The organism is Clostridium sp. AUH-JLR23, assembly GCF_964238065.1.
GTDB lineage: Bacteria > Bacillota_I > Bacilli_A > Erysipelotrichales > Coprobacillaceae > Allocoprobacillus > Allocoprobacillus merdigallinarum.
Genome location: NZ_CAXSKY010000001.1, coordinates 57,672 through 173,014, shown reverse-complemented (window position 1 = coordinate 173,014; position 115,343 = coordinate 57,672). Strand labels below are relative to the sequence as shown.

115 protein-coding genes, 11 tRNA genes and 3 other annotated features (2 of these 129 cut by a window edge) are annotated in these 115,343 nt (G+C 31.3%); of the genes, 18 read left to right on the top strand and 108 right to left on the bottom strand.

The window, feature by feature from the left end; translation table 11 throughout:
- The 8 genes from rlmD to ACESR5_RS00890 form a co-directional block, all read right to left on the bottom strand.
- A protein-coding gene (gene rlmD / locus ACESR5_RS00925; RefSeq protein ID WP_191492226.1) for a 23S rRNA (uracil(1939)-C(5))-methyltransferase RlmD crosses the window boundary here: on the bottom strand, nt 1–856 show its 5' portion. The gene continues 491 nt to the left of window position 1, outside the view; the window shows 856 of its 1,347 coding nt (coding positions 1–856); the start codon lies at nt 854–856; its stop codon lies beyond the left edge, outside the window.
- A 42-nt stretch (nt 857–898) separates the two neighbouring features.
- Nucleotides 899–1,603, bottom strand: a complete 705-nt coding sequence (locus tag ACESR5_RS00920) for a hypothetical protein (protein ID WP_087245538.1) — start codon at nt 1,601–1,603, stop codon at nt 899–901.
- Between the two features lie 57 nt (nt 1,604–1,660).
- A complete protein-coding gene (gene gatB, locus ACESR5_RS00915) occupies nt 1,661–3,088 on the bottom strand; it encodes an Asp-tRNA(Asn)/Glu-tRNA(Gln) amidotransferase subunit GatB (protein WP_373153803.1) in 1,428 nt (475 codons plus the stop codon).
- Nucleotides 3,081–4,526, bottom strand: coding sequence for an amidase family protein (locus ACESR5_RS00910; RefSeq protein ID WP_373153802.1), 1,446 nt, complete (start codon nt 4,524–4,526; stop codon nt 3,081–3,083). Before ACESR5_RS00910 ends, gatB begins: the two co-directional genes overlap by 8 nt.
- Nucleotides 4,523–4,810, bottom strand: a complete 288-nt coding sequence (gene gatC / locus ACESR5_RS00905; protein WP_087303841.1) for an Asp-tRNA(Asn)/Glu-tRNA(Gln) amidotransferase subunit GatC — start codon at nt 4,808–4,810, stop codon at nt 4,523–4,525. The genes ACESR5_RS00910 and gatC overlap by 4 nt, the downstream gene beginning before the upstream one ends.
- Nucleotides 4,811–4,820: 10 nt before the next feature.
- Entirely contained in the window at nt 4,821–5,894 is a 1,074-nt protein-coding gene (locus ACESR5_RS00900; protein WP_087245547.1) for a CamS family sex pheromone protein, read from the bottom strand.
- Nucleotides 5,891–7,879, bottom strand: coding sequence for an NAD-dependent DNA ligase LigA (ligA, locus tag ACESR5_RS00895; protein ID WP_373153801.1), 1,989 nt, complete (start codon nt 7,877–7,879; stop codon nt 5,891–5,893). The genes ACESR5_RS00900 and ligA overlap by 4 nt, the downstream gene beginning before the upstream one ends.
- Before the next feature lie 105 nt (nt 7,880–7,984).
- The gene (locus ACESR5_RS00890) at nt 7,985–10,132 is read right to left on the bottom strand and encodes an ATP-dependent helicase (protein WP_373153800.1); all 2,148 of its coding nucleotides are present in this window, start codon (nt 10,130–10,132) and stop codon (nt 7,985–7,987) included.
- A 120-nt stretch (nt 10,133–10,252) separates the two neighbouring features.
- Between ACESR5_RS00890 and ACESR5_RS00885 the strand changes: the two genes are divergently transcribed.
- On the top strand, nt 10,253–11,116 hold the full coding sequence (locus tag ACESR5_RS00885) for an ROK family protein (protein WP_373153798.1): 864 nt from the start codon (nt 10,253–10,255) through the stop codon (nt 11,114–11,116).
- Between the two features lie 5 nt (nt 11,117–11,121).
- On the opposite strand, the gene ACESR5_RS00880 is transcribed toward ACESR5_RS00885, so the two are convergent.
- From ACESR5_RS00880 to murC, 9 genes are all read right to left on the bottom strand, one after another.
- Nucleotides 11,122–12,057 (bottom strand): bifunctional riboflavin kinase/FAD synthetase, encoded by a 936-nt coding sequence (locus tag ACESR5_RS00880; protein ID WP_087936559.1) that lies wholly within the window; start codon nt 12,055–12,057, stop codon nt 11,122–11,124.
- Nucleotides 12,057–12,893: a tRNA pseudouridine(55) synthase TruB gene (gene truB / locus ACESR5_RS00875; protein ID WP_373153795.1), complete on the bottom strand. Its 837-nt coding sequence runs from the start codon at nt 12,891–12,893 to the stop codon at nt 12,057–12,059. The genes ACESR5_RS00880 and truB overlap by 1 nt, the downstream gene beginning before the upstream one ends.
- Before the next feature lie 51 nt (nt 12,894–12,944).
- Nucleotides 12,945–13,313: an FKBP-type peptidyl-prolyl cis-trans isomerase gene (locus ACESR5_RS00870; protein WP_373153793.1), complete on the bottom strand. Its 369-nt coding sequence runs from the start codon at nt 13,311–13,313 to the stop codon at nt 12,945–12,947.
- Between the two features lie 9 nt (nt 13,314–13,322).
- Nucleotides 13,323–14,549, bottom strand: coding sequence for a tyrosine--tRNA ligase (tyrS, locus tag ACESR5_RS00865; protein ID WP_087245561.1), 1,227 nt, complete (start codon nt 14,547–14,549; stop codon nt 13,323–13,325).
- Between the two features lie 38 nt (nt 14,550–14,587).
- Nucleotides 14,588–14,786 (bottom strand) — a binding site (T-box leader).
- Nucleotides 14,787–14,827: 41 nt separating this feature from the next.
- Nucleotides 14,828–16,078: a chloride channel protein gene (locus ACESR5_RS00860; protein ID WP_373153791.1), complete on the bottom strand. Its 1,251-nt coding sequence runs from the start codon at nt 16,076–16,078 to the stop codon at nt 14,828–14,830.
- A gap of 33 nt (nt 16,079–16,111) precedes the next feature.
- A complete protein-coding gene (locus ACESR5_RS00855; protein WP_373153789.1) occupies nt 16,112–17,128 on the bottom strand; it encodes a LacI family DNA-binding transcriptional regulator in 1,017 nt (338 codons plus the stop codon).
- A gap of 2 nt (nt 17,129–17,130) precedes the next feature.
- A complete protein-coding gene (locus tag ACESR5_RS00850; RefSeq protein WP_087245509.1) occupies nt 17,131–17,613 on the bottom strand; it encodes a YtxH domain-containing protein in 483 nt (160 codons plus the stop codon).
- Nucleotides 17,614–17,632: 19 nt separating this feature from the next.
- Complete coding sequence (locus tag ACESR5_RS00845; protein ID WP_191341003.1) at nt 17,633–17,932, bottom strand: hypothetical protein; 300 nt, start codon at nt 17,930–17,932, stop codon at nt 17,633–17,635.
- 64 nt (nt 17,933–17,996) lie between these two features.
- Nucleotides 17,997–19,307: a UDP-N-acetylmuramate--L-alanine ligase gene (murC, locus tag ACESR5_RS00840; protein ID WP_087297564.1), complete on the bottom strand. Its 1,311-nt coding sequence runs from the start codon at nt 19,305–19,307 to the stop codon at nt 17,997–17,999.
- Nucleotides 19,308–19,434: 127 nt separating this feature from the next.
- On the opposite strand from murC, the gene ACESR5_RS00835 reads away from it, so the two are divergent.
- Nucleotides 19,435–19,572 carry a hypothetical protein gene (locus ACESR5_RS00835; RefSeq protein ID WP_158094005.1) on the top strand — a complete coding sequence of 46 codons (138 nt, stop codon included), beginning with the start codon at nt 19,435–19,437 and terminating at the stop codon, nt 19,570–19,572.
- 133 nt (nt 19,573–19,705) lie between these two features.
- A complete protein-coding gene (locus ACESR5_RS00830) occupies nt 19,706–20,404 on the top strand; it encodes a LytTR family DNA-binding domain-containing protein (RefSeq protein WP_289527854.1) in 699 nt (232 codons plus the stop codon).
- 212 nt (nt 20,405–20,616) lie between these two features.
- Here the strand turns inward: ACESR5_RS00830 and ACESR5_RS00825 are convergent, their stop codons facing one another.
- The 8 genes from ACESR5_RS00825 to ACESR5_RS00790 form a co-directional block, all read right to left on the bottom strand.
- A complete protein-coding gene (locus ACESR5_RS00825) occupies nt 20,617–21,699 on the bottom strand; it encodes a M24 family metallopeptidase (protein ID WP_373153787.1) in 1,083 nt (360 codons plus the stop codon).
- Nucleotides 21,677–23,443 carry an aspartate--tRNA ligase gene (aspS, locus tag ACESR5_RS00820; RefSeq protein ID WP_373153786.1) on the bottom strand — a complete coding sequence of 589 codons (1,767 nt, stop codon included), beginning with the start codon at nt 23,441–23,443 and terminating at the stop codon, nt 21,677–21,679. The genes ACESR5_RS00825 and aspS overlap by 23 nt, the downstream gene beginning before the upstream one ends.
- Nucleotides 23,436–24,716, bottom strand: a complete 1,281-nt coding sequence (gene hisS / locus ACESR5_RS00815; RefSeq protein WP_087245500.1) for a histidine--tRNA ligase — start codon at nt 24,714–24,716, stop codon at nt 23,436–23,438. Before hisS ends, aspS begins: the two co-directional genes overlap by 8 nt.
- A 36-nt stretch (nt 24,717–24,752) precedes the next feature.
- Nucleotides 24,753–24,936 (bottom strand) — a binding site (T-box leader).
- 798 nt (nt 24,937–25,734) lie between these two features.
- Entirely contained in the window at nt 25,735–26,217 is a 483-nt protein-coding gene (locus ACESR5_RS00810; RefSeq protein WP_087245498.1) for a nucleoside-diphosphate kinase, read from the bottom strand.
- Nucleotides 26,218–26,238: 21 nt separating this feature from the next.
- The gene (locus tag ACESR5_RS00805) at nt 26,239–28,452 is read right to left on the bottom strand and encodes a bifunctional (p)ppGpp synthetase/guanosine-3',5'-bis(diphosphate) 3'-pyrophosphohydrolase (protein ID WP_087245496.1); all 2,214 of its coding nucleotides are present in this window, start codon (nt 28,450–28,452) and stop codon (nt 26,239–26,241) included.
- Nucleotides 28,453–28,506: 54 nt separating this feature from the next.
- The gene (locus ACESR5_RS00800) at nt 28,507–29,019 is read right to left on the bottom strand and encodes an adenine phosphoribosyltransferase (protein ID WP_087245494.1); all 513 of its coding nucleotides are present in this window, start codon (nt 29,017–29,019) and stop codon (nt 28,507–28,509) included.
- A 59-nt stretch (nt 29,020–29,078) separates the two neighbouring features.
- Entirely contained in the window at nt 29,079–30,701 is a 1,623-nt protein-coding gene (gene recJ / locus ACESR5_RS00795) for a single-stranded-DNA-specific exonuclease RecJ (protein ID WP_373153783.1), read from the bottom strand.
- 148 nt (nt 30,702–30,849) lie between these two features.
- Nucleotides 30,850–31,137 (bottom strand): post-transcriptional regulator, encoded by a 288-nt coding sequence (locus ACESR5_RS00790; protein ID WP_087245490.1) that lies wholly within the window; start codon nt 31,135–31,137, stop codon nt 30,850–30,852.
- A gap of 79 nt (nt 31,138–31,216) precedes the next feature.
- Between ACESR5_RS00790 and ACESR5_RS00785 the strand changes: the two genes are divergently transcribed.
- Nucleotides 31,217–32,542, top strand: a complete 1,326-nt coding sequence (locus ACESR5_RS00785) for an oligosaccharide flippase family protein (protein WP_373153781.1) — start codon at nt 31,217–31,219, stop codon at nt 32,540–32,542.
- On the opposite strand, the gene ACESR5_RS00780 is transcribed toward ACESR5_RS00785, so the two are convergent.
- The 16 genes from ACESR5_RS00780 to ACESR5_RS00705 form a co-directional block, all read right to left on the bottom strand.
- Nucleotides 32,523–33,662: an aminotransferase class I/II-fold pyridoxal phosphate-dependent enzyme gene (locus ACESR5_RS00780; RefSeq protein ID WP_087303673.1), complete on the bottom strand. Its 1,140-nt coding sequence runs from the start codon at nt 33,660–33,662 to the stop codon at nt 32,523–32,525. The genes ACESR5_RS00785 and ACESR5_RS00780 overlap by 20 nt on opposite strands.
- On the bottom strand, nt 33,662–34,396 hold the full coding sequence (locus tag ACESR5_RS00775) for an amino acid ABC transporter ATP-binding protein (RefSeq protein WP_373153833.1): 735 nt from the start codon (nt 34,394–34,396) through the stop codon (nt 33,662–33,664). Before ACESR5_RS00775 ends, ACESR5_RS00780 begins: the two co-directional genes overlap by 1 nt.
- Nucleotides 34,383–35,054, bottom strand: a complete 672-nt coding sequence (locus ACESR5_RS00770; protein WP_087303675.1) for an amino acid ABC transporter permease — start codon at nt 35,052–35,054, stop codon at nt 34,383–34,385. The genes ACESR5_RS00775 and ACESR5_RS00770 overlap by 14 nt, the downstream gene beginning before the upstream one ends.
- 5 nt (nt 35,055–35,059) lie before the next feature.
- Entirely contained in the window at nt 35,060–35,806 is a 747-nt protein-coding gene (locus ACESR5_RS00765) for a transporter substrate-binding domain-containing protein (RefSeq protein ID WP_087303676.1), read from the bottom strand.
- Between the two features lie 132 nt (nt 35,807–35,938).
- Nucleotides 35,939–36,145: a binding site (T-box leader), on the bottom strand.
- 131 nt (nt 36,146–36,276) lie between these two features.
- Nucleotides 36,277–36,510, bottom strand: coding sequence for a hypothetical protein (locus ACESR5_RS00760; protein ID WP_373153778.1), 234 nt, complete (start codon nt 36,508–36,510; stop codon nt 36,277–36,279).
- Between the two features lie 8 nt (nt 36,511–36,518).
- Nucleotides 36,519–37,055, bottom strand: a complete 537-nt coding sequence (locus tag ACESR5_RS00755; protein WP_087297407.1) for a nitroreductase family protein — start codon at nt 37,053–37,055, stop codon at nt 36,519–36,521.
- A gap of 54 nt (nt 37,056–37,109) precedes the next feature.
- Nucleotides 37,110–38,039 carry a hypothetical protein gene (locus tag ACESR5_RS00750; protein WP_373153776.1) on the bottom strand — a complete coding sequence of 310 codons (930 nt, stop codon included), beginning with the start codon at nt 38,037–38,039 and terminating at the stop codon, nt 37,110–37,112.
- A gap of 69 nt (nt 38,040–38,108) precedes the next feature.
- Entirely contained in the window at nt 38,109–40,004 is a 1,896-nt protein-coding gene (htpG, locus tag ACESR5_RS00745) for a molecular chaperone HtpG (protein WP_373153774.1), read from the bottom strand.
- A gap of 202 nt (nt 40,005–40,206) precedes the next feature.
- On the bottom strand, nt 40,207–41,619 hold the full coding sequence (locus ACESR5_RS00740; RefSeq protein ID WP_373153772.1) for a glycoside hydrolase family 1 protein: 1,413 nt from the start codon (nt 41,617–41,619) through the stop codon (nt 40,207–40,209).
- Nucleotides 41,620–41,756: 137 nt separating this feature from the next.
- Nucleotides 41,757–42,878 carry a serine racemase VanT catalytic subunit gene (gene vanT / locus ACESR5_RS00735; RefSeq protein ID WP_373153769.1) on the bottom strand — a complete coding sequence of 374 codons (1,122 nt, stop codon included), beginning with the start codon at nt 42,876–42,878 and terminating at the stop codon, nt 41,757–41,759.
- Nucleotides 42,859–43,869, bottom strand: coding sequence for an acyltransferase family protein (locus tag ACESR5_RS00730; protein WP_191341140.1), 1,011 nt, complete (start codon nt 43,867–43,869; stop codon nt 42,859–42,861). The genes vanT and ACESR5_RS00730 overlap by 20 nt, the downstream gene beginning before the upstream one ends.
- The gene (locus tag ACESR5_RS00725) at nt 43,866–44,612 is read right to left on the bottom strand and encodes a D-alanyl-D-alanine carboxypeptidase family protein (protein ID WP_087935448.1); all 747 of its coding nucleotides are present in this window, start codon (nt 44,610–44,612) and stop codon (nt 43,866–43,868) included. The genes ACESR5_RS00730 and ACESR5_RS00725 overlap by 4 nt, the downstream gene beginning before the upstream one ends.
- Nucleotides 44,590–45,648 carry a D-alanine--D-serine ligase VanG gene (gene vanG / locus ACESR5_RS00720; RefSeq protein ID WP_191341141.1) on the bottom strand — a complete coding sequence of 353 codons (1,059 nt, stop codon included), beginning with the start codon at nt 45,646–45,648 and terminating at the stop codon, nt 44,590–44,592. Before vanG ends, ACESR5_RS00725 begins: the two co-directional genes overlap by 23 nt.
- A 128-nt stretch (nt 45,649–45,776) precedes the next feature.
- Nucleotides 45,777–46,859, bottom strand: coding sequence for a cell wall metabolism sensor histidine kinase WalK (locus ACESR5_RS00715; RefSeq protein ID WP_204209546.1), 1,083 nt, complete (start codon nt 46,857–46,859; stop codon nt 45,777–45,779).
- Nucleotides 46,849–47,544, bottom strand: a complete 696-nt coding sequence (gene vanR / locus ACESR5_RS00710) for a VanR-ABDEGLN family response regulator transcription factor (RefSeq protein WP_087297414.1) — start codon at nt 47,542–47,544, stop codon at nt 46,849–46,851. The genes ACESR5_RS00715 and vanR overlap by 11 nt, the downstream gene beginning before the upstream one ends.
- Nucleotides 47,545–47,553: 9 nt before the next feature.
- Nucleotides 47,554–48,240, bottom strand: coding sequence for a nitroreductase family protein (locus ACESR5_RS00705; protein ID WP_373153766.1), 687 nt, complete (start codon nt 48,238–48,240; stop codon nt 47,554–47,556).
- A gap of 161 nt (nt 48,241–48,401) precedes the next feature.
- Here ACESR5_RS00705 and ACESR5_RS00700 point away from each other — a divergent pair, with 161 nt between their 5' ends.
- Together ACESR5_RS00700 and ACESR5_RS00695 are read left to right on the top strand one after the other, a co-directional pair.
- On the top strand, nt 48,402–49,286 hold the full coding sequence (locus ACESR5_RS00700) for a MurR/RpiR family transcriptional regulator (protein WP_087242712.1): 885 nt from the start codon (nt 48,402–48,404) through the stop codon (nt 49,284–49,286).
- A gap of 80 nt (nt 49,287–49,366) precedes the next feature.
- A complete protein-coding gene (locus ACESR5_RS00695) occupies nt 49,367–50,566 on the top strand; it encodes an MFS transporter (RefSeq protein WP_087242714.1) in 1,200 nt (399 codons plus the stop codon).
- A 21-nt stretch (nt 50,567–50,587) separates the two neighbouring features.
- Here ACESR5_RS00695 and ACESR5_RS00690 read toward each other — a convergent pair whose 3' ends face one another.
- Nucleotides 50,588–51,127 carry a phosphohydrolase gene (locus ACESR5_RS00690; protein WP_373153763.1) on the bottom strand — a complete coding sequence of 180 codons (540 nt, stop codon included), beginning with the start codon at nt 51,125–51,127 and terminating at the stop codon, nt 50,588–50,590.
- A gap of 223 nt (nt 51,128–51,350) precedes the next feature.
- A complete protein-coding gene (gene rbr / locus ACESR5_RS00685; protein WP_087242718.1) occupies nt 51,351–52,004 on the bottom strand; it encodes a rubrerythrin in 654 nt (217 codons plus the stop codon).
- 243 nt (nt 52,005–52,247) lie between these two features.
- Between rbr and ACESR5_RS00680 the strand changes: the two genes are divergently transcribed.
- Genes ACESR5_RS00680 through ACESR5_RS00670 form a run of 3 tightly spaced genes read left to right on the top strand, consistent with a single transcriptional unit; the run spans nt 52,248 to nt 54,826 of the window.
- Nucleotides 52,248–52,838, top strand: coding sequence for an ECF transporter S component (locus tag ACESR5_RS00680; RefSeq protein ID WP_373153761.1), 591 nt, complete (start codon nt 52,248–52,250; stop codon nt 52,836–52,838).
- Nucleotides 52,839–52,847: 9 nt separating this feature from the next.
- Nucleotides 52,848–54,041: a bifunctional phosphopantothenoylcysteine decarboxylase/phosphopantothenate--cysteine ligase CoaBC gene (gene coaBC / locus ACESR5_RS00675; RefSeq protein ID WP_373153760.1), complete on the top strand. Its 1,194-nt coding sequence runs from the start codon at nt 52,848–52,850 to the stop codon at nt 54,039–54,041.
- On the top strand, nt 54,035–54,826 hold the full coding sequence (locus tag ACESR5_RS00670; RefSeq protein WP_087242724.1) for a type III pantothenate kinase: 792 nt from the start codon (nt 54,035–54,037) through the stop codon (nt 54,824–54,826). The genes coaBC and ACESR5_RS00670 overlap by 7 nt, the downstream gene beginning before the upstream one ends.
- On the opposite strand, the gene ACESR5_RS00665 is transcribed toward ACESR5_RS00670, so the two are convergent.
- Genes ACESR5_RS00665 through ACESR5_RS00645 form a run of 5 tightly spaced genes read right to left on the bottom strand, consistent with a single transcriptional unit; the run spans nt 54,821 to nt 60,433 of the window.
- Nucleotides 54,821–56,089 carry a patatin-like phospholipase family protein gene (locus ACESR5_RS00665; RefSeq protein WP_087935444.1) on the bottom strand — a complete coding sequence of 423 codons (1,269 nt, stop codon included), beginning with the start codon at nt 56,087–56,089 and terminating at the stop codon, nt 54,821–54,823. The genes ACESR5_RS00670 and ACESR5_RS00665 overlap by 6 nt on opposite strands.
- A 2-nt stretch (nt 56,090–56,091) precedes the next feature.
- The gene (gene malQ, locus ACESR5_RS00660; protein WP_373153759.1) at nt 56,092–57,534 is read right to left on the bottom strand and encodes a 4-alpha-glucanotransferase; all 1,443 of its coding nucleotides are present in this window, start codon (nt 57,532–57,534) and stop codon (nt 56,092–56,094) included.
- A 10-nt stretch (nt 57,535–57,544) separates the two neighbouring features.
- Nucleotides 57,545–58,186, bottom strand: a complete 642-nt coding sequence (locus ACESR5_RS00655) for a lactate utilization protein (protein ID WP_087297422.1) — start codon at nt 58,184–58,186, stop codon at nt 57,545–57,547.
- 11 nt (nt 58,187–58,197) lie between these two features.
- Nucleotides 58,198–60,207, bottom strand: a complete 2,010-nt coding sequence (gene feoB / locus ACESR5_RS00650; RefSeq protein WP_373153758.1) for a ferrous iron transport protein B — start codon at nt 60,205–60,207, stop codon at nt 58,198–58,200.
- Nucleotides 60,200–60,433, bottom strand: a complete 234-nt coding sequence (locus tag ACESR5_RS00645) for a ferrous iron transport protein A (protein ID WP_087242734.1) — start codon at nt 60,431–60,433, stop codon at nt 60,200–60,202. The genes feoB and ACESR5_RS00645 overlap by 8 nt, the downstream gene beginning before the upstream one ends.
- A gap of 117 nt (nt 60,434–60,550) precedes the next feature.
- Here ACESR5_RS00645 and ACESR5_RS00640 point away from each other — a divergent pair, with 117 nt between their 5' ends.
- Nucleotides 60,551–61,072, top strand: coding sequence for a cysteine hydrolase family protein (locus ACESR5_RS00640; protein WP_087297424.1), 522 nt, complete (start codon nt 60,551–60,553; stop codon nt 61,070–61,072).
- Between the two features lie 92 nt (nt 61,073–61,164).
- On the opposite strand, the gene ACESR5_RS00635 is transcribed toward ACESR5_RS00640, so the two are convergent.
- Genes ACESR5_RS00635 through ACESR5_RS00620 form a run of 4 tightly spaced genes read right to left on the bottom strand, consistent with a single transcriptional unit; the run spans nt 61,165 to nt 63,973 of the window.
- A complete protein-coding gene (locus ACESR5_RS00635) occupies nt 61,165–61,623 on the bottom strand; it encodes a gamma-glutamylcyclotransferase family protein (protein ID WP_191341149.1) in 459 nt (152 codons plus the stop codon).
- A complete protein-coding gene (pcp, locus tag ACESR5_RS00630; RefSeq protein WP_087242740.1) occupies nt 61,623–62,264 on the bottom strand; it encodes a pyroglutamyl-peptidase I in 642 nt (213 codons plus the stop codon). Before pcp ends, ACESR5_RS00635 begins: the two co-directional genes overlap by 1 nt.
- A 12-nt stretch (nt 62,265–62,276) precedes the next feature.
- Entirely contained in the window at nt 62,277–63,296 is a 1,020-nt protein-coding gene (locus ACESR5_RS00625; RefSeq protein ID WP_087935441.1) for a DUF979 domain-containing protein, read from the bottom strand.
- Entirely contained in the window at nt 63,296–63,973 is a 678-nt protein-coding gene (locus tag ACESR5_RS00620) for a DUF969 domain-containing protein (protein WP_087242744.1), read from the bottom strand. Before ACESR5_RS00620 ends, ACESR5_RS00625 begins: the two co-directional genes overlap by 1 nt.
- 240 nt (nt 63,974–64,213) lie before the next feature.
- On the opposite strand from ACESR5_RS00620, the gene ACESR5_RS00615 reads away from it, so the two are divergent.
- Both ACESR5_RS00615 and ACESR5_RS00610 read left to right on the top strand, forming a co-directional pair.
- The gene (locus ACESR5_RS00615; RefSeq protein WP_373153756.1) at nt 64,214–65,278 is read left to right on the top strand and encodes a branched-chain amino acid aminotransferase; all 1,065 of its coding nucleotides are present in this window, start codon (nt 64,214–64,216) and stop codon (nt 65,276–65,278) included.
- 333 nt (nt 65,279–65,611) lie between these two features.
- Nucleotides 65,612–65,884: an MFS transporter gene (locus ACESR5_RS00610; protein WP_373153831.1), complete on the top strand. Its 273-nt coding sequence runs from the start codon at nt 65,612–65,614 to the stop codon at nt 65,882–65,884.
- Between the two features lie 9 nt (nt 65,885–65,893).
- Here the strand turns inward: ACESR5_RS00610 and ACESR5_RS00605 are convergent, their stop codons facing one another.
- The 3 genes from ACESR5_RS00605 to ACESR5_RS00595 all read right to left on the bottom strand — a co-directional run bounded on the left by ACESR5_RS00605 (nt 65,894) and on the right by ACESR5_RS00595 (nt 69,116).
- The gene (locus tag ACESR5_RS00605; RefSeq protein WP_373153755.1) at nt 65,894–67,231 is read right to left on the bottom strand and encodes a citrate synthase; all 1,338 of its coding nucleotides are present in this window, start codon (nt 67,229–67,231) and stop codon (nt 65,894–65,896) included.
- A gap of 74 nt (nt 67,232–67,305) precedes the next feature.
- The gene (locus tag ACESR5_RS00600) at nt 67,306–68,079 is read right to left on the bottom strand and encodes an HAD-IIB family hydrolase (protein ID WP_087935436.1); all 774 of its coding nucleotides are present in this window, start codon (nt 68,077–68,079) and stop codon (nt 67,306–67,308) included.
- Between the two features lie 23 nt (nt 68,080–68,102).
- Nucleotides 68,103–69,116, bottom strand: coding sequence for an AI-2E family transporter (locus ACESR5_RS00595; RefSeq protein ID WP_129736390.1), 1,014 nt, complete (start codon nt 69,114–69,116; stop codon nt 68,103–68,105).
- Between the two features lie 129 nt (nt 69,117–69,245).
- Between ACESR5_RS00595 and ACESR5_RS00590 the strand changes: the two genes are divergently transcribed.
- Nucleotides 69,246–69,791, top strand: a complete 546-nt coding sequence (locus tag ACESR5_RS00590; protein ID WP_289527081.1) for a hypothetical protein — start codon at nt 69,246–69,248, stop codon at nt 69,789–69,791.
- Here ACESR5_RS00590 and ACESR5_RS00585 read toward each other — a convergent pair.
- The 20 genes from ACESR5_RS00585 to ACESR5_RS00490 form a co-directional block, all read right to left on the bottom strand.
- Nucleotides 69,788–72,124 (bottom strand): HAD-IC family P-type ATPase, encoded by a 2,337-nt coding sequence (locus tag ACESR5_RS00585; protein WP_373153754.1) that lies wholly within the window; start codon nt 72,122–72,124, stop codon nt 69,788–69,790. The genes ACESR5_RS00590 and ACESR5_RS00585 overlap by 4 nt on opposite strands.
- 127 nt (nt 72,125–72,251) lie before the next feature.
- Nucleotides 72,252–72,328, bottom strand: a tRNA-Ile gene (locus ACESR5_RS00580).
- A gap of 40 nt (nt 72,329–72,368) precedes the next feature.
- Nucleotides 72,369–72,445 (bottom strand) — tRNA-Met (locus ACESR5_RS00575).
- Nucleotides 72,446–72,471: 26 nt separating this feature from the next.
- Nucleotides 72,472–72,547, bottom strand: a tRNA-Phe gene (locus ACESR5_RS00570).
- An 8-nt stretch (nt 72,548–72,555) separates the two neighbouring features.
- Nucleotides 72,556–72,632 (bottom strand) — tRNA-Asp (locus ACESR5_RS00565).
- Between the two features lie 3 nt (nt 72,633–72,635).
- Nucleotides 72,636–72,712 (bottom strand) — tRNA-Met (locus tag ACESR5_RS00560).
- Between the two features lie 17 nt (nt 72,713–72,729).
- Nucleotides 72,730–72,822: transfer RNA gene (locus tag ACESR5_RS00555), tRNA-Ser, on the bottom strand.
- A 9-nt stretch (nt 72,823–72,831) separates the two neighbouring features.
- A tRNA-Ala gene (locus tag ACESR5_RS00550) sits at nt 72,832–72,907 on the bottom strand.
- Nucleotides 72,908–72,914: 7 nt separating this feature from the next.
- Nucleotides 72,915–72,991 (bottom strand) — tRNA-Pro (locus ACESR5_RS00545).
- A gap of 14 nt (nt 72,992–73,005) precedes the next feature.
- Nucleotides 73,006–73,082, bottom strand: a tRNA-Arg gene (locus ACESR5_RS00540).
- 85 nt (nt 73,083–73,167) lie between these two features.
- Nucleotides 73,168–73,256: transfer RNA gene (locus ACESR5_RS00535), tRNA-Leu, on the bottom strand.
- A gap of 3 nt (nt 73,257–73,259) precedes the next feature.
- A tRNA-Cys gene (locus ACESR5_RS00530) sits at nt 73,260–73,334 on the bottom strand.
- A 219-nt stretch (nt 73,335–73,553) separates the two neighbouring features.
- Nucleotides 73,554–74,384: a prephenate dehydrogenase gene (locus tag ACESR5_RS00525; protein ID WP_087242826.1), complete on the bottom strand. Its 831-nt coding sequence runs from the start codon at nt 74,382–74,384 to the stop codon at nt 73,554–73,556.
- Between the two features lie 26 nt (nt 74,385–74,410).
- A complete protein-coding gene (locus ACESR5_RS00520) occupies nt 74,411–75,880 on the bottom strand; it encodes a nicotinate phosphoribosyltransferase (RefSeq protein WP_373153753.1) in 1,470 nt (489 codons plus the stop codon).
- A 122-nt stretch (nt 75,881–76,002) separates the two neighbouring features.
- Complete coding sequence (locus ACESR5_RS00515; RefSeq protein WP_087242830.1) at nt 76,003–76,356, bottom strand: FMN-binding protein; 354 nt, start codon at nt 76,354–76,356, stop codon at nt 76,003–76,005.
- A 54-nt stretch (nt 76,357–76,410) separates the two neighbouring features.
- Nucleotides 76,411–76,677, bottom strand: a complete 267-nt coding sequence (locus tag ACESR5_RS00510; protein ID WP_087242832.1) for a LysM domain-containing protein — start codon at nt 76,675–76,677, stop codon at nt 76,411–76,413.
- A gap of 69 nt (nt 76,678–76,746) precedes the next feature.
- Entirely contained in the window at nt 76,747–77,430 is a 684-nt protein-coding gene (rnc, locus tag ACESR5_RS00505; RefSeq protein ID WP_087242834.1) for a ribonuclease III, read from the bottom strand.
- Nucleotides 77,427–78,410: a phosphate acyltransferase PlsX gene (gene plsX, locus ACESR5_RS00500; RefSeq protein WP_087297435.1), complete on the bottom strand. Its 984-nt coding sequence runs from the start codon at nt 78,408–78,410 to the stop codon at nt 77,427–77,429. Before plsX ends, rnc begins: the two co-directional genes overlap by 4 nt.
- Before the next feature lie 36 nt (nt 78,411–78,446).
- The gene (recG, locus tag ACESR5_RS00495; RefSeq protein WP_129736401.1) at nt 78,447–80,456 is read right to left on the bottom strand and encodes an ATP-dependent DNA helicase RecG; all 2,010 of its coding nucleotides are present in this window, start codon (nt 80,454–80,456) and stop codon (nt 78,447–78,449) included.
- A gap of 73 nt (nt 80,457–80,529) precedes the next feature.
- Nucleotides 80,530–81,441: an AEC family transporter gene (locus ACESR5_RS00490; protein WP_087297437.1), complete on the bottom strand. Its 912-nt coding sequence runs from the start codon at nt 81,439–81,441 to the stop codon at nt 80,530–80,532.
- A gap of 128 nt (nt 81,442–81,569) precedes the next feature.
- Here ACESR5_RS00490 and ACESR5_RS00485 point away from each other — a divergent pair, with 128 nt between their 5' ends.
- Entirely contained in the window at nt 81,570–82,352 is a 783-nt protein-coding gene (locus tag ACESR5_RS00485; RefSeq protein WP_373153752.1) for a Cof-type HAD-IIB family hydrolase, read from the top strand.
- Nucleotides 82,353–82,378: 26 nt separating this feature from the next.
- Here the strand turns inward: ACESR5_RS00485 and pap are convergent, their stop codons facing one another.
- The 3 genes from pap to ACESR5_RS00470 form a co-directional block, all read right to left on the bottom strand.
- Entirely contained in the window at nt 82,379–83,848 is a 1,470-nt protein-coding gene (gene pap / locus ACESR5_RS00480; protein ID WP_373153751.1) for a polyphosphate:AMP phosphotransferase, read from the bottom strand.
- 128 nt (nt 83,849–83,976) lie between these two features.
- Entirely contained in the window at nt 83,977–84,864 is an 888-nt protein-coding gene (locus tag ACESR5_RS00475) for a PHP domain-containing protein (protein WP_373153750.1), read from the bottom strand.
- Complete coding sequence (locus tag ACESR5_RS00470; RefSeq protein WP_373153749.1) at nt 84,845–85,837, bottom strand: ROK family protein; 993 nt, start codon at nt 85,835–85,837, stop codon at nt 84,845–84,847. Before ACESR5_RS00470 ends, ACESR5_RS00475 begins: the two co-directional genes overlap by 20 nt.
- Before the next feature lie 253 nt (nt 85,838–86,090).
- On the opposite strand from ACESR5_RS00470, the gene ACESR5_RS00465 reads away from it, so the two are divergent.
- Entirely contained in the window at nt 86,091–86,393 is a 303-nt protein-coding gene (locus tag ACESR5_RS00465) for a hypothetical protein (protein WP_373153747.1), read from the top strand.
- Nucleotides 86,394–86,484: 91 nt separating this feature from the next.
- Here ACESR5_RS00465 and ACESR5_RS00460 read toward each other — a convergent pair whose 3' ends face one another.
- The 15 genes from ACESR5_RS00460 to ACESR5_RS00390 form a co-directional block, all read right to left on the bottom strand.
- Nucleotides 86,485–87,126, bottom strand: coding sequence for an alpha/beta fold hydrolase (locus ACESR5_RS00460; protein ID WP_373153746.1), 642 nt, complete (start codon nt 87,124–87,126; stop codon nt 86,485–86,487).
- A gap of 81 nt (nt 87,127–87,207) precedes the next feature.
- On the bottom strand, nt 87,208–87,837 hold the full coding sequence (locus tag ACESR5_RS00455) for a TetR/AcrR family transcriptional regulator (protein ID WP_087303708.1): 630 nt from the start codon (nt 87,835–87,837) through the stop codon (nt 87,208–87,210).
- A gap of 140 nt (nt 87,838–87,977) precedes the next feature.
- A complete protein-coding gene (locus ACESR5_RS00450) occupies nt 87,978–88,622 on the bottom strand; it encodes a flavin reductase family protein (RefSeq protein WP_373153744.1) in 645 nt (214 codons plus the stop codon).
- 23 nt (nt 88,623–88,645) lie between these two features.
- Nucleotides 88,646–89,044 (bottom strand): SRPBCC family protein, encoded by a 399-nt coding sequence (locus tag ACESR5_RS00445; protein ID WP_087303710.1) that lies wholly within the window; start codon nt 89,042–89,044, stop codon nt 88,646–88,648.
- 27 nt (nt 89,045–89,071) lie between these two features.
- Nucleotides 89,072–89,404 (bottom strand): DUF3795 domain-containing protein, encoded by a 333-nt coding sequence (locus ACESR5_RS00440; protein ID WP_087303711.1) that lies wholly within the window; start codon nt 89,402–89,404, stop codon nt 89,072–89,074.
- Between the two features lie 46 nt (nt 89,405–89,450).
- Complete coding sequence (locus ACESR5_RS00435) at nt 89,451–90,050, bottom strand: carboxylesterase (RefSeq protein WP_087303712.1); 600 nt, start codon at nt 90,048–90,050, stop codon at nt 89,451–89,453.
- A gap of 34 nt (nt 90,051–90,084) precedes the next feature.
- Entirely contained in the window at nt 90,085–90,573 is a 489-nt protein-coding gene (locus tag ACESR5_RS00430) for an MGMT family protein (RefSeq protein WP_087297447.1), read from the bottom strand.
- 122 nt (nt 90,574–90,695) lie between these two features.
- A complete protein-coding gene (locus tag ACESR5_RS00425; RefSeq protein ID WP_373153741.1) occupies nt 90,696–91,154 on the bottom strand; it encodes a VOC family protein in 459 nt (152 codons plus the stop codon).
- Nucleotides 91,155–91,231: 77 nt separating this feature from the next.
- The gene (locus ACESR5_RS00420; protein ID WP_373153739.1) at nt 91,232–92,236 is read right to left on the bottom strand and encodes a C45 family autoproteolytic acyltransferase/hydolase; all 1,005 of its coding nucleotides are present in this window, start codon (nt 92,234–92,236) and stop codon (nt 91,232–91,234) included.
- Between the two features lie 193 nt (nt 92,237–92,429).
- Entirely contained in the window at nt 92,430–92,816 is a 387-nt protein-coding gene (locus ACESR5_RS00415; RefSeq protein WP_373153737.1) for a hypothetical protein, read from the bottom strand.
- A gap of 65 nt (nt 92,817–92,881) precedes the next feature.
- Nucleotides 92,882–93,469, bottom strand: coding sequence for a TetR/AcrR family transcriptional regulator (locus tag ACESR5_RS00410; RefSeq protein ID WP_373153735.1), 588 nt, complete (start codon nt 93,467–93,469; stop codon nt 92,882–92,884).
- Between the two features lie 234 nt (nt 93,470–93,703).
- The gene (locus ACESR5_RS00405; RefSeq protein WP_087303717.1) at nt 93,704–93,895 is read right to left on the bottom strand and encodes a DUF4177 domain-containing protein; all 192 of its coding nucleotides are present in this window, start codon (nt 93,893–93,895) and stop codon (nt 93,704–93,706) included.
- A gap of 13 nt (nt 93,896–93,908) precedes the next feature.
- Complete coding sequence (locus ACESR5_RS00400) at nt 93,909–94,511, bottom strand: ABC-2 transporter permease (protein WP_373153733.1); 603 nt, start codon at nt 94,509–94,511, stop codon at nt 93,909–93,911.
- Nucleotides 94,512–95,366, bottom strand: a complete 855-nt coding sequence (locus ACESR5_RS00395) for an ABC transporter ATP-binding protein (RefSeq protein ID WP_373153731.1) — start codon at nt 95,364–95,366, stop codon at nt 94,512–94,514.
- A gap of 4 nt (nt 95,367–95,370) precedes the next feature.
- On the bottom strand, nt 95,371–95,745 hold the full coding sequence (locus ACESR5_RS00390) for a GntR family transcriptional regulator (RefSeq protein ID WP_373153729.1): 375 nt from the start codon (nt 95,743–95,745) through the stop codon (nt 95,371–95,373).
- Nucleotides 95,746–96,029: 284 nt separating this feature from the next.
- Here ACESR5_RS00390 and ACESR5_RS00385 point away from each other — a divergent pair, with 284 nt between their 5' ends.
- Nucleotides 96,030–96,647, top strand: a complete 618-nt coding sequence (locus tag ACESR5_RS00385) for a CatA-like O-acetyltransferase, family 2 (RefSeq protein WP_373153728.1) — start codon at nt 96,030–96,032, stop codon at nt 96,645–96,647.
- A 94-nt stretch (nt 96,648–96,741) separates the two neighbouring features.
- On the top strand, nt 96,742–97,494 hold the full coding sequence (locus tag ACESR5_RS00380; protein ID WP_373153727.1) for an alpha/beta fold hydrolase: 753 nt from the start codon (nt 96,742–96,744) through the stop codon (nt 97,492–97,494).
- Nucleotides 97,495–97,551: 57 nt separating this feature from the next.
- On the opposite strand, the gene ACESR5_RS00375 is transcribed toward ACESR5_RS00380, so the two are convergent.
- The 7 genes from ACESR5_RS00375 to ACESR5_RS00345 form a co-directional block, all read right to left on the bottom strand.
- Nucleotides 97,552–98,298, bottom strand: coding sequence for an ABC transporter permease (locus ACESR5_RS00375; protein ID WP_373153726.1), 747 nt, complete (start codon nt 98,296–98,298; stop codon nt 97,552–97,554).
- Nucleotides 98,295–99,146, bottom strand: coding sequence for an ABC transporter ATP-binding protein (locus tag ACESR5_RS00370; protein ID WP_373153724.1), 852 nt, complete (start codon nt 99,144–99,146; stop codon nt 98,295–98,297). Before ACESR5_RS00370 ends, ACESR5_RS00375 begins: the two co-directional genes overlap by 4 nt.
- Nucleotides 99,147–99,244: 98 nt before the next feature.
- Nucleotides 99,245–99,982: a LytTR family DNA-binding domain-containing protein gene (locus ACESR5_RS00365; RefSeq protein WP_289527053.1), complete on the bottom strand. Its 738-nt coding sequence runs from the start codon at nt 99,980–99,982 to the stop codon at nt 99,245–99,247.
- 15 nt (nt 99,983–99,997) lie between these two features.
- Nucleotides 99,998–101,344, bottom strand: a complete 1,347-nt coding sequence (locus ACESR5_RS00360) for a GHKL domain-containing protein (RefSeq protein ID WP_373153723.1) — start codon at nt 101,342–101,344, stop codon at nt 99,998–100,000.
- Complete coding sequence (locus ACESR5_RS00355; RefSeq protein ID WP_373153721.1) at nt 101,338–102,669, bottom strand: sensor histidine kinase; 1,332 nt, start codon at nt 102,667–102,669, stop codon at nt 101,338–101,340. Before ACESR5_RS00355 ends, ACESR5_RS00360 begins: the two co-directional genes overlap by 7 nt.
- A gap of 297 nt (nt 102,670–102,966) precedes the next feature.
- The gene (locus ACESR5_RS00350) at nt 102,967–104,628 is read right to left on the bottom strand and encodes a DAK2 domain-containing protein (RefSeq protein WP_373153720.1); all 1,662 of its coding nucleotides are present in this window, start codon (nt 104,626–104,628) and stop codon (nt 102,967–102,969) included.
- A gap of 12 nt (nt 104,629–104,640) precedes the next feature.
- Entirely contained in the window at nt 104,641–104,997 is a 357-nt protein-coding gene (locus tag ACESR5_RS00345; protein WP_087242856.1) for an Asp23/Gls24 family envelope stress response protein, read from the bottom strand.
- Nucleotides 104,998–105,289: 292 nt separating this feature from the next.
- Here ACESR5_RS00345 and rpmB point away from each other — a divergent pair, with 292 nt between their 5' ends.
- Nucleotides 105,290–105,475, top strand: a complete 186-nt coding sequence (gene rpmB / locus ACESR5_RS00340) for a 50S ribosomal protein L28 (protein ID WP_087242858.1) — start codon at nt 105,290–105,292, stop codon at nt 105,473–105,475.
- A gap of 95 nt (nt 105,476–105,570) precedes the next feature.
- On the opposite strand, the gene dnaJ is transcribed toward rpmB, so the two are convergent.
- The 8 genes from dnaJ to ACESR5_RS00300 all read right to left on the bottom strand — a co-directional run.
- Nucleotides 105,571–106,695 (bottom strand): molecular chaperone DnaJ, encoded by a 1,125-nt coding sequence (dnaJ, locus tag ACESR5_RS00335; RefSeq protein ID WP_087297684.1) that lies wholly within the window; start codon nt 106,693–106,695, stop codon nt 105,571–105,573.
- A 49-nt stretch (nt 106,696–106,744) separates the two neighbouring features.
- Nucleotides 106,745–108,565, bottom strand: coding sequence for a molecular chaperone DnaK (gene dnaK, locus ACESR5_RS00330; protein ID WP_087297685.1), 1,821 nt, complete (start codon nt 108,563–108,565; stop codon nt 106,745–106,747).
- Nucleotides 108,566–108,585: 20 nt separating this feature from the next.
- A complete protein-coding gene (gene grpE / locus ACESR5_RS00325) occupies nt 108,586–109,143 on the bottom strand; it encodes a nucleotide exchange factor GrpE (protein WP_241146898.1) in 558 nt (185 codons plus the stop codon).
- A gap of 10 nt (nt 109,144–109,153) precedes the next feature.
- The gene (gene hrcA / locus ACESR5_RS00320) at nt 109,154–110,191 is read right to left on the bottom strand and encodes a heat-inducible transcriptional repressor HrcA (RefSeq protein ID WP_087242864.1); all 1,038 of its coding nucleotides are present in this window, start codon (nt 110,189–110,191) and stop codon (nt 109,154–109,156) included.
- 104 nt (nt 110,192–110,295) lie between these two features.
- Nucleotides 110,296–111,393 (bottom strand): radical SAM family heme chaperone HemW, encoded by a 1,098-nt coding sequence (gene hemW, locus ACESR5_RS00315; RefSeq protein WP_373153718.1) that lies wholly within the window; start codon nt 111,391–111,393, stop codon nt 110,296–110,298.
- On the bottom strand, nt 111,390–112,595 hold the full coding sequence (locus ACESR5_RS00310) for an L-serine ammonia-lyase, iron-sulfur-dependent, subunit alpha (protein ID WP_087297687.1): 1,206 nt from the start codon (nt 112,593–112,595) through the stop codon (nt 111,390–111,392). The genes hemW and ACESR5_RS00310 overlap by 4 nt, the downstream gene beginning before the upstream one ends.
- Nucleotides 112,583–113,560 carry a DNA polymerase III subunit delta gene (gene holA / locus ACESR5_RS00305; RefSeq protein WP_087242870.1) on the bottom strand — a complete coding sequence of 326 codons (978 nt, stop codon included), beginning with the start codon at nt 113,558–113,560 and terminating at the stop codon, nt 112,583–112,585. Before holA ends, ACESR5_RS00310 begins: the two co-directional genes overlap by 13 nt.
- A gap of 32 nt (nt 113,561–113,592) precedes the next feature.
- Nucleotides 113,593–115,343 carry the 3' portion of a DNA internalization-related competence protein ComEC/Rec2 gene (locus ACESR5_RS00300; protein WP_373153717.1) on the bottom strand. Its footprint extends 238 nt past the window's final position, so the window shows 1,751 of its 1,989 coding nt (coding positions 239–1,989); its start codon lies beyond the right edge, outside the window; its stop codon occupies nt 113,593–113,595.

Here is a 115,343-nt window from a genome sequence, read left to right as displayed (position 1 = left end):
GTAATGGGTTGATCTGATAAAAAGATTTTAAAGAAATACGATATGTGTTTCCTAATAACTGATCTTCTATATATCCATCACCATCTAAAATCATAACATCATCACCTAAAATCACATTATCATGGCGAGGATTATAATTTTGAATGATTGTTTTTAACTGTGGAAATTGCTTTTTAAGAGCTTGTATTAAATAGTCTTTTTGACGAATAGAACGTTGATATGTAATGAAAACAAGCATAGCCTGATTCGTATGATAACCATATTTGACAAGAATATGCTTAATATTTCCCTGATGTGTGACTTTATCATAAGCCTTTTCACCTACTTCTTCCAACAATTGTCTTGTAAAAGGGATGAGCTGATTAGATAACTCATTTTGAATATAACATTGATCCATCGCCACAATATCATTACTATGCTGCTTATAAAATCCAGTTACGAGATGGTTTTGATGCATTCCTACAGGAACTTGAACTTTATTACGATAAAACCAGGGATTTTCCATCATGAGGCATGGTTCAACTGGCACTTGACAATGACCAATTTTAAGTAATGTATCTGCAACCCTCTTGGTTTTCAACTGTTGTTGTGCCAATTGATTTAAATGCTGTAAATGGCAGCCACCACATTGTTTAAATATCGGACATCTTGCTTCTTGACGAAGTGGACTGGAATCACTCAATTCAATAAGCCTTCCAATGGCATATTTTTTCAAAACTTTAATAATCTTGATTTTTCCAATTTCATCAACAAGCATATTTTTTACAAAAATTGGCATTCCTTCATATTTGACAATTCCCATCCCATCATGAGTGTAATCAATACATTTTGCCTCAATATATTCATTCTTTTGCATAATAATATATGTCCTCCTATAAAAAAACGAGCTTAGCTCGTTTTATTCATCCGTTAAAGTTTCTTGAGCTTTCTTTGCACTTTCTTCATCTCTTACAGAAGCTAAAGTATAGGAAAACTCATCATTTTGAATATTTTTTGTTCCATAAATCGGAAAATCTTCACTATCAGAAGATGTCATGAAAACATTGACTTCATATTGTGTCACACCATCAATTGTACCAAATAAATCACTATATTTTTGGCCATCTTCTTTTTCTCTTCCCACAATACCATCCAAAGTTTGAACTGTTTCTTCTGCAATATTTTGTGCTTCTTTGGTGCTCATACCTGCTTTAAAAGTAATATCTAATTTTAATTGACGACATTCAGTTGAAAGTGTCATTGATTCAATTTCATCATATTTTTCTTCCATAGTTGACACAGTTGAATCTCTGGCATCTTTAGAAATACTCACCATACCTTCACAGCGTTCTCCGTAGACAGGACCATTATTAAATGATAAAACTACGATATAAATAATAAAAGCAACAGCTAAAGCTCCAAATAAAATGAGCAGATAGTGCCACCATTTCATAACAAAACCTTTTTTCTTTTTCTTCATTGGCTCCTCTTCCTCGTCATCTTCTTCATCTATTGCAGTATAAGGCACATTTTCTCTTTTGTTTTCTAAATCATCAAGATATGATGAAGGTTGGTATTCATCCTGAATATCGTCTTCATCATCAAAATGAAATTTTTTTGCCATTATTTTTCACCTACTTTTTCTCTATTGTACCAAAATTCATGAACAATGTATAGAACATTATGTTTTTCTTTTTTCCAATAATTGTTTTAATAATTGATTTGTTTTTTGAGGATTCGCTTGTCCTTGAGTTTTTTTCATGACTTGTCCTACAAAATAACCTAAAAGATTTGTCTTACCCTGATGGTAATCCTGAACCAATTGAAAGTGATTATCTAGCAGTTCTTCAATCAGCTCTATCAAAACATTTTCATCATTCATTTGTTGAATATGATGTTTTTGCATAATAGTTAAAGGATCCTTTTTTTCTAAAATCATTAGTGATAAAACCTGTTTTGTTTGTTTAGAAGAAACAATTCCTTGACCTGTCATATTCATCAGTTTCGCAAAATCCTGAACTTCAAATATATCATGAATATGTAAATGATTTTTATGAAGATAAGACAAAACATCTCCAATAAGCCAGTGACATACTGTATCATAATATATACATTGTTTAACTACCTGGTCATAAAAATCTGATAAATCTTTATTCAATAAAAGCGTATCAGCTTCTTTTACTGAAAGTTTATATTCATGAATATATTTATCGCGTCTTTGTGCTGGAAGCACTGGTAAATGATCTTTAATACTTTCAATCCATTGCCATGGTAGACGAACTGGTAAAATATTAGGTTCAGGATAATAACGATAATCAGCTAATAATTCCTTATCACGCATCGCTATTGTCTTTTGTGTCTTTTCATCAAAACGTCGCGTTTGTCTTGGAACGGGGTAATGATTCAATAAAAGTTCTGTCTGTCTTTGAATTTCAAAATCAATCGCTTTTTGCACATTAGCGAGTGAATTCAAATTTTTAATTTCCACTTTTTCACCATAGCCTTGAGACCCTTCATGGCGTAATGAAATATTAATATCACAGCGCATAGACCCTTGAGCCATAATAGCATCTGAAACATCAGTATAAATCAAAATCATTCTTAAAGCTTCCAAATAAGCACAAACCTCCTGACTATTATGAAACTGAGGTTGTGTCACAATTTCAATCAAAGGAATACCTGCACGATTATAATCAATCAATGTACAATCGTCATCATGGGTGAGTTTTGCTGTATCTTCTTCAAGATGAAGCTGTTCTATATTGATATGTATTTTTTGTCCATTGACTTCAATATCTAAATATCCATTTTTACCAATAGGATGATATTGTTGCGTTATTTGGAAACCTTTTGGTAAATCTGGATAATAATAATTCTTACGATCAAAACGAAGCAAACTATCTATATCCATATGCAAGGCATGACAAACACGAATAGCCATTTCCACTGCTTTTTTATTAACCGATGGTAAAGTTCCTGGCATCGCTAAATCTATAACATGAGCTTGACTATTAGGTGGTTGTCCAAATGAAACAGGAGCTGAAGAAAACATTTTAGACTGCGTTTTTAATTCACAGTGGACTTCAATACCTATGATTGTTTCAAACATGTTGAATCTCCTTTTGGCAATATTGCTGAGAAAAAGATAGCGATTTTTCTAACGCATAGGCGCAATTGAGAACAGTCTGTTCCTCAAAACATCGTCCCATTATATGAATGGCTACGGGCATATGGTCAACAAAACCACATGGTAAAGTTAAACTTGGTAATCCTGCCAAATTCGCAATGATCAAAAAATCATCAACTAATGTATATTCAACTTGCTTAGCCTCATTAAGAAAAGGAGCAATTCCCTCACCATTAGGAGTCAAAATAATATCATAATGACGATATAAATCTTGAATCGAATTGACAATGAGTCGTCTGACCTGTTGAGCTTTTCTAAACATCTTTTCCTGATTTTCCTGTTTCAAGGCCAATGAACCCAAAATAAAACGCTGTTGAATGCTTTGATGAAAACCCTGGCTTCGAGTACGTATAATCATATCATCTATATTTTCCCCTTGTTTTTGTAAGCCATACTTAATGCCATCTAAGCAGGCATGTTGACTTGTAGCTTCCCCATTAGCAATAATCTGATAAACTGGTGATAAAGCCTGAAGATAAGTATCTGGAAATTCAACTTCATGAATTGTTGCCCCTAATCTTTTGAATATGGAAACACAATTCATAAATTTTTCTTTTATGCGTGAATCCGCTAATCTTTCATACACATTTTTTATGACAGCAATTTTCAAATGAGATACATCTGAAGATAAAGATTGATAATAAGATGGTACTTTTTTAGTACATGATGTCATATCATGTTCATCATAGCCAGCAATATTTTCTAAAACAATACTCATATCTTTAACGCTTCTGGTCATAGCACCAACCGTATCTAAACTGGCAGCATAAGGAATCAAACCATAACGTGATATCAATCCCCATGTAGGTTTCATTCCTACAATGCCACAAAAACCAGCAGGACGACGAATAGAATCGCCTGTGTCACTGCCAATCGCAAAAGGAACAACGCCACTTCCAACTAATGCTGCACATCCTCCAGATGAACCACCAGCAACTCTTTGAATATTCCATGGATTCAAAACAGATCCCGTCAAAGCAGTCATATTCATAGTTCCCATGCCTAATTCATCCATTGAAGCTTTTCCAATTAAACAGCATTCTGCTTTTTCCAGTAAATCAACAATATGTGCATTATATACAGGTAAATAATCAGCCAACATACGGCTGGATGCTGTTGTATATATCCCTTTTGTATTAAAATTATCTTTTAAAACATAGGGAATTCCACTCAAAATATTTTGAAATTGCGCATGTTTTAAATCTTGTTGTGCTTTATCAAACGTCATAAGCGCAAAAGCATTTAAGCGTTTTTGCTGATATTGAGCCTCATGCCAAATCTCCTGATAATAATTTTCAGGAAGAATTTGACCAGTTTTAAAACCATGATGCAATTCTTCTATACTATAAACATTCATCATTCCACCACCTTAGGAATCTGAATTTGTTGATTTTTGATGTGTTTTGCATTTTTTAAAATATCTTCTCTACGCATAACATCCTGTATACTATCTTCCCTTAAAAAAGAAGTTTCTACCTCAAAAGGAAAAACCAAAGGCTCTACACCTTCAGTTTGAATACTTTCTAGACTTTGAACCTGTTTGAGAAATTGATGATATGCTTCAATGAAAGCATCCATATTTTCATCCAAAACAGATAACTTTACATCTTTTGCTAATGATTGAATTAATTCTCTTTCGTCCATAGTCCATCCTCTAATATAAATAATAACTTTTAACGTCTTGTCCTCTATCTTTAATCACAATCGCCTGTAATTCATCTTGTGAATATATAAGCACTTTAATATCAAAATCAGATGAAAAACGCGTATCAACACCATTCGCCAAAATAGAAGATAAATACATCAATTCAGTTGCTGTTTTCACGTTTAAATGAGCTTCTATAACCATTGATTGAATTTCACCATTTTGATATCTGGCAGTTCCTACTAATCCAGCAGCTTCAGTTGCTGCATCTTTTAAATTACTTTTAATAATATCAAATTCATTAGATGTTGTAGCATCTAATTCTTCGGCACGTGTACTTGAAAATAAAACAGTTTCAAAATTTACTTCTTCACTATTTCCATAAGAACCATCACAGTATGTCTTTAAAATATAATTTCCATCTACAGTACTTTCTGTTAAATCAGTTGCCTGATAAACCGTAATTAAAACAGGTAAATTCTTTAACTTTTCAAAATCTTCGTGAGATTGAATAATTTCATATAATTTCTCACTACATTCATATCCATAATTTAAAATAGATTGATCATCCATCTGCGTTTTTAAACGAGCATTATTTTTATCACGAGGATCAAGAACAATCACAAATGACGCACCTTTTAAAGTATATTTATCACCTGATTTTTCCCAAAAATCCTGTTCTTGAATCTGTTGAACCATTGTTGGATCACTGACATTGGCAATCTTTGTTCCAGCAGCAGGCTGTAAAGAATAATCACTATCACGTTTAACCATTTCTTGTTTTAAAGCAAGCTTTAAATATTGACCTTCACTCATATAATGATCAGAAGTCGAAAAATATTGTGATGATAAAATTTGTAATCCTCTTCCAATTGAAGAGAAATCAGATGTTGCACCATAGTCCAAATAGAAATCTTCTCTCAGTTCACTATCTTCAAATTTGACGATATTATAATAAGTATCATCAAATGACTCCATTGATGCAGTATTGTTTGTTGTTTCTTCTTCAACAGTATCTTGTGAAGATTGACAACCAGTCAACAACAATAAGAAAGCCATACAAACACATATTATTCTTTTCATAAATCAACCTCCTCCTTAAATTGTTCTTCACTTAATACAGTCACACCTAATTCTCTGGCCTTTTCAAGTTTACTTCCAGCATCACGACCACAGATCAGATAATCTGTTTTTTTAGATACACTACCTGTCACATTAGCACCTAGTCTGGCAAGATACTCTTTAATCTCCTTACGCGTCATCAATTCTAATGTTCCTGTGACACAAACAGTTTTTCCATTAAAAATACTTTCTTGAAGTAAAGATGTATCTTTTAGATAATTCATATTTAAACCGAGATCTTTTAAATGTTGTAATAAAGCCATTGATTGAGGTTGACTTCTAAAACGATTTAAAGATTGAACAAGTGTATCGCCAACATCACGCATAGAAAGCAACTTAGCTGTTGAAGCCTCAAGCAAAGCATCCATACTTTTAAACTCCTTAGCTAAGTTATCAGCCATTTTAGCACCGATTCCTTTAATTCCTAAACCAAATAATAATTTTTCCATTGAATTACCTTTACTTTTTTCAATAGCCTCTAACAAATTATCCATTGATTTTCTACCAAATCCTTCTATATCTATAATTTCCTGTTCATGACTAGATAAACTATAAATATCTTCAATAGAACGAACAAAACCTAAATTATAAAATTGTTCTATAATTTTTTCTCCTAATCCTTCTATATTCATAGCATCACGAGATGCGAAATGAATGATGCGCTCAATCTTCTTAGAATCACAATGTTCATTTAAACAATAATAAGCAGCCTCATTGTCTTTTCTAACAAGCGGTGTCCCACAATATGGACAAACATCAATCATCTTAAATTTCTGTTCTGTTCCATCACGTCTTTCTTTTAAAGATCGAACAACTTCTGGGATAACATCTCCTGCTTTACGGACCACAACATAATCGCCAACACGAATATCCTTATGAACAACGTTATCTTCATTATGTAATGTCGCACGTTGAACGGTACTACCAGCGACACGTACAGGTTCCAAAACCGCATTTGGCGTAATTTGACCCGTTCTTCCAATTGTAAAAATAATATCCTTAAGTTTTGTGACAACTTCTTCAGCTGGGAATTTATAGGCAATAGCCCATTTAGGAACTTTTGCTGTATACCCTAATCTTTCCTGCCATGCTAAATTATTCACTTTAATGACTATACCATCTATTTCATAAGGCAAAGATTGACGTTTTTCTGTCATTTCCATAATGAAATTCCATACTTCATCAATATTTGCACAAACACGTGTCATAGGATTGACTTTGAAGCCCAGCTTTGCAATATAATCTAAAGCTTCTTTATGTGTTTGACACCCTACTTCCTGAGCCGTTGGCACCATATATAAAAATGCATCTAAGCCACGTTTAGCAGCAATACTTGAATCTAGCTGTCTAACACTTCCGGCAGCCGCATTTCGAGGATTCGCAAATAAGGCTTCACCTGCTTGTTGACGTTGATGATTCAATTGTTCAAAAGATTTTTTAGGCATATAGATTTCTCCACGCACTTCAAAATCTCCCTGATAATCAATTGATAATGGAATAGATTTAATTGTTTTGACATTATGCGTAATATCTTCACCAGTTGTTCCATCACCACGTGTTGCTCCATAACTCAATTGTCCATCAGCATACACTAATGAAACAGCTAAGCCATCTATTTTTAACTCACAGACATATTCAGCTTGAGGAAACACATCACGAATACGATCATCGAATTCTCTCAGTTCATCTTCATTAAAAATATTTCCTAAAGACAACATCATTCTTTGATGCGTAATTTTCTGAAATCCTTCTAAGACTTCTCCACCTACACGTTGACTTGGTGAGTCAGGAGTTACCCATTCAGGATGTTTAGCTTCTATACTTTGCAACTCTTGCATCAAACGATCATATTCCTGATCGGATACTGTTGGATTATCTAAGACATAATATTGATAATTATATTCATTTAATAATTTTTTGATTTCATTCAATCTTTCTAATGTCATTTTACACACTCCATTCACTTGCTCATTATATCAAAAAAAGATGATGAATCAAATACAAAACATCAAAATTCATCACCCAAAATTATCCTTATTTTCACATCATTTTTATGACGATAAACGTCTTAAAGCCTTATGCTGTGCCATCAATGTTTTTAAACCATATGGCATGGAAAAAGCAATATCTAAAGTATTTCCATGAACTTTAACAATAACACCTTTACCAAAGACATCATGCTCTACAAAATCGCCCTGTTTCCAGTCATGAATATCATTATCACCTATCATCTCATCAACAGTTGGGCCTAAATGTACAAATTGTTTTGTTTTAAATGGTGAAGGCTTACCAATATGTTCAACATGGTCTACACCAATTTCATCAATAAACTGAGAAGCCATTTTAGGAGAATTCGTCATATAATTAAATCCTTGACTATCCGTCAGATATAGACGCTTTTTCGCACGCGTAAATGCCACATAAGCCAATCTACGTTCTTCTTCCATCCCCTCTTCTCCTTCTTCAGAAACACTTCTAAAACTTGGAAAGACATCCTGTGACAATCCCACAACAAAGACATAGTTAAACTCCAGACCTTTAGCCATATGAATACTCATTAATGACACATATTCATCCTGTGTCATATCATCTTGTGATGTATATAAAGCGATATCCTGTAAATAACTTTCAAAAGTAGCACTATCTGGATGGGTATTCATATATCCAGCAATTGAGTTTTTTAACTCCATAATGTTTTGAATACGATTTTCATCTTCATCATTTCTTAGCATTTCAAAATAACCAATATCTTTCAATAAGTATTCAAAGACATCAGCCAAGGGATTTCTTGATTGTCTTGCTTTTTCAATAGCTTGTACAAATTCACTGATGGCTTTTTTCACTTTACCTTTCAATCCAATTTCATCACTATATAAACAAACAGCTTCATAACAGCTAATGCCATACTCAATCGCTTTCAGTTGGATTTTTTCAAGTGTTTTTTGACCAATACCACGACTAGGAACATTAATAATACGTTCAAAAGATAAATCATCCATAAATACCATTAAGCGTAAATAACTTAATGCATCTTTAATTTCTTTACGATTAAAAAACTTTAATCCACCAAATATTTTATAATCAATCTGATGCTGAATTAATTTCTGTTCAAAAGGACGTGATAAATAATTAGCACGATAGAGAATCGCAAAATCATGATAATTCACACCATCAACCTGATGTATAATATTTTCAATTGTCTGACAGACAAACTCAGCTTCTGCTTCTTCATCGCCTGCTGAATAGTGCACAACTTTATCACCATCTTCTAATTGTGTAAACAAATCTTTTTCTAAACGATTTTTATTTTTTCGAATCAAATTATTCGATATATCTAATATTGTTTTTGTAGAACGATAATTCTGATCAAGAATAATGGTTTTGACATGAGAATAATCTTTATCAAAATTCATTATATAATTCACATCAGAACCTCTAAAAGAATAGATTGTCTGATCAGGATCTCCAACTACACATAAAGTTGCTTGACCTGATAAAAGATGAATCAATTTATAATCAATATTTCCAACATCCTGAAACTCATCTACATGTATATATTGAAATTTACGCTGCCATTTTTCCAGAATTTCTGGGAATTTCTCAAATAATTCAACAGTCTTCAACAACAAATCATCAAAATCCAGCATAAAATGTTCTTCTTTATATTTTTCATATTCCTGATAAACAATTGCTTTTTTGGCCTCACCTATAAAATCTCCTGCTAATTTATACGCTTTTTGTGGTGAGATTTCAGCCATTTTACATGATGATATATAATGAATACAGCTTTTTACACTCATTGTTTTACTATCAATATTTTTATCTTTAAAAATCTTCTTTAATAATGATTTTTGATCTTCTTCATCCATAATAACAAAATGATGAGGATAATGAAAAGCATGAATATGCTGTCTTAATATTCTGACACATAAAGAATGAATTGTACATAAAAGAGCTCCTGAAGCATATTCACCTAATAAATCCACAACTCTTTGACGCATTTCATTCGCTGCTTTATTTGTAAAAGTAATAGCCAATATATGTCGAGGCTCAATCCCCACTTCTTCAATCAAGTAAGCAATACGATATGTTAAAACACGTGTTTTCCCACTTCCTGCTCCTGCAATAATACGTAAATGAGAATCTAAATAAGTGGCTGCTTCCTTTTGTTTTGGATTTAATAATTTGTCTAAATTCATCGTATCACATCCTCTCAGTCTAATCATTATATCATAATTACTCAAAAAAGAAATCAAAAACATGAATAAAGGTTGAATTCAAAATGAATCAATGAAATAATGAAACGAGAGGTGAAAATCATGTATTTAGCTATAGATATAGGTGGTACATATACCAAATATGGATATTATCAATCTAATGGGATATGCTTACAAAAGAATATGATTCCTACTGTCAAAACCAACAAAGAAACATTCTATCATACTTTAAAAACATTAATCACAAAAGAAGTCGAAGGAATAGCTGTCAGTATGCCCGGTCTTATTGATAGTCAAAGAGGATATATCCACGCTATTACTTTACTGCCCTATTTCAATGAAACAGATTTTTGTCAAGAATTTTCCAGTTTAACTCACTTACCAGTCACTTTACAAAATGATGCCAAATGCGCTACTTTAGGTGAAATGTGGAAAGGAAGCTTAAAGAACGTTGATAATGGTTTTATGATTGTCTTAGGTTCAGGTATTGGCGGAACATATATATTACATGAAAAAATCGTAGAATCAAAACACTATAAAATTGGAGAGCTCGGTTCTTTTTTAATTCCTACATCAAATGGCTATTCTAACTTTGGTAAAGAATATAATGCTGTTAAACTCATTCATGATCTGAGTGATATTTTAAAATGTCCTGATGATGGACAGATTGTATTTCAACAACTGACTTCATCTCATCAAGCTATGCAGTATTTTGAACACTATTGTTTACAGATTGCAACAATGATCTATAATCTTGATTATTTACTAGATTTAGATATCGTAACTATTGGTGGAGGAATCAGTCAACAGCCATTTCTCATTCAAACTATTCAAAAACAATTTCATGATTTAAGAAAACAATACAAAGAAGATGATCATGAACCAGTTATTAAAGCCTGTCAATTTCAAAATGAAGCCAATTTACTTGGAGCATTGTATCATTTTCATACCAAAAAAGGAGGTTAATTTTATCAATTAATCTCCTTTGCTATTTGAGAAAAATATTCTCTGACATATTCACGATCTTTATAAAGTTGTTGAATGAGTTCTTCTTTAGAATGAAATGGTTTTTCCTTACGTATCAAATCATAAAATTCTACGTAAATCTCTTTTCCATAAATATCATGATTAAAATCTAAAATATGAACTTCTAAAGAAGCTTTATCTAATGGTTGAAAAGTGGGATTATATCCAATATTACACATTCCCATGTAGGTATTTTGATTGATAATCACTTTAACAGCATAGACACCACCACAAGGTAAAAAATAAGAACCATAATCAATATTAGCTGTTGGAAAACCAATTTCATGTCCAATATGTCTACCGTGGATAACCTGACCATGTACACAGTATTGACGTCCTAATAATTCATTTAAATCTTTCATTTGTCCATTTTCTAGATGCTGTCGAATACGTGTTGAAGAAATCTTTTCTCCTTTATAAATGACTTCATCTATAACACTGACATTAAAACCAAAAGATTCCTGCAATGTTTTCGCATCACCCTGATTTTTTGCACCAAAACGAAAATCAAAACCACAGACTACATGCTTGATACCACATTCAATAAGATATTTCTGTATGAATTCTTGAGGCGATAAAGCAGCAACCTTGGGTGTAAATTCAATCACAAACAAATAATCAAATCCTCTTTTTTTAAGAATTTCATAACGATCATCAATGGAAGTCAGACATTTTTCTTCTTTTAACTTTCCTAATACATAAAGTGGATAATGATCAAAAGTTATTAAAGCTTTATGATAATGCTTTGTGTCTGCAACTCGTTTCACTTCTTCAACAAGTGCCATATGCCCTACATGTAAACCATCAAAAAAACCAATTGCTGCTACAATAGAGTCTGTCATATGTAATTGCATATCTTCTTTTAAATAAATGATTTCCATTAAAATAGCCCTCTTATACTTTTTAAATATCCTTCACCATCAGGTCCATAAACCGCTAAAACCTTATGATTTTGATTACATACAACAACCTGATGATCAATATCACTCTTTATTTTTTTACCATGATAAACAATATTTTCATCATCAATGTAATAATGTTCAAATTGTTGAAATGCATCTTCTAAACTCATGAACTGATAATGTCCTTGTTCAATATCTTCTAAACTATAACAGTCTTCAAGATAAAACTCTCCTGAAGCTAAACGTATTAAATGAGTCATATGTGCAGGATAGCCCAACTTTTTTCCTATATCTACACACAATGAACGAATATATGTGCCTTTGGAACATTTTACCTGAAATGTTATGGATTGATCTTGTTGGGAAATTAACTCTATTTTTTCAATCATAATAGTTCGAGGTTGAATATCTACATGTTCCTGATTTCTGGCATATTCATACAATTTTTTACCATGCACTTTAATAGCCGAATAAATAGGCGGAATTTGTTGTTGCTTTCCAATAAAAGACTGTAAAGTTTCTTCAACATCTCTTACACCATGAAAGGCTTTTTCTTCCATAATTTGACCACTACTATCGTATGTATCAGTAGCCGTTCCTAAAAAGAGTGTAGCCTGATAAACTTTTGTTTCACTCATTAAAAATTGTAAAGCCTTTGTTGCTTTGCCAATACACAAAACCAGAACACCTGTGGCATCAGGATCCAATGTCCCACAATGTCCAACTTTTTTTGCATGAAGAATCTTTCTAATACGATTCACAACATCATGACTTGTCATACCTGCCGGTTTATTAACTAACAATATTCCATCCATTTCAAAACCTCCTCATCTGTGAAATATAAAAATGAGTCATTAGACTCAAATTTATTGAATTTCACGATAAATCTTATGCAAAGTAATATCAAATGTTGCTTCTTTTCCTGCAAGCTCTGCAGTGTAGTTTTCAGGAAAAGTTACAGTAATTGTTTTTTCTTCATCTAATTTCATCCCAACAATTCCATCTTCAAAACCATCAATCATGGTATCAGAACCTAATTTTAACTCATAACCCTCTGCACTTCCACCATTGAAAGCTACACCGTCAATTTTTCCTACAAAATCAATATTCACATAATCGCCATTTTGAGCTACAGCAGTTTGATTTTGAGTATCACTATTTTGTGTTTCTTGACTTTGTGATGAACAACCCAAAAGCATAACTAATGTCATGAAACTTCCTAATATTTTTTTCATCCTATCCTCCTATTTATGATTAATGACATAATAATTTTTCTTACCACGTCTAATAACAGTTGCCTGTTTTCCAAAAGCATTTTCTTTTTGAATAACAAAGCTTACATCTGTAATCTTTTCTCCATTGACAAGAACAGAACCACCTGTAACAAATTGACGTGCTTCTCGATTTGATGAAGCAGCCCCTACTTTAACTAAAGCATTTAAAATTTGTGTATCTTCTTCCATATCTATACTAGGAACACCATGGAAGCATGACTGAACTTGTTCTAATGTTAAATCTTGAATTTTACCAGAGAATAACATTTGGCTAATATCCAAAGCTTCCTGATATGCTTCTTCACCATGGATAAATGTAATCACTTCTTTTGCTAGAGCTTTATGTGCTTCTCTTAAATGAGGCTGTGTTTTATTCTTTTCTTCTAATTCTTCAATTTCTTCTTTAGATAAGAAAGTTAAGAATTTTAAGTAATCAATGACTTTATCATCTTCTGAATTAATAAAGAACTGATACATTTCATATGGTGATGTTTTTTTACGATCTAACCAAATGGCATGACCGTTTGTTTTTCCAAATTTCGTACCATCAGATTTAGTAAGCAAAGGCATTGTAAATCCATAAGCTTCTTTCCCTGTTTTCTTTCTAATCAATTCAATACCAGCAGTAATATTTCCCCATTGATCTTGTCCAGCTACCTGCATTTGGCAACCTTTATTTTCATATAACCAATAGAAATCCATGGCCTGCATAATCATGTAAGAAAATTCAGTATATGTAATTCCTAAGTCTAATCTTCTTTTGACAATATCTTTATTCAACATATAGTTGACATTAAAATATTTACCATAATCTCTTAAAAAATCAATGAAGTTTAAATCTTTTGACCAATCATAATTATTCACAACTTCAAACCCAAATAAATCCTGAGCCTGTTTTTTTAGACATTCAAAATTATGTTGTACTTCTTCTTTAGTAATCATTGGTCTTTCAGTATCAGGTTTAGGATCTCCAATCAAACCTGTAGCTCCACCTACTAATAAAATAGGATTATGTCCGGCATCCTTTAATCGTTTACTAATCAAAAATGATGAGAAATGTCCAATATGTAAACTATCACCAGTTGGATCAGTACCAATATAAAAAGTCATTCCTCCATTATTTAATTTTTCTTCAATATCTGGCGAGCTAACATCTTTAATTAAACCACGCCATACTAATTCATCATAAATTTTCATAACATATATCCTCCTTATAAAATAAAAAAAGAATTCATCAAAAGGACGAATTCTCGCGGTACCACCTTTATTTATGCATTAAGCATACGCTCTTTATTGATAACGATGTTGCCACCGGCTAAACTTTTCATTTAGCTGCTCCAAAGTGTATTCATTATAAACAATGATCTATTTCCACCAATCATAGACTCTCTATAACATCCATTTATAATTACTTGTCTTCTTCAACGCTTAAATATATAATATGCGATTTTCAAGTCGAAGTCAACTTAAAATTTTTACTTTGCATTTTGATTGATAAATTCAACTGAAGTTTTAGAATATACAATTTTTTGTGCTTGATACAAACTAAAATATCCTGATAAAACATAACATAATGCAACAACAATAGCCATTGCTGTTAAATATTGAATACCAAACATTTCAGCCCCTAACATGAGACTTGTAAGTGGTGAATTAATAACACAACAAAACATACCAACAATTCCAATAGCAGCCCCTAGATGAGGATCAATGCCCAATAATAAAGCTGATACATATCCTAAAGTTGAACCAATCACAAAAGTTGGAACAATTTCTCCACCTTTAAAACCACAGCCAATAGTAATGGCAGTAAAAATAGCTTTCATGAAAAAATCATATGGTAGAGCCTGATGATAAAGAGCTTCTGCAACAATTTCCATTCCAGCTCCTAAATATCTTTGTTGAAAAAAGAAAACCAAAATCATCAACATGAATGATCCTATAATAACTCGTATATATGGATTATGAAAATATTGATGAAAACATTTGTGACTATAATGCATCATTAATACAAATACAATGGAAAAAGCAGCAATAATAAATGCAAAAATAGCTAATCTTAAACTCATAATTGGTGTTAATTGAAAAGGAATTGATAACTGATAAAAAGTTGGCTGACATCCAAAAAGTTGTGCAATTCCAAATGAAATCAAACTACTACATAAGCATGGAACTAATGCCGCATAATAAAATACACCGACACTAACAACTTCCATGGAAAAAAGTGTCGCAGTTAATGGAGTTCCAAATAAAGCTGAAAAGACTGCACTCATACCACACATAATCAGCATTGACATTTCACGCTGATCAGCATGAATTATTTTTCCAAAAGATGTTGCTAGTGAACCACCAATTTGTAATGCAGCTCCTTCTCTTCCACTAGAACCTCCAAACAAATGGGTAATAATAGTAGCTAAAAAAATCGCTGGTGCTAATAAAACAGGAACTTTTTCCTGTTGGCGAATAGATTGAATAATCGTATTTGTTCCTGGTTCGTGAGATAAATGAACCAGACGATAAAGATAGACAATACAAACACCACCAATTGGCAATCCCCATACAATCCATGAATGCGACAAACGAAAATCAGTAACATAATCAATAGAAATATGAAATAATGCTCCTACAATACCACAGACAATACCCAAAACAAAAGCAATCCATAACCATTTACAGACAAAACATATATTTAACTTTAAATCTATAAAGAATTGTTTGATATACATAAGATTCCCCTTTGAAAAAAACTTCTAAATCAATTAGAAGTCTTTCTTTGTTGTAGCACGTGGCATCAATAAATGTTGAATGACAACAGCTTTGTTTTCAATTTCTTCATCATTAAGTATTTTTGTTAGCAATCTTACAGCTAATGCCCCCATATCATACACAGGAACATGAATAGATGTTAATGAAGGACGACAAATCAAAGCATAGCTTGTATTCATCATACCAATAACTTCCATTTCATCAGGAATTTTAATTCCATTGTCAATTGCAGCATTCACAACAGCAACAGCTTCCTTATCATAACTTGTAAACACAAGATCATGTCGATGATTTTTAAAATACTCTAAAAATTGTGGATAGCTTTTTTCATAATGTGATGATGTATGTACGACCTGTTTTGTTGCATCAAAAACCAAATCATATTTTTGATAAGCTTCCTGAATTCCAGTAATCATTTCTTCTATGTTGATTAAATTCTGCTTAGGTGACACAAACAAAATATCACTTTTTCCCTGTGCCAAATATTTATCAACAACCTCATATGCAATCTTTTTTGCATCAGCAAAAATAGATCCCATATATTTCCCAGTAACACTTGTTCCAATAACAACTGCAGGTATTTTATATTTATTAACTAAAGCAATTTCCTTTTCGATTTCTTCATTATTAAATAAAATCACACCATCTGCACGTGATTTCACAACTTTTTCAATAACAGTTTCAATAGGATTGCCATCTCCAATTTCATCTGTTGTATAAATACTGACATTATAATCTAAACGGCGACTTGTATCACCTATTCCACCAATCATATCTTTCACATGAGCAAATAATGATTGTGGAAAAACAATAGCAATCGTTGTTGTCTTACTTGTTGCAAGACCTCTGGCAATCTGATTGGGTTTGAAATCTAAACGTTGAATAGCCTCAAGGACTTTATCACGTGTTTTAGGTTTCACAACACTCGAACCGTTAATAACACGTGAAACTGTTGCCAGAGAAACACCAGCTTCTCTAGCAACATCATAAATTGTTACATTTTTTCCCATGATTAATCTTTAATCTCTTCAATCATTTCATCTAATTTTTCTTCAACATTCTCGATTTCATTTTCAAAAGCTTCTAAATAATCATCATCTACAGATGAATCTAAAACTTTTGTTTTGACTTCTTCTATTTTATCATTGACTTTTTGTGTTAAATCAACAACTCCATCACGAATCGTTAAATACTGGTCACTATCTTTTACTTTTGCAGCAAAATCTTCTAATTTTGCTTCCAATTCATTAAGTTTATCTCTTGTTGTTGCTTTAAATGTATCAATATCAAATTCATCTACAGATTTCTTAACTGTTTCAATTGTTTGACCTAACATAGCTTCAAGATCTTCTTTTGTCATATTCTTTAAATTATCATAAGCTTTTAAAGATTCACGTTTAATATCTTCTCTTAATTCACTACCTTTTTTAGGTGCCAATAACAATCCAGCGACTGCACCAATACCTAAACCAACTAAAAACTTTCCAAATTTCATTCTAATCACCTTTCTCTTTCTATTTTTTTCTTCTTAAAAACGAAGTTAAAAATCCTAAAACCCCAAATAACCCAGATTTCATACCACCTTTTGAAAAAATTCCACTTACCAATTCAACAGGTGCATTGAGCATATTCATTTTATTATTGACATCATCTAAAATATGATCAACTTTTTGAATGGTTGTTTCTAACATTGTCATTAAAACCGTTGTTTCTTTGACAGCTAAAGACATTCTTATTAATAATAGACCTAAGCTCAAAAGTGCAAAAGCCCCAGATAATATCAAAATGCAATAGCATACTAATTTTGCATCCATAAGTTCTCCTTTCTGCCAATTTACCATATTATAGCATAAATATAACATGATTAAAAGATAACCCTTACTGCGATTGTTTATAAGCAATAACTTGATCTTCTAATTTATAAATATCTTTACTACTCATAAATAGATAAACAACATTATCATATTGACTTAAAAGCTTCACAGCAGCTTCATCTTCATGAATAACCTGAGCACGTGGATTGTATTTTGCAATGTCATAAATGTCTATATCAATACCAGGTTCTTTCTTCGCATTTTCTGGAAAATGGACAAAGAAAGGATAATCTGCTAAATCCATTGCTTCAGCAAATTCTTTGGCAAAACGTAATCCCCTTGAAAAACGATCTGGTTGAAAGATGGCAACAATCTTTTTATGTGGATAACGTGAGCGTGTTGCTTCAATGACATAACGGATTGCTGTTGGATGATGTGCATAATCATCCACATAAATATTATTCCCAACTGTCTTAACAGTATAACGACGTTTTACACCATCAAAAGTAGAAAGACGTTCTTGGATATATTCAGCACTCATATTTTCTAAATATCCTAAAGTAATAACCGCTAATGAATCATAAAGCATATGCATTCCATAAAATGGCAAAGCAAAATGTCCAAATAAATCTTTATGAATATAAACATCAAATGATAGTCCATGATCATTATTAATGATATTTTTAGCAATAACATCATTATTTTCACCTGTTCCAAATTTTAGAACACGTTTTTGATAATGAAGATGTGGTAAATGTGGATCATCACCCCAGATAATAACTGTATCTTTAACTTGATTTGCATATTGTTCAAATGATTTTTCATATTGTTCCATAGATTTGAAATAATCAACATGATCCATTTCAATATTATTAATAATCGCATAAGTTGGATAATAATGTAAAAAATGATCCTGATATTCACATGTTTCTGCAATAAAATATTTACTGTCTTCAACAGCATGTCCTGTTCCATCACCGATTAAAACAGAAGTCTTATCAAATTCCTTAAACAAATGATAAGCCATACCAGTTGTTGTTGTCTTTCCATGTGTTCCTGCAATACCAATAGAAATATACTGATCCATTAAATGACCTAAAAAATCATAATAAGTATGTGTTTTGACATTAGGATTACTTAGTGCTTCTTTAACTTCTTCATTAGAATCATCAAACGCATTACCAATAATCACTTCATAACCATCTTTAATATTATTTTTATCAAAAGAGTAGATTGGAATTCCTCTTTTTCTTAAATCTTCTTCAATAAAAATATATTTATCAATATCACTTCCAGCAACTTCATAACCTAAATCAAATAAAATTGTTGCAAGTGATGCCATACCTGAACCTTTAATACCAATAAAATAATACATAACTCTCTTCACCTCGCCTTTTATTCTAGCATAAATTTTAAAAAAAGTATTCTCTATCTAATTATTTTTTCATATTTTTTATATTTTGGCACAAACTAAAGATGTCAATAGAAAGAAAGGAGAAATTATGAGTCACAAAAAATCTAAAAACAAACAAAGACAAAATCAGTATAAAGGCTATAACCAAAATCAACAGGCAAGTTATAGTGGTGAAGATGGTTTAATGAGTGAAAAATATAAAGAAAACTCTAACGCCCAAGAATAATAATGGGAAGCTATAGAATCATAAAGATTTTATAGCTTTTTCATTTTTAACAAACTTTATGTCATTTTCTGTAGATTCTACCTCTTCAAAATATGATAATATTATATTAATCTGTTTGAAGGGGCGATTTGGAATGCAAAACATTATTATTATTGATGACATGAAAGAACATATTCAATACATTCAAGACATTATCAACACCATGAATCATCAATTTCAAATACAAACATTTCTTGATATACATGATGTTCTTTTACATATGAATCAATTCCCTGACCATTCCATTATTATTATAGATATTTTATTAAAAAATCATAGTGGCATTGAACTGGCAAAAGAATTAAATCAATTACATAAAAATTTTCAAATTATCTTTATCAGTTCCTATTTAGAAAAAGCAACAGAAGTTTATGAAACAAATCATTGTTATTTTGTATATAAACCTGAATCAAAGAAAAGACTTCCCATGGCTATTGAAAAAGCTATTCATCAAATTATAGAATCACAAAAAGTATTAACCATATCTTTAAAAGATAAAACCAAAATTATTCTATTAAATGATATTATGTATATTGAAAGAATTCAAAGATACTCATATATTTATACAGTTCATGAAACAATTAAGACAGCACAAAAAATCAAAGATCTATTAGAACAATTACCTTTACAATTTATTCGTACACATAACAGTTATATTATCAATGCATATTATGTCAGTGAAATAAAAAGAACACACGTCATTTTAAATAACCAACAACCCATTCCAATCAGCCGTGCTCATCAACTAAAACTCAAAAAGCAATTTCACGAGTTTCTAGTTGAACAATTATAACTTTTTATTATTACTTTTAACTTTTTCGTATATTGAATTAATTATTATATTGTGTTTGTGATAGTCGCTACTATTCTCGTTTTTATTAGCGACTTCTTTTTATTTTATATATAAACTCAAAAAATATACTACTTGAATCAAAAATGTACATTTTTATAATATTTTTATATTTTCCTTCTTTAACACTAAACAAAAAGGCTAGAGTTTTCACTCTAACCAATAATCATTAAATCTTTTGAATAGTGATTTAAAACTTCACAGCCATCTTCAGTGACTAAAACTAAATCTTCAATTCTAACACCGAATTCACCTTGAATATAAATACCTGGTTCAATTGAAAAAATCATTCCTGGTTCTACTTCCATATCAAAAGCAGCAGACACATCACCGTATTCATGAACATCTCTACCAATAAAATGACCTAAACGATGATTAAAGTTTGGTCCATAACCTGCTTCACTGATAATATCTCTTGCTGTTTTATCAATGTCACATAGTCTCACACCTGGTTTAATCATAGCTTCAGCTGCTTCATTAGCTTTTTTGACTAATTCATAAACTTCTCTTTGTTTATCAGATACTTCTTTATAGAAAACAGTTCTTGTCATATCACTGCAATATCCTTGATAAATACCACCCATATCAATGACAATGCTGTCTCCTGGTTTTAACTTTGAATCATCGCAACCATGATGTCCATCTGCCCCGTTAGGTCCATAGCCAACAATTGGATCAAAAGAATTCCCACTGCATCCTAATGATTGAAAAATACCATCCAACTGTTGTCCAACTTCTTTTTCCGTCAATGTCCCTTTGGCGCATAACTGAATCACCTGATCAATAGCCTGATCATTTAATTGACTCGCTTTACGCATAAGTTCAATTTCTTCTTCATCTTTATGCATACGGACATAATCAACACAGATTGAACCTAGTTCAAAACAACATTCTTCGTTAGCCAGTTCCATAACTCTCATTAAGAATCTAGCTTCCCAGTTTTTATCTACACCTACACAATGAGCATCTTTTAAAACTTCAGCAATTTTAGCTGGTCCATCTTCTGTATCATCATACCAGATAATATTTAAATCTAATTGTTGATCTAAATAAAACAAATGATTTAAGAACAATGTATGATTTCCATCTAATGATAAAACCAATGCATACATTCTTTCTCCTGGATGATTATCATAACCAATCAAATAATTGATAGAGCTAGGATCACTGATAATCAAATGATCCATTCCTCTTTGACTCATTTCATTTAAAACATTATTCACTCTTGTCTGATTCATATTCTTTCACCCCGATTCCTAATTCTCCTAATTGTGCATCTGCCACTGGTGTCGGTGCTTTTGACATTGGACAAGTTGCACTTGTATTTTTAGGAAAGGCAATAACATCTCTTAAAGAATCACAACCACAAAGTAACATGGCAATTCTATCTAACCCTAAAGCAAATCCTCCATGTGGTGGTGTTCCATATTGTAATCCTTCTACAAACCATCCAAATTGCGCATCAATTTGTTCTTGAGTGAATCCTAAAGCTTTAAATGCTCTTTCTTGAACACTTTGATCATAAATTCTTTGTGATCCACCACCTAATTCATAGCCATTTAAAACAATGTCATAAGCATCAGCTAAGCAATGTTCTGGATCAGTTTCTAATTTATCTAAATCTTCATCTTTTGGTTTTGTGAATGGATGATGTTTTGCATAATATCTTTGTGTTTCATCATCATATTCAAACATTGGGAAATCAACAACCCATAAGAAATCAAAAGTATTAGGATCATATAATTTTAATTCTTTTCCTAAATAGTTACGAATAGCAGCTAAAGAATCGCAAACAACTTCATATTTAACATCTCCAACAAATAACAATAAATCCTGACTATGCGCATTCATAGCTGATAATAATTTTTCTAATTGTTCTTCAGTAAAGAATTTAGCAATTGGTCCCTGTACGCCATCATCTGTCACCTTTAACCATGCTAAACCTTTAGCTTTATAAGTTTTCGCAAGTTCAGTTAATTGATCAATTTTTTTACGAGAAAAATTGGCTGCTTCACCAACAACATTGATTCCTTTCACATGTCCGCCAGCTTCCAAAGCATTTTTAAAAACTGCAAAATCCACATCACTGACAACATCATTCAAGTTCACAAGCTCTAATCCAAAGCGTGTATCAGGTTTGTCAATTCCATATCTTTCCATAGCTTCATGCCAAGTCAAACGTCTTAAAGGCAATTCGATATCAATACCTTTGACATCTTTCATTAATTTTTTGATCATACCTTCTCCAATTTCTAGAATCTGATCAGTTGACATAAAGCTCATTTCAACATCGACTTGTGTAAATTCAATTTGACGATCAGCACGTAAATCTTCATCTCTAAAACAACGTGCAATCTGGTAATATCTTTCAAATCCAGATACCATTAATAATTGTTTAAACAATTGAGGTGACTGTGGTAAAGCATAGAAAGATCCTTTATGAACACGTGAAGGCACTAAGAAATCTCTTGCACCTTCTGGTGTAGAACGGTTTAAATAAGGTGTTTCAATATCTATAAAATCTAAATGATCTAAATACTCTCTAATACTTCTTGTGATTTGATGTCTTGTCATTATATTTTTTTGCATCACAGGACGTCTTAAATCCAAATAACGATATTGCATTCTTGTTTCTTCTAAAGCATCTGTTTCATCAGCCACAATCATAGGTGTTAATTTTGCAGTGTTAATAATTGTAAAAGCACTTGCCTGAATTTCAATATCACCTGTAGGAATCTTTGGATTTTTAGAAGATCTTTCAATCACTGTACCTTGAACAGATAAAATATATTCATTTTTCACTTCTTTTAATCTTTCTTCAAAAGATTCATCAAAAATCACCTGAGTGATTCCATAACGATCTCTTAAATCAACAAAAACCAAAGCTCCTAAATTTCTTTTCTTGGCAACCCAACCAATTAATTCGACTTGTTGACCAACATTTTCAATTCTTAATTCCCCATTGTTATGTGTTCTATTCATGATCATGATCTCCTTCATAATGATTTTCAATAAATTCTACAATATTTTCTAATGGAACTTCCACTTGTTCTTTTGTATGATTACATTTCATATTCACGACTTCTTTTTGAACTTCTTCATCTCCAATAATCATTGAAAAATGAGCGTGGAAACGATCAGCAGATTTAAATTGCCCTTTTAACCCACGATCACATTGATCCATATCACAAGTAAATCCATTAGCACGAAGCATTGTCATAATCTGCATAGCCAAATCTTTAGCTTCGCTACCTAAAGGCATGATATAGACATCTAAACCTTCTTCATCTTCATGATCATCACCTAAAGCAATCATTAATCTTTCCATTCCAAAAGCAAAGCCAACACCAGGTGTTTGTGGTCCACCTAATTCTTCTACAAGGCCGTTATAACGACCTCCTCCACCAACTGTCGAACCAGCTCCTAACTTTGGATCATCAGAAATAATTTCAAAAACTGTATGTGAATAATAATCTAATCCTCTTACTAAGTTAGGATCAACAACGTAATCAATTTCTAAATCATCTAATAAAGCACAAACTTTTTCAAAATGCGCTTTTGCATTATCAGTTAAATAATCAATTGTTTTTGGTGCTGTTTTCATCATAGGATGATTTTTATCAACCTTACAATCTAAGATACGTAATGGATTTTTTTCATAACGTACCTGACAATCATGGCATAACTCATTTAAGACAGGTTGAAAATGATTTTGTAAAGCTTCACGATAAGCATCACGAGATTCCTGATCACCTAAAGTATTGATGTGTAATTGAATATTTTTTAATCCTAAAGCTTTCACAACTGTCACAGCCATCAACATACACTCTACATCAACATATGGTGATTCAACTCCTAACATCTCTACACCAAATTGATGAAATTGTCTTTGTCTACCGTTTTGTGGTCTTTCATATCTGAACATTGGACCCATATAATAAACTTTCTGTAATTTTTCAGGCATTCCATAAAGTTTATTTTCTACATAAGCTCTCGCAATACCAGCTGTTCCTTCTGGTCTTAACGTCATAGAACGACCTTTTCTATCTTCAAAAGTATACATTTCCTTAGATACAACATCTGTTGTATCACCAACCGCACGATTGAATAATTCTGTATGTTCAAAAATAGGTGTTCTTATTTCTTTTACATTATAATTTGCACAAATTGTTCTTAATAATTGTTCTAATTCCTGCCATTTTCCAGATTGAGCAGGTAAAATATCTACTGTTCCTCTTGGTGCTTTATAGGCCATATCTCTATCCTCCTTTAAAAATAAAAAAACGCCCTATCTAAGGACGTTATTAACGCGGTACCACCTTAGTTCATACAATGTATGCCCTCTCTGTCTTAACGCGACTCACGGTTACTTTCATAACTTCCTCCAAAGTGTCCCATAGCTTCCTCTATCTGTTTCCACCAACCACAGACTCTCTATTAGATTTTGACTATTTAATCTTCTTCAACGGATTGACATCATTATAAAAGATTCGCTTATAAAAATCAAGTTCAATCACTCTTTTCTTTATAAAGAGTTCCATCTCTTTTTATTTTTATATCCAATTGCCTTTGAATTAACTATTGATAAGCTTTTTGAATATCACTTTTTCATAATTAAGATAACATTATTTATATTTCCTATTATCATTTATTAGATCTATTAAAAAAGATAGAAATCAAGTTTTTCACTTCTTGATTTCTATCCTTTATTTTAAAGAAGAAATATTATCTTCAATGTGATTTATTTATATAAATGTTATAAATAACGATGACACTCAATTATCTATTTGCTTATCATTACTCAACTCTATCTTATTGTTTTATTTCTTAAAAACTCTTTTTTATTTCCATACATATCATTTGAAATATTCAATAAGACTTCATTTCATATTGATAATCTCATGAATAATGTTTCCATATTTTCTATAAAGCGATATCATTATGTCCTTTTTTACTCATTTATCATGAATTGATAAACTTTCTCATTCACCCATCATGATCACTCTTTATTATATCATGAACTTTTTTTATATTTACGGCCTATCTTTCCCAGGCCTATTGTATGTTAGGGGGTAGAATATCTCTTTCCAATCTATAATCTTTTGGAAGATCAAGATTGTCAACGAATTTAAGTCCTAAATACAATGTTTTTTCTTTTATTTTTCTTCCCATCATTTTTAAGACCTCCTTTCGTTTCTTTCCTTTTCTTCGCTTATATTTTAACACACTTTTTATAAAAATGAAAGCCTTTTCATTTTCGTATTATGAAAATGTTATCGAATAAATTTCTCCCATATAATCAACTCTTTTTGAGCATCTTCATGAGAAGATGAAGCATGAATAATATTATCCACAAGACGATATTCCTGATCAGCTAATTCATAGCTATCACAACTCAATTCTCCACGAATACTCTGTGGATCTGCCTGTATTGGATTTGTCTTTCCAACAATTTTTCGAGAATACGTAATAATATCTTCATCACCATCATAACTCACTTTCATAGGCATAATATAGTGAGGACCATCAAAATAGAAAGTATTAAATAATCTTGCAGGAAAATTAAAATCCTTTCCCTTTTCGTCAATAACGTGATGATAATGTTCCAATAAAATCTTCATAACATCTATATCTACCTGCACGACTTGTGATTTTTCAACATGTAATTGATGTTGAGCTAATATTTCAAGAACTCTTTGATTTTTATGATCAACAAAAGCATCAGGTTTTAACATCATATAAGTATATTGTTTCATTTTCTTCTCCTCTTTTCTATATTAATGAATCACTCTTGTAATATTATAAATACCTTGAATTTTATTTAAATTGTCAATAGTCAACTGTAAAAGTTCTGCATTTTCAACCGAAAGTTTTAATTGAATTTGCGCCTCTGTATCTACAACCCCAGCATTAATATTTAAAATGTTGACTTTCACCTGTCCTAATACAGTAATAATATCGTTTAATAAATTAGGACGGTCTAAACCTCTAATATCAATATCAACCTCAAAACGTTTTTGCATAATATTAGTATAATCCCAATACACATCAATTAAACGTCCTTTTTCAACGCCTTTTAAGTTAGGACAATCACTACGATGCACTTTAATTCCCTGTCCCTTAGATACATATCCAACAATATCATCTCCAGGAATAGGATTACAGCATTTAGATAACTGTATTTTCAGTCCATCAACACCTTTAACACTGATTCCTAAACTACTGCTTTTCTTTTGATTTTTTAAAGCATTATTATTCTTCTTTAAAATCTTTGAAAGATTATCAAAGAATCCAGTTTTGCTTGGAAGAACCTTATCAATCAATGTAGAAGCAGTTGCTTGTTTCTTTCCAATGACTAACATTAAATCATCAAAATGACGAGCACCAAAAGACCCAAAATAAGATTTATACGTATCAGGATCCATAAATTTCTTTTCATCCAAATTACGTTTACGAATTTCTTCCTTTAATAATTTTTTTCCTTCCTCAATAGCTTCTTTTTGAGTTTCAGCATCTTTCTTTGAAATATACTGTCTGATTTTATTTCTTGCTCCTGCTGTCTGAACAAATTTCAACCAGTCTTCACTTGGTCCAGAATTTTTATTTGTTTTAATTTCACAGACATCACCTGTTTTTAATTTGGTGTTAATAGGAACCATAACATTATTGACAATAGCTCCTACAGCATGATGTCCAACTTCTGTATGAATACGATAAGCAAAATCAATAGGTGTTGAGCCGTTTGGTAACTCTACAATCTTACCTTGAGGCGTCATAACATAAACATTAGCTTCAAAAATATCTCTTTTTAAAGAATCATAATATTCCTTAGCATCACCATCTTTGATTTCATCACTTAAAGTAATAAAATCACCTAACCATTGTAACTTATCAACGATATCTTTTTGTTCCTGTTTAGATGAATATTCTTTTCCTTCTTTATAACGCCAGTGAGAAGCAACTCCACGTTCAGCTAATTCATCCATTTCTTCTGTACGAATCTGAATTTCAAAAATATGCCCGTCTTCTCCTATAACCGCTGTATGCAAAGACTGATACATATTAGGTTTAGGCATCGCAATATAATCTTTAAAACGTCCAGGTAATGGACGATAATGATCATGAATAATACCTAAAACTTCATAACATTTCATTTTATCTTTTAAAATAATACGTAAAGCATTTAAATCATATAATTCATCAAAACGTTTATGCTTGATAACCATTTTTTTATAGATACTATAAATATGTTTTGCACGTCCTTTAATGCGATATTCAATATGATTTTCATCCAATAATTCTTCTACTGACTTCATCATCTTCTCAACAGATTCTTTACGCTCACTACGTTTTTGTTCTAATAATTCAGAAATTTCTAAATAAGCTTTAGGATCCAAATAATGTAAGCATAAATCTTCTAATTCAATACGAATATCATTAATACCTAAACGATGTGCAATTGGCGCATAGACTTCCAATGTTTCCCTAGAAATACGTTGTTGTTTTTCAGGTGTCATATATTGCAATGTGCGCATATTGTGTAAACGATCTGCTAACTTAATCAAAATAACACGAATATCTTTAGCCATAGCAATATAAATTTTACGATGATTTTCAGCATAAACATCTGCTTCATCTTTAAATGGCATTTTATTAATTTTGGTTACACCTTCTACTAAACTTGTAATTTCTTCACCAAAACGCTCAACCATTTCATCATGCGAAACATCACAATCTTCCATGACATCATGTAAAAGCCCAGCTGCAATCGTTGTTGGTCCTGTCTGTAAAGTTGTTAGAATATATGCAACCCAAATCAGATGAATAGTATATGGTTCTCCACTTTTGCGCTTTTGTCCTTCATGTTTGACCATAATAAAATCATAAGCTTTTTGAATCAAATCTATACTTTCTTTTTTCGTGATGTAAGTTGAACAGCTTTCTAATACATCATCAAAAGTAACTTGATCATGTGCTCCTTTATATTTCATATATCCTTCCTCCTTTACTTTGGCTTTATGCTAAAAAAGAGACACCGTCTCTTCTTAATACTTCAAGACTGAATAAACGTCATAATCTTTTAAAAGTTCTCTACCTTTCAAAGCTTCAAGTTCAATCAAAAAAGCAATTCCTACAACGTTTCCGCCCATTTTTTCAATTAAAGATACAGCTGCATCAACTGTACCACCAGTTGCTAATAAATCATCAACAATTAAAACATTCTGTCCAGGTTGAATACTATCACTGTGCATTTGAATTTCATTTGATCCATATTCTAAATCATATGACTGGCTTACAACTTCACGTGGTAATTTCCCTGGCTTTCTAACTGGAACAAAACCACAATTCAATGTCAAAGCCACTGGACATCCAAATAGAAATCCTCTCGCTTCTGGTCCTACAACAAGATCTACTTTTTTCTCTTTTGCAAAATCACTCAATAAGCGAATAGATTCCTGATAAGCATCTTTATCAGCTAAAAGTGGTGTCACATCTCTAAACAAGACACCTGGTTCTGGAAAATCAGGAATATCTTTAATATACTTTTTTAAATCCATAGCTTAAAAGCCCTCCTTATTTATTTATTATATCAAAATTCTATCTTTTTATAAAGTCATTATACGATATCTTTAATAATAAAATTCAGACTTTTCTGATTTCGATATTCATTAATTTGTAATGTTCCTATAACACTCATCTTTTTTATATTTTTAAGTTTTCCATATAAATCTCCATGCTGAAAATACAACATCGACACATGACTACGATTCAAATCAGTTTGCATCTTTAAATGTTTTCCCTGACTTAATTGTTGTATTTGTGATACAGGTACATCCTTTAACATATATAACGGTTCTTCATTACTCATACCAAATGGTTCCAATAAAGATAAAGATTCAACATTTTTTATATCTATATCCTGTTCATCAATATGAAGAACTGTTGTTGTTGGATGCAAATGAAGATCTTTTAATGCTTCTTTAATACATTGATAACATGAATCATAATGTGCTTCATCTACAGTAAATCCACCCGCCAAAGAATGTCCACCAAAAGCAACAAACTGATCTTGATGTTCCATAAAAAATTGATGTAAAGAAAAACCTTCAATACTTCTGGCACTTCCTTTATATAATCCCTTTTTCTCATCATATGCCATCACAAAGCCTGGACGTTCATATTCTCGAGTATATTTACCTGCAATCAAACCAACTAATCCTTCATGAACCTGATCACTTGACCAATATAGAAAATCATCTCCCATACCTTCCTTAGCCATTTCATATTGTTGATTTGTCATTGTTTGACGTTTGGTATTTAAAGAAATCGCCATTTGAGAAACTTTCACCATAAAATCTCTAGGAGCATTCTTTAAAAAATATTTCACTAAAACATTAGGCGAACAAAACTCTGGTAAACGTCCAAATGAATTAATTTTAGGTGCAATCACAAAACCTATACTTGTCGTTGAATATGTCTGCTGATTTCCTAATAATAGCTCTAATGAAGGATATTTTTCTTCCTTCATGAATGTTAAAGCTTTTTTCACTAATGAACGATTTTCATCCAATAATGGCATCATATCTGAAACCGTTGTAATTGCAGCCAAGCAATAAAGATATTTATCTTGTCTTCCTAATAAAGCACTCGCTAATTTATATGCTACAAAACCACCAGAAATTTCTTTAAATGGATAATCCGGAGATAATTTCGTATGAATAAAAGTACAGGCATCAGGTAAATCGTTATCAAATTGATGATGATCAGTAATAATAACGTCAACACCCAATTCATTAGCTCTTTCTACCGCATCGAAAGCTTTGACTCCATTATCAACCGTAATAATGAGAGAATAACCTTTTTGTGCCATCTGTTCTACACGTTTAACATTGAGTCCATAACCATCATCAAAACGATTAGGAATATGATACCCTACTTCTACACCTAATTCTAAAAAAGCTTGTACAAGAATTGTCGTTGCTAAAATACCATCACAATCATAATCACCATAAATACAAATTTTTTCATGATTTTCAATAGCTTCATGAATTCTTTCCAATGTCATATCAGCTTCTTCAAACAAAGAAAAATCATGATAAATTAAACGTGGATTTATAAAATCTTTTAAAGTGTTTTCATCATATTGACGACTTTCAATCACTTTTGCTAATAAAGAATTGATATGATATTGATTTTGAATCTGCTGATAATGTTGTGGCTCAATAATTTTATATTTCATAAAATATATCTATCTCCTTAAAGTTCGTCCTTTTTCAATTACGTGTATTATAACATACGTATCTTTTATATTTCAAATAATCTGTTTGGCATGATATCAAATAAAAACACCTCTAACAAAAACAAAACGGTTAGAGGATCAATCATTATTATTTAGCTATAAAATCACTAAAATCATCTATATTCATGGTTGAAGCTTCTTTAATGACTTTCATTTTTAAATAATCAAAAACTTCTGAGAAACGTAATGACATAATATCATCAATAACATCACACATTGCTTTTGTTTCAACATCTTTCCATTTTATAGAATAAAGATAGTCTTTAATATCATAACTATCAATTTCATGAATTCCTTCATTTTTAAATTCATTAGCTTTTATACGAATTAAAAAAAGAATATCTAATGGCAAGTTATTCTTAATATTGATTTCCATTGACTGCACTTCCTAACATATTTTTTGAATAATTAACATATTTATTATAAAGGAAATTCGACAATAAAGGAAGTATTTTATGAAAAGAAAATTGATTAATTCATTTCTCATATTAACAAGCAGTACCCTCATCACAAAAGTCTTTTCTTTATTCAACAGAATGCTTTTATCCCGTCTTTTAGACGAAAATGGAATGGCTCTTTATATTTTGGCTATCCCGACACTTTCTTTATGTATTACCTTAGCTCAGTTTTCCATTCCATCTGCTGTTTTCCGCTTGATTTCACACCCCAAATACAACAATAAAAAAGTTATTATTTCAGCTTTATGCATTTGTTTAGCAACATGTTTATTGATTATGGGTGGACTTTTGTTTTTTTCAAAAATAATTGCTCTCTATTTTCTAAAACAAAGCGATGCATATTTACCTTTATTATGCATCCTTCCATTCATTCCATTAGTTGGTATAAGTGGTATTATTAAGAATTACTATTTAGGAAGAGAAGATGTTTGGAACTTATCACTTGCACAATTATTTGAAGAAGTTTCTCGTATTCTTTTTACCTACATTGTTATTCAACAGTTTCATTATTTACCGATGACGTATTTAGTCAGCATTGCTATTTTAGCTATGAGTATTGGTGAACTCACTTCTATTCTTTTTTTAATGTTACGTTTAAAAAGGAAAATCAATTGGCATTATCATCCCATATCCTATTTTCAAAAACATTTTATATTTAAAGATATGATGAATATTGCTTTACCATTAACAGGTTCAAGACTGCTTCATGTCTGCTATAATTTTTTAGAACCCATCCTTTTGGTTTCTATTTTAACAAAACTTCATATAGGAGAAAACCAAATACACCTTCAATATGCGATTATTAACGGTTATGTCATTTCTTTGCTGGTTACACCTACTTTCTTTAATAATGTTGTTTTAAGATTGTTGATTCCTATTCTTAATAAAGATATTGCATATAATCGTTTAGAAGCATTAAAAAAACATGTTTTTTATAGTTTGGTCATCTGTTTTTTTATCAGTCTTCCTTTTACACTTATATTTTATTTTTATGGCGATGTCTGCCTTCAAATCATGTACAATACAACCAAAGGTTATCATTGTTTACAATACATGTGTATTCCCTTTACAATCTTCTATTTACAAACACCTTTAAGTGCCACACTTCAAGCATTCAACAAAAATAAAGAAATGTTTATGATGAGTACATTTGAAGTTATTATTGAATTAATTTGTTTAATCATTTTAATTCCACGTTTTCATGTAGAAAGTGTGGCAATTGTCATGCTGATTGGTTTATTTTCGACACTGATGTTCTCAACTTATTTTGTCTATCAATTAGTATATAGACGCAAAAAAAAGTCTATAGCTGAATGTCTATAGACTGATGATCAAATTGTCTTAACCATTTAGAAAATGTAATAAGCCCTTCTTTTATCACTTTTTCATCTTGTGTAAAGCCAAAACGTAAATGATATTCTATATCAAATGCACTTCCTGGCACAAAAAATACACCTGTTTCTTTTTGAAGTTTTTCACAAAACTCTGCTGATGGTATATCCAAATGATAATGTAAGAAACAAACTGTTCCATGACGTGGTATAACACAAGAAACAAGTGGTTCTTGATCTAACCATTTTTTAAGAATAAGTTTATTTGTTTGACATATATCACGACTACGTTTTAAAATCACATCTTTATTTTCTAATACTAAACAAGCCAGATAATCATCTAATGGACCACTACTAATAATATGATAGTCACGTCGATAGTTTACTAAATCAATGACTTCCTGAGGTCCTTTTATCCAACCAAGTCTTAAACCAGCAAATGAGAAAACTTTTGATAAACTTTGTGTCACTATTGCTTTATCATAATAATCACTAAATGAAGGATATAATTCTAAGCTTTCAGTATCTACACCACGATAGATTTCATCACATAAAATATAGCAATCATATTTTTGAGCTAATTTTATAATATCTTTCATTAATGACAAAGGTATTGTTGTTCCAGTAGGATTATTAGGTGAATTTAAGCATATCATTTTTGTATGTTCTTGTATACATGATTCAAAATCTTCAATTGTTGGTAACCAGTCATTTTCTTCTTTTAAAGGAATTAAAGAAACCTCACAACCTAATGATAATGGAAAATCATACATTTGCTGATAAGTTGGAAATAAACTAATAACATGATCTCCTTTTTCTAGCAAACTCATTAATACCAGTTCGTTGGCATTAATAGCTCCATGAGTTATAGTTATATTTTCAAGTCCACCCTGTTCATAGAGTGATAAGATAGCTTTTTTTAAACGTGTTGATCCAACAATAGGACCATAATCCATTTTCATAGACATCATCTGTTTCGCTATATCCTCTTGAACAAATTGTTGAAGTTCTAATAAAGATAAGGATGACACACATGTTTCTGTCAAATTATATTGACAATCGTTTTCATGATCTGTCATCCATGTTTCTACTTTAAATTCATTAAGTTTCATTAATGCATAACCTTATTTAAGAAATCCTGTGCTCTTTGTGTTTTAGGATTTCTAAAGAATTCTTCAGCCGTATTTTCTTCAACAATTTTGCCATCCTCTAAAAAGATAACACGATCTGCTACCGTTCTAGCAAATCCCATTTCGTGTGTCACAACAACCATTGTCATTCCTTCATTAGCCAATTCCTGCATAACTTCCAAAACTTCAATAACCATTTCTGGATCCAAAGCACTTGTAGGTTCATCAAATAACATGATTTGTGGATTCATGCATAAACTTCTTGCTATCGCAACCCTTTGTTTTTGCCCACCTGATAATTTATTTGGATATTCATCTTTTTTATCAAGAAGACCCACTCTTTCTAAATATTGGCAAGCTATTTGTTCAGCTTCATCTTTGCTTTTTTTCATAACTTGAATAGGTGCTAAAGTCAGATTTTCTAAAACTGTCATATTGGGGAATAAATTAAAATGCTGAAAGACAAATCCCATTAAACTTCTTAATTTTTTATAAGTTTCTGGATCTTTTTCATCAAGCAATTGATCATTCACATAAATATGTCCACTTTCTGGTTTTTCTAATCCATTAATACATCTTAAAACTGTACTTTTCCCAGAACCAGAAGGACCAATCAAACAAACAATCTCACCTTTTTTTATGTCTAAGGAAACATCATTAACAGCTTTTAAATCATTGAATTGTTTCACAATATTTTCTACTTTAATCACGGGCAGACAACTTCCTTTCTAAACGTCTTGAAATATATGAAATAGTGAGTGTCATCACGAGATATAAACACGCTGCCTCAAGTAAAGGATAAATCAAATTAAAAGTTCTTGATCCTAAAACTTGTGCACTCATAAGCAACTCAGTTGCTCCAATACAGCTAATCAATGATGAATCTTTAATTAAAGTGATAAATTCACTGACAATTGGTGGAATAATTCTCTTAAAGGCTTGTGGCAATACCACAAAACGCATTGTCTGAAAATAACTTAATCCTAATGTTTCACAGGCTTCCCATTGACCTTTATCAATTCCCTGAATACCACTTCTGATTAATTCAGTTGAATAGGCTCCACTATTTATACTTAAAGCGATTAATCCACAAATATATGGATCGGGATTCATACGAGTTCCAGTTATTGACTGATAGATAACTGGAATAGCTATATAGAAGAACATAATTTGTAATAACATTGGTGTTCCTCGAATGACTTCTACATATATATTCCCAATCCATCTTAAAGGTGCATGTTTAGATAACTTTGAAGCAGCTCCCAATGTTCCTAAAATCATCCCAAAGAAAACTGCGAATGTCGCTAATATTAGCGACATTCCAGCACCTCTTAACATAAACATTAAATTTTCTTGTGTTAAAAGATTTTCCATTTATATTAAGCTCCCCATTTTTCTTTTAGTTCAGTATATTTATCAGATTTTATAAATTCGTCTAAAGCTTTATTGACATCATCCATTAATTCTTGACTATCTTTATTTGCAATAATTAAATTTTCTTCTTCTAATAAAGCTTCATCAATCATTCTATATGCATCTTGTGAATCATAATTTTTAGCAACTGCATAATCTAAAATAACAGCATCAACACCACCAGATTTTAATGTTTCAACTAATACCTTAACATCTGTAACAGTTGTTACTTTCGCATCTTTAATATCATTAGCACATGCTTCACCAGTTGCTGATAACTGTGCTCCGATTTTTTTACCTTCTAAATCTTTAACAGTCTGGATAGAACTATCTTCAGAAACTAAAGCCACTTGTTTAGAATCATTATATTTATTTGACCATAACACATCCCAGTCATCATGCATTGTAAAACCTGAAATACCTAAATCAATTTGTTTTGCCATTAAGCTTGTTGAAATTGTATCAAATGACATCTGTTTAAATTCATAAGTATAATTTCCACCATTTTCATTCATGATATTAATAAGCTCTTTTGTCATATCAATATCAAATCCTTCCATTTCACCATCAGTATTTAATGATTCATAAGGTGCATAATCAGGAGAAATACCAATCAATAACTTTTGTTCATTTGAACCACTTTCTCCTCCACCACATGCTGTCATTGTTAATGCCATAGCGGCAACTAATAATCCTTTAAATAATTTTTTCATTTTCATTCCCTCTTCTTTCTTTTTTGATTTTATTTATTTTATAGCTTCTGTGATTTTAATCAATCATCGCCGTAAACTCATCCTCATCAAAATCAATTCCCCCTTTGTATAAAAAAACGTCTCTTAGTTGAACTAAGAGACGAAATCATCGCGGTACCACTCTTTTTGATATATCAAAGATATATCCACCTCTATCCTTAAAGCAGATTCACTCGATACCCTACTTCTTTCAAGCATCGTTCTCCAAAGTGCGGTTCATTTAAACGCCTATACTGATCTCACACCAACATCAGCTCGCTTGATATTTGTTTAAACTACTCTCTTTTTCATCGAATTTTTTTATATGCTTTTATTATATGCATTTGCATAAACATGTCAACACTTTTTTTACTTTTTATTTATATAAATCATTATATTTTGAATTTTACCATAAAAGCTATCATTATTTTATTATATTCACAAAAATCATTTTATTTTTTCATATAAAATAAAATTTGTGAACTTATATCATGAGCCTTTTGAATAGAGTCATCCATCAAACCAAGTTGGTATTGAATCTCATCTAATTGATTATTCAGTTCTTGAATTTCTTGTTTTTGTTCTTTGATTTGTTTAATCTTTTTTGACATTTTTTCTCTACGATCTAATACATATATAGCCAATAATAAACAAACAAATCCACCAATAATATATAAAACTATCATATCTTTCCTCATTTCATTACAGTTATATCTTCAAATGTTTTACGTTGTGGTCTTTCAATTTCCATATCACTATAACCTAAAGCGATAACACTAACAACAGATTGATTATCAGGAACCGCAAATATTTCCTTTATTTTCTGTTCATCACGAATACCCATAACCAACGTAGATAATCCTAATTCTGTCGCCTTCAACAAAAGGTTCATATTATGCATACCACAATCATAATATCCCCATCCATTGCCAAGTTCATTCGTTGGTGTACCATCTTTATTATAACCAGAGCGATTCAAAACAATCGTGGAAACGATTAAAACAGGAGCTTGACCAACATTTTCTTGATTGAATTCTGGCAAAGCATTCTTTACCTGCTGTAAAGCTTCTTTTGATTTAGCGATATAATAACGTGTCACCTGTGAGTTCTTCCATGAAGGCGCTAAAATCGCCGCTTCAATAACCTGACGAATCACCTCATCATCAACTTCTTTTGACAGATATTGTCTTCTTATACTTTTTCTTTTATTCAAAACTTCATCTAATTCCATGTTTTCATCACCTATCCTTATTATAATCTTGATAAATCCGATTTGCAAATAAAGTTACATAGCATCATCTATATATTGTACAGGAATGATTGCCATTGGAGCAATATCAGGAATTTCATCACCATCATCATGAAGAGCATAATTTCCATTCAATGTTAAATAGACTTGATCACCTTTAGATAACTGATAAGGCATAAAAACATCTTCTCCATAAACACTATCTAAACACAAGCATAGCTTTTCATCTTTTTGATAATCAGATGATGTTGATTCAGGCTTGAAAAATATCTGATTGTCATTTTTTTCAATGACTGTTGCTAAAACTCTTGAATAACCTTCTAATTTTGAAGAGTCAGTCACATCATTTTGTTGACTTGTCAGCCAATCTTGAGAAGTGATCTGAATAGATTCATACGGAAAAATAGCTTCTGCAACCTGATAGTCACTATCTAAATTAATTATATGAATTTTAACAGCACTATCACAATCTCCCGTTGTCAATACACGGCTTGCTGTAACAAGACTTATAATGCCAAGCATGTTCCCACCTACTTCAAAAGCTTCACTTGAAAAAATATCTACAAAATGTTCCTGATCAATCCAAATTGTCATAGACGAATAATCATCACTATAATCCATCTGATAATCTTCTCCCATTTTCATAAATTCTTCTGCAGCCTGTTCAATAAGCTGCTTATTTTGATTGATCAGTGCTTGTTTTTGTTCATCAGTTGCTTCTATAATCAGGTATTCACCATCTCGATAAATCTTTTCACCATATTGAGAATCAATCTTTAAAGATTGATCATTAGAGACATATGTCATAAAATCTTCATATTCCTCTTTTCCTAAAAACCAATCATAATAACCTGCAAAACGATATTCTGTTAGATTCGCCTGTTGAGATCCGTCTTGAGATTGACAACCTGTTATCAATATTAATAAACAACTTATAATCATTATAGAAATACCCTTTTTTATCATAATTCCTCACCCAAATCTATTATAACATAAAAAAAGAAACGATTTATCAAAACCGTTTCCTCCAATGACTTATTTATTTGCATCTACCATTAATTGACAAACCTTATTAGAAAATTCAACAGGATCATCAATACTAAATCCTTCAATTAATAAAGCCTGATCATATAACAATGATGCATAATCATTAATTTTATCTTTATCTTTTTCAAATAAAGATTGTAAAGCTGTAAAGATTGCATGATTTGGATTAATTTCTAAAATTCTTCCTGCTTTGATATTTTGTCCATCAGGCATTTGATTGAGAACTTTTTCCATTTCAAAAGAAACACCTTCGCTACTTACCAAACAAACAGGATGTGTTTTTAAACGTGAAGACACTTTGACATCTTGAACTTTATCTTTCAATGCATCTTTAAGAGTTGAGATTAAGTCTTTATTATCTTCACTGACTTTTTCTAACTCTTTCTTTTCTTCTTCACTATCAATATCTAAATCACCTTGATTGATATTTTTAAATGGTTTTTCTTTATAATCTCTTAACATCTGAATACAGAATTCATCTACATTATCAATCATATAAAGAATATCAAATCCTTTATCTTTCACCATTTCTACTGTTGGTAAATGATCAATCTTTTCATAGCTTTCGCCACTGGCAAAATAGATTTTTTTTTGACCATCTTTCATGTTTTCAACATATTCATTGAAAGTTATCATTTTCTTTTCATTGGCACTATAATATAACAATAAATCTTGTAATTTATCTTTTAACATACCATAGCTGTTATAAATACCGAATTTTAACTGTAATCCAAAGCTCTTAAAGAATTCTTCATATTTTTCACGGTCATTCTTTAACATTTTTTCAAGTTCACTTTGAATACGTTTTTCAATTTTATCAGCAATGATTTTCAATTGACGGTCATGTTGTAACATTTCACGAGAAATATTTAATGATAAATCCTGTGAATCTACTAAACCTTTCACAAATCTGAAATGTTCAGGAACAAGTTCACTGGCTTTATCCATAATAAAGACACCACGAGAATAAAGCTGTAAACCTTTTTCATAATCTTGTGAATAATAGTTCATTGGTGGCTTAGAAGGAATAAATAATAATGAATCATAAGAAATTGTTCCTTCTACACTGTTATGCATAACACATAATGGATCGCTAAAATCATTAAATTTATCTTTATAGAATTCATTATAATCTTCTTCTGTGATTTCCTTTTTAGGTCTTTTCCATAAAGGAACCATTGAATTTAATGTCTTATTTTCAATGACTTGTTCATATTCATCACTATCTTCTTTTTTCTTAGAAGTTGTCATATCCATCTTAATTGGGTAATGAACATAATCAGAATATTTTTTCACTAATCTTTGAATTTCATATTCATCTAAATATTGATCATAATTTTCATCATCAGTGTTATCTTTTAAATAGAGATTGATTCTTGTTCCATGATTTGGATAATCAATTTCATTGATTGTATATCCATCACTTGTATCAGATTCCCAGATATAAGCCTGTTCTTCTCCATACTTTTTAGAAATCACTTCCACCTTATGAGCAACCATAAATGCTGAATAGAATCCAACACCAAATTGTCCAATAATATCAACATCATCTTGTCCTTTTTCTAATGCCTGTTTAAATTCAAAAGAACCACTATTAGCAATTGTTCCTAAATGTTCTTCTAATTCATCTGCATTCATACCAATACCTTGATCAATAATAGATAACATACGATGATCTTTATTGATCACAATTTGAATAGATAAATCTTCTCTTGAAATACCATTTAAATTTTCAGTCAATGCTTTGTAATATAATTTATCTGAAGCATCACTGGCATTTGAAATCAATTCTCTTAAAAAAATCTCTTTATGTGTATAAATAGAGTTAATCATTAAATCTAATAATCTTTGTGATTCAGCTTTAAACTGTTTCTTTTCTGCCATATTTACATCTCCTTTTATTAGCACTCTATCTATTTTTGTGCTAATAGTATCTTACACCTATCCTTTAGCACTGTCAACCCAGATGTGCTAATTTTTCTTTTTTTATCCGTCTCATAAAAATAACTACATTGAATATTCTTTTTTAATATAATTTTTATCAAAAAAAAGAATGGTCAAGTCAACTTGCCATTCTTTGATTTTATTAATCTAAATCTTCACCATTAGATTTAAATGCTTTAGCAACCCAATAGAATGATTTTTTAGGAATACGTTTTAAATCTCTGATATCTTTGTTTGTTCTGTTAACATAAACAAATCCATAACGTTTATCCATATTACACATACTTGCTAAAATATCAATTGGTCCCCAAGTAATATATCCTAAACAAGGAACACCATCTTCAAACATTGCATTTTCCATTTCTTTAATATGATCTCTATGATAGTTGATACGATAATCATCTTCGATTGTTTTACCTGCTGCAAGCATTGCATCTACTTCTTCTTGAGTCATATCTTCACGCCATCCAATACCATTTTCAAGAACGAATACTGGTAAATCAGAACGTGTATGTAAATCATTTAATGTCCATCTAAATCCAATTGGGTCAATTTCCCATCCCCATTCATTAGCTTCACAATGAGGATTTTTAATCATATGTTCACCAACAACTTCATGATATGGTCTTTCTAAGTCAAATTCACCTTCAGTCACTGTATTAGAACGATAATAACTGAATGCAATATAATCAACAGTGTATTTTAATAATTCTTCATCGCCTTCTTCAAAATGAGGCATCCATCCTCTATTTTCAAGATAAGCTACTATATAATCTGGATATTTTCCTTTTGCAAAAACATCAACATGGAAACCATTCATATATTGATAAGCTTGCCATGCAAATAAGTTGTTTTTAGGTGTATTTGTGTATGGATAAATATTTGTAACAGCAGCCATACCACAGAATTTAGCATCTGGTTGTAATTCTCTTAATGCTTTAACAGCTTTACAATGTGCAATAAAGACATTATGGTTAACTTGATATAAATGTTTTGGTTCACTTACACCTTCAGGAATTTCTTCAGCATTAGAAACTCTTAACATTTGACCATGCAAATTTTGTTCATTGAAACTCATCCAATGTTTTACACGATCTCCAAATCTTTCAATACATACTCTTGCATATCTTTCAAAGCAATCTACAACATAACGAGATGCAAAACCATTATAATTTTTAACAAGATGGTAAGGCATATCAAAATGAACTAATGTAATCATTGGTTCAATACCAGCTGCCAATAACTTATCAATTAAATCACTATAGAACTTCACACCTTCTTCATTAACAGGTTCATCTAAAGTTCCATTAGGAATAATTCTTGACCAGCAAATAGAAAAACGATAGAAATTAAATCCCATTTCTTTCATTAATGCAATATCTTCATCATAACGATGATATTCATCAATCGCAACATTCCAATCTGAAAATTCAGGATTCATTGGTCTAACATCATAAATACAAACCCCTTTTCCTCCTTCATTTCTTGCTCCTTCAGTTTGGAATGATGATACAGAACCACCCCAATAAAAATCTTTTGGCATTTTCTTTTCCACTTATAAAGTCCTCCTTTTTCTCTTATATTCTCATTTTAAAAGATATTGACATATGAGTAAATATCTTTTCATAACTTTATAAATTAGTTTCATAATTATATAAAAAATGCATTGTCATATGAAACTTTGTTTCATAATTATTCGTATTTATATATTTTAGGCAGACGATATCCTATACGACTTAAAATTTCGTTAGAAATCGTATTTGTTTGCATCGCAATTGTTTCTACATTTTGACAAACCTGATTCTTACCTATAATAGTTACAACATCATTTTCCTGAATATTTTCAACATCTGTCACATCAATCATCATCTGATCCATGCAAATACGACCCACTATCGGTGCAAATTGTCCTCGAACAATCACTTTTCCACGATTAGATAAGGCTCTAGGTAATCCATCAGCATAACCAATAGGAACAGTGGCAATTTTCATGGGTTTTGATGCTATAAATGTTCTTCCATAACCAATAGAATCGCCTGATTGAATATCTCTGACTAAAATGATTTTTGATTTTAATGATAAAACAGGTTTTAAAGATAATTGACTTTGCTTAGGCAATGAAGAATCAACACCATATAATAAGATTCCCATTCGAACATAATCAAAACTATATGTTGAATAATTTAATAAACCATAACTGCTTAAAAGATGAACCTTTCCTATTGAATAATGCTCTTTTTTAAGATTTTGAATGAATGTCATGAATTCTTCAATTTGTTGATATGTATATTTTTGACTTTCCTTTGTCGTTTCATCACAGACACAAAGATGTGAAAAAAGACCTGTCACATGTAAATAATGAGATTGATAAATAGCTTTGACTTTTTTGATATCACTTTCTCCTAAACGGTGCATACCAGTATCAATAGCCACATGAACTTTCACATCTATTTTTTGCTTTTCTAAAAGCTTGGCATAATCTTCGCATATAACTGTCTGCGTCAAATCATAATCTCGTAATTCTTTAACATGACAAGGGTCGGTATATCCTAAAATCAAGATGTCACCCTTAATATGACTGTCTCTTAATTCAATGGCTTCTGCCAATGTCGCAACCGCAAAATGATGTATCCCCATTCGATTCAATTCTTTAGAAATACGAACAGCTCCATGTCCATAAGCATCCGCTTTGACAACAGCCATGAATTGTTCTGGACAAGAAAGCATTGTACAAATTTCTTTCACATTATGTCTTAAAGCTGATAAATCTATTTCTAACCAGCTTCTTTGACAATCAAACATGTTGTTTCTCATCAATATTCCCCTTTCTTTTTATAAGAACATTCATGATAAATCCAAAACAAAACGAAAATAAAACAACCATAAGAAATTGTATAAAATTATTCTCAATGAAAGCCATCTGTCCACTCCATTTACCTATCATTCTCACCACAACAATCATCCATGGATGTATGACATAGACCCATAATGATATATTTTTAAGACTGATATATCGACGACCTTGAAACGTTATTAAAAATGAAAATAATAAGTAGGAAACAACAGGTAAACTGAAATACATAGCATCATGTCTTAATGTATAAAAAGTATGTAAAATCAAAGATTCCCCTATCATCATACACAAACTCAGCAATAGTAAAATTATATGAAGATGATGCTTAAAATGATATTTCTGTCTCGCTATCTGAGCACCCAACATGATAAAGAGTGGCGCAAAGAAAAATCCATTTCGTGTATAATCCATATATTGAAACAGATATGTATAGAAATGATGAAAAATATCAATCTGACTGATCATACTCAAATAACCATCACCAAACACCCCTATAACATATAAACCTATGACTATAAACCATGCATAGTTAAAACAGTATTTGATTAACAATAAAACGATAATCAATCCAATGATGGTAGCTGGAAAATACCATAAATGATAAAATGGTCCATCAATAAATATATCTTTGATAATAGCTATCACAAGATGTTCCTGAGAAAAATAATGATTATAAATCATGAGTGGAATATAAATCACAATCGCAATTCCATACCATTTCAACAATGAAAAAATTGTCTTTTTTATATGTTCCTGTGTAGGATAGCCATCTTTAAAAAGAAAGAACGATGTCACCATAAAGAAAAATGGGACAGCCAACCTTCCAATGGTACGTGTGACAATCAATTCCATAGTTGGATTGATTTGTAAAAATGGATAAATATGAATAGCTATTACGAAAACAGCTGCAATGATTCGCCCTATATCAATACAAGGATAACCTTTTTTCATAAGCTTCTCCTCCATACTGTCACAATGAAACCATCCATGTTATTACCTGATACCTGATAAATATCATCATTTCGTAAAGCTATTGTTATCTGGTCTTTGATCATGGGTACATAAAAGATTTCAAATACTCTTTGTCCGACAACATAAACATAGGGATGATAAATGGAATAACATTTCAAAAAATCATGATATTCTTCTAAACAAAAGTGGTGATCGTTCATAATCAAGGAATGTGGAAATCCAACATAACGAAAATGCCATGCTTCACCACTGATTCCTGTCATCTTTTCTTTATCTTTTTGATATCTTTCTATAAAACCAAAATCACCACAAACATGACGAAACTTTTGACAAATGCCCTGTTCAGGAAAATCCGGACAAATCTCATCAATAACACCCTTATTAAGTGCCAAATCAATAGCCAAACCTGTTTCATGTTCACTATGATGAGCCTTTGCAACATATTTTTGTGTAAATTCCTGACCATGTTTTTTTAAAGATTCCTGATAAAGCTGTTTTTGTTCTAAAGCAGAGCGATAAGCACTGGCCACAATGATTTCATCTTGAATATGAAGATGATTTAAACATTGGTGAAGAAGTCTAGAAGCATCCATTTGTATTTGATGGACTGTATCTTGAAAGAAGCAAAGATTGATATGAGAAAAGGAAAATGGATAATGTTGATTGACAAGGATTAGTGAGCCCTGATGAATATCTTTTTTATAAAGTGTTTTGATTTGCATGCTGAATCCCCATTTCAATCAATTGTGTTAATAATGTCTGAAAAGATAAACCGTTTTTTTCCATCATCATAGGATATCGACTATGGGCTGTAAATCCTGGTATTGTATTGACTTCATTAAAAACAATATGATGATCCGGTGTCAAAAACATATCCACTCTTGCAAATATTTGGCATCCTAAAATGCGATAAATTTCTTTAGCCGTTTCTTGAATTTGAAACTCTAAAGAAGATGAAATACGTGCTGGAACATGAATTTGAGATGTTTTGAGTGTATATTTTTCTTGAAAGTTAAAGAAACCTGAGGACAATTCAATTTCATCAACACGTCCTGTTTTTAAAGTCTTGCATCCCATAACAGCACATCCTACTTCAAAGCCTTTGACTTCCTCTTCTATTAAAACACAATCATCATATTGGAACGCTTCAAAAACAGCCTGATCAAGATGATCAAAACTTTCTAAACGACACATACCTAGTGATGATCCAGATTTCACAGGTTTCACATAAACAGGTAACTGTAAACCCATGATATCTGGTTTCTTATTTGGATAATCCTGTTGATGCTGTAAATAAACACAGCCAGGCACTTCAATGCCATGTGCTTTCACTAATTCATGTGCACGATATTTATCCATACACAAAGCCGATGACAATACATCACATCCAACAAGTGGAATACCAGTGATTTGAATTAGTCCCTGTACACTTCCATCTTCTCCATTTTTACCATGTAAAATAGGAAAAATCGCATCGACTTTCACTTCTTCAACTTTTTGATTGCGTATTTCTAGTAAACATTTTTGATGCGGATTTAATGATATAGTAACAGGATTTAAATATTCATGATCCCACTTATCATCTTTAATCAAAGAGATATCCCCTTCAAAATGTTTCCACTCTCCTTTTTGATTAATACCAATCATGTAAACTTCAAACTTATGTAAATCAAGATGAGATAAAACAGAATAAGCTGACTCTAATGAAACACTATATTCTGTCGATTTCCCACCAAAAAGAATTGCCACTTTTTTCATCTTATTTCCCTCCATTAAAAAAAGCATTTTTATTTTGACAACTTCAGTTTATCAAAATAACAAATGCTCTTTTTTAATATTTCAATATAATCTTCTTATCATTCTATTAATAAAATCTTACAATTTTCTTACAATAAAGGGATCAAGACTTTAAAAATGATTTTTTCATCATAGCTTTCCACCTGAATCTGACCATGATGCTGTTCAATAATCGCTTTAGAAATAGAAAGTCCTAAACCTGCACCACCCGTATGAGAAGCACGTGAACTATCCAGTCGATAAAATTGTTCAAAGATATGATCAAGCTTTGCTTGAGGAATTGTATTTCCCTGATTTTCAAAAGTAAACTCATAACCTTTTTCACTTTGCAAAAGAGTTATATGAATGACTGTATTTTCAAAGCTATAATTCACTGCATTTTTTAAAAGGTTATCAAAAACTCTTTGCATTTTTTGAACATCACATTTCATTTCCAGTAAACGTGGAGCATCCAGTTCACATTGTAAGTTCTTATCCTTGAACATGGGTTTAAATTCATATATCAATTGTTCTAATAATCTCACGATATCAATACGCGAAAGCTCTAAAGCCTGTTGTGTCAGATTGAAACGTGTAATTTCAAAAAATTCATTAATTAAATCTTCTAATCTTTCTGCCTTATCCAAAGCAATCTCAACATAATGATCATGGGATTGTTGAGGAATATCTTTTTCATCTTTTAAAATTGTTAAATAACCAATCATAGAAGTTAAAGGCGTTTTTAAATCGTGGGCCAAATAAACAATCAAATCATTTTTCTTCTGTTCAGCCATTTTGGCAGCCTGTTCATTGAGTTCAATATCTGCTTTTGTCTGATTTAATAAATCATTGACATCTCTTAATTCATCATGTTCCAAATGAATCAGATGTAAATGACGATCATTAATATTTTGAACACCTTGAATCACATCTTCTAAATAAGCATAGGGTTTCCTTAATTCAAAAAAGACAATTACCAGATAACCAATAATTAATAAGATGGGCAAGAAAATAACAAGTCCATCCTGAATAAACAATAGAAAACGATACAAAGGATCTGATGCATACCATGTGATTTGTGACGCTAAATTCCAGGCAATCAAAATAATGACAAACAAAACACAGGTATAAATAATGGCGAATCCAATAATTCGTAACATTGCTTTTTTTAATAACTCATTTTTACTTTTCAATTTGATACCCCACTCCCCAAACCGTTTTAATAAATTTAGGTTTTTTTGTTGACTCCTTGAGTTTTTCTCTTAATCTGGCAATATGCGCCATGACTGTATTATTGTTATCAATGTATTTTTCTTTCCATACTGCTTCAAACAATTCTTCACTCGATACAACTTTGCCCTGCTTTGAACATAAATACCATAAAATTTCAAATTCAATAGGTGTCAAATCCAATAATTCATTATATAAATAACACTTATGTGTTTCTTTATTAATAACCAGCCCTCTAATATCATATTCTAAAATGTCTTGAGGCTGTGTCGTTGCATTATATCTTTTATAACGTCTCAGTTGTGTTTTCACTCGAGCCACAACTTCTAAAGGATTAAATGGTTTTGTAATATAGTCATCCGCACCTAATGTTAACCCCATAATTTTATCCATGTCTTCTACTTTAGCCGTTAACATAATAATTGGGAAAAAATAATGTTCTCTAATTTTCTGACAGATTTGAAAACCATCAATATCAGGTAACATCACATCTAAAACAGCGATATCAATTTCTTCTTTTTCAATGCACCTGATCGCATCCTGTCCATTATAAAATTTATAAACTTCAAACCCTTCATTACATAAATAAAATTCCAAAAGATCTGCAATTTCTTTTTCATCATCTACAACTAATATTTTATCTGCCATTTTAATCACCTATCTTTGATCATCTTCATTGTCCCATTGAAAATGATTTTTTCCTGCACCTATTTCAAAATGATATTTCACAATACCTAAATCTAATTTTGTATAAAAACCTATTCCTCTTTTCACTTTCACTTTTCCATTTTCAAAAGCAAACTTAAATTTCTGTTGATTCATAGCAGTTGGGGCCAATAATGCATAACGAACGCCTTCATAAAACCATTGTGGAAGATTTTCCTCTGTTTCTATAACATCTTTCATATCTTTGCTTCGTCTAGCCACTCCTTGATTTTCACCATAACCAATTGAAATCACAGCCACTATTTTCTCATCAGAATCAAAATGAAGCACTTCTGGAATTTTTTTATAAGTTAAAGCAACCCAACATGTATTTAAACCAAGATGTTGTGCTAATAAAACAAGATGCTCTCCATAATAGCCACATTTTTCCTGTAAATCAGGACTATTCTTCTTACCTATTAAAGCAATATAATGTTGAACACCCTTAAACTTACCATAATGAGCCAGCTGACTTTGAAAAGCACGCGGTTCATTGAGAATCAACTGAATGTTCAAATCACCCTCCTGATTACATTTTTCAATTTGTTTTTCTAATATTTGTGTTTTTTCATCATCAATGGGTTTATCTAAATATTGACGAACACTATGTCGTTTTTCTACTGCTTCTTTGATATCCATTATGAATCTCCTTTCATCCATTCATCAATACTGATTCTATTCTAACACAAAGCATCATAAAATACTTCAAAAATATAACAAACATCATTTTTCATAATAAGAGTAAAAATCATCACTTCTATGAAACAAAGTTTCATGGTATACTAGGATTGGTGATAAAAATGAGTATAATGACACAATTAGAATTTGAACTGGAATTCTCTCAATCAGAAAAACAAATTGCAAAATACATTTTAAATCATGGTGAAGAAGTTTTAAGTATGTCAGTCAAAGAACTGGCAAAAGAAACATATACTTCTCCTGCGACCATTGTCAGACTCTGTAAAAAAATAGGTTTAGAAGGTTATAATGATTTTAAAATCAAATATTCTGCTGAATTACAATATGATTTACATCATACGGATCGTATTGATGTCAATTTTCCTTTTTCTAAAGATGACAGTTATCCTATGATTTGTCATAAGTTATCTTCTCTTTATCAGGAAGTCATTGCAGATACAATTAAACTTATTGATTTTACTGAATTAAATAAGATTGTTGATTTATTATATCCCCATCAGCATATTGATATTTATGGTTCTGGTAATTCCTTATTAGCAGCTATGAGTTTTCAACATAAGATGATGCGTATTTCCAGAGATGTCAATTTAAGAATTTTACATGGTGAACAGGTCTTTATGTCCTATAATTCCAATTCCTCACGTATTGCGATGATTATTTCTTATTCAGGAGAAACCAATGAAAATATTCAGATTGCTCAAACCTTAAAAGAAAACAATACACCCATCATTGTTTTAACATCGGTTGGTGATAACCGTTTATCTCATTATGCAGATTATATTTTAAATATTGGTTCTAGAGAAAAGATTTTTACGAAAATAGCTCCTTTTGCTTCACAGATTTCTATTGAATATCTCTTTAATGTCATTTTCTCTTGTATTTTTCAAAAAGACTATGAACAGAATATTCAAAATAAAATTAGTTATGATAAAAAGAATGATTTTCGTCATCCCTTATCTAGTCCAGTGAGTGATGAAATAAAGTAATTTCATAATATGAAAAAAAGCATGTTTCAATACTTTTTTTGTTATGATTGAAAAAAACAAAAGTTATGGAGGGTGAATCAATGAAATCTTTACAAATGAAATATAATGGATTACAAATTCTTTTCTGGTTATCCTATTTAGCTATTTATGGTTATGTGGCTATATTTTTACAATACCGTGGTTTATCCAATACGGATATTGGGATAGTGACAGGTGGTGGAGCTATTTTGTCCATCTTTTTATCTCCATTTATCTCATCCCTTTTATCACGCATCAAAGGTTTATCTATTAACAAACTGATTTTCACCCTATACCTGATCATGATTGTCATCTTTACTGTCTTAACAATCATCACTTCACCTATTTTTCTCATTATGATTTTATATGTTTTCCTATTAAGTCTGATTGCTGCAATGGTTCCTCTATTTTCTACAATATGTATGAATTACTTAAAAGATGGTCAATATATCAATTTTGGTTTAGCTAGAGGACTAGGCTCTATCTCTTATGCTGCGGGAGCTATTATTGTTGGTCAGCTGATTGATTTTTTTAATCCAACAGTCATTGCATTTGTCTATGCAATTGCCAGTATCGCTTTATTAATTCTTCTTTATACAATGCCACCCTATCAAATTCAAGAAGAAACAACGACAAAAAATCAGGAAAATATATTCTCTGTTATTAAAAAATATCGTATATTTTTCTTCATTCTTGTAGCTTTTACATTCATGTATGCTGCTTCAACAGCCTTATCAACTTATTTAATTAATATTGTTAAAAATCTTGGTGGAAACACTTCATTATATGGAATTGCTGTCTTTTGTATGGCTGCCAGTGAAATGCCAATTATGTCCATCACTTATCGTTTATTAAAAAAATACCGTTCTGAAACATTACTTTTAGCGAGTGCTTTCTTCTATGTTTTGCGTAATTTGACAATCTGTTTAGCACCTCATTTGATTGTCTTATTGATAGGTATGATGTTCCAGGGATTATCTTTTGGACTCTTTACTGCAACCATCACTTATTATGTCAATGATCATCTTGATGAAAGTGATCAAATGATGGGACAAACAATGATTGCGATGATGTCAACAGGATTAGGATCATCAATAGGAAATATCTTTGGTGGTATATTACAAGATAGTTTAGGTTTAAATAGTATGCTTATCTTTGTATGTGGATTGACTTTGATTGGATGCTTCATTATGTTTATGACATTGAAAAATAAAGTTGGTTTAGGACATCGTCCTTTAATCAAGTCTACGAAAAACAGCTAATGATTTGATTTCATTAGCTGTTTATTTTATATTTGATAATCTTTCAAATAATTCTAAGAATTCTTTTTCAACATCATGGTGATGTCTTTCTGCAAAACATGGTTGACTTTTTAATAAACAAGTCGGCTTTGATTGATACTCCATCAATGTATATAGTTCATAAGCTAACATATCATCATCTATCCTTTTGATTTTTAAAAGGTCTTCGTCTTTTAATTCTGAAAGTTTATACTTTTCAAAAATAACTTTCATCCATTGACTTTCAATATCCTCATAAAGCTTTAAATGCTGTTTAACTGGTCTAATAATATCTGATATATAAGCTTCACTGGCATCATGTAATAAACAGGCCAGTGATAGACGAGAATCCTGATATCGAAGAAATGCTTCTTGAGCACAGTTAAGGCTATGTTGTGCTACAGAATAAAACATTTTTAAATGACCGCCACCACGACATAATAAGCTTAATGCATGCGCAATGTCTTTGATATCTATATCATCTTTTGTAAATGCAAGAGGATTAATTTTTTTACCTGTATATGTATGCATATATGAATTCATAGAACCACCTCTAAAAAGACTGATATTTGTCTTCCCTTATCAAAAAATCTTCTTTGAAAAGCAAACCATCATCAAAATAATTGTTGACAAATTGATTTTTTAACATATCACTTTCACCTTCTTTAAAAACCATTGCTTTGCGTATCCTATTATATATGACATAGTATGAAGTCGCAATAGAAACAAAAAGTGATGAGAAATTCTCATCACTTACCAGATTAGATTAATAATTTTCAGTCATTCTTTCGAAATATGCTTTTGGATAACCGCATGTTGGGCATCTTTCAGGAGCTTCTTCTCCTTCATAAATGAAACCACATTGTCTACATTTCCATCCTTTTGGAGCATCTCCTTTGAATGTTTTTCCTTCTTTATAATTTTTTAATAATCTTAAATAGCGTGCTTCATGTGATCTTTCAACTTTACCGACATTTTCAAACTTAATAGCTAATTCTTCAAAACCTTCTTCTCTTGCTTCTTGAGCCATACGTTTGTACATATCAGTCCATTCTTCATTTTCTCCAGCAGCAGCATCTTCTAAGTTTTGATCAGTTGAACCAATACCATGGAATTCCGCAAACCACATTTTTGCATGTTGTTTTTCCTGGTTAGCTGTTTCTTCAAAAATAGCAGCAATTTGTTCTAAACCTTCTTTTCTTGCCATTTCAGCAAAATAAGTATATTTATTTCTTGCTTGAGATTCACCTGCAAAAGCTTCCATTAAATTCTTTTCAGTTTTTGTTCCAGCATATTTAGATTTCTTTTCTTCTTCAACTTTTTCAAATTGACTTGCTGGAGCTTTACAGATTGGACATTGTTCTGGAGCTGTTTCTCCTTCATGAACATATCCACAAATTTTACAAATCCATTTTGACATTTTCTTTTTCCTCCTTGTTCATCTATCTTCATTATACACCTTAAAAATAATAAATCAAGGACTTTTTTAATAATAGTAATTATTATTAATAATATTATACATTGCTTTTAAGAAGATAACCATGTATAATGTGAAATGAAAAAAAGAATATCGTCAGTAGTGACTTTTATCAAGCACTAACTTTTCTTTTTTAAACTTATGAAAACGTCGTATTCTATGATAGAAATGACAGTGGAGGTACAAATGAATAAACAAAAAACTAAGAATCTTGCATTCATGTCGCTTTTTATTGCCATTGAAATTTTAATGGTTATGGTTCCTTTTCTAGGTTTTATTCCTATTGGTCCATTACGTGCCACAACTTTGCATATTCCTGTTATTATTGCAGGGATTGTCTTAGGGAAAAATAAAGGTGCTCAAGTTGGTCTGGTTTTTGGCTTATCAAGTCTATTTATAAATACAATTCAGCCAACCATTACATCTTTTGTTTTCTCACCATTTATAAGTGGTTCATTTTGGAGTTTAGTGATTGCGATCATTCCTAGGGTCTGTATTGGATATGTTGCCGGAATGATTTATGAAGAATGGAAAAAACATCCTATATTAGCAATGAGTCTAGGTTCTTTTTTAGGTGCAATGACAAATACAATTCTTGTATTGGGTGGTATTTATCTTTTCTTTGGAAATCAATATGCTTCAGCTTTAGGCATGACATTTTCAAAATTGATGCCCTATCTTCTCACAATCATTGCGACAACTGGTTTATTAGAAGCTATTGTTGGAACAATTATTTCTGTTATTGTTTCACGTATTTTAATTCAAATTAAGAAATAAGGTGAAAAAATGTCAAAAAAAATAATTATTGGTATTACAGGAAGTGTTGCGGCTTTTAAAAGCATACAGCTCATTAGTGATTTAGTGAAACAGGGATATCAGATTGAAGTCATGATGAGTGAAAGTGCTACACGTTTTGTGACTCCTGTTTGTATTCAGTCGCTGACAAAACGTAAAGTCTATGTGGATACATTTGATGATGAAAATCCAGCTATCATTACTCACGTAGATATTGTCAAAGATGCTGACTTATTTATGGTTGTCCCTGCCAGTGCTCATACGATTGCAAAACTGGCATACGGTATGGCTGATAATATGCTAACAAGTGCTTTTTTAGCTGCCACATGTCCAAAACTCATTGCGCCTGCAATGAATGTTCATATGTATGAAAATCCAATCACACAAAAGAACATGCAGTTATTAAAAGAAACAGGTGTTGTTTTTGTAGAACCTATCTCAGGATTATTAGCCTGTGGTGATACAGGAAATGGAAAACTGGCAGATGAAGACACTTTATTAGAAATGATTGATTATATGTTAGCACCAAAAACACTTTCAGGTAAAAACATATTAATCAGTGCTGGACCTACACAGGAAAGTCTGGATCCTGTTCGTTTTATTACCAATCACTCAAGTGGTAAAATGGGCTATGCGCTTGCGAAAGCTGCTTTCCAATTAGGGGCCAATGTCACGCTTGTCAGTGGACCTACGCATCTCAAAAAGCCACATGGAGTCAATGTTATTGATGTGATCAGTGCAAACGATATGTATCATCAAATCATTCAGCGTGTTAAAGAATATGATTATATGATTATGTCTGCTGCTGTGGGTGACTATGCCTGCAATGAAATAGCTGACGAGAAAATCAAAAAGCATACTGATACACTCACATTGGAACTTCATAAAAACAAAGATATATTATTAGAAATTGGGAAAAGACGTTTAGCATCTCAGGTGATTTGTGGTTTTGCGATGGAAACAAGTCATCTTATTGAAAATGCTCAAATGAAGCTACAAAAGAAAAACTGCGATATGATTGTGGCTAATCATTTAAAAACAGATGGCGCAGGTTTTCAAGGAGATACCAATGTCGTCAGTATTTTAACACAGCAAGATGTCACAGATTATCAAAAGATGTCTAAACAGGAATTAGCTTACATTATCTTAAATCAAATGAAAAAGCTGGAGGAAGAAAAATGTTAATTGTTATTGATATTGGAAATACAAATATTACAATGGGAATCTATCATCAAGATCAGTTAATTGGAACTTATCGTTTAACAACAAAATTCCAAAGAACATCTGATGAATATGGATTTATGTTATTATCTTTTTTGAGCGCTTCTTCAATATCTGCTGATGATATTCAAGATATTATTATTAGTAGTGTTGTACCAAAAATCAACTATTCATTTACTAACTGTATCAAAAAATATTTACATAAAAATCCTATCTTTATTGGCCCAGGTGTCAAAACTGGTATTGATATTCGTATTGATAATCCTTCAACTTTAGGTGCTGACCGTCTGGTTGATGCCGCTGGTGCTTATTATACTTATGGTGGTCCTTGCCTCGTTATTGATTTTGGGACTGCTACAACTTATGATGTTGTGAGTGAAAAAGGAGAGTTTTTAGGTGGAGCAACTGCTCCAGGAATAGGCATTTGTGCAAATGCATTGTCTTCTCAGGCAGCTAAACTTCCTGAAATTGAAATTCAAAAACCAGAACGAGTGATTGCTAAAAATACTATCAAAAGTATGCAGGCTGGTGTCTTCTTTGGATATATCGGACAAACGGAATATTTGATTAAACAAATCAAAAAAGAATATCAGCAAGATATGAAAGTCATTTCAACTGGTGGTTTAGGAAGAATGATTGCTAAAGAAACAGATTTCATTGATATTTATGATGCTGATCTTACATTTAAAGGTCTTAAAATCATTTATGATAAAACAAAAAAGAATTTATATGAAAAACAAGGTTTATAATGAACCTTGTTTTTCTTCTATATATATCATTTTAATCAATTGAGCTATAACATATTGTTTATCAAATAATGTCATCAATCTTTCATTTCCAATTTTATCATGTTCAGGATAAAGCAGAAAATGTAGAATGATGCCTACAATTCCTTTATTATTCATATGTTTAAGAATGTGCAAATCACCATTTAATAAAACAGAAAAATCTTTTTGCAGATATTCTTGAAAATCTTGCAGTAAATCATGAACGAATATGTCAAACTGATAAACATAACTCTCATCACGTCCTAAAATTTCACAGATCCAATCGAGTAAAATATATAAATAATCTTCTTTTTGTAAAGGCTCTTGGAAATGTGCCTCTAGAAACTGCTGATAAAGATGATCTTGACTACTACTTTTTGTATATTGACGTATATATCTTTCTGTCAATAAAATATTTTGATAAGTTTTTTCAAATAAGACAGTTTGAAATGGTAAAAATGTATATTTATGACCAACATACTTGTTCATTGCTTTTTGACCCTGCTGATATCCTAAACGTAGTGAACGTTGAATAGATTCTTTAGAAAAATCCATAAATCCACTGAGTTCAACAGTTGGATACGTATAATGAATATGAGGACGATGCAAATAATGGGAATGCTTAACAGGATAACTCATATCAATGACTAATACTTCATCTGCTCCCATAGCTAAAGCTAAATCAATGGGAACATTATCATAATACCCTCCATCAATATACGCCTGATCTTGAAAGCGATGAATAGGAAACAATGGAAAACAAGAGGCACTGGCTAATAAATAATCATAAATATGTTGACGTGGCATTTCTTCTTTTGTTATATACAAGGGTTTGAGTGATGGAAATTGTACTGTACATAATCCAAAATCAATTGATGATTGAAGAAGTTTATCTTCATTTAATAACTGGCGTATCAAATGTTTTAAAGGTGTAATATCAGCACCTTTTTCTTTCATATAATTCTTAAAAAATGAAATAACCAGATGTGATTGATCAAGCATATGATCAAAATCAAAACTCAAATCTGGTAAGCCCCCTTCAAAAACATCTTTTTCTTCAATATTTTCCCATAAATGCAAGAGAACATCTATATCCTTTTGCGCTAACAAACAGGCATTTAAAGCTCCTATAGATGTTCCCGTTACTATCTGATAATCCATTTGCGCTTCATGAATAGCTTTTATAAACCCAGCTTCATAAGCACCCTTGGCTCCTCCTCCAGCGAAAACAATTGCTTTTTTCAAAATTAATCTCCCCTTTTGCTCTCTTTTATCATATGAGAGAACTGTTCTAAATAGACATCAAATTCCTGAAAATCTGTTAAATGATATTCCCAGTTAGGAGAACCAATTTTCCCTGGTACATTAAAGCGACAAGATGTATCTTTGCCCATCAAATCCCAAAATGGAATAATAACTTCTTTGGCATCTAAATCTAAACAATAATTTAAGATTTTCTGATACATATGTTTTTGTGAATAATCTTGTAATAGTTCTTCTAATTTTTTATATTCATCTTCATCTAAAGTATTGAGCCATCCAACTAAAGTATCATTATCATGTGTTCCACTATAAACAACAACTTTTGAAAAATCAAAATCATAGGCATAATGGAACTGAAAAACATACATTCCTTTAAGATGATAGTAATCTCTTAATTGATAAACTTCATCACGCAAATCACCCAAATCTTCAGCTAAAATAGACAAATGATCAATTGATGAATACAGAGTATCAAATAAATCATAACTTGGTCCTTCAACCCACTCCCCGATAACAGCAGTTGGTTCACTCGCTGGAATTTTCCAATACGTATCAAATCCCCTGAAATGATCAATTCTGACACGATCATACATTTGTTGACTCGCTTTCATACGCTCAACCCAAAAAGCATAATGATGTTGTTTTAAATAATCCCAATTATAAATAGGATTTCCCCAACGTTGTCCAAATTTACTAAAATAATCAGGAGGTACACCTGCTACAAATGAAGGTGTTCCATCTTCTTCTAGTAAAAAGCATTCTCTATTTTGCCAGACATCTGCCGAATCTAATCCTACATAAATAGGCATATCTCCAATAATTTCAATATTTTTTTGGTGCGCATAATCTCTGAGTTGTTGCCACTGTAAGAAAAAGAAATACTGTAAGAAAATTTGATAATCAATATCCTTAGTAAACGGCAATAATGAAAAAGATTGATCATATTGATAATTTTTATATTCTTCTGGCCATTCAACCCATGAACGTTCATGATGATGTGATTTAAAAACTCTAAAAATAGCATAAGAATAAAGCCATGACTTATTTTTTTCAACAAATTTCTGATATTGCTGATCACCGTGAAAACGTGAAAATGCCAAACGATAATATGCTTGTTTTTGTTTTCTTACCTTTGCATAATCTACATATAAACTCTGTTGATTATCAATGTGAACTTCATCAGGATATAATAACCCTGCTTCAATAAAAGCTTCGATATCTAAATAAATTTCATCACCAGCATGACTTGATAAAGGCTGATATGGGGAATGACCATATCCTAATGGATTTAATGGCAGTATCTGCCAAATTTCAAGATGTGCTGCGGCTATTTTATCAATAAATTGATATGCATTTTGACCAAAATCTCCTACTCCATATACACTAGGCAATGCTGAAATAGGAAATAATATACCTGTTTTCTTCATAACTCTTCACCTAATAACCTATATTTTCCTCAATAATAATGACATGAATACGATTTTTTTGTCCCTGATAAGCAAGTTTAACGTAACTGCTGCAAATACGTTCGTCACTTAAACAATCCTGACATTGTCCTAACTTTGTACAAGGTGTATGCTTATGCAATCGTAAAGCATTAGCTGGTGCACTATATTGACGTATATGTTCAATCGCTTCCTGTTCATTCGCACAGATTTTATTTATTCCAGCAATAACATAAACATCTTTAGGACCAAAGATCATTGCTGCTACACGATTCCCTGTACCATCTATATTATATAAACATCCATCCATTGTCAAAGCATTAGTTCCTGTAATAAATATATCTGCCAATAGCCCTTCTCTTAAACGTTCTTTCACTTGTTCTTGAGATAATCCCATTTCATAACGATCTATAAACTGTACATCACTTTCCCTTATCAAATCAATAATTCCTAATTGTGATAATGTGACACTTCCTCCTACAGCAACTTTCTTTTGATCCTTTAAAACAGTTCTTAAATATTGTTTTAATTCATTTTCATCCTTGACAATCATACATGACATCTGATTTTTTTCAAAAGCCTTTATTAACTGATTTTCTTTCATACGTAATAATGTTTGATAATTTTCTTCCATTTTTTATCCTCCTATAATAGCAATTGTCCTAACTGATAGATAACAAACGCAACCAGATATGCCATTCCGGTTTGAAACATGACTGTTAAAATTGCCTGAGGCCATGAACGTAATTCACGTTTTGTTGCAGCAAAAGCAGCAACACAAGGCATATATAAAACGGTAAAAACTAAAAATGTAAAAGAACTTAATGGTGTAAAAATGCCAATTAATGCTTGATTTAAAGCTGCTGTTGAAGAAGATTGTGTTAAAACAGTTAAAGTAGAAACAACTGACTCTTTTGCAGTAATACCTGTCATTAAAGCTGTTGAAGCACGCCAATCATTAAAACCAAGTGGTGCAAAAATAGGTGATACAAATGAACCGATTGCAGCTAAAATACTTTGCGAACTGTCTGTGACAAAATCAAAAGTAAAACTAAAACTTTGTAAAAACCATATCACAATAGAAGCCATAAAAATGATAGTAAAGGCTTTATGGATAAAATCCTTTGCTTTATCTAAAACATTTAAATAGACATTTTTTAAAGTTGGAATACGATAAGCTGGAAGCTCCAATACAAATGGAACAGGTTCACCAATAAATATCGTATTTTTCAATAATAAAGCAGAAATAATAGCGACTAAAATTCCAATACAGTAAATGCTTATCATGACTATTGCTGCTTTATGAGGAAAGAAAGCCGCAATAATCATTCCATAAATAGGCAGTTTCGCACTACAAGACATAAATGGCGTTAAAATAATTGTCATCTTACGATCTCGATCACTGGATAAGGTACGTGTTGCCATAATAGCTGGAACACTGCATCCAAAACCAATTAACATAGGTACAAAAGAACGTCCTGATAATCCTATTTTTCTCAACGCCTTATCCATGACAAATGCAACACGTGCCATATAACCGCTATCTTCCAGCATTGATAAAAAGAAAAACAAAATCACAATCACTGGTAGAAATGATAATACGCTTCCAACACCTGCCAAAATACCATCTCCAACTAAAGAACGTAACCAAAAAGCAACATCATATTGTTCTAGAAGGCGAATGATCATATTTGAAAATTCTCCAATAATAGAATCCATTAAATCTTGTAATGGTGCTCCAATAAGTGAAAATGTCAAATAAAAGATCAACAACATAATAAGAATAAAAATAGGAATTCCTAAATATTTATGTGTCAATAAACGATCAATTTTCTCAGAACGAATTTGTTCTTTTGTTTCACTTTCTATAAAAACAGTTTGCTTACATACATCTTCAATAAAAGAATAACGCATATCAACAAGTGCTGCCTCACGGTCTGTTCCTGCTTCTTCTTCCATCTTCTGTAAAATATGCTCAATAATATGACGATCTCCCTGATCAATATGCAATTGATCAAACATCTCATCATCACCTTCGATAATCTTTGTCACACAATAACGTAAAGGCAACTGTAAAGATTGTGCACTCTGTTCAACGATATGTGATATAGAATGAATAGCTTTATGCACAACACCATGACAAATATCAATATGTTGTGATGGCTTATCTAAATTATTTTCAATAGCCGTTATAACATCTTCAATACCTTCATTTTTACTTGCTGAAATAGGAACAATATCCATTTCTAAACGTTCCTTTAAGCCATCAATATCAATGCTATTACCACTCGTAATCACTTCATCCATCATATTTAAAACCAGAATCATAGGAATATTTAATTCTAATAATTGAGTTGTTAAATAAAGATTTCGTTCCATATTCGTTGCATCAATAATGTTAATAATTAAACATGGTTTTTCTTCCAATAAATAACGAATAGAAACGATTTCTTCAGCTGTATAAGGTGATAATGAATAAATACCAGGTAAATCTATTAATTCTAATTCATCTTTATGTTTTTTTATGAATCCTGTTTTTTGTTCAACAGTAACGCCAGGAAAATTCCCAACATGCTGAGAAGAACCAGTCAAAGCATTAAATAATGTTGTCTTCCCACAATTTTGATTACCAATTAAAGCAATTTTTTTACTCATCATCAACCACCCTCACTTCAATCAAGGCAGCATCCTCTTTCCTCAAAGTCAAAACATAGCTTCTTAAATAAACTTCTATTGGATCCCCCATAGGTGCCACTTTCCTGATTTTCACTAATGTATGGGGTGTTAAACCCATTTCTAATAAGCGTCTTCTCAAAAGTCCTTTACCATTAACAGATACAATCTGTACCAATGTTTGAGGACTCATCTGATCTAATGTCATACTCTCACCTCACCTACCTACCCATTATAACGCATTTTTTAAACAATGAAAATATTATCTTTTTCAATATCATTGACATGCTTCAAACAAGCAGTAAAATAATATTGAGGTGAAAACATGAAAAAATTATTAATTGTTGTTGATTTTCAAAATGACTTTGTGACTGGTAGTTTAGGATTTGATGAAGCTCCTCAACTAGAAAATCATATTGTCCATTTAATTCAGACATTCCAACAAAATCATGATGATATTATCTATACAATGGATACACATCAAACAAATTATCTACAGACTTATGAAGGATTGCATCTTCCTATTGCCCATTGTATAGAAAATACACCAGGATGGCAGTTATATGGAAAAGTGAAAGAATTATTAAGTGACTGTACCTGCTATAAGAAAGAAACATTTCCATCTTTAGAAATGGCTAATGATTTAAAAAATAAAGAATATGAAAGTGTTACTTTAGTTGGACTTGTTTCTCATATTTGTGTTTTATCGAATGCGATCATGGTCAAATCCGCTTTACCTGACACGCCCGTACGTGTAGATTTAAAAGGTTGTGCCAGCAGTGATCAAATCACTCATCAAAAAAGTATTGACGTTATGAAGTCTTTACAAATAGAAATAATTGAATAGTAAAAACCACGCCATGAATTGAACTTTTAGAGTTCATTCAAAGGACGTGGTTTTTTACATTTATAATAGACTTGTTTCAATATAAACACTCTTTAATAAAACATATCTTCATCATCAAATAAATTTTGTGAATTTAATTTTTTCTTTTGCATATATTGAACATAATCATGTTCTAGGATATCTTTACCTAAAAGATTGACATTCATAGGATTATCCATATTAAACTCATAAACATATGCTTGATCTTTAACTTTTCCATCATTATCTAAAATATCCATATAAATTTTATTATATTCATTATTTTGACAATCTTCACCAAAATAGCTTTCTAACTCATCAAGATGAGCTAAAGTCTGATCATTAACATCATAAACTTCACCAAAAATCATATCCTGACCTTCACATAAATAAGCAGGATAAATTTTACCAATAATTGTCATTAAACTACCTTTTATATAACCATGACCACAATATGTTGCTTGATCTTTTAAATAAATGTCATAATTATACATACCTTGTCTTAAAGTTCCATATACAAATACTTTTGCCATTAATGTGTCGCTCCACCTGTTACTTTTAAATCTTCTTTAGTATCTACAATAGCTTCAATAGCTGCGCATAAACCTTCTACTATAGTTGATAAACTCATGCTTGCAGTGTTTGCTCTTTCAATAACTTGTTCTGGTAAAAATGGAATATGTATAAATCCACTTCTTTTCCCTGGATATTTCGTTTCAATTATGTGTCTAACTCCATATAACACATGATTGCATACAAATGTCCCTGCCGTATTAGATACTGCAGCTGGTATATTCTTTTCACAAATTCGTGCAACCATGGCCTTTATTGGTAAATTAGAAAAATAAGCTGCAGGTCCATCTTCAAAAACAGGTTCATCAATAATCTGTTGCCCAGCATTATCAGGAATACGGCAATCATCAATATTAATTCCAATTCTTTCAACAGTGATAGCTGTACGTCCTCCAGCCTGGCCAATAGATAAAACAACATCTGGATCATATTTAGCAATTGCTTCATCAATGACCTTTAAAGATTGATGACAAATGGTTGGAATTTCTAATTTTATAATCTGAGCTCCTGCAATTTCATCAGGCAATAATTTTACAGATTCAATCGCGGGATTAATTTTATCTCCACCAAATGGGTCAAAACCAGTCACTAAAATTTTCATCTTTTATACCTCCTAAAATGCTAAGACAAGCATTAATACAATATGAATAACAATCATGATCATAGCCATTGGAAGCTGTGATTTAATAACAGCCCATTTTTGATCTTTTGTTTCTAAAACGGCACAAGGAACAATATTGAAGTTTGCTGCCATTGGCGTTAATAGTGTACCACAATATCCAGCTGTCATACCTAAAGCAGCTACAATTGATGGATCTCCACCTTGATTAATAACAAATGGAATCCCAATACCAATGGTAATAACGGTAAATGCCGCAAAAGCATTACCCATAATCATTGTAAAGATAACCATACCTAAAACATAAACAATAACACCAATCACAATATTACCAGATGGGATAACACTTGAAATAATGTTTGAAATAACATCTCCAACACCTGCTTCATTAAAAACACTTCCTAAAGCTCCTAACAACTGTGGTAATAAACAAGAAGCTCCTACTTGCATTAATAAACGTGATGTATCACTACGTGTTTCAGATAATTTTGGTTTACAAATGATCATCGCTAAAACAAGTGCTACAAGACATGCAATTCCTGTCATAACGGCACCATCTAATGCAGTTGGATTTCCTGCACTGCTACCAAATGAAAATAATTGTAAAGTAAAGAAATTACTTAATTTCAAGAAAAATGTCTGTGCTGTTTCAGCATTATATTGAATTAATGATAAAATTAAAGCCATAACCCCAATAGAAACAGCAGGAATAAAGATTTTATTTCCTAATTTTTCACTCGCTTGTTGACGGAATTCATGAGTTGATTCTGTAAATTCACCCATTTTCACCTGATTTGTTGCTGTTAAGCATCCCATAACAACAAGCATAGCTCCAATTAAAACATTAGGAAGTAATTTTCCTAACATAAAAATGACACCTAATAAAGCCCAGAATAATGTTGTTCCTACTTTTGCTTCTTTATTACGTGTTGCACGATAAGCAGTATCAAAACTTACAAATGCACATAAAACATAGAAGAATTCAGGAAGATAGATTGTTAAAAAGTCTAACATTATTTATTTCCTCCCTTCTTGATTTTTCTGTCATATAAAAAGACTTGAACAAATGTTAATGCTACAGAAATAACCGCAATATATATAGAAGCCGTTGCAATGGATGCAAGAGTCACTTCTGTAAATCCTGCTTCAGCCATTGTTCCATACATCAAAACAACACCACTGGCAGCTGGGAAACAGTTTTGTGCAAAGAAGTTTCCATAGTTTTCTACTGCAGAAGATAATCCTTTTAATGATTCTTCTTCTTTTTCATCTAACTCTCCACCTTTAACTTTTTCACCTGCTGCTTGAGCCATTGGATAAATTAATGGTCTTACAAACTGTACAACCCCACCAATTCTAATATTTAATGCAGAAGCAATAGTACGAATAACAGAGTAAATCGCTAAGACTTTTCCAGCCGATGCATTTTTTATTTTACCAATTAAATATGCAGCTCTTTCTTTTAAACCATATCTTTCGATAATCGCAATAACTGGGAAAATAATTAAGAAAATTGACATTAAACGATTAGAAACAAAAGAACTTCCTAAGATTTCTAATATTTCAATAAAACTCATTCCAGAAACTAAACCAGTCACAATTCCTGAAATAATAACAGTCGCTAAAACATCTAATTTTAAGGCAAATCCTACAACGATGATAACGATTCCAATCAGTGTTATATACTCCACAAATACACTCCCTTTCAAAATATTAACAGAAATATTATATATGATTTTTCTATTTCTTGCAACTCAATGTCCTTTTCACTAAAATTGTTCATTACCATTTTATACCAATATAACAATTTTTTATAAACAAATTTATGAATTATAGAAAATATAACGTTTTTTCATTATTTCATTTCAAAAAAACATTGTATACAACTTTAAAAAAGAGTATAATTTCTTTAATCAAAAAGGGGGATTTTTATGGAAATAAGAATTGAAAAAGCACAAACTTTAAAAGAAAAACCTAATCAAGATCAGTTAGGTTTTGGAAAATATTTTACTGATCATATGTTCATTATGGATTGGGATAAAGATCAAGGTTGGCATGATGCACGCATTGTCCCTTATGGACCCATTCCAATGGATCCAGCCACAATGGTTTTACACTATGCTCAAGAAACATTTGAAGGATTAAAAGCTTACCGTAATCCAAATGGCGATATTTTACTTTTCAGACCAGAAATGAATGGAAAACGTATGATTAATTCTAACAAACGTCTATGTATGGCTGAACTTCCTGAAGATATGTTTGTAGAAGCGGTTGAAGCCATTGTTAAATTTGAACAAGATTGGATTCCAACTGCACCAGATACATCTTTATATATTCGTCCATTTATGTATGCTTCTCAACCAGGCGTTGGGGTACATCCTGCTGACAGTTATCGTTTCATCATCATTCTTTCACCAGTAGGTGCTTATTATCCTGAAGGTGTAAACCCAGTAAAAATTTGGGTTGAAGATGAATTTGTCAGAGCGGTCAAAGGTGGTACCGGTTTTACAAAATGTGGTGGAAATTATGCTGCCAGCATTGCTGCACAAGTCAAAGCTGAACAGAACGGATATACACAGGTTCTTTGGTTAGATGGTGTTCATAGAAAATATGTTGAAGAAGTTGGAACTATGAATGTCATGTTCCTTATTGATGATACCGTTGTGACAGCGGCGCTTGAAGGTTCTGTCTTACCTGGTGTGACAAGAGATTCTATTATACATATCTTAAAAGATATGGGATATAAAGTAGAAGAACGTGATTTAAGTATTGATGAACTCATGGAAGCGGGTCGTACTGGTCAATTAAAAGAAGCATGGGGAACGGGTACAGCTGCTGTTATTTCTCCAATTGGTGAACTTTGTTATAAAGGTGAAAAAATAACGATTCATGACTTTAAAACAGGTCCTCTCACACAAAAACTTTATGACACTCTAACAGGTATTCAATGGGGGCGTCTTGAAGATAAATATCATTGGACAAAAGTTGTTAAATAATGAATATATAGAGATTTGTTTAAACAAACTTTTACATTTTAAAAATGATTTTGCTATAATATCAACGTTATCGAGCAACGAAAAGGTGTAAGTCCAGATTATGGACTTATGCCTTTTTTGTCATTTAAAGGAGGAATATATTTTACAATTGTGGCTGTCATGTTATTCTTAACAAGAATTTTCATAGGAAAAGTGGCCAATCAAAAAGAGGAAGTTATCTTTGTTTACACATGTCATATGTGTATGTTTATTGCATTATTCCTGATAGCTTTCATTCCTCATAACATCACTTTTCTTCTTTCAGCAGCTCTTTCTGGTTATGTCTTTGGATGAATTGAACCCGCCTTACAGTCTATGTCCGTGAGTATTGCACCACCTCAAAGAAGAGGTGCAGCCAATTCAACATTTCTATGTGCTTATGATATGGGAATTGGTTTAGGTGGAAGAATCGCTGGTGTTTTGATTGATATGATTGGATATAATTATATGTTTGCTATCATTGCTATAGCAAATATTTTATCTATTCTTATTTATATTGCTATTGGCCAAAAGCATCCATCATCATTAACTTATCGTTTAAAAATGCAAAAAGAAAAGCAAGCTTAGACTTGCTTTTTATTTACGTTTTTCAACTGGCTGATAGTCTTTTAATGTCCCAACATATTTTGTAGCTGGTCTGATAATACGGTTTGAATATAATTTGTTTTCTACATTATGTGCGATCCACCCTACTGTTCTTGCAACAACAAATAATAATGTATAAAGATCACTCGGTATATTCAACATATTGTAAACAAGCCCACTATAAAAGTCGACATTCGTACAGACATGGATTCCTTTTTGTTGATAAATTTCTTGAACAGCAATTTCACCAAAACGTTTATAAAATAAATATTCCTGATAACGCCCTTTTTCAATGGCTAATTCCTCACAGATTTGACTTAACATCTCACTACGAGGATCACTTAATGTATAAACAGCATGTCCAATTCCATAAACAAGACCACTGCCATCATTGAAATCTTTATCCAAAATACGATTAATAATCATTTTTATTTGATCATCAGTTGCATCTAATGATATTTCTTCAATAACGTTTTCCATTTGTTTTTTTACAGCTAAATTTGCTCCTCCATGACGTGGTCCTTTTAAAGAGCCAATAGCTCCTGCTACTGAAGAATATATATCTGTTCCTGTTGAAGAAATAACAACATTGGTAAATGTAGAGTTATTTCCTCCACCATGGTCCGCATGTAAAACCAATGCAATATCTAAAGCTTCTGCTTCTTTTTGAGTAAATTTTCCGTCATTTCTCAATAAAGATAAAATCGTTTCAGCAATACTTAAATCTTTTTGAACATGATGAATAACCAGACTCTTTTCATCAAAATAATGAACTTTTGTCTGATATGTATAACAGACAATACTTGGAATCTTAGCCAATAAATCAATTCCCTTATTAAGAGTTTCTATTATACTTGTATTATCAGGATCATCATCATAACCATATAACATCAATACTTCCTGCTGTAATTTATTCATTAAGTTTTTAGCTGGAAATCCTAAGATATTGGCCTCTAAATAATGTGGAGGCAATTCATAACGATCACTTAAAACTTTTTTGAATTTTTCAAACTCATCATATGAAGGCAAATAACCAAAAAGAATTAAAAAACACACTTCTTCAAATAAATATCTTTTCTCTTTTCTTTGACCATTTATAATGTCGTCAACATTAATACCACGATAATAAAGACTTCCATAATCATCTGTTTTTTCTCCATCTTGGATTTTATATCCAACAACATCAGAAATTTTAGTTAATCCAACCAATACTCCTGTACCATCTTCATTACGTAAACCTTTTTTCACAGAATAAGTTTGATAAAGTTCATTATCTATATGATTTTCAACTAAGGACTTTTCAAAAAAATCTTGGATTTGATCATTCATAGATTCTCACCCCTTTTTCTATATTAAGTCCATTATATCACTATTTTGTATAATTGTATACAATAAATAGATATTTAAATCCATCCAAAATATTGACAGGCATATTCAATACCATCTTCATAACTTGCTTTTGTAATAAAGCTCGCTTTATCTTTCAATTCTTGACAGGCATTTCCCATTGCAATTGATGTCCATTCTGGTTTAAACATAATCAAATCATTATAATCATCCCCAAAAACAACGACATCTTCAGCTTGACCATGAACATACTCTAACATTTTGAAAATACCTTCATCTTTAGCATCATGCTGATATGTTAAATATTCTTTCATAAAACGAATATGTCCAATTGAATCAAGAAGTGTTAATTCATGTTCATGCTTTTCATCCACAGCAATATAAATTTTATAATAATCTTGAATATCCTGATAAGTTAATGATGAATCAAAGAAATATCTAGTTGGTTCTTTTCTATATCCAACCTGTTGAATAAATAATTCATCATTCATAATAACATCAATACTATCATTAGGTGAAATAAGAAGTCCAAATCCTTTTTGATGAGCTTCCTGACATAACGCAATAGCTTTTTGACGATCCAAAGGTTTATTTTCAATAAGCTGATCATTCATTGTAATAGCAGCGCCTCCATTACTTACAATATGGTGAAATCCTGCTTCTTTCGCAAATTCTTTTGTTTTATAATAAGCTCTTCCTGTCGCAATACATACAAAATGACCATTGTCCTGTAATTTTTTGATTGTTGTTTTTGCACTAGGTATCAATTCACCTGTTTGCTTATTTGTAAGTGTTCCATCTATATCAAAGAAAAAATATTTTTTATTCATAACCATCACCTTCCTAAAGTTTATTATATCAAATCCTCACTTTTATGAAAATACTGATAAATAAAACTCATATGAATGGGTGAAAGAATAACGCCAGCTATACCAAAAAAATGAATATGCAGAACCATAGATACCAATAATAAAAAAGCAGGAATTTTCATTTCTTTATTCATGATATGTGGTTCAAGAAAACTACGTATCATATTAATAATCAGATATAAGCAAAATAAATAAATTGCCTTCATATATGCCCCTTGAAATAAATATAAAACCATCATAGGTATTAAAATAATTCCAATTCCAATAAATGGCAAACTGTCCAGCAAACAAATTGTAAAAGCATAAAGTAACGGTGAATCAATCTTTAAAATAAGAAAAGCAATCAATAAAATTAAAAATGTTACAAACATTAAAATAATCTGACATTTCATGTAAATCCATAAACTTTTTAAGACTCTATTTTTAAACTTTACAAGTTGAAAACATGTCTTTTTTTGTAAGAGTCGTAAAAAACAACCTTTCATATCTTCATAATCTAAAACAAGAAAAAATGTAGAAATCACAAATATGAAGAAAGATAAAAGAAATGAAGGAATAGATTTAATAAAAGATGATGCAAAAGATATGAAATCAAGCATATTCTGATTAATCCAGTTTTGAAAGATGATTACAAAATCTTGTGGTACAAAAGAAAAGATATTTTCTAAAAGTTTTGTTATTTTATATATAAAGGGTAAAAAAATAGAATCATAATACACAGGCAATTGTTGAAAAAAGTGGACACATAAACAAAATAAAGCTGTTATTAATATGCCCAAAAGGAATGCTAAAGCAAGATAAATAAATAGTAGCAAAGAAATACCTATAGCACTTTTTTGTAATGGAATATACTGTTGAATACGATCAATCAATGGCTTTAAAACAAAAAAACAGAGAATAGCTAATATAAATGGAAAAAGCAAAGAAAACATATATTTTAAAATAATAATATATATTAATAAACCAAACCCAATGATAAGGTATTGTTTTTTATCCATAGACTCACCTATTCATTTATATGTTTATAAATAAAAATAAGTCCATTCAGGACTTATTTATACAATTCATGACAACAATCGACATTTTTCTTATTGAAAACATGTTAAAGTTAATCATGGTGATTAAAAATGCATATATATGATTCAACGAATAATCAATATCAATTTCCAATTTTAGATCCAGATTTTTCCTATCAGCATATTGATTATCAAAAAAATCTATATCCTTTCTTTAAACAGTTACATATTCCTTCTACTGTACGCTTTTTAACAGGAATATATATTGAATATCAAATTATACCCTATCATATTGAAGAATATCCTCAACTTTATTTTCATATTTCAAAACATTTAGCAACAAAAATGAATGAATTCTTTGATTTTGGTGATGCTCACCTCTATTATGAAAGATCCAACTTCTTCTTTTTAGTTATGTTTAATACAAATGAAGAACTGATTGAAATTGCTTTTATTCAATTTCATTCATATTTGAAAAACAAAACATTTGAATACCTACATCATACATGTTCATTTCAAATCAAATGTGGTGCTTATGTATCAACCATTAATATTCATCCTTATAAGCTCTTTGATCTAGCTAAAGAACAATGTCAACAAATTTTATCTAAAGATAAAACTCACATTTCAGTTTATAATTTAAAATTATTGCGTTAATGACATTCAAAGTGTTGATATAAAAGGACAATTGCTTTTTTTAAAATCAATAATACAAAAATACTGCTCAAACATATTGGAATAATGAAAATTAATGATTTTGAGAAAAGTGAATAAATCTCAAAGAAATCATGCATTATCATCAATATGAGATAAAAAACAACTGTAATCGTACTCGTAACAATGACTCTTATACGATTCCATGGCAAACATACAACAAAAACGACCAGAAAACTGATAAAACCAGCAACTAAATAATAATATGTAGATAACATTTTGGCATCAAAATGGAATTCTTTTCCAATCCAGGTAATGGCCAGCATATAAATGATCATAGTCAGGGCACAAGGCAAAGCTGTCGAAATGACATGTTTCAAAAAACCTTGTGATGATAAAGACGATGAACGTTCCAGAGTCAACAAGAAACTAGGTAAACCGATTGCTAAACCACTAATTAAACTTAACTGTAACGGTGTAAATGGATAACTCATTCTTAAAACCGCAAAAATCAAGGCTAATACTGTTGAATAAATTGTTTTGGTTAAATAAAGTGAGCTGACTCTTTCAATATCTGCAATAATAGCTCTCCCCTCTTTCACAATATCAACCATAGATGCGAAAGAAGAATCTAATAAAACAATATGTGCAGCCTGTTTAGCAGCATCACTTCCCGCGGCCATAGCGATACCACAATCAGCATCTTTAAGTGCCAGAACATCATTTACTCCATCTCCAACCATTCCAACAACATGCTCATTTACCTGTAGTGCTTTAATAATACGCTGTTTCTGTTCTGGTTTAACACGACCAAAAACATGATAATGTGCAACAATATTTTCTAATTCCATATCATCTTCAGGTAATGTTGAAGCATCAATATAGAGATGACCATTCTTTAATCCAGCTAATTGCGCAACACGAGATACAGTTGCTGGATTATCCCCTGATAATATACGTATATCCACATTTGCATTTTCAAAGAAATGTAATGTTTCTTTAGCTTCAGGACGAATACAATCATAAATAATAATAAGTGCGATTGGCTTGACTTGACCAATCTTGGATTTTTGTTCATCAATCAAATCTGTTTTTCCTAACAAAAGAACACGAAATCCCTTTTGGGCATATTCATCGGCCTGATTTAAAACAACATGATCTGATGGTAATAAAAATTCTGGTGCTCCTAAGACATAGTTACCATTTCCTTGAATACTTAAGGCACGCATCTTTCTTTGAGATGAAAAAGGAATACGTTTATTCACAATAACGTTGTCTTGTTTAAAGAAATAGTCTTGCAATGCTAATTGCGTTGCATTGACATCATCAAACTCATGAGCCATCACACCCATAATATATTCTATTTCCTTTAAACGATATGGCTCAACAGGTATCACTTCTTCAACTTTGAGTTCACCTGTTGTAATGGTTCCTGTTTTATCTAAGCATAAGACATCTACCCTTGCTAAAGCTTCAATAGCTTCCATTTCTTGAATCAAGGCCTTTTTACGCGCCAATTTCCCAACACCAATGATAAATGATAAACTTGTTAATAAAACCAAACCTTCAGGAATCATTCCAACGACACCAGCTACAGTTTTAACAATGGCACTGGCTAAATCATTTGGAAAGGCACTACGTTGTGAAAAAAACAATACGATACCAACTGGAATAATCACAACACTTAAAACTTTAATCACTTTTTCAATAGAATCTTTCATTTCAGAAGAAGCTTTATTTTTATTTTTCGCTTTATGAACAAGCTTAGTGGAATAATTATCATTCCCTACACGAATAACCTTCGCATAAGCACTTCCGGCAACTACAAAACTACCTGAAAGCAACTCATCATCTTTATACTTCTTAACAGGTTCAGATTCACCAGTTAACATAGCTTCATTAACTTCCATTCCCTGCGAACTTAAAACGATACAGTCACTTCCTATTTGATTACCCATTTCTAAAAAAACAATATCATCTAAAACCAATTCTTCCGTAGGAATAATGATTTCTTCTTGATTTCTTATAACTTTTACTTTCTTAACTGTCACAACAGTTAACTGATCAATAATTTTCTTAACCTTAAACTCCTGATAAATACCAATAAAAGCATTAATAAAGATGACAACCATAAAGGTTAAATTGGTCCAACGACCAGTAGAAATAATAATGGCTGCTAAAAAAACATTTAAACAGTTGAAATAAGTCAAAGTATGTTCTAAAACAATTTGTTTTTTTGTTTTTGAAATATTATCATGTGATATATTAATAAGCCCTCGTTGCTTACGTTCTTCTACCTGTTGATATGTTAACCCCATATATTTCATATCATCCATCAAATCACCTACTTTTATATCAATATATAACATTGTTATGAAATATATATGAATATCATAAAAATATCATAACACAAATTATAATATAAAAAAATAAAAAAACCTCATAAAGAGGTTGCATACATCTTGGTGGACCCTGAAGGACTCGAACCTTCGACCGATCGGTTATGAGCCGATAGCTCTAACCAACTGAGCTAAGGGTCCAAGTAAAATAAAAAGTGGTATTCACCACTATTAAACTTAATGGTAGCGGGGAAGGGATTCGAACCCCCGACCCACCGGGTATGAACCGATTGCTCTAGCCAACTGAGCTACCCCGCCATGTAGTGAATCGTTTTTGATAAAAATGGTGGTTCCGGCCGGAATCGAACCAGCGACACGAGGATTTTCAGTCCTCTGCTCTACCGACTGAGCTACGGAACCAAAATAAATGGCGGTCTGGACGGGGCTCGAACCCGCGACCTCCGCCGTGACAGGGCGGCATTCTAACCAACTGAACTACCAGACCATTTGGTTGCGGGAGAAGGATTTGAACCAACGACCTTCGGGTTATGAGCCCGACGAGCTACCAGACTGCTCCATCCCGCGATATGAAATTTAATAAATGGCGGAGGTTGAGGGATTCGAACCCCCGCGGGACTTTCATCCCCTGTCGGTTTTCAAGACCGATCCCTTCAGCCGGACTTGGGTAAACCTCCGCAACATAATGGTGGAGCTTAGCGGGATCGAACCGCTGACCTCCTGCGTGCAAAGCAGGCGCTCTCCCAGCTGAGCTAAAGCCCCATTACAATGGTCGGGAAGACAGGATTCGAACCTGCGACCCCCTGGTCCCAAACCAGGTGCACTACCAAGCTGTGCTACTTCCCGTTCGTATATTTGATTGGCGCGCTAGGCAGGAATCGAACCCACAACCTCTTGATCCGTAGTCAAGCACTCTATCCAGTTGAGCTACTAGCGCCTCTTAACAGTGCCATTCAATAATATCACATTTCTTATTCAATTGCAACACTTTTTTTCATTTTTTTCAAATTCTTTTTTTTGAATGGTGCCCAGGGCCGGAGTCGAACCGGCACGGATTTTAAGGTCCGCAGGATTTTAAGTCCTGTGCGTCTACCAATTTCGCCACCTGGGCAGTTGGAGGTTCCAGCCGGACTCGAACCGACGATGACAGAGTTGCAGTCTGTAGCCTTACCAACTTGGCTATGGAACCAACTTCCTTAACTCGTTGCTCACCTAGTATATAATATTTTCCCCATTTATGCAATACCTTTTTTCGTTTTTTTTACAAATGATTGCTCTCATTTGACTCCATATTTTAATTTTACTTCTTAAATTCAAAGCTTTTTTATTTTATAAAATATAATTTTTTTATAAAAAGAGTATCTTCATCTTTTCATTGATAAATCTACTCTCTTAATTCTTTGATGACTTATTTTTCTAACTTTTCTCTACGCTTAGATGATTGCCAAAACATTTCCTTTAAAGATTTTTCATCTCCTGAAGCAATAGCTTGTTTTAACAAATCAAATTGCTTTTCAAAACGCTCCATAGAAGCCAATAAATAATCACGATTATGAAAGAAAAGTTCTGCCCATAAATCTGCATTGATATTAGCAATTCTCGTTAAATCACGGAAAGAATCTCCAATATATTTACCTGTTTCATATTTTTCATCATCACTATTCATCAATGCTACAGCTAATGTGTGTGGTAATTGTGATGTATAGGAAATAATTTCATCATGATCATAAGGACTCATGATTTTCACACTCTTAAAACCTAGTTGTCCTACAAATTGACGCATCCAATCAATTTTATCTATCTGATTATGTTCATGCTGAATAACTATATAATTTGCATTTTGAAAAACTTCCTGACTGGCATACAAATAGCCTTTTTTTTCACGACCAGCCATAGGATGACCACTAATATATTCGACATCCTGATCTATTCTTGATAAGGCTTGATTTAAAAAATATGATTTAATACCAACAACATCTGTAACAATACTTCCTTTTTTAAAAGTATGTTCAGAAATAAAATCTAAAACTTTTGATGGATACAAACAAATAATCGTTAAATCACTCTGTGAAATAATCTGATGTCCATCAAGATACCCTTCAATAATACACCCTTCAGCTTTCGCCATTTCTAAAGTCTGCTGATCGCAATCCACTCCATAAACATCATATCCTTTTCCTTTTAAAGCTTTAACAAAACTACCACCAATAACACCTAATCCTACAACTGTAATAATCATAAATAAAATCCTTTAAAAAGAAAGGACTAATGTCCTTTTTTCCCTTTCGCTAACATTTTTAGCTTATAATCTAATAATTTCTGAGTTAAATCAACATAATACAAATGAGGGTATTCTAAACGGAAAATTTCATCCCATAATAATTGTTTTTGCTGATTAGAATATACTCTAATTTCATCTAAAGAATAATATGGATAAACATTTTTTCCATTTTCAAACACAAGTGTCTGCAATGGTTGAATTTCATATGTTCCAGCATAAAGTGTTTTATGTTTCCATGCATCTAATTGATGATAAATTGTAAGATCTTGATTTTCATCTAAAACTTCATCATGGAAAGCAATAATATCAGCAATGGCTTTATGAGTTTCTTTTTCAATTAAACGATAAACTTTTTTAAATCCTGGATTTGTAATTTTTTCAGTATTTTCAGATATTTTAATTTTAGGAATAATTTCTCCATCTTTTTCAATAGCAGCAAGTTTATATACACCACCAAAAACTGGTGAAGATTTAGAGACAATCATATTTTCACCTACACCAAATGAATCTATCTGAGCGCCTTGTTCCAACACTGAACGAATTAAATACTCATCCAATGAATTAGAAACTGTAATTTTACAGTCATGCAATCCTGCAACATCTAACATCATTCTGGCTTTTTTAGTTAAATAAGCAATATCTCCACTGTCTAAACGAATTCCTTTTAATCTTTTCCCCATTGGTGCTAAAACCTCTTCAGCAACACGTATAGCGTGAGGAACACCACTTTTTAAAGTATCATAAGTATCAACAAGCAAAACACAATTATCAGGATAAATTTGAGCATAAGCTTTAAATGCTTCATATTCCGAATCAAAAGACTGTACAAATGAATGTGCCATTGTTCCTAATACAGGTATTCCAAAATCTTTTCCAGCAGATACAGTCGCACTTCCTGCCACTCCGCCAATATAAGCAGCTCGTGCCCCATAATGAGCGCCATCATATCCTTGAGCACGACGTGCTCCAAATTCCATCACAGCACGCCCTTTTGCTTCCTGTACAATACGTCTAGCCTTTGTTGCAATTAAAGATTGATGATTAATTGTCACTAATAAAAATGTTTCTATCAACTGTGCTTCAATAAGTTTAGCTTTCACTGTAATTAATGGTTCATATGGAAAAACAGGTGTCCCTTCTCTTACCGAAAAGATAGTTCCTGTAAAATGAAAATCTTTGAGATACGCAAAGAAATCTTCATCAAAGACATTTAATGATCTTAAATATTCAATATCCCCATCAGTAAAATGCATATTTTCAATTGCTTCAATTAACTGCTGTAAACCCGCAAAAATAACAAAACCACCCTGGTCAGGATTTTTACGATAAAACATATCAAAATAAACAATTTCATCTTGTTTTCCTAATTTAAAATAATTATAAGCCATTGTTAATTCATAAAAATCCATGATCAAAGTGATATTTCTTTCACAACCAACATAGTTTTTTTCCATTATTTAGCCCCCTATCATTTTCATTATCATATACTAATTTTCCTAAAAAATAAAGATTTATTCTTCAATAAACAAAAAAAGCAGTCACTTTTATTGTAACTACTTTTGATCAATATAAAATACTAAGATTCATTTTTAGCTTCTTCATAAGCCTTAGCAACGGCTTCTTTTAAAGCTTGAGAAGACTTGGTAGCTCCAGAAATGGTATCAACATCATAATGATTCTTTTTCTTCATGTTGTCAATCATTTGTTCTAAAGCTACACCTCCAATAGATGGTGTTTCATTATGCTCTTTAATCACAATATCCTGAATTTTATCATCTTTTAATGTTGTTTCAACCTCAAACTCTCCGCCATATCCCATAGCAGTTGTTGTATAAGTCCCATCTTTATATTGCGATTTTTCTTCTACTTGTTTTTCTTGAGCACATCCACATAATATCATAGCTACAAATAGGATGATTATTTTCTTCATTTTTCAAACCTCCTATTTATAGTTTTTGCTCAAATGAAAATCTTATGCATTTTTTTAAAAATATAAATCATAAGTTTCTCTTTGGAATGGTTGTGGCATTGGTGGAACCTTTTGATAAACAATTGGCACCAAGAGTTCCTGTTGAGGATGAATCAACAAATCATCATTAAGCTGATTCATAACCTGAATCCATGCCACTTCACTATTTAATGTTTTCGCAATACGATAAACATTATCACCTTTGTGTACCGTATATAAAACAATTTCTCCAACACGAGGATTTATGACTCTTTCATCATCATACATATATGGATTATACATGATTATCACTCCCAAAATAAACTATGCTTTTTTGAAAAAGATATCTAGGCAAAATCCATCATTTCATCATTATTTTGTCGCAAGTTTATTTAAAGCATCCTTCGCTGCCTGCTGTTCAGCTCTTTTTTTGCTTGTTCCTTTCCCAACACCTAGACACATATCATCCATCATGACAGCTACTTTAAATTCTGGAGCATTAGATGGACCAGATGTTTCTAACAATTCATATGTGACAGTACGACGCTGATCAGCTTGAATTAATTCCTGCAAAGTTGTTTTATAATCAGTAATATCATCATAATCTAAATCGTTGATATGTTTGAATATAGTTTGTTGTAATATCTTTAAAACTTCATCGTGACCACAATCTAAATATAATGCACCTATAAATGATTCAAAAATATTAGCAAGAACACTTTCACGTTCTCTACCACCACTTTTCTCTTCACCAACACCTAAATATAGCAATTCTCCTAAACCTAATTCTCTAGAGAAACGTGCTAATGACTCTTCACGTACGAGTTTACTACGTAAAGTTGTCAATGTTCCTTCTGGAACATCAGGAAAAAGATTAAATAAAAACTCTGAAACATAAAGCTGTAAAACAGCATCTCCCATAAATTCTAAACGTTCATAGTCTTTTTTTACATAATGCGATTCATTAGCATATGAAGCATGTGTAAATGCTTCTTTATAAATGGCAATGTTATGAAATGGTATATTTTCTTTCTGTAAAAAATCTAATATTTTCATTTTTGACTTAATCCTTCCTTCATTTGACTTACAACATCCATTTTCACCATCTGATAAGCTAAATCCATAGCATTACAAAATGCTTTAGCATCACTGGCTCCATGTGCCTTTACAACTGCTTTTTCAAATCCCATCATTAAAGCACCACCAACAGATTTGTAATCAAATTTTTCTTTCAAACTATAAAGTGAAGATTTGGCTAATAATGCCCCTATTTTTCCTTTTAGTGAAGACATCATGCTTTCTTTGATCATTTTCATTAATGTTGAAGCAACCCCTTCACAAGTTTTTAAAGCAATATTACCACTAAAACCATCAGTGACTACAACATCATAATCACCACTTAAAATATCTCGACCCTCAACATTTCCTACAAAGTGCAAACGATCACTTGCCTGTAAGAGCTGATATGCCTGTTGATGCGCTTCATCACCTTTTTTAGATTCAGTTCCAATATTTAATAAAGCAACTTTAGGTTCTTGGATTCCCCTTATATTTTTAGCATAAATATTCCCCATAATCGCAAAATCATACAATTGTTCAGCTGTATTTTCAGCATTGGCTCCTACATCAAGCATAGCCATGCCCTTTCCATTATATGTAGGCATCATAACCATCAGACAAGACTTTTCAACACCCTCAATACGTTTTAAAAAGAGCATAGCACTTGTATAAAAGGCACCAGTTGAACCGCATGATACCACACCATCAACAACACCTTCTCGTGCCATCATGACAGCTTTTACCATACTTGATTCTTTTTTACGACGCACAGACATAATGCCATCATCCATTTTCACAACATCTCTGGCATCTACAATATGAATATTTTCATATTTTGTTAATGTTTCTAATTCTTCTTTTTTTCCAGTGACATAAAGTTCTACATCATGATGATTTTTCATAAACATTTCACAAGCCTCTACAACGATAGAACTTCCTAAATCACCACTCATAGCATCTATTGATAACTTATACATAATTCTTTCACTCCTCGTTTGTATAGTATAACATATTTAATCTACATATTCATTATTCACCTGTAATTTCTCTTGAATCTTACATACAATTCCCTGATATTCATGATTTTGTATATAATCATGTATAATTTCATCGGCATCTTTTCTTGCGATTGATAAAATAGGAAAATCTTTCATTATATCAGCAACTAAAAAAGTTGGTAAACCACTTTGTCGTTGACCTAAAACTTCCCCAGGTCCTCTAAGTTTTAAATCATATAATGATATTTCAAATCCATCATGACTCTTTTCTAAATATTTCAATCGCTCAATGGCTTCCTTTGACGATGATGAACTCATTAAATAACAATAAGCCTGCTCCTGTCCTCGCCCAATACGTCCACGCAATTGATGTAATTGACTCATTCCGAATCGCTCTGCATTATAAATAACCATCATATTTGCATTTTTAACATCTACTCCTACTTCTACAACTGTCGTAGATACCAAAATCTGAATTGTGTTATTCAAAAAGCCATTCATCACTTTTTCTTTTTCGTCTTCTTTCATCTGTCCATGTAATAATCCAACATTGTATTGAGTTTGAAAATACTTTTGCATAGCCTTAGCAATCTGTGAGGCACTCTTTGCTTCTAAATTTTCACTATCCTCCACTAACGGACATATCACATAGCATTGTCCTCCTTGAGCCAAATATGATTTTAAATGTTTTAATATCGGCTTCATCGAAGACGAGTGAATATATTGTGTTTTCACTGGCAAGCGCCCTTGAGGCATTGTTTTGATTGTCGATACATCCATATCACCATACATAGAAATAGCTAGCGTACGTGGTATAGGTGTTGCACTCATAATTAAAAAATCAACCTGCTGACCTTTATTTTTTAAAGCCTTACGTTGCATGACACCAAAACGATGCTGTTCATCAGTAATCACAAATCCTAAATTATGGTAAACAACTTTTTTTTGAAATAAAGCATGTGTCCCAACCACAATATCTGCCTCTCCACTTTGGATAGCCTGATAAACACGTTCTTTTTCTTTCAATGACAATGAACCTGTTAATAACTCTATATGGACATCTGTATTTTCAAAGAAACGGCTTAATGTCTGATAATGCTGAGTCGCTAGAATTTCTGTTGGTGCCATTAAAGCTCCTTGATAACCAGCTAAGTAATTGGCATATAAAGCTACAGAGCTGACAACCGTTTTCCCACTACCAACATCACCCTGTAAAAAGCGATACATCATCTGTGGACTTTTTAAATCTTCTACAATCTCTTTAATAGCTGTCTGCTGATCTTTGGTAAGAGCAAAAGGCAATGATAATATCAATGATTGTAATTGTGTTACATCAAAATCTTTCGCAATCCCCATTTCTTGAGTACGTTGTTGCTTCATCAATTGCATTGTTAATTGAAATTTTAAAAATTCTTCATATTTTAAATATTTCAACGCTTCTTGAACATCTTTTTTATTTTCTGGAAAATGAATACAATATAAAGCACTTTCCTTTCGAATCAGATGATGTTGAATGCGGTATTTTTCAGGAATAAAATCATCAAATTCATGATTTAATAAAGACAATGCTTTTTTGACATATTGTCTAAAAGATTTTTGCGTTATTCCTTCTTTTAAAGAATAAACTGGATAAATACCAGATATGTCTTGTAATGGCTTGATTTTAATATCAGATGCCGTAATACGATGATTGACGCATTTACCAATGATTGTTATGGTTGTTCCTAGCTTTAAATGTTGCCTTAAAAAATGACGATTAAAAATAGACACCTGAAAATGTTGTAAATACTTATCTTCGACTTCAAAACTCATTCTAGACATTTTACCCTTAAAAAAAATCTTGACTGGTGAAATGACAGTCGCTTCAATAATCAGATGTTCATCCTCATCAGTGGGATATTTTTCTTCAATCACTTCATAACGATAAGGATACTGATAAATCAAGTCTTCCAAAGTTGTTATATTCATTGAAGCTAAAATTTCTAAACGTCGAGATGTCGTTTTTAATAATTTTATATCTGTCATATTCTCACCACCTGTCGTTTATTGTACCATAAATTCAAAAAAAAGATACTCATTTAGAATATCTTTCATTTGATTAAATAAAAATCAATAACAATGTAATCATACAAACAATAGAGATAATGATACTTAAAGAATTTGCTGTTGCAGGCATATCACCACTATAGCCAATTTTTTGACTAAACACAGCTGAAACTGTTGATAAAGGGGCACAAAGAGCCATAGTTAATATTTCTTTAGCTAATAATGGCAATGGTAATACAATGAAAATGATACCTGATAAAATCAAAGTGCCAACAATTCTTAACACTATGATTTTAACAACATGATATGCTTCACTATGTGAGACTTTGATTTCAAGCATTAAACCAATCATCATCATGGCTAAAAAGCTATTTCCTGCGCCAATAGTCGTTGCCATAGAAAGAATATATGATGGAAATTCAATTTGAAATATAGCCATTATAAAAATCAATAAATAGACATCAAATGGAATAGAAGAAAAAAGTTTTTTTAAAACATCCTTTAAATGAAAATCACTTTGACCACTGGCAACATGATCGGCTAAAGCATACGTAATTCCTAATCCCATTAATGCATTTCCAATATCAAAAGAACATAAATAAACGACTCCCATACCAGGAAAAAAAGATTGAACAAATGGCAATACAAAATTTCCAATATTATACCCTGATACATTAATCATATATGTTCCTTTGATAACAGGACGTTCTTTATAAGCAAATCCATAACCAACGAGAATCATAATAACATTAGATAAAATACCTACAGCTATCAATATAAGAATTGTCATATCTAATGTAATTCCATTGGCACTTGTTAATAAAGCACATGGCAATGTCACATTCATAATAATGGTTGCTAAAATATTTGCATCACTCTTTTTTAAAACTTTCACTTTTTTTAAAAAGTATGCAATCACAATAATCAAAATAAAAGTTAATGATGTTATCAAAACGTCAAACATTTTTCCCCTTCTTTCTTCATGCATTATAGCACTTTTATTATAAAAAAGATAAAACAAGCAAAAAATGAAAATTTTTTGTAAAATATATAATGTTTGATATAATAAAAGAAACGATAAGGAGGATATATATGATTAAGGCAATCTTTTTTGATATAGATGGTACATTAGCCAGTTTCAAAACTCATCAAATCCCTGATTCAACTTTTTATACTTTAAATAAACTCAAAGATAATGGAATCAAACTCTTTATTGCAACTGGAAGAGGAAAAGATGGTTTAGATATTTTACAAGGTTTCCCCTTTGATGGCTATATTACATTAAATGGGCAATATTGTTTTACAAATGATGAACTGATTTATGAAAACACAATTGATTCTCAGGACATTCAAGCTTTATTAGAATATTTAAAAGAAAAACCATTCCCTTGTGGTTTTACTGAAGAACATACCAAATATTTTAATATGCGTAATCATCTTGTTGATGAAATCCATGCAATCACACATAACGATGATCATCCTGCTCGTGATTGCAGTCAGGTTATCCATAAAAAGATATATCAATGTATGTGCTTTGTTGATGAAAATGAGGAAAAAGAATTATTAAAAGTCATGCCCCATTGTCATGCTTCAAGATGGTATCCCACTTTCTGTGATATTTCACCGATAGGTGGTTCTAAACAACATGGGATTGATGAATTCTTAAAACATTATCATATTGATTTATCCCAAACTATGGCTTTTGGTGATGGTGGAAATGATGTTCCTATGTTAAAGCATGTTGCTATAAGTGTTGCAATGGGAAATGCCAGTGATGAAGTCAAGTCTATTGCTGATTATATAACGGATGATGTTGATCATGATGGTATTTTGAATGCCTGTGTTCATTTTCAATTATGCCAAAAACAAGAATAAGACATGAGCTTATTCTTGTTTTTATATTATCCTAATCTCTTTTCAATTTCACGAATGACAATTTTCATTGCTTTAATACGTGCATATTTTTTATCTACTGATTCTAATACATACCATGGTGCAAACACTGTATTTGTTTTTTGAAGCATTTCTTCAATAGCATTTTCATATAAATCCCATTTTTCACGATTACGCCAATCTTCTTCGGTAATTTTCCATTGTTTTTCAGGTGTATTTTGACGCTCAGTAAAACGTTCTAATTGTGTCTGGTTATCAATCTGTACCCAGAATTTAATAACAATAGCACCCCAGTCATAAAGTTCTTTTTCAAATTCATTCATTTCATTATAAGCACGTTGCCAGTCATTTTCTCTACAAAATCCTTCTAATCTTTCAACCATAACACGACCATACCATGTTCTATCAAAAATGGCAATATGTCCGTCCTTTGGTAAACGTTTATAAAAACGCCATAAATAATGTCTATTCAATTCACTTTTATCAGGAGCTGCTATAGGATAAACTGTATATCCACGAGGATCCAATCCAGAAGTGACTCTCTTGATATTTCCACCTTTACCAGCTGCATCCCAACCCTCATAGGCAATAATCACAGGTATTTTTTTACGATAAAGTTTATTATGCAACTTCATCAATTTTTTTCGACATTTTTTCAATTCTCTACGATATGTTTCTTCACTAATGTTAACACTTAAATCATAATCTTCTAAGTGAATTTTCTCTCTCATCTCAAAAACATTGTCAATCAGTGGTGCATCCTGTTTTTCATGCTCTAGACGTTCTTGAATACAGCTCATTAATGTTTCAAGCACCTGTAATTGAGCTAATTTTTTATTTGTTGCATCAATAATATACCAAGGGGCATATGTATCATTTGTCGCATTCATATATTCATCATATAAACTTAAGTATTCATCATAATGTTTATTTTGCCATAAATCCTCATCACTGACACGCCATTTTGTATTCTTGTTTTTCAACAACTTATGTGTACGTGTTGCCTGTTCCAATTGAGAAATATGGAAAAAGAATTTAATGACTATATAATCATTATCTACTAAAGTTCTTTCAAACTTCTGTATACTTTCAATTCTTTGGTGATATTGTTTTTTTGAAATTTGTTTATGCATATACTCTCTTGTGACATCATTCATCCAACCATGGTCATAAAATGTGGCCATTCCATTTTCTGGAATGCGTAAAAAATAACGATATAAGAAAGGTCTTCTTTGTTCATCTTCACTTATCTTATTCATTGTTTCAACATTATAAAAACGTGGATCCATATTTTGAATCACTTTGCCAAGCGTTGTCCCAATTCCAGATGCTCCCCATCCTTCAAACAAAACTACAACAGGTAATTTCTTTTCTTTTAATAACATTTGTTTTTTAGACAACTCAAGTTTTGCATTTTCTAAACATTCTTCAATATCAGGTGCAATTTCTATTTGTTCAAATTGATAATCTCTTAACATACTTTTCCTCCTCACCTACATATTTATATTTTATCACTTTTATGTAAGCGCTTAAAGAAAAATATAACTTGATAAAAATAATTAAAAACACTACCTATTGATTTCCAATACTGTAGTGTTTCATTCTATTAAATAAGATGATGAGCTTTTAAGCAATCTTCTATTTCCTGTGGATTTAAGCAACCATTTTCTCCTAAATGAATAGATGGTTTTGTCTTACCATGAAAATCACTTCCACATGTATACAAGACATTTAGTTCTTTAGCTTTATTGTAGAAATATTCATTTGTTTCTGTTGTATGATAACTTGAAAAACATTCTACTCCATCTAATCCTAATGCCACCATTTCATCAAACAGTTCAAACTGTCCTTTTAAATTATTACCAGGATGAGCCAACAGGGCAACTCCACCATGTTGATGAATCAATTGTATAGTTTCTTCTAAAGTTGGAAAATGTATCTCTGTATAACATGGTTTCCCTTGGGCATAATAATCCCAATAAAAATTCACATAGGGATTATCACTTCTTTCTCCACCTTGACGATAGGGTTTTAATAATTCATGATCATCATATCGTGAATCATTTAATAAGGCTTCACCAAACATTTCGCCTGTATAAACACCATTTGTTGATAATGCATCTAATTGTTCTTTTTTCAAATCAAATCCTAAGGCATTCGTTAATTCTAATTTCTTCATACTGCATGCAATTTCCTGTTTTTCAATATCTTCACCTAATTGATTAAAGACTTCCTGATTATCAATACCATATCCTAACACATGTAAATTAACACCTTTATATGTACAATCAATTTCAATTGCAGGAATATATGTCATTCCTAATTCATCTGCATGTTTTTTTGCTTCCTCATTTGCTTTTACCCAGTTATGATCAGCAATAGCCATGATTTTCACACCTGCCTCATGACACATATCCACTAACTGTGTTGGTGTATATTCTCCATCATCGCTATACATACTATGCATATGTAAATCAATATAACTCTTTGTCATCATTCTTCTCCTCCTCTAATATTTTTTGAATACTCATTTGATAAAGCCCATCTTCTATCAATGAACCCATATTCTTTACATGAATCATACGTGGTCTATGTTTAAATGGAATCGTATTGAGATGAAAATCATCTAAACAATCAATAACATCACTACAAATCCCAATCATTTCTGGATTGAAAACACAACAAAGTGTCGATAACTGTTTTTCTAGTAATTCTTTAGGTTGAGTTTCAAGCATTTGATTTTGTTGCTCAGATGTATAAAACGGTAAATATCTCAACTCTCCCGCAAAATGCGTAAAACCGTTATATAACTTTCCATTAATAATCATTCCACATCCTATATATTGAACTGCTGGCTGATAAACAAATGCCAAATGTTGACATTTTGGATATTGATGATAAAAACCAATACTGGCAATATTAACATCATTTTCTAAAATGATTTGATTCTTATAAAAATCACGAATCATCTCTAAAAGATTCACATTTTCAAACAATTCAAAATCACAAACATCAATATATCCATCATGACAGACACCAGGAATACTTAAACAAATCATCGTTATAGAAGAGTCAGCAGATAAAAACTTCTTCATTAATAAAATCAATTCATCCACTTGACCATACATTGAAGAAACTGTTTGAGATGAAATAACCTGATTAAAAAGATTCACATTCTGACAAATAAATTCATAACCATTGATTTGTCTTTTTAAAATCATTTTTAATATATGACGATAATCTTTATTCAAAACATACTGTTTTGATTTTCGTCCTCCTGTTGATGCATTTTCACCTATAAAAAATATTTCTTGATTTTTTAATAGCTCCTGCAAAATATTTGTCATGGATGATAACGATAATTGTGTTACATCAGATAACTGTGTTTTCGTCCATATGTTTCCATCATAAAAACATTGTCTTACTTTTTGAATATTCATGTGTTTTAAATCTTTAACTTTTGACAAAATATCACGCTTTCTATTTTCACTTCAATTCTTTGATAAAAGATTCAATTACTTTCGTTAAGTCTTGTTGAAAGTTATTATCATCATATCATAGATTCCTATTTATTCATATAAATTTCAACTTATGAAAAAAATATCTGTATATACCAGATAAATAATATTTTCATCTTCATTTCTTCAATCACTTTGTCATATAAGTCATTTACCACACTCAAAATTCAAATAGGAACATATGATAATTATGGTGATGACAATGTCCTTAACTTTTATTCATCCTATCGCACTTGATGGTTTAGCTGTTTTATTGGTTGCCCCTTTAATAGAAAGTTTATCCGTTGATGAACAAGCTGTTGTTGGTGCCTTTTTCAATGTACTTGGTGATTTATTAGCTCTTAACAGCAGTTATCTTTCTTCCTTTCAGACAACAGATAGTCAATCCAATGAACAAGACTCAAACTCTCAAGAAGATAATCAGCATAATGAATATGATCTTTTAAAGAAAAGCTTTCAAAAGTTAGAAGAAGAATTAAATAAAATCAAACAAGATAAAGAATAATAAAATTCAGTATGATGTATTTTTAGTCATAAATATAGAGACCTTTAAATGATAATCAAAACCATAAAATTCTGTCTTGTCTAAAAAATAGCTAATATTTATAATCATTATTCGATTGATCATAATATTCATCTAATATTCTTGCTAATTCTTTTGGATTGTCTTCATTAACAACATGACCTGTTTCTTTAATAATGATGAATTCTGATTGTTGAATATTTTGAGAGAAAAAATAAGCTGATTTCATATTGGCTTTGTCTTTTTCTCCACAAATAATAAACGTTGGACATTTAATAACATTGACTTTATGACTAAAATCTAAATCCTTCATTGTATTTCCTAAAATAAATGTATCTTTCTTTTCAAAAGCCATACTCTTAAATGTTGATTTTGGCAATAATCTAAAAATAATATTTTGAATACGAAACATGATTTTCGGTACTTTATGTGGTGTTCCAATAAGGACTAATGACTTTACTTTACCAGGGTATTCTATAGCATAGTTCAAAGCTAATATTCCACCTAATGAAAGTCCACATAAATCAATTTGTCCCTCAATTTCATGACAGTACTCAACAAATGAAGAATATAAATGAGAATAGCTTGCTTCTTTCCCATTGAGAATTGTCGATAAATCAGGACATAATATGTCTTTGTTGTTATGCATATTCTTAACGAGTTCATTCCAGCTGCTACCTTTATGCCCTGAACCATGAATAAATACTTTTGTCATTTTTCTTCCTCCTACTCATAGCATACATACTTTAAGTATGTATAATTTTATTTAAAATTGCCTTATGATAAGGCAATGTTTTTATTTATAATATGGTAACTTATCAATTTTTTCGATCATTTCTTCATCATAAAGTGGTAACCCCATCTTTCCTAGCATGACAGTGACAAACTTATAACGATTCTTTATATCATCAACATTACCAGGAAACAGTGATGGTATCATCCATAAATCTGTTAATATGAAGAGTTCGGCTAATTCTTTTGGCTGTTCTGTTTTTATAGAACCATCTTCCTGTCCTTCTTGAATCAACTCCAACCAATAGGGAAGCAAATTCTGATAATTAGATTCAAACATTTTCGCTAAGATTTGAGGATTCTCTAAAAGAGGTAATGCCTGATTAGTTAATTCTACCATCTGTTCATTAGACTGATTGAGTTTGATTGCTAATTTCATTTTCTCTAGACCGTTTAGATCATTTCGTTTTTTGACTATCTCAAAAGGATTATTATGAATGAACATAGTTTCACCTAATTTATTCATGATTTCTTCTTTAGATTCAAAATGATGATAGATAGCACCTTTTGTCATACCTAACTCATCTGCTATATCTTGAATTTTTGTGTTGTCATACCCCTTTTCTAAAAATAGTCGCTTAGAAACTTCTAATATTTTACCGACTGTAACTTCAGGATGTTTATTTCTAGCCATGCTTCCCACCTCTTACATACTCTTGGTATGTATAATTATATATAAAAAACAAAAAAGAGTCAATTTAAACATACTCAAAGTATCTTTGTTAAATAAGATATTTTATCTTCAATTAACTCAATTTTGTTCTTTCTGTTTTTTTAGTCATACTTTTCGATATTTATAGTAGCTATAGCAGATTGATTCGGTTCCCCAGTCAGAAGATCTTGTGGTGCTGGTATTAGCATCATAAATCCATCTTTTTCATATCGCTTATATCCTTGAGCATAGTTCTCTTCAACTGATATATGCTGTACTTGGCCTATAATCATGGCTGTTATACCTGCTCCGCTCAAATCTTGTATATCTTTTAAAGTACATTCCATATTGATAAAAGCTTCATGAATAACAGGTGCATGTATAGTTTTGGCATGATCAAGTGTCAATTGCCCTACTGAAAATTCATCATCTTCAATTTTATTATGATGAATTGTATTGACAAGTTGATCATAGTAACTAATAGGAAGAAAATTAATACAAAAACATTTATTTCGTTTTATATTCGCATATGTATGCGTATGTTGGTATAAATTCCCCATCACCGCAAAGAAAGCTGTCTTATCTCCATGAAAACTGCTCCAGGAATGAAAACATACATTAGGTTGTCCATTTTCTTTCCAAGTGGTAATGGCAAATAAAACTGTAGGTATACCTGCAGTAACTTCAAAATGTGAAAATAATTCAAACTCCTCTGGATATGAAGGCTTAAAATACTTTGGAAATTCCTTTTCAATCTCTATTTTCATGAACATCCCTCCATAATTTCAATTTACTTCTTTAATGATTTCTTTAAATCTTCAACAAATTGTGTCTGTTGTTTTTTTAAATAAGATTTAACGAATGGTTTCATAAACCATTTTTTAGCTTGTACATCCTCAGTAAATTCTATTTCAGTTTGATTTCCTTTAGGAGTAAAAATACCTATCCAATGACCTTTCATATTGCTATTTTCCATATCAAATTCCCAACGTTTATACGGTTCTACAACAGTAACAGTAAAAGTAGTAGCAAAATGTTCTTGAGAGTACTCAATAAATTGTTTTTCATTTATGATTTCTGTTTGACTTAAATCACTACGCCATAACTTGTATTTTTCAACATTGAAAACAACTTCCCAGACTTTTTGGATATCATTATCAATCAGTGCTTTTATATGAGAAGTAGGCATTTTTAACACTTCCTTTCAAATAAGGATCTATTTTTTCAAATTTATTAAAGCAGACGGATTATTTTCTAGGATGGTACTTATAATAGAACATTTTTCTAAATCTGAACAATCCCCACAAGTATTAACACCCTTTTTCATTGCACACTGTCGAATACCACACATACTATCACAAAATACAGTTTTCACACCATCAACACGGCATCCTTCACAGTTAATATGTTCAGGAAAAATGGGTGCATTATTCAATTCAGCCCATAGCTTGGCAGTTTTCTTTCTCAACTCCTGATCATTATTGACTGTCGCAAGATATGCATCACAATTTTCACAATCCAATCCGCAATATGCAATCATGTTTTTCATGGTTATATACCTCCACTCGTATTTGTAACTCTCTATAAATTTTTTGTTATATGACATTTTTCATCCAATTATTTAAAAATTCTATTTGCTCATCAGTATGAAACCAATGTTCACCATTTTCCATTACGGTAAGATGTGCATCATGACCATTTATAAACTCATCTACTGTTTTTCTTGATGTTAAATTGTCATGTTCTGCATACAATATCTCAGTTTTAACATTCCATATTATTGGATTGTCTCTAACAAAACATAAGTATTCCCAAGATAATGTTTCTCCAAAATCTGTCTGTATTTCTCTTTTCTCAGCCAATTCTTTTTCTGAAGTATTTGCCCAATTTATCATATCTATTATCAACTGCTCCATATCTAATATCGGAGATATAAATAACGCTTTTTTGATTTTACATTTCTGTAGTGAGTGCATTGCTAGATAGGCACCAATACTATTTGCCAGTATATAAATTTGATCATATTTATTTTGAACATTATTATAAAAATCAACAAATTTATTTTTTACAATCCAAGGAAGATAGTCGTTAAAATCTATTCCGTAAATATCAAAGCCAGGGCAATTTTTCTTATATTGCTCAGCTTCAAGATAATTGCCACCTTTACCATGAATATATATAATAACTTTTTTCAAATGAGTTCCCCTCACTTTCGTTTTTTAATCACCTTCAATGTTCCTTATTCAAATCAAAAAGTACATCTTCATAATCTTTTACATAATACTTTATATTCTTGCGTCCTTTTTTTATAATTGTATGTCCTTCAGCCTCAAGTTTTTCTTTTTGGACTTCTATACCTCCTGGATATTTTGAATTCAATTCTCCATTTGCTTTTAATGTTCGCCAATATGGAGTTTTATCTTCAGTTCGCTGATAACTTGCCCATGCTGCAATAGATACAAAAATCCCTGCGGTGATAGGTTCAGTAAAATCTGCATCGTTCTCTTTTGCGAAAAATTCTCGAATTTTCCCAATGGTGATTACCTTTCCATAAGGTATTTTCTTCATGACTTTATCGTAATCAATTGGTGGAGCAAAATACATATTATTTCCACCATATTTTTCAATACTTTTTTGGTCTGTAATCACCTGAAATTTAGGCATATCTTTATTATCGTGTAACATGGCATTAAAATCCTTTTTTTCTTCATTAGCCATACTTTAACACCTCCTATCTTTATTATAAAGAGATAAGAAATTCAATGCAATGAGACTGTTTGAAATAATGCTTACAATCTCTAGACCATATAAATAACTTCTTTTTGACTATTTTTATTGATTTACTTTAAACACGCATTTACAAATTTCATGGGTACATTCATACGTTCTGCTACTTGTTCAGGTGTCATTCCACTATTTAAGAAACGTTTGCATACGACTTTTAAATTTTCTCCAACTTCGATAATATGCTTATCTGGATCATAGAATCGAACTACACGTTGTCCCCATGAATATTCTATAACAGGATGTACATATTCAATGTTACACTCTTTTAATTTATCAATAAACTTATCAAAATTATCTTCTTCAAAATAAATTTCAAAATTATTACCTCCAAAGGTGATTTCACTTGCACTGATAAATTCTTTATATGTTTCAACTGTCTGTAAAGACAAACCTCCAGTTAAAGTTTTATTAGCTCCAAAATCCATAATCACATGAAGTCCAAAAACTTTTTTATAAAACTCAACTGATTTATCTATATCAGTGACTACTAACATAGGGTTCTTTAATTTCATTTTTATTTTCTCCTTTATAATGTACTTGATATAATCATTATCCCATTATAAAAAATGTTTGACAATCATTAACTATATCAATAAGAAAATTTAAATCGATGATCTTCCTGATATTGTTTTCTTGATGGATTTCCTTCAACTCTATATATTTTTTTATTTTTAATATCATAAACTACTGACCATACAGTATCTACACCTTTTCTTCTATCATACTGACACATAAATCCATGCTTTCCAGATAATATATCAAAAATAAGTTCCATTGATAAATCGTTATTTTTTAATGACTGATATGCAATTTGATGTCTTAATGATGAATTCCAGTCATCAATATTGTATTCATTATATTTTTTCATTTGTGACGAGTTAAAGTTGTTTGCTGTAGTAACAAAATTTTCATTTTCTAAAGGATAAATGACCACAACATTTTGACTATTACACTCTACTATTGCAATGTTTCCTAAAGCATCTGCTATTGTTATTGTTTGATTAGAAGCAATGGGAACTGACTTTATAAATTGAATAGCTTCCTGTAGTGTCTGACATTTTTCCAGAATATAACGCACAATCATTCCTGCATTTATTCCAGGCATGATATTCTGTGGATAAATAAAAGTCATTCCTATTGCTAAGCCGTATTCATTGATACCATCTTCCATTTCAACAAACGCTGTCGTATTTCCATTAAATGAGTAGCAATTGTCTAAATTATACAAACAGTTCATATAAAGTTTCTCTAATTCAACTAAAAAATCACTGTTTCTTCCTAAGATAATTTGATTTTTATCACTGGTTGCCATACACGTACATTTATTATTGAATTCAAAACAGTACATACTCAATAAAAAAGTGAGCATATCTTCATATGACGTTTGCTGTCCATCAGCAATCCCTTTTATTTCATCTAAAATTTCTGGATAATATTTTTCATAAATAGGTAAACATTGCTTAGCAAATTCCTTTCTTTCTTCATTGACAACAAATGTATGCTGATTCGCAATAATTTTATTATTTTTTCTTAATAAAGTTCCCCAACGAAAACCACAATCATAGTGACTACCTTTGAATCTTCCATGATACATATTATTTTTCCTCCTCGTTTATTTCGAGCAAGATCTTCCTCAATTTCAATCTTAATTGAATAAAAATTTTATGTCAATGAATTAAAATTTATATTGAAATATAGATATTTAAACCCATTATTTAGTCTACGATATATGCAAAAAAATAAACAAGTATGTTTCAAAAAAACTGCACCTTTTACTAGGCACAGTTTTAATTCATATGTTCAATTGAGATACCTTTTTGTTGAATGAAATATTTAAACAAAATATATGTTCCCCATACACCCCCTACTAGCATTACTTCAAATATTCCTAATATGTGAATCAAATATTTAAAAGTGAAATTCATTAACAACGAAATAAGATGATTGATTCCAAGTAACCAGCAGAGTATTACTGATTGTATAACTAATATTTTTATCATTTCTGTATTATTGCTTCTTAAAGCAATTACAATTGAAACAATAATCGCTATATTCCATAACGAAATTTCACGTTGCCAGCCAACAGACATGCCCCAATCTGTAAATACTTCTCCTATTTGTGGTAAACATAATTGCCATATACTTGCACCAGTACATGCAACTAGCATAAACATTAAATAGTATCTGCTGATTTTTATCATCCTCTTCTTTTCCATAACCTTATGCTCCTTTTGGATTCTTAACACTTCATTTGACCTATTATTCCTGTACAGAATAATTTGAATACATTAATAAATTCTATCTTTGCTTGTTCAATATCCTCATATTCTATTAGAACGTGTCTTAAGCAATCCGCTAATATATCAATTATCAATTTTGAATAATGCCCATTTTCTTGCATATGAAAATGTAGCTGTATATGTCCTTGTAATTTTTTTAATAGTTTTTCTTTTCTCTCCAACAAAGAAGAACTCTCTAAATTTAGAATTATAACGACCTTTTTATCAAGAAAACATCTTAACTCACTTTGTTCAAATAATTCATCCAGATGATCTGCATACGCCATTGCTTCATCTTTCGTTAGCATATTATCTTTACTATTGAATATATGCTGATCCATCATATATTCAATATTTTCTAATGTTGGCATAATAATTGTTTGTAATAAGAGTTCCTTGTTTTTAAAATAATGATATATATTTCCGAGGCTAGTATTTGCTTTATATGCAATGACTCTCATTGAAGTGTTCTCGTATCCTTTTTTCATGAATTCATCTGTTGCTACTTCGATAATCCTCTGTTCTATATCTTCTTTTTTTGTTTGCATTTTTATCTCCTCCATATTTATAGAATATGGCAAAGATACTCATAATACAATAGATAGTCATTATAAAAAATCATAAATTAAGTTACGTTCATTTTTCAAAACTATAATTACATTACATATAATCCTTTATTAAGAATGTATAGGATTCTTTTATTTTCAACATAAACTATATAATATCAAATTAAAACTGGCATTGAAAAAACTGCACCTTTTTTTGGTACAGTTAAATAATGCCTAATTCGCTTTTTCAAATATCAAATCAATCTTTCTTAAGCATCCTTTTGCATCAATCAACTTTGGGATGTATCCTACATAGGAATACCCGTTTTCTGCATATTCATTGATGATTTTCTTATAATCAGAAGTCATGAGAAACAATACATCTTTAGCTTCATATTTTAATTCAACATATTCATACTGTTTCATATGATTTCCCTCATTATAAATCTCTTACTAACAATACCTTTTTCGTTAGAACCCAAGATACAATAAAAGCAGCCAGTGATACAGCTAAAATGATTATATATGTTGATAAGTGATTTCCTAAAAGAAAGAATAAACCAATAAACACTCCGGCAGAAACAGGATAAGCGATAATTGAACCTAGAATACTTTTTGTTTCATCAGTAAGAAAATAGAATGGCAGAATGATTCCGCCCGCAAGTAATGCCATAGCGACGCTGACACATACAAATACCATTGCACCATCACTGCTTTTTCCAATGACAGTTGAAGCGATATAACCAAAAATGATTCCAAATGCCAATCCAATTAAACTTAATCCTAAATAAGAAATGTATTTACTGTCAGCATATGCTCCTCTAGAAATCTGAGTTGTTAAGACTGTTTTGATCCATCCTGATGATTTATCTAAAGTAATCGTCGTTGTAACAATCATTCCTAATAATACTGTTGCCAATACGGTTAACACCCATGGTGTTGAAAGATAAGATAGACTTGCTCCAATAACAACAAATACGACCGCTAAGATAAGCAAACTGCTTTTGATAATGTAATAATCTTTTAATAATAAACCTTTCATCTAGTTCGCCCCCTTTACATACATCAGCATGATTTCATCAATATTAGCAGGTATAACCATTGCTTTTGGATATTTCTTTTCGGCTTTCTGTCTGTCAGCTACCAATACCTGCCATTCATAATCCTGTTTTCTATATGCGATAATTTCTTCCTTATCCAATGCATCAAATTGAGCTGCACCACATTTAATAATGCCATATTTTTCTAACAGTTCATCTTTAGGTTTTGAGAAAATGATCTTACCTTCATGAATGAATACAATATAATCAGCTATTTTTTCTAAATCACTTGTGATATGAGATGAAACCAAAACAGAATGTTCCTCATCCTGAATAAAGTCTAAAAGCATGTCTAATATTTCATCTCTAATGATAGGATCTAAACCACTTGTCGCTTCATCAAGAATCAATAGTTTTGAATGATGTGAAAAAGCTACTGAAATGGAATATTTCATCTTCATTCCTTTAGAGAAATTCTTGATCTTTTTGTTCATTGGCAATTTGAATTTTGTTAGCATTTTTTCATATGTGTTCATATCCCATGTACTATAAATATTTGCAAAAACTTTTCCAAGCTGTTTTGGATTGAGGACATCTGGATAATTGTTTCCATCAAATACAACACCGATTTCATCTTTAGAGACTTCATCAATATTGGAATTTCCTAGCATTGTTATTGTTCCACTATCTTTTTTAGTCAAACCTAATATAGAATTAATAGTTGTACTTTTCCCTGCCCCATTTTCACCAATCAATCCTACTATGCTCCCCTCAGGAACGCTAAAAGAAATATTATTTAAAGTAAAGTCTTTATAATGTTTTGTAACATCATCAAGTTTTAATGCTAATTTCTCCATAATCTTAATCCTCCTCATATAACAAAGATAATAAAGACTGTAGTTGATCAAGTTTTATTCCACTGACTTTTGCTATTTCTATAGCTTCTGTAAAATGCTCTTCGATCCTTTTTTGTTGTTCCTCTAAATAGAAATCCTGGTTTTGTGCAGATACAAAACATCCTTTTCCAGCGGTTGTTTCAATAAAACCGTCTGCTTGAAGAGCATCATATGCTTTCTGTACTGTTAAAACACTAATATGCAATGATTTTGCAAGTCCTCGAATAGAAGGAAGTGCTTCACCTGCTTTTAATTCTCCACTCATGATTAAAGCTTTTATTTGTGATGAAATCTGTTCATAGATAGGAATGCTCGCATGATTATTTATAAATATTTCCATTCAATCACCGTCCTTTTATATTATACTGTATTACTTTTACAAGTACAGTATAATACTGTTATACACGGATGTCAATATGCTTATGAAAAAATTTAGTTTATACTCATTTTCAATCTTTTTATATTCATTTTTTCTAACAAAAGAAGATAAATAATAAAATGACACGATTGATTTCAAAAATGATAATTATAATAGTTACCACTTTAAAAAGCAATCAAAACAATGAATATTTAACTTTTTATTCAAATAGCGTTATAATAAAAATATATAGTGGAGGTAGGAATATGCAAGAAATCAATCCTAAAGATACCAATCGAGCTAAAAGTTTTGAACTCTATATCAATGCTCCAATGCCTATGGTGACAATATTCAAAACACTAGATATATCTCATTTAATGAAATTAAAAAAAGACGGATATAAGTTAAACATGCTGATGTGCTATTGTATTGCATTAGCTGCAAGTGAAATCAAAGAGTTTTATTTATTACCAATAGGTCAAAAAATGTTTCAGTATGACAAGATAGGATTAAATGTCATTGTTGCAAATAACTCTGGCACTATAAATACTTGTGATATTCCATTTTCTTCAAATTTAGAAGAGTTTAATCAGTCATATCTTCAATTAACCAAGAAAGTCCATGAAACTTGCCAAGATTATGAAATCGAAGATCATATGATTATTGGAACATCCAGTTTAATCAAATATGATATTGATGGCATCATTAATATGTATAGTGGTATATTTAATAATCCGTTTATGCTATGGGGAAAATATAAAGAAAATAAACAAATAACAGAACTCAAAATATCTTTTCAATTTCACCATGTACAGATGGATGGTATGGAAGCTTGTGAATTCTTAGATCTTTTACAACATAAAATCAATCAATTAGCTATATAAAGGAAAGGTGATCAAAATGAGAATCAAATAATCTGCAAGGCTATCATATTAGCCTTGCGATAAAACAATTTTCAATTTATAGGAGGCTAACAATATGAGCTATTTTCAATATTATGATAAAAATATCTATTATTCTGTTATTGGTAAAGGAATACCTTTAATGTTGCTTCATGGAAATACTGCATCATCAAAGATGTTCACATTTCTTCTCGATCTATATAAAAATGATTTTCAGATCATTCTCATTGATTTTTTAGGAAATGGGCTATCTGAGCGTATTGATAAATTTCCTGAAAATATTTGGATTGATCAAGGTTATCAAATTATAGCCCTAGCAAATCATTTAAATATCGATAATATTAATCTTTTAGGAACAAGCGGTGGTGCATATGCCGCCATTAATGCTGCTTTAGAAGCACCTGAACGATTTCATAAAGTCATCGCAGATAGTTTTGATGGCAGAACACTTCCATCTGGTTTTGCAGAAGGTCTTATAAAAGAAAGAGAATTTGCGAAATCAGATGAACAGTCAAGAGGTTTTTATGAATGGTGTCAAGGAGATGACTGGGAAGAAGTCATCGATAAAGATACAGAAACACTTATTAACCTAGGAAAGAAAAATATTCCTTTATTTATTTCTCATATATCTGATATAAAGATTCCATTATTAATGAGTGCAAGTAAAACTGATGAAATGTTGAATAATGATTTAGAAAGTGAATTTCATGAGATTGCAAAAAACAATCCACTTATTCAATATAAAATATGGGAAGATGGTCATCATCCTTTGATTGCTACAAAGGCACTAGAAACCGCACAAATGGTTATCAATTTTATTCATCAATAACAGACAAAAGGCTGTACGAGTGAGAATGTATCAATTCTCATGACTCGTCACAGCCTTTTAGTCTTTCTCATACCCATTTTTCTTATAAAAGAAGATAAATAATAAAATTGCAAGAATGATTTCTATAACCATAACAATCATACCACTCAATTCTACATATGGAGTTTGATGAGATGCTATGTTTGATATCATTTCCATAATCGCTCCCGTAAATATGAAATGCGAAACTGTTTTGAAACTTTCAATGATTGTTGAAAACATTGGCACTAGCATTAATGTTAATATGAATGGTGTCGTTATTGTTGATGTACTGACTTGATCTTTTGCAAATATTCCTAACAACATACCAAGGATACAGCTTGTCAGTGTTCCTAGTATTGTCATAACCGTAAACCAGATCCATTGAGTTAATGTCAAAGTCATTCCACTGATAGGTACTAAAAGAAAGTTAATCACTGATGTAAAGAAAAAAACGGGTAGAATACTTCCTAGAAAGAACTCCAATGCATTGACAGAAGATGTCATCAGAACTCTTAGCGTTTTCTTTTCCTTTTCTTCTGCTAATAATAAGCTACAACAATAAATTCCATTTCCTCCAATATTGGTCACAAGTCCCATTGCTAGTGCTTCACCGTTTAATACCGCATTATATGCACCATCATTTGCGACATTCTGAAACAAGAATCGATACATTATGGTACAACCAATCGCAAATATTGGCATAATGATACAGTTCTTCTTAAAAAACGCTCTCGTTTTCATTTGAATGATAGCTACTAGTTTGTTGATATGAATTGTTTTCATGATAACTCCCTCCCTGTCACTTCTAAAAATACAGTTTCTAATGTTGGTTCACATGAATGAATCGTTTCTATTTCTTCTTGAATGAGCCACTTTGAAATCTGATTCGAATTTTCAGGATTCTGTTCCATGAGATAGTTATTTCCATCTCTAAGTTTAATTTTGTATTTTTTTTGCTGATTATATTTCAAGCATAGTTCTTCTGGTGTTCCATATTCTACAATTGTTCCATTATTCAGTAATGCAACATAATCACATAGTTTTGTGGCTTCTTCCATGTTATGAGTCGTTAAAAAGATTGCCATTCCCTCTTCTTTTAACTGTTTTAATAGTTTATGAATTTCCATTGCTGTTGATGGATCCAGACCAGAAGTTGGTTCATCCAAAAATAACACTCTTGGATTATGCAAAATAGCTCTTGCGAGAATTAATCGCTGTGCCTGCCCCTTAGATAACTTGCTAGCCAGTTTCTGTCGATGCTCCCATAAATCAACCTTCTTTAAAATCTCTTCTATATTTATTTTTTTAACTCCTAAAATTTTCGCAAACATTTCAATATTTTGATAAACACTCACATAATCATAAATTCCACTTGTATCAGTGACAATTCCAATTTGCTCATAAATTGTTTCATCTATTTGTCTGGAATTGATTCCTAAAATATAAGCTTCTCCAGATGTCTGATGTAATTGTCCAGTGATGATCTTAATAGTTGTCGTCTTTCCTGCACCGCTTGGTCCTAAAAAGCCTAGGATTTCACCTTTATGCAGTTTAGCAGTGATATCCTTTAAAACTGGTGTCTGATTAAATTGTTTTGAAATATGATCTAAACGAATCACTTCTTTATCCATAGATAATCCCTCCTTACAAGAGCAATATATCAGAATGGAGAAAGTTTGTGATTCATTTTTCCTAATCGGTATGTCTCACTTCCTAAAATGAAAAAGAACTACTGATTCACACGTTTCAATAGTTCTGATTTCATTCTTCTGGATATAGCACATTCGCTATTTCCAATTCTTACAATATTCCTCTTAAGATCGATATGATCTATTTTGTTGATTGCTATTAGATAAGAGCGATGAATTTTTAGAAAGTTTTTTCCTAGTTCCTTTTCAATATCACTTAAATTGCCAATAAACTCAATTCGCTGATGAAGACCATGCAAAATCACAAAATGAGAACGGGAGGATGTTTCAAAGAATAGAATATCATCAATAGGAATATGACGAATCATATCACCGCTGCGAAATGTATAACACTCTACCGGATCTTTTCTTTCTTCCTGTAGTCGCAAAGTGATTGATTGCAAGCATTCTGAAATACTATCCTTAAGCTTATCTTCATCTTTCACAATATAATCAAATGCTTCTATATGATACTGGAATGTTTTATAAGCTAAATCCTTAAAGCTCGTGATATAGACAATTGTCGCATTGGGATCTATGCTTCTAATCTCTTTTCCTAATAGAAATCCATCATACTCTGGATGTTTTAATTCTACATCCAAAAAATAGATATTGCGTCTATCTTTACATGTACGCATTTTTTCTAATAATGCTATTGGACTATCAAATGAACCATCTAGACAAAAATCATATGCATGAATGATAATTTCTTTTTCTATAAGTTCTTTGATTCTATTTAAAATTGCAGCTTCATCATCACAAAGAAAGATTTTTATCATTTGGACTACTCCTTTTTACTTCCCTAAAATCGTTATTTCTTGAATAAACTTATCATTTTCACACATGACATTGTGTATGATATTTGGATATTTTATGATCATATTTTCCAGACTTGAAAGTCCCATCCCTCTTGCACTTCCTTTCGTCGAATACCCTGGTTTACTGATTTCATGAATATGAATGTGTTCATGAATGGTATTTTCAACACGCAAATATAGTCCTGAATCCTGCTGAAGCATAATAATAACAACCTCTCCATAATATGCCTCAACTTCCTCAATACTATTATCTAATAGAATACCTAGAATACGTGTATAATCCATAACATTCATGTTGATAGATTTGATTTCATATAATATCTCTAGTTTAACAGGTATTTTCTTTTTTTGCATAATGGTAAGTTTTTCCATAAGTAATGATTTGATTTCACTTATCTTAATATTTGACAACTGTGTAACAAGATTCATTTTTTCCCCTATGGAGTCATCAAAATCATTCATCATTTGGGATAATCTTTGTTCGATTTCTTGTACATTGCCTTCTTTGCTTTGCAAATACAATGAAACCATCATGTTGTGATAATCATGTTTAAACTCTCTCATGTTCTGCTGAATCGATTCCAGTGATTGAATATAAAGATTTTGTTGCTGTAACATCATACTCAAATATTTCTGCTGTTCTTTTGCTTGAACACTTTGGATAACGAAATAGAATAAAGCAAGGAAAAATATGACAACAAATGTCAGTATGAATTGTTCTATTGCCATGAATCCTGGTTCTTCTCTTTGAATGATCATCTGCATTGCTGGAAAAATTAACAAAAATCCAATAGATAATCCGATAGTTTTAGGATACGATATAGGATGTTCCTCCAGCATATTTACATATGTATGGATATGACTTTTTTTGATTAGATAATCAATGATCATATATGTTAAAAACAAATTCACATAAGCAAGCAGATAATAGAGTATGTGCTGATTATTGGAAAGCAAATAAGTCATGTTATTAAATGTATAGATGATCAGCTGATATAAGGACCATAAAAGTGAAAAAAGGAATATAGATAACTTTAGATTTCTATCAAGCAGTAAATAAATCATAATCTCAAAAACCACAATATTAGATACATTCGCAAAAAAATAATAAATAGCACTATTACTATTCAAAAAGGAATTGAGAGAAGGAAAAAGCATCTGCAGTATACCAAACAGAGGTGTGTAGACAACACAGGATAATAGTGTTACTCCGAATGCTTTCAGATAATTGACTTGCGTATATCTTATTTTTTGATAAAGGATGAGGATCAAAAATGCTAAAAGAAAATTTAAAATCAAATTTTCTAAAATAGTTACTAACATATTGTTATCTCCTGAATAAATTCATTATTTTCCACTCTTGTTTCCATCGTCATATTTTCATTTTGATGCATGATTTCTTGAAGTATGCTTAATCCCATACCACGATTATTTCCTTTTGTAGAATATCCTTCTTGAAATATTTTTTCGCAGTCAATTTCTCTACAAATCGTATTACTGATTGTCATTGTCAGCTGACCATTGGTTGCCGCAAGAAAAACAAGATGAATTTTACCATTATTCTCTTTCACTTCTTCCATTGCGTTATCAATAAGAATTCCTAGACAGCGTATGAAATCAAATGCTGGCATATTTATTTTAGAAAATGGATATAATACTTCTAACTTTACTGAAATGTTTGATTTTTGCATCTCAGTCATTTTCTTCATCAGTAGACTCTTCACTTCTGGAATTTGAATATTAGCTAACTGATTGGTTATGTTCATTTTCTTTCCAATATGTTCATCAAAATCATTGATCATTGTTTTCAGTGATTTCTCTACATTTTCTATATCTCCTTTTTGGCTTGATAAATATAGTGATGACATCTGATTTTGATAGTCATGTCGAAAAATACGCATTTGTTTTTGAATATCTTCTAATTCATTGATATACATGTTTTGCTGGTCAACAATCATGTTTTTTAATTCTTCACTTTCTTTTTGGAGCTGTTGAAGTCTTACTCTTCTCGTAAAAGAAATAACACCTACATACATAAAGACATACGTTAAAATATTAATGGCTACTGTATTAAGTTCAATGCTTTGTGAAATTTCCATTCCGCATATCAACAAGAAAACAGCCACTTCAAAAAATATCATTTTCCATGTTTTTCTATATTTTTTGAGAATGTTTTGCATAACATTTTCTAATTCAAACTTTTTATAGATCCAAAGCATTAGATAATAATAGACAATAAAGCCTACTGCATTTGATAACGTATTGCCAATACTTAAGATTTGTGGAGAAATATTGAAAATAATGCAAACATATTGCCAGAGTGATACCAATATCAAAGCAATCGGAAATGATATCATAAGAAAGAAAAGATATAAGACTGTAACTCTCATCATAATTTCTTTTATATTTTGTCTTTCAAGTAGAATGATTGTACAACAATTAAGCGTTATACTGATAATTGTACTAAAAGAAAGAGGTCCAAAATGATAACGATAATAAAGAGGATATAAAATAAATGAATGAAAACAGCTAACAGCAAAACCAAATATAAATAATAATAACTTTGATTTCTCTTTTTTGGTCGTTTTATAATAAAGCATAAAGAAGAAAAACTCAGAAAAAGCATTTAGTAATGTCATTTGTAGCATCGTATTCACCTCAATATCATCTCTTGTCATTCATTATATCAATATTTTAAGTAGTGGTAAAAACATTTTTATTAAATTGATCTCTTACTAAAACAAAAATAAAATAATATTTGTTATCATTACAGAAAAAACAATTTGTTTTGATAAGCAAGCCAAGATAAAAAAAGTGCAAAAATCATTAAAAAAATAACCCAATATTCTTTATTATTTCATAAGATGCAAAAAAGCTCGATAAAATCGAGCCTTCCGTATTCTATAATAAATATTTTTAAATATTATCCTGTCTTTCGTAATATTCTATTCAACACCTACAATAAATGAATATACTGGTTGTTTTCCATTTACACATTCGATTTCAGCTTCAAAGTGATCTTCAACATAACTTTCAATATCTTCAACTTCGTCTTCAGTTACATCTTCACCATAAATTAAAGTAATAATTTCTGAATCTTCATCAACCAATCCATTTAAAGTTTCTTTTAAAGCTTCTACTTTATTTGGAACACAAGCAATAATCTCTTTTTCACATAATGCCATATATTGATTAGCCTTAATATCCACACCATCAATATTTGTATCTTTAATCGCAAAAGTCACTTGTCCAGTTTTCACATTTGCAATAGCCTCATTCATTTCATTTAAATTGTCTTCTAAAGACACTTCTGGATTAAACATAATACATGCTGATAAACCTTGTGGAATTGTTTTAGAAGGAATCACATGAACATCTACTTCATCTTCTAAAATAATAGCTGCCTGTTGTGCTGTCATCACAATGTTTGAGTTATTTGGTAATATAATGACATGTTTTGCATTAACATCACGAATAGCTTGAACAATATCTTCAGCAGAAGGATTCATCGTTTGCCCACCACTGACAACATAATCACAATGCAATTCTAAGAACATATCTTTAATACCGTCACCAGCAGCCACACTAATAATAGACACATCCTTAGGTTCTTTCTTTGGTGCTGTTAATGTAGCTTTTGCATTAGCAGCAGGTGTACTATTAGCTTCTAAAATAGAATTATGCTGTTCTTGCATATTTTCAATCTTTAATTTAATAAACTCACCATATCTTTGTGCCACATTTAAAGCATTTCCTGGTTTTAATGTATGCACATGAACTTTCACTATATCTTCATCCTGAACAACAACAATACTATTACCAGGCAATCTTTCTAGTTCATTACGTAAATTTTCTTCTTTAAAAACTTTTATTTTTGCTGGATCCAATCTAAAAATAAATTCTGTACAATAACCATATGCATCTTCACTATCAGATTCAACATCAACAAGTGCTTCTTTTGCATTATCGTTATTAATATCTACACGTTCAATTTCTTCACCAGCTAAAGCAGCCATAAACCCTGTTAAAATCAATAAGAGACCAGCACCACCACTATCAACAACACCAACTTCTTTTAATACAGGTAAAAGTTCTGGTGTTCTTTCCAATGATTCTTCAGCTTCTTTTACAAAGTAAGAAAAAACATCTTCGATTTCCATACCCGGTTTTGCATATTTTACAACAGCTTCACTTGATTCTCTTATGACAGTTAAAATTGTACCTTCAACAGGACGCATAACAGCTTTATAAGCTACTTTTGCTCCATTTTGTAAAGCTTGTGCTAATTCTACAGCATCCACTTGAGATTTTCCCTCAAAAGCCATAGAAATACCTCTAAAGATCTGTGATAAAATAACACCAGAGTTTCCCCTTGCTCCCATCAATAAACCTTTAGATAATTTTTTTGAAATTTCATATATATCGTTAGAATCTAACTTTTCAATCTCATCTGCCCCAGAACTAAATGTTAAAGACATATTTGTACCTGTATCTCCATCAGGCACAGGAAAAACATTTAGTGCATCAATTTCTGGATGATTATTATGCAAAACAGTCGCACCTGTTATAACCATCTCTTTAAACTGTTTACCATCAATGATTCTCATGTTAACCCTCCACTAATCTGTTACACGAATGCTTTGTACAAAAACATTCACTGCTTCAATATCAATATCTAAAGTTGTTTCTAAAACATATTTCACTTTCTTTTGAACTTCATAAACAACCTCAGAAATTTTGACACCATATCCAACGATAATATAGACATTTAAAATGATTCCTGTTTCCCCATCTTCTACGACAATCCCTTTAGCATAATTATCTTTACCTAAAAGATCATAAAAACCATCTTTCATAATCTTTTGGCTTGCCATTCCAACAACTCCATAGCATTCAGTTGCAGCACCCCCAGTAATGCTAGCAACGACATCTAATGAAAGATGAATATCTCCTAAATCAGTTGTTTTTGTTATCATAACTATTCCTCCGTTCTTATCATAAATTCATAAATAGTTAACTATATTATATCTTATTTTTAAATTGTTGACAATTATTTCATAACAATGCATACGCATTATAACCCACTTATATTATCTTGTAAATAAAATTTAAAAAAATATTGAAATATTCATATTTTTCATATATTATATTTACGTTCAAATACAAAATATTTTTTATGTTTATATAAAAAAGTATTTGCATTTTCTTTTTATTAATGATATTATACTTAGGTATGTGAATGACACTTTGTAAAGGATGGTGAATATAATGGCTAGAAAATGTGAAGTGAGCGGAAAAGGACCTATGTCTGGTAATTCTCGTTCTCATGCATTAAATGCAACTAAGAGAAAATGGAATGTTAACTTACAAAAAGCTACTATTTTAGTCAATGGTAAACCAAAAAAAGTAAAAATTTCAGCAAGAGAATTAAGAACTCTTAGAAAAAGTGCTTAATGATAAAGATTGCATCCTTCCTGGATGCTTTTTTTATGCCCTTTTATTCAATCATTATACCCTATCATATGAAAAAAGAAGATAACAAATTCATGCTATCTTCTAAAACCTTTTTTGAATTGATCAAAGATTGATTCTTTTTTTGCGGCTTTTTTTAACTTATGATAAAGATCTTTTTCTTCACGAGATAATTTTGTAGGAATCTTAACATCAATTTTAACAAATTGATCTCCATAATTATCACTACGTAAATCCTTCACACCTTTACCCTTTAAACGTAATGTTGTACCTGGTTGTGTTCCTTCTGGAACTTTTAATGTCACATCACCATAAACTGTTGGGACATCTACTTCACAACCTAGAGTGGCATCAACTGCTGAAATTGGAATAGAAATATAAATGTTTCTACCATCACGTTGGAAGTGTTGATGTGGTTTGACATAGATTTCAACATATAAATCACCATTAGGTCCACCATTTGTACCACGACGTCCTTTACCTTGAACACGTAACTGTTGGTGTGTATTAATACCAGCTGGTATATTTAATTCAACTGTTATATTTTTATTGACATATCCATTACCATGACAGTGAGGACATTTTTCTTTAACCACTTTACCTGTACCATGGCAATCAGGACATGTTGTCTGATTTACAAATGTTCCAAAAGGCGAACGTTGTTGTGTACGAATCGTACCTGTTCCACCACATCTAGAACATGTCTGATAATCGTTAGGTGTTTTCGCACCAGTTCCATGACAATGTGAACATTGTTCATCATAATTGATTTTAATTTCTGCCTTCTTACCTTTAATAGCATCCATAAAATCAATTTCTAATTGAACAAAGCGGTCTTCACCACGCATAGGTCCACTTTTTCTTTGACGTGATCCTCCACCACCAAAGAATGAACCAAAAATATCTCCTAAGTCAACATCTTCAAAGCCACCAAATCCGCCAAAGCCTCCGGCTCCTCCACCGAATCCACCAGCTTGATCAAATGCAGCATGACCATAACGATCGTAGGCAGCTTTTTTATTGTCATCAGATAAAACATCATAGGCTTCCTGAACTTCTTTAAACTTTTCTTCTGCTCCAGGTTCCTTATTGACATCAGGGTGATATTTTTTAGCCATTTTACGATATGCTCTTTTTATTTCATCAGCACTGGCACTCTTTGATATACCTAGCACTTCATAATAATCTCTTTTTTCAGCCATAATCTCACCTCTTGACTAGATAAAACCAAGGCAAAGCCTTGGCTTTATTTTAATTTTTTTCTGTAAAATCTGCATCAACAACATCATCATCTTGAGTTGCTGTATTTGAAGCATCACCTGTTGGATTAGCTCCTTGTTGTGATTGTTGATATTGATATGCTGCCATTTGTTGAGCAACTTGTTCTAATTCACTCATTTTTGCTTCAAGTGTAGCCATATCGTTAGCATCTAATGCTTTCTTTAATTCATCTCTTAAAGCAGTAGCTTGAGCTTTTTGATTATCATCAATCTTATCACCTTGTTCAGCTAAAGCTTTATCGATTTCATTAATCATTTGTTCAGCTTTATTTCTTGTTTCAATATCTTTACGTTTCTTTTCGTCATCAGCTTTATTTGCTTCAGCTTCTTTAACCATTCTATCAATTTCTTCATCACTTAAACCAGTTGAGTTTTGAATAGTGATAGATTGTTCTTTTTGTGTTTTCATATCTTTTGCTTTAACATTAACAATACCGTTAACATCAATGCTGAAAGTCACTTCAATTTGAGGTACTCCTCTAGGTGCAGGTTCAATACCATCTAATTTAAATAAACCTAATTGTTTATTATCTTTAGCCATTGTTCTTTCACCTTGTAATACGTTGATATCAACAGCAGGTTGATTATCAGCAGCAGTAGAGAAGATTTGTGATTTAGTTGTTGGGATAGTTGTATTTCTTTCAATTAAGACAGTCATAACTCCACCCATTGTTTCAATACCTAATGATAATGGTGTTACATCTAGTAAGACAATGTCTTTAACATCTCCAGCAATAACTCCACCTTGGATTGCAGCACCCATAGAAACAACTTCATCAGGGTTTACTGATTTGTTAGGTTCTTTTCCAAGTAATCTCTTTACTGATTCTTGAACTGCAATAATACGTGTAGAACCACCAACTAATAAAACTTGATCAATATCACTTGGAGACATACCTGCATCACTTAATGCTTGTCTTACAGGTCCTTCTGTACGCATAACTAAATCATGTGTTAATTCATCAAATTTAGCTCTTGTTAGTGTTAATTCAAGATGTAATGGACCAGCAGGACCAGCCGAAATGAATGGTAATGAAATTTGAGTTTGCATCATACCAGAAACATCTTTTTTCGCTTTTTCTGCAGCTTCTTTTACACGTTGCATAGCCATTTTATCGTTGCTTAAGTCAACACCTTGTTCTTTTTTGAATTCAGCAACAATCCAGTTCATGATAGCTTGGTCAAAGTCATCTCCACCTAAATGGTTATCACCAGCAGTAGCTAAAACTTCAAACATACCATCAGCTAAATCAAGGATAGAAACGTCAAATGTTCCTCCACCTAAGTCATAAACTAAAACTTTTTGTTCTTTATCTAATTTATCAACACCAAATGCTAATGCTGCTGCAGTTGGTTCGTTGATAATACGTTCAACTTCTAATCCAGCAATTTTACCAGCATCTTTTGTTGCCTGACGTTGAGCATCATTGAAATATGCAGGTACTGTAATAACAGCACGATTAACTGATTCACCTAAATAAGATTCAGCAGTTGCTTTTAAGTTTTGTAAAATCATAGCTGAAATTTCTTGAGGTGTATAATCTTTACCATTAACATGTTCTTTATAGTTTGTACCCATATGTCTTTTAATTGACATAACAGTTTCTTTGTTTGTAACTGCTTGACGTTTAGCAGCTTCACCAACAATAATTTCTCCATTTTTGAAAGCAACAACAGATGGAGTTGTTCTTAATCCTTCAGGATTTGCAATAACTTTTGCTTCACCATTTTCCATCACACTTACACATGAGTTTGTTGTTCCTAAATCAATACCAATAATTTTATTACCCATAATGATCATCCTCCTAAAATTTATTCATTGACTTTGACTAAAGATGCACGAATAACGCGATCTTTCAATTTGTAACCTTTTTGAAGTTCTTCTACAACAACATTGTGATCAAAATTTTCATCTTGTGTTGTCATTACTGCCTGATGTAGATTTGGATCAAATTCTTTACCTTGAGCTTCAATCACTTCTACACCATTTTTCTTTAAAATGTTCATCAACTGATCAAAGATCATCTGATAACCTTTCAAGAAAGTTTGAACTTCTTCACTTGGATTTTGCACATTCAACGAACGTTCAAAATTATCCACTACTGGAAGCAATTCTTCAATAAATGACTGCATCATAAATTTTAATGAATTTTGATGTTCTTTTTCTAAACGTCTTTTTAAGTTTTCCATATCTGCAAAAACTTTATAATAATCCGTTTTCCATGTATTGACTTCTTCTTCCAATTTTTTCATTTGCTTTTCTAAGCTTTCTGTTGTATTCTCATCTTGCTTTTCTTCATTTTCATTTGTTTGTTCATCTACAACTTCTTCTGTCACTTCTTCTTTTTCAGTTTCCTTTTCCTTTGCCATTGTTTCACCTCTATTCATCATCTTCATCATTTTGACTTACAAGAACTTCTTCTAAGCTCTTTGAAATATACTCAACTAAAGAAACGACTTTCTCATAAGGCATACGCGTTGGCCCAATGACTGAAATAGATCCTTTAGACTCATTCCCTGTTTTAAACGAAGCTGAAATCACCGAAACATCATTTAAATCCTTTATTGGTGAATCACTTCCAATTCTGACCGTTACACCATCTTCCAAAGCAATCGGTTCCAAACTTTTCCAAGATTGTGAATTTTCAAATGCAGTTACTAAACGACGTAATTTATTCACATCGTTATATTCTGGCTGATATAACATATTCTCTTTTCCAGAAAAATAAACATTGTTATTCGCAAACTTCATAAATGCTTCCAAGAAAGCATTGAATAGAACTTCATGTTCTTTAATACGAGCACTTAATATAGGTTTGACATCTCTTTCTAAATGATAAACGACTTGATTCATTGGTGTTCCATCAAGCAATTCATTCATGACATTGACACAACTCGTTAAATCTTCCATATAAGCATTATTTTTAATATTGAAGTTTCGATTTTCAACATGTCCTTTATCTGTGACGATAATGGCTGTCACAGTATGTTCAGATAAAGGAACAAGTGTAATATTCTGTAAATGTTCATAAATTGCATTTGGTCCTAATGCGACTGTTGTCAAATGAGTCAATTGACTTAAAATTTGGCAACTCTCTTTAATAATTTCATTTAAAGAGCGATGTCGATCTCCCAAAATTGTTGAAACCTGATTTTTCACCTCGTCATCTACACTAGGTTGCATCAAGGTATCGACATAAAAACGATATCCTTTTGTTGATGGGACACGCCCTGAAGACGTATGCGTCTTCTCTAAGTAACCGTGTTCTTCTAGAAACGACATTTCATTTCTAATTGTTGCACTCGAATAAGGAAGCTGATATTTCGTCATTAAGGTTTTTGATCCTACTGGCTCAGCCGTTTCCACAAATTCTTCAACAATACATTTTAAAATCAATAATTGCCTAGCTGTCAGCATATCATAGCCTCCTTTAGCACTCCTTTTCCTCTTGTGCTAATTACATTATACTCATCTTTTTAGCACTGTCAACACTTTTGTGCTAAAAAAGAATGAAAAACAGGTCATCCCTGTTCATCTTCTAAAAAATCTATTAAAATATTATTGAGATAATCCATCCCTAAAGATGTTGTTTTTAAATATCCATTCGTTATTTCTAAAAAATTCATATTTTGATATTTAGTAATGACATCTTGATATTTCACTTGAAAATCAATATCAAATAATCTATTCATTTCCTCAAGAGAAATCCCTTCATTCAAACGTAAACCCATCATGATTTTTTCAAACAAGTAATCCTCCATAGACAATGGAATATCATTTTCTAAATAATGATGATTCAAATAACGTGTCAAAGATTTTGTATTTTCATAACGATGATGTTTTTTTAACGAATGTGCAGAAAGACCAATCCCCTCATAATCCTGATAATGCCAATATACAAGATTATGTAACGATGGTTTATAACGATAATAATTACTCACTTCATATTGATGGAAACCATATTTTTTTAATTCCTGACGTATAAAATGATACCACTTGGCATCTTCTTCATCATCTAAAGGCTGATAATTCATATTTTTCAAGATTGTATGATCCTCTAAAATCAACGCATAATAGGAAACATGTCCTATGTCTAATTGACATAATTGTTGAATATCTGCTTGAACATCTTCTAATGTCTGATCTGGTAAACCATACATCAAGTCAATATTAATATCTTGAAAGCCTATTGTTTGAGCATCTTTTATGAGTTCTAAAACTTGTTTAGAGGTATGAACTCTACCAATCTTTTTTAATAAATCATCACGAAAGGTCTGGACACCAATGCTTAAACGATTGACACCATTTTGAAAACAAAGCTCTAATTTTTCTTGATCCATTGTTTCTGGATTGACTTCGATACTATATTCTTGAACTTGTTTGGAAAAAGGTTTTAATAATTCAAATAAGTATTGAAGCTGCTGATAAGTAAGAGCAGTTGGTGTTCCACCACCAATATAGATACTATCATAAGATGTTGATAAAGCTTTATCTTTTATTTCAAAAGATAAAGCTTTTAAATAATCCCAGGACCATTTTTCATCATAAAAGACTTTACAAAAATCACAGTAGCTACAAATATGCTGACAGAATGGAACATGAACATATAAAGCACTCATGATAAACCAAATTCTTTCGCCAATCCACCTAGAGAGGTTTCTTTATAATCACTAGATAAATCTTTACCCGTTTCTTTCATGACTTTGACAATAGTATCAAAAGACACTTTGTTTTTTCTTAAATAACCTAACTGTTTAGCTAACATTGCTGCATCTAATGCACGTAATGATCCATATCCATTACGCTCAATACATGGAATTTGAACATAACCACCTACAGGATCACAAGTCAATCCTAGATTGTGTTCTAATCCCATTTCAGCAGCATACTCTATTAACGAATTATTAAGTTCATATATCCAAGCCATTGTAGCAGCCGCCATTGCACAGGCCGTTCCTACTTCTGCCTGACAACCACCATCAGCACCAGAAATTGTACCATTTGTTTTAACAACATTACCAAATAAACCGCCAATAGCTAAAGCTTTAATCAAATCTTTCTTTTCAATATGTAATTGCTTATAACAATAATAAAGAATAGCTGGCATAATACCACTCGCCCCACATGTTGGTGCTGTCACAATCTGTCCACCATCAGCATTTTCTTCTGACACAGCATAAGCATAACTAGAAATAAATAGTCTTTCACGATCAGCTTCACGTCGCGTATTTTGCGCCTGTTGAAACATTGATTTTGCTACTCTTTTTAATTTTAGCTTTCCTTGAATGACTCCTTCTTTTTTCAAACCATTTTCAACACTTTCAAACATAGCTTCCAATATATCAGAAAGAAAATGATCAAAATCTTCACCTTCATTTTCTAAAACATAATCATATAAAGAAATACCATGAACATCTACATAGTCAAGTATTTCTTTCATTGTATTTTGTTGATATACCTGAACTGGATCTTGAGCCAAATCTCCTTTAAATAGGATGGAACCACCACCAATAGAATAAACTTCTACCGTTTTCATTTCTACATCATCCTTATAAACATGAACAATCATGCCATTAGGATGAAAAGGTAATTCTTCACTTTTAAAAGAAAATTGAACAGGTTTTGGCGCAAAAGTCTTTTCAATTATATAATCAGTTAAATGTCCCTTCCCTGTTAAAGCCAATGAACCGTGTAAATCAACATGAAAATGTGTGGCTTCAGGATACATTTCACTTATTTTTAAGGCTGCCCTTTGAGGACCCATCGTATGTGATGAAGAGGGTCCAACACCAATTTTAAATAATTCTCTCATTGATTCCATTTTCCATTTCCTCCCATTCGCATTAAAAAGAGTTCTAAACCCTTGTATTTATCAATTTTTCCTGTTTTTATCGCAATATCAAGTTGTGATAATTCATCAATACAAACCAATAATTCTTTCAAATCAAAATTTCGACTATCTCGTCTAATATACCACAAACGGCCAGATTTAATAGATAACATTTGGGCTATCTCTTTATCATTATAGCCTTTTCTATCCAACAATTTCACCTGATATAATAAACGCATAGCATTTCCAATCAAAACAATCAATTTCACTGGTTCTTCATTATTCATAATAAGATCTTTATAGATACGAAAACTTCTCGCTGTTTCCTTATTTAAAATAGCTTGAGTTAATTCAAACACATTTTCTTCAATCTGTTTACTCACTAACAAATCAACTGTCTGTGTTGTAATATGCTTTGTATATAAACAAAGTTTTTGAACTTCCTGAGAAATTTCTAATAAATTATTTGGCATACGCGATAAAAACAACCTTAAAGCTTCTTCATCAATCTCACAGCCACGACTTTTAATAGCCTGATGTGTGGCTTTATATAATTGATGTTCATCCATTTTTTCAATATCATAAAAATGAGCATTTTTACGCAACTCTTTAACAACTTTTTTTCTTTCATCAAAATTTCTTTGATCATGATAGATGACAAGAACTGTAGTAGGATTGTCTAGTTTTAAATAATCCATAAATTTTTGAATATCTTCATCACTTGCTATTTTTTGTTTTTGCGTTGTCAAAAAAACGGGGTTTTTCACAACAATCATTTTATACTCACTTAAAAAAGGTGGTGTTAAAGCATCTTCTATGATAGATGATAACGGTGTGTCCTGACACCAATATGTCACAATATTCATATCATCTTCCTGAATATGATATTTTTTCTTTAATGTCTTCAATCTTTGTTCCATTAATAATTTATCTTCACCATAAATAACAAAATTCATAGAATCACCCCACGCCTATCATTATACATGAATCACCTTAAAATGTAACGCTCTTTTCCATAAAATCGAATATGAAACATCCCATCTTGATCAGTACGTAAAATTGTGATTCCTTTTCTTTGCAATCGTTCAATCACTTCTAATGATGGATGATGATACATATTATCCTTCTTGACACCAATCATTGCAATTTCAGGATGAATTTGTGATAAAAAAGTGGCTGATGTAGCCGTTGCACTTCCATGATGAGATACTTTAAGAACATCAACATCTAAGTCTTGAAGCTGTTTTTCAACATCCTTTTCAACAGCAACAGAAGCATCCCCCATAAACAGGATATTCATAGCTGGTAAAGTCACATACATGAGTAAAGACTGGTCATTTGAATCACTATAAATTTTGTTACTTTTTAACATTTGAATATGAGCACATCCAATTTGTCGACTCTCTTCAAAACTATCAATCACTTGTCCAACTGAAAAATGTTCCAGCAAAGAATCTAATGCTCCACAATGATCAAAATCATCATGAGAAATATAAACATAATCTAAATGTGAAATTCCAACTGACTTTAAATAGGGAATAATTGTTTGTGTAGCCAAATCATATTCCTGATGACCTCCAGTATCAATTAAAATATGCCCCTGATTCATTGGTAAACGAATCAAAGTACAATCTCCTTGTCCAACATCAATCATAGTCACTTCTCCATAAATCTTATATTGACTCCATACATTTAACACCAGCATTAATGAAACTAAAGCACATATATCATGGCGATAACGACGCTGGAGCTCCTGACGTAATAAAAGTCGAAAATAAAAGAAATAAAACAAGACAAGCCATGCTAATGTAGGTTTTGAAAAAACAATAAAATGATTGATTGTTTCTAAAAAAGATAAAGTACTTTGAAAAACACTTACATAATATTTTAAAATAATTTCTAAAGCAGGAAAAATAATTGAAAAAATACATAAACTATAAAAATATTCAATAAAAAGATTCAAAATATCACTAACAAAAAAAGCAATCAGTGGAATTTGAGCATTAAGTGTGAGAATAATAGGTAAAGAAGATAAATAAATCCAAAATGAAGAATAACGCATATGTTGTGTCAATAAAACAATAAAATAAACAAAATAAGAAAAAACAAAAGAAATATTAAAAATGATATAAGGATTATAAAATAAAGATGCCATAATCAAAATAGCAAAAACATCTAATTTATTCAGCCACTTTTTCAATAAATCATACAACAATAAAACAAAAAAAGCACGATATAAAGACACAAGCATTGGGATAGAAAAAATATAAAAACCAATCAATAAATAGGTTATCAATCGAGACAAAGAACGTGGTAAAAATAAACTAAGAACATTTTTAATAAGAGCATACAAAATATGAATATGCATACCTGATAAAGCAAACATATGGACTAAAGATAAATCTGTCAAAACCTGATAATCATCATGAATGCTTTCATTTCTTTCACCCAAAATAAATAATTTCTGATAATCATTTATATCCTGATGGTCTGATAAACGCTGTTCCAGCCAGTGATAAAATGTAGGATGATGCTGTTGCTTGAGTAATGTCTGTAAATAAGCTTTATGAAAAATCTTTTGTCCATAAAGATAATCTTTTTCACAGAAAGCATAATCATTTGTATTTTCATAAAGTTCTAGTGGTTCAACTTTTGCTTTAATCACATCACCATATTCAATAGCTTCCTGATGATAAAGCTTAACGGTTCCTATATCTGTTTTCAAATAACAATATTTTT

Bases quoted from the DNA above. Each gene is read 5' to 3' on its own strand.
- ACESR5_RS00920 (WP_087245538.1), bottom strand. From the start codon at position 1,603: ATGGCAAAAAAATTTCATTTTGATGATGAAGACGATATTCAGGATGAA.
- gatB (WP_373153803.1), bottom strand. From the start codon at position 3,088: ATGTTTGAAACAATCATAGGTATTGAAGTCCACTGTGAATTAAAAACG.
- ACESR5_RS00910 (WP_373153802.1), bottom strand. From the start codon at position 4,526: ATGATGAATGTTTATAGTATAGAAGAATTGCATCATGGTTTTAAAACT.
- gatC (WP_087303841.1), bottom strand. From the start codon at position 4,810: ATGGACGAAAGAGAATTAATTCAATCATTAGCAAAAGATGTAAAGTTA.
- ACESR5_RS00900 (WP_087245547.1), bottom strand. From the start codon at position 5,894: ATGAAAAGAATAATATGTGTTTGTATGGCTTTCTTATTGTTGTTGACT.
- ligA (WP_373153801.1), bottom strand. From the start codon at position 7,879: ATGACATTAGAAAGATTGAATGAAATCAAAAAATTATTAAATGAATAT.
- ACESR5_RS00890 (WP_373153800.1), bottom strand. From the start codon at position 10,132: ATGAATTTAGACAAATTATTAAATCCAAAACAAAAGGAAGCAGCCACT.
- ACESR5_RS00885 (WP_373153798.1), top strand. From the start codon at position 10,253: ATGTATTTAGCTATAGATATAGGTGGTACATATACCAAATATGGATAT.
- ACESR5_RS00880 (WP_087936559.1), bottom strand. From the start codon at position 12,057: ATGGAAATCATTTATTTAAAAGAAGATATGCAATTACATATGACAGAC.
- truB (WP_373153795.1), bottom strand. From the start codon at position 12,893: ATGGATGGAATATTGTTAGTTAATAAACCGGCAGGTATGACAAGTCAT.
- ACESR5_RS00870 (WP_373153793.1), bottom strand. From the start codon at position 13,313: ATGAAAAAAATATTAGGAAGTTTCATGACATTAGTTATGCTTTTGGGT.
- tyrS (WP_087245561.1), bottom strand. From the start codon at position 14,549: ATGAAAATTTATGATGAATTAGTATGGCGTGGTTTAATTAAAGATGTT.
- ACESR5_RS00860 (WP_373153791.1), bottom strand. From the start codon at position 16,078: ATGTATATCAAACAATTCTTTATAGATTTAAAGTTAAATATATGTTTT.
- ACESR5_RS00855 (WP_373153789.1), bottom strand. From the start codon at position 17,128: ATGGGAAAAAATGTAACAATTTATGATGTTGCTAGAGAAGCTGGTGTT.
- ACESR5_RS00850 (WP_087245509.1), bottom strand. From the start codon at position 17,613: ATGAAATTTGGAAAGTTTTTAGTTGGTTTAGGTATTGGTGCAGTCGCT.
- ACESR5_RS00845 (WP_191341003.1), bottom strand. From the start codon at position 17,932: ATGGATGCAAAATTAGTATGCTATTGCATTTTGATATTATCTGGGGCT.
- murC (WP_087297564.1), bottom strand. From the start codon at position 19,307: ATGTATTATTTTATTGGTATTAAAGGTTCAGGTATGGCATCACTTGCA.
- ACESR5_RS00835 (WP_158094005.1), top strand. From the start codon at position 19,435: ATGAGTCACAAAAAATCTAAAAACAAACAAAGACAAAATCAGTATAAA.
- ACESR5_RS00830 (WP_289527854.1), top strand. From the start codon at position 19,706: ATGCAAAACATTATTATTATTGATGACATGAAAGAACATATTCAATAC.
- ACESR5_RS00825 (WP_373153787.1), bottom strand. From the start codon at position 21,699: ATGAATCAGACAAGAGTGAATAATGTTTTAAATGAAATGAGTCAAAGA.
- aspS (WP_373153786.1), bottom strand. From the start codon at position 23,443: ATGAATAGAACACATAACAATGGGGAATTAAGAATTGAAAATGTTGGT.
- hisS (WP_087245500.1), bottom strand. From the start codon at position 24,716: ATGGCCTATAAAGCACCAAGAGGAACAGTAGATATTTTACCTGCTCAA.
- ACESR5_RS00810 (WP_087245498.1), bottom strand. From the start codon at position 26,217: ATGAAACAATATACTTATATGATGTTAAAACCTGATGCTTTTGTTGAT.
- ACESR5_RS00805 (WP_087245496.1), bottom strand. From the start codon at position 28,452: ATGAAATATAAAGGAGCACATGATCAAGTTACTTTTGATGATGTATTA.
- ACESR5_RS00800 (WP_087245494.1), bottom strand. From the start codon at position 29,019: ATGGATTTAAAAAAGTATATTAAAGATATTCCTGATTTTCCAGAACCA.
- recJ (WP_373153783.1), bottom strand. From the start codon at position 30,701: ATGAAATATAAAATTATTGAGCCACAACATTATCAGCAGATTCAAAAT.
- ACESR5_RS00790 (WP_087245490.1), bottom strand. From the start codon at position 31,137: ATGGAAATCAATATTAAGAATAACTTGCCATTAGATATTCTTTTTTTA.
- ACESR5_RS00785 (WP_373153781.1), top strand. From the start codon at position 31,217: ATGAAAAGAAAATTGATTAATTCATTTCTCATATTAACAAGCAGTACC.
- ACESR5_RS00780 (WP_087303673.1), bottom strand. From the start codon at position 33,662: ATGAAACTTAATGAATTTAAAGTAGAAACATGGATGACAGATCATGAA.
- ACESR5_RS00770 (WP_087303675.1), bottom strand. From the start codon at position 35,054: ATGGAAAATCTTTTAACACAAGAAAATTTAATGTTTATGTTAAGAGGT.
- ACESR5_RS00765 (WP_087303676.1), bottom strand. From the start codon at position 35,806: ATGAAAAAATTATTTAAAGGATTATTAGTTGCCGCTATGGCATTAACA.
- ACESR5_RS00760 (WP_373153778.1), bottom strand. From the start codon at position 36,510: ATGATAGTTTTATATATTATTGGTGGATTTGTTTGTTTATTATTGGCT.
- ACESR5_RS00755 (WP_087297407.1), bottom strand. From the start codon at position 37,055: ATGGAATTAGATGAAGTTTTGAATAAAAGAAAAAGTATAAGAAGACAA.
- ACESR5_RS00750 (WP_373153776.1), bottom strand. From the start codon at position 38,039: ATGATAAAAAAGGGTATTTCTATAATGATTATAAGTTGTTTATTAATA.
- htpG (WP_373153774.1), bottom strand. From the start codon at position 40,004: ATGGCAGAAAAGAAACAGTTTAAAGCTGAATCACAAAGATTATTAGAT.
- vanT (WP_373153769.1), bottom strand. From the start codon at position 42,878: ATGAGAAACAACATGTTTGATTGTCAAAGAAGCTGGTTAGAAATAGAT.
- ACESR5_RS00730 (WP_191341140.1), bottom strand. From the start codon at position 43,869: ATGAAAAAAGGTTATCCTTGTATTGATATAGGGCGAATCATTGCAGCT.
- ACESR5_RS00725 (WP_087935448.1), bottom strand. From the start codon at position 44,612: ATGCAAATCAAAACACTTTATAAAAAAGATATTCATCAGGGCTCACTA.
- vanG (WP_191341141.1), bottom strand. From the start codon at position 45,648: ATGAAAAAAGTGGCAATTCTTTTTGGTGGGAAATCGACAGAATATAGT.
- vanR (WP_087297414.1), bottom strand. From the start codon at position 47,544: ATGGCAGATAAAATATTAGTTGTAGATGATGAAAAAGAAATTGCAGAT.
- ACESR5_RS00705 (WP_373153766.1), bottom strand. From the start codon at position 48,240: ATGGATATCAAAGAAGCAGTAGAAAAACGACATAGTGTTCGTCAATAT.
- ACESR5_RS00700 (WP_087242712.1), top strand. From the start codon at position 48,402: ATGAGTATAATGACACAATTAGAATTTGAACTGGAATTCTCTCAATCA.
- ACESR5_RS00695 (WP_087242714.1), top strand. From the start codon at position 49,367: ATGAAATCTTTACAAATGAAATATAATGGATTACAAATTCTTTTCTGG.
- ACESR5_RS00690 (WP_373153763.1), bottom strand. From the start codon at position 51,127: ATGAATTCATATATGCATACATATACAGGTAAAAAAATTAATCCTCTT.
- rbr (WP_087242718.1), bottom strand. From the start codon at position 52,004: ATGTCAAAATGGATTTGTAAAATTTGTGGATATGTTCATGAAGGAGAA.
- ACESR5_RS00680 (WP_373153761.1), top strand. From the start codon at position 52,248: ATGAATAAACAAAAAACTAAGAATCTTGCATTCATGTCGCTTTTTATT.
- coaBC (WP_373153760.1), top strand. From the start codon at position 52,848: ATGTCAAAAAAAATAATTATTGGTATTACAGGAAGTGTTGCGGCTTTT.
- ACESR5_RS00670 (WP_087242724.1), top strand. From the start codon at position 54,035: ATGTTAATTGTTATTGATATTGGAAATACAAATATTACAATGGGAATC.
- malQ (WP_373153759.1), bottom strand. From the start codon at position 57,534: ATGAAGAAAACAGGTATATTATTTCCTATTTCAGCATTGCCTAGTGTA.
- ACESR5_RS00655 (WP_087297422.1), bottom strand. From the start codon at position 58,186: ATGGAAGAAAATTATCAAACATTATTACGTATGAAAGAAAATCAGTTA.
- feoB (WP_373153758.1), bottom strand. From the start codon at position 60,207: ATGAGTAAAAAAATTGCTTTAATTGGTAATCAAAATTGTGGGAAGACA.
- ACESR5_RS00645 (WP_087242734.1), bottom strand. From the start codon at position 60,433: ATGACATTAGATCAGATGAGTCCTCAAACATTGGTACAGATTGTATCT.
- ACESR5_RS00640 (WP_087297424.1), top strand. From the start codon at position 60,551: ATGAAAAAATTATTAATTGTTGTTGATTTTCAAAATGACTTTGTGACT.
- ACESR5_RS00635 (WP_191341149.1), bottom strand. From the start codon at position 61,623: ATGGCAAAAGTATTTGTATATGGAACTTTAAGACAAGGTATGTATAAT.
- pcp (WP_087242740.1), bottom strand. From the start codon at position 62,264: ATGAAAATTTTAGTGACTGGTTTTGACCCATTTGGTGGAGATAAAATT.
- ACESR5_RS00625 (WP_087935441.1), bottom strand. From the start codon at position 63,296: ATGTTAGACTTTTTAACAATCTATCTTCCTGAATTCTTCTATGTTTTA.
- ACESR5_RS00615 (WP_373153756.1), top strand. From the start codon at position 64,214: ATGGAAATAAGAATTGAAAAAGCACAAACTTTAAAAGAAAAACCTAAT.
- ACESR5_RS00605 (WP_373153755.1), bottom strand. From the start codon at position 67,231: ATGAATGATCAAATCCAAGATTTTTTTGAAAAGTCCTTAGTTGAAAAT.
- ACESR5_RS00600 (WP_087935436.1), bottom strand. From the start codon at position 68,079: ATGAATAAAAAATATTTTTTCTTTGATATAGATGGAACACTTACAAAT.
- ACESR5_RS00595 (WP_129736390.1), bottom strand. From the start codon at position 69,116: ATGGATAAAAAACAATACCTTATCATTGGGTTTGGTTTATTAATATAT.
- ACESR5_RS00590 (WP_289527081.1), top strand. From the start codon at position 69,246: ATGCATATATATGATTCAACGAATAATCAATATCAATTTCCAATTTTA.
- ACESR5_RS00585 (WP_373153754.1), bottom strand. From the start codon at position 72,124: ATGGATGATATGAAATATATGGGGTTAACATATCAACAGGTAGAAGAA.
- ACESR5_RS00525 (WP_087242826.1), bottom strand. From the start codon at position 74,384: ATGATTATTACAGTTGTAGGATTAGGTGTTATTGGTGGTAGTTTTGTT.
- ACESR5_RS00520 (WP_373153753.1), bottom strand. From the start codon at position 75,880: ATGGAAAAAAACTATGTTGGTTGTGAAAGAAATATCACTTTGATCATG.
- ACESR5_RS00515 (WP_087242830.1), bottom strand. From the start codon at position 76,356: ATGAAGAAAATAATCATCCTATTTGTAGCTATGATATTATGTGGATGT.
- ACESR5_RS00510 (WP_087242832.1), bottom strand. From the start codon at position 76,677: ATGTATAATCCATATATGTATGATGATGAAAGAGTCATAAATCCTCGT.
- rnc (WP_087242834.1), bottom strand. From the start codon at position 77,430: ATGAAAATATTAGATTTTTTACAGAAAGAAAATATACCATTTCATAAC.
- plsX (WP_087297435.1), bottom strand. From the start codon at position 78,410: ATGTATAAGTTATCAATAGATGCTATGAGTGGTGATTTAGGAAGTTCT.
- recG (WP_129736401.1), bottom strand. From the start codon at position 80,456: ATGACAGATATAAAATTATTAAAAACGACATCTCGACGTTTAGAAATT.
- ACESR5_RS00490 (WP_087297437.1), bottom strand. From the start codon at position 81,441: ATGTTTGACGTTTTGATAACATCATTAACTTTTATTTTGATTATTGTG.
- ACESR5_RS00485 (WP_373153752.1), top strand. From the start codon at position 81,570: ATGATTAAGGCAATCTTTTTTGATATAGATGGTACATTAGCCAGTTTC.
- pap (WP_373153751.1), bottom strand. From the start codon at position 83,848: ATGTTAAGAGATTATCAATTTGAACAAATAGAAATTGCACCTGATATT.
- ACESR5_RS00475 (WP_373153750.1), bottom strand. From the start codon at position 84,864: ATGACAAAGAGTTATATTGATTTACATATGCATAGTATGTATAGCGAT.
- ACESR5_RS00465 (WP_373153747.1), top strand. From the start codon at position 86,091: ATGTCCTTAACTTTTATTCATCCTATCGCACTTGATGGTTTAGCTGTT.
- ACESR5_RS00460 (WP_373153746.1), bottom strand. From the start codon at position 87,126: ATGACAAAAGTATTTATTCATGGTTCAGGGCATAAAGGTAGCAGCTGG.
- ACESR5_RS00455 (WP_087303708.1), bottom strand. From the start codon at position 87,837: ATGGCTAGAAATAAACATCCTGAAGTTACAGTCGGTAAAATATTAGAA.
- ACESR5_RS00450 (WP_373153744.1), bottom strand. From the start codon at position 88,622: ATGAAAATAGAGATTGAAAAGGAATTTCCAAAGTATTTTAAGCCTTCA.
- ACESR5_RS00445 (WP_087303710.1), bottom strand. From the start codon at position 89,044: ATGCCTACTTCTCATATAAAAGCACTGATTGATAATGATATCCAAAAA.
- ACESR5_RS00440 (WP_087303711.1), bottom strand. From the start codon at position 89,404: ATGAAAAACATGATTGCATATTGCGGATTGGATTGTGAAAATTGTGAT.
- ACESR5_RS00430 (WP_087297447.1), bottom strand. From the start codon at position 90,573: ATGGCTAATGAAGAAAAAAAGGATTTTAATGCCATGTTACACGATAAT.
- ACESR5_RS00425 (WP_373153741.1), bottom strand. From the start codon at position 91,154: ATGAAATTAAAGAACCCTATGTTAGTAGTCACTGATATAGATAAATCA.
- ACESR5_RS00420 (WP_373153739.1), bottom strand. From the start codon at position 92,236: ATGTATCATGGAAGATTCAAAGGTAGTCACTATGATTGTGGTTTTCGT.
- ACESR5_RS00415 (WP_373153737.1), bottom strand. From the start codon at position 92,816: ATGTTTATGCTAGTTGCATGTACTGGTGCAAGTATATGGCAATTATGT.
- ACESR5_RS00410 (WP_373153735.1), bottom strand. From the start codon at position 93,469: ATGCAAACAAAAAAAGAAGATATAGAACAGAGGATTATCGAAGTAGCA.
- ACESR5_RS00405 (WP_087303717.1), bottom strand. From the start codon at position 93,895: ATGAAACAGTATGAATATGTTGAATTAAAATATGAAGCTAAAGATGTA.
- ACESR5_RS00400 (WP_373153733.1), bottom strand. From the start codon at position 94,511: ATGAAAGGTTTATTATTAAAAGATTATTACATTATCAAAAGCAGTTTG.
- ACESR5_RS00395 (WP_373153731.1), bottom strand. From the start codon at position 95,366: ATGGAGAAATTAGCATTAAAACTTGATGATGTTACAAAACATTATAAA.
- ACESR5_RS00390 (WP_373153729.1), bottom strand. From the start codon at position 95,745: ATGGAAATATTTATAAATAATCATGCGAGCATTCCTATCTATGAACAG.
- ACESR5_RS00385 (WP_373153728.1), top strand. From the start codon at position 96,030: ATGCAAGAAATCAATCCTAAAGATACCAATCGAGCTAAAAGTTTTGAA.
- ACESR5_RS00380 (WP_373153727.1), top strand. From the start codon at position 96,742: ATGAGCTATTTTCAATATTATGATAAAAATATCTATTATTCTGTTATT.
- ACESR5_RS00375 (WP_373153726.1), bottom strand. From the start codon at position 98,298: ATGAAAACAATTCATATCAACAAACTAGTAGCTATCATTCAAATGAAA.
- ACESR5_RS00370 (WP_373153724.1), bottom strand. From the start codon at position 99,146: ATGGATAAAGAAGTGATTCGTTTAGATCATATTTCAAAACAATTTAAT.
- ACESR5_RS00365 (WP_289527053.1), bottom strand. From the start codon at position 99,982: ATGATAAAAATCTTTCTTTGTGATGATGAAGCTGCAATTTTAAATAGA.
- ACESR5_RS00360 (WP_373153723.1), bottom strand. From the start codon at position 101,344: ATGTTAGTAACTATTTTAGAAAATTTGATTTTAAATTTTCTTTTAGCA.
- ACESR5_RS00355 (WP_373153721.1), bottom strand. From the start codon at position 102,669: ATGCTACAAATGACATTACTAAATGCTTTTTCTGAGTTTTTCTTCTTT.
- ACESR5_RS00350 (WP_373153720.1), bottom strand. From the start codon at position 104,628: ATGAGAATCATTGATGGTAAACAGTTTAAAGAGATGGTTATAACAGGT.
- ACESR5_RS00345 (WP_087242856.1), bottom strand. From the start codon at position 104,997: ATGATAACAAAAACAACTGATTTAGGAGATATTCATCTTTCATTAGAT.
- rpmB (WP_087242858.1), top strand. From the start codon at position 105,290: ATGGCTAGAAAATGTGAAGTGAGCGGAAAAGGACCTATGTCTGGTAAT.
- dnaJ (WP_087297684.1), bottom strand. From the start codon at position 106,695: ATGGCTGAAAAAAGAGATTATTATGAAGTGCTAGGTATATCAAAGAGT.
- dnaK (WP_087297685.1), bottom strand. From the start codon at position 108,565: ATGGGTAATAAAATTATTGGTATTGATTTAGGAACAACAAACTCATGT.
- grpE (WP_241146898.1), bottom strand. From the start codon at position 109,143: ATGGCAAAGGAAAAGGAAACTGAAAAAGAAGAAGTGACAGAAGAAGTT.
- hrcA (WP_087242864.1), bottom strand. From the start codon at position 110,191: ATGCTGACAGCTAGGCAATTATTGATTTTAAAATGTATTGTTGAAGAA.
- hemW (WP_373153718.1), bottom strand. From the start codon at position 111,393: ATGAGTGCTTTATATGTTCATGTTCCATTCTGTCAGCATATTTGTAGC.
- ACESR5_RS00310 (WP_087297687.1), bottom strand. From the start codon at position 112,595: ATGGAATCAATGAGAGAATTATTTAAAATTGGTGTTGGACCCTCTTCA.
- holA (WP_087242870.1), bottom strand. From the start codon at position 113,560: ATGAATTTTGTTATTTATGGTGAAGATAAATTATTAATGGAACAAAGA.